Origin of the sequence: Streptomyces sp. WM4235 (assembly GCF_001279725.1) — a bacterium.
In the GTDB taxonomy this organism is placed as follows: domain Bacteria; phylum Actinomycetota; class Actinomycetes; order Streptomycetales; family Streptomycetaceae; genus Streptomyces.
In genome coordinates, this window is record NZ_LGDE01000458.1 from 57415 (window position 1) to 169275 (window position 111861).

Sequence of the window (111861 nt, forward strand, 5' to 3'; positions counted from 1 at the left end):
GCACAGGTAGCGGGGCAGGACGGCGAGTCCCGCGCCGGCACGGACGCACTCCAGCACCGCTCTCAGGTCCGGGGCGATCACGGTGGCGGCGGTGTCGGGCAGGCTGTCGAACACGGCGGCCCAGTAGCGGGTGACGAGGGGCAGGCTCTCGTGGACCTCGACCACGGGGATTCCGTCGAGGGCGGCGCTCGCGCCGGCCCCTTTCTCGCGCAGCGGTTCCGGATCGACGAGTGCGGCCCAATAGGGAGCCGCGACCAGGACCTGTTCCTCGTCGCAGAGGGCGGTGGCGGTGAACAGGGAGCCGCGCGGCCGAGCGGTGGTGACGATGAGGTCGTGTTGCCCGGAGGCCAGGCCGTCGAGGTTCTCCTCGGTGTCGGCGCTCAGGGCGGTGCGCAGGGTCTGGCCCTGACCGACCAGCGGTGCGAGGGCGGGGAGCACGCGCAGGCTCAGGAACTCGGGAGGCCCGGCGACGTGCAGTGTGCGTAAGGCTCCGGTGGCCTCCCGTTCGGTCTCGGCGATCCGGAGCAGCGCGTCCAGGTGCGGGGCGGCTTTGTGCGCGAGTTCGTCTCCGACGGCGGTGGGGGTGACCCCTCGGGCGCGGCGGTGGAACAGGGGGCGTCCCAGTTGGCGTTCGAGGGTGCGTATCTGTGAGGTGACGGCCGGCTGGGACAGCCCGAGGAGCGTGGCGGCCCGAGTGAACGAGCCCGCTCGGTGCACGGCGACGAAGGTACGCAACAGGGCCAGGTCCATGAGGGCCCCTCTCGGTGGGGGCCTTCAACTATAAATATGCCGATAGGCCCCTGTCGTTACCGTGATTGGACTCTGACAGAGAGTCAACTAGCCTTGTCGACGTGGTTCTTCGCACATGGAACCCGAGGCGGTCCGAGCCACCAGGGGGGAGGCTCGGACCGCCTTCTCCTTGCCGCTCAGTGGCCCTGACCGGCGGAGTCGAGGGCTCGCAGCACATCGGCGACCAGGTCCTCGGTGTCCTCGGCCCCGGCGGAGAAGCGGATGAACCCCTCCGGCACGGCGTCGCCACCCCACCGTCCACGCCGCTCGGCGGTGGACCGTACTCCCCCGAAACTCGTGGCGTCCTCGACCAGCCGCAGGGCGGCCATGAACCGTTCCGCCCTTTCGCGGTCCGCCAGGGTGAAGGAGACCACCGAGCCGAAGCCCGGCATTTGCCGCGCCGCCGTCTTGTGTGACGGGTCCGAGGGGAGGCCCGGGTAGCGCAGTCCGCTGACGTCGCCGCGGTCGGCGAGCGCTTCGGCGACGGCCTGGGCGTTGGCCCACTGGCGTTGGGCGCGCAGTTGGATGGTGGCGAGGGACCGGTGGGCGAGCCAGGCCTCCATGGGACCGGGGATCGCACCGACGATCTTGCGCCAGCGGCGGACGGCCGCCGCGAGATCGGGGTCGAGGCACACCACGTAGCCCAGGAGGAGGTCACCGTGGCCGGTGAGTCCCTTGGTGCCGCTGGCGACGGAGAAGTCCGCGCCGAGCTCCAGGGGTCGCTGCCCGAGCGGCGTGGCGAGGGTGTTGTCGACGGCGACCAGGGTTCCGCCGGCGTGCGCGGCGGCCACGAGACGCCGTACGTCGCACACGTCGAGCCCCGGGTTGGAGGGGGTCTCGATCCACAGCAGCCGGGCCCCGTCGAGCTCGGACAGCTGGGCCTCGTCCGCGGTCGGGGCGGTGCGCACGTGGATGCTGTACGCCTCCAACTGCTCGCGGAGTAGCGGCAGGGCCTGGTAGCCGTCGTCGGGAAGGACGACGGTGTCGCCGGTGCGAGCCTGGGAGAGCAGGACGGCGGAGACCGCGGCCATGCCGGAGGCGAAGACGATCGTCTCGACACCGCTGCGGCCGGGCGCCTCCAGTTCCCCGATGGCCTTCTCCAACAGGGTCCAGGTGGGGTTGGTGTCGCGGCCGTAGGTGTACGGGCCTTCGACGTCGCCGGGCAGGTGGAAGTGCGCGGCGAAGACCGGCCCGGGCAGGGTCGGCTCGTTCTTGACCGGTTCGGGCAGGCCGGCGCGGACGGCCCGGGTGCCGTCGCCGTATCCGTCGGTTCCGGGGGTGTGCGGGTCGTTCACGGGGTGGGCTCCTTTACCGCCGTGCGTACGGCGTTCAGCATGCCGGGCCTCGCGGCCTCGACCGGTTCCAGGCCGTCCGACTCAGTTCTTGTCGGGCAGGGCCAGGTTCACGGCCCAGGAGACGATGGAGATGATCAGACCACCCACGAGGGCGGTCCAGAAACCGTCGACGTGGAAGCTGAGGTCGAACTGCTTGGCAAGCCAGGAGGTGAGCAGCAACATCAAGGCGTTCACGACGAGGGTGAAGAGGCCGAGGGTGAGGACGAACAAGGGGAGCGAGAGCAGCCTCACCACGGGCTTGACGATGAAGTTGACCAGGCCGAAGACCAGGGCGACCAGGATCAGGGTGAGGGCGCGCCGGCCGGTGCTGCTGCCGTCGTCGAGCGTGATGCCGGCCAGCAACCAGATGGCGACGGCCAGAGCCGCCGCGTTCGCGAGCGTCTTGATTACGAAATTCGTCATGTGCCCGATCGTTGCAGAGAAGATCCTGGCGGGACATCGGCAGATCAGCGGATCCCGCGGCACCACGGAGCAAGGGGTAGAGGAACGATGAAGGTCTTCCGGCTGGACGAACTCGAATCGGAGCGGGCCGCCAACGACGGCGCCTACCTCCAGTTCCTGCGGGAGCGGAACATGTCGGTCGGGTTGTACGCACTCGACGCGGGGCAGAGCGATCCGCAGCAGCCGCACCGGCAGGACGAGGTGTACTACGTGGTGAGCGGCCGGGCCGCGATCACGGTCGGGGAGGAGACGGAGACGGTGGCCAACGGCAGCGTCGTCTACGTGCCGGCCGGAGTGCCGCACAAGTTCCACCACATCACCGAGCCGCTCAAGGTGTTGGTGGTGTTCTCCCCGCCGGAGGGCTGAAGGCCGAGGGTCGGGCCCCTGATCCCCCTAGGGGTTGGATCAGGGGGTTCCGAGGGCTCGCGGGACCCCGTTCGAAGCCGTGGCCTCCTAGCATCGAGAGCAGGAAGTCACGGACGAGGAAGAGGTAGGGGACATGGACGGGATCCGAGCGATGTTCGAGGGCATGCCGTGGTGGGTCAAGTGGATCGCCGTTCCACTGCTGGCTCTGGTCGTCTTCGGCGGTGTGATCACCGCCGTCCTCGGCACGCTGATCGCGCTCGTCTTCAAGCTGCTGCTCTTCGTCGCCCTGGTCGGCGGCCTGATCTTCGTGGTCAAGAAGTTCTCCGGCGCGGGTTCGAAGTCCTCCTCCCGCGACTGGTAGGACAACCCGCCCCACCGTCACCGGGATTGAGCCAGCAGGGGGAACGTGACGCGTGAAACCGTCCATACCCCAGGAATCGGCGGATAGAGTGGCAATCTGTGCCGTTCCCGGGGCACCGATAAAGCCGGTACTGCCGCTCTGACCCGCGGCTACGACGCATAGCCGACACGTGTGACCCCCAGGATCACGGCATGTGCGGGGGTGGCCCCCGCAGAGTGGGCCCCTCAAGGCCCGCGCCATGCCTGGGGGTGAGCTTTGTCTTCGGTTCACAATTCCGCTGTACCGACTCTGATCGGCTCGGTGCAGCGGGCGCTGAGACTGCTCGAAGCCGTGGCCTCCCACAGCGGGGGAGCGCCGGCGAAACAACTGGCGCGCGAGGCCGGGCTCCCGCTTCCCACCGCGTATCACCTGCTGCGCACCCTGACCCACGAGGGCTATTTGCGCCGGGAGGGCGGAGTCTTCGTGCTCGGTGCTGCCGCGGGACGGCTCGCCGTTGGGGGACTTCAGCAGAAACGTCGCAGCATGATCCTCGATTCGCTCGCCCACTTCCGCGACGCCGTGGGGGCTCCCGTCTACTTCGCGGTTTTCCGCGAGGGTGAGATCGAGGTCGTGGGTGTCTCGGACACCCAGTCCAGCCCGGCATGCGAGGAGTGGGCGGACTTCCGTGAGACCGGCCACGCCCACGCCATCGGTCAGTGTCTGTTGGGCCAACTCGACGACAAGACGCGCAAGGACTACTACGAGCGGCACCCGGTCGAGGCCATCACCCCCTACACGGTGCGGGACATGCGCTCCCTGGAGCAGCGCATCGAATCCCAGGGGCGGATGCAGCCCGTCGTCGAGCGGCAGGAGTACTCCCTGGGTACGGTGTGCGCGGCCATCCCGATCACTGCGGGAGACACTGCCGCGACCATGGCCATTTCTCTCCCCCTGCACCAAGAAGGTGAGTTGCTCAATGTAGTCAATCGACTACGGAGTGAAGTAGGCGCGCTGTTGAGCACCCTGTCCTTCTCTATCAGTATCTGAAAACTCACTCCTTGTGATCTGCAAGCACTTCCACCACTCTTGTCAAGAGGCCTAGAGGGACCATTCCTGGCCACTTCCACGACAGCGGGGTAGGCAATGCGCGAGTCCGTACAGGCAGAGGTCATGATGAACTTCCTCGTCTCCGAGGAGCTTTCGTTCCGGATTCCGGTGGAACTCCGCTACGACGCTCACGACCCCTACGCGGTGCGCCTGACCTTCCACCTCCCCGGAGACGCGCCTGTGACCTGGGCATTCGGCCGAGAACTGCTCCTCGACGGCATCAACAAGTCCTGTGGGGAAGGTGATGTGCACATCGCCCCCACCGACCCGGAAGAGCTCTCGGATGTGCACATCCGTCTGCAGGTCGGAGGAGACAGGGCGCTGTTCCGTGCCGGCGCGGCGCCGCTCGTCGCGTTCCTCGACCGGACCGACCGTCTTGTTCCGCTCGGTCAGGAGCGCACTCTGAGTGACTTCGAGGGGAACCTCGACGAGGCGCTCGGCAAGATCCTGGACGAATCCCAGCAGAACGAGCGGAACGCGGGCTGAGCCACTGCCCCGTTCGTCGCGCTCACCATCCGCCGTTGTCCCTGTCCGGTCCCACCCGAAGTTCAGCGCTTGCGCCGCCGGCCCCGGCCACCGCGTACCGGCCCCGCGGCCGTCGTGGTGTCCGGAGCGCCCGGGCGGTCGGCGGAGACCACCAACGCGGCCAGTGCCGTGGTGACCGGTACCGAGGCCACGAGCCCGATCGATCCCACGAGGGTCCGTACGATCTCCTCCGCGACCAGTTCGCTGTTGGCGACCGAGCCCACGCTGCTGTTCGCGATCGAGAACAGCAGGAGCAGGGGCAGCGCGGCGCCCGCGTACGCCAGCACCAGCGTGTTGACCACGGACGCGATGTGGTCGCGGCCGATCCGGATCCCGGCCCGGTACAGGGCGCGCGGGCCCATCTTCGGATCGGCCTGGTGAAGTTCCCACACGGCCGAGGTCTGGGTGACCGTCACGTCGTCGAGCACGCCCAGGGAACCGATGATCACGCCTGCGAGCAACAGGCCGCTCATGTCGATCTCCGGGTAAAGACCGTGGATCAGGCCGGTGTTGTCGTCGGTGTTCCCGCTGAGGAACGCCCAGCCGATGAACCAGGATCCCAACAGGCCGATCAGCAGCAGTGAGACGAGCGTGCCGAGCACGGCGACAGAGGTGCGCGCGGTCAGCCCGTGGCACATGTAGAGGGCGATCAGCATGATCGCGCTGGCCCCGATGACCGCGACGAGCAGCGGGTTGGACCCCTGGAGGATCGCCGGGAGGATGAAGAGGGTCAGGACGGTGAAGCTGACCGCGAGCGCGATCAGGGCGAACAGCCCGCGCATTCGCCCGACGATGACGACCGCGACGGCGAAGATCCCGGCGAGCAGCGCCATCGGGAACTTCCGATTGACGTCGATCACGGAGTACTGGAGGTCCCTGGGTGCGTCCGGGGCGTACGCGACCACCACTTCCTGATCCTTCGCCAACTGGCGGGGAGCGCCGGGCTGGACGATCTCGAAGAAGGTCCGGCCCTTGTCGGTGCCGCTGGTGACCTCGATGGTGGCCTTCTTGCACTCGCCGGTCTGCGCGGCCTGGGCCTCACGGCCCTCGGGGGTCGAGGTGTCGCCCGTGGGGGGTACCTGCGAGGCGTTCACCGACTTGCAGTCGACTTGGACCAGGGTGACGACCTTCCCCTGCTGGGTCTGGCGGTCGAACCCGACTCCGGTGCGCTCGTGGGCGGGGGCGCCCCCCGGCCAGAGGACCACCATGCCGATGAAGACCGCCGTGGCGAAGGGGATCAGTACGGCCGCGATGACCTTGCGCAGGTGCTTGGAAACGGGAGCAGCCGGGCCGTGGCTGTGGCTGTGGGAATGTCCGTGGGAGGGGCTTGGCACATGGTCGAGCGGGGCGTGTTCGTGGCCGGCGTGACCGGTGTGCTCTGTGGGCTCGGTGGGGGGCTGCGGCGAGGTCGTCACCGGCCGATCATCGCAAGAGATGAGGGGGCCCACTGTTCAGCACGCCACAGATGACGCTAGCGTGGGGGCACCTTTGCACAACGCGGGAGCTCGGAGCACCGGGCTGAGAGGACGCTGATCACCGTACGCACGTCGTAACGACACGTACGGGAAGAGGCTGCGTCGACCGCCGAACCTGTTACCGGGTAATGCCGGCGTAGGGAGATCAGGTCTCATGACCATTCAGGATGCACGCACGCCTGCCATCAGCCAGGCCGCCGAGGGCCAGACCGAGCGCCGGCCCGGCTGGCACAAGGGATACCTGGCGGGCTCCCGCCCCGACATCCGGGTGCCGGTCCGCCAGGTCCACCTCACCAACGGCAAGGACGTGACGCTCTACGACACGTCCGGTCCGTACACCGACCCCCGGATCGAGACGGACGTCCGCCGGGGTCTCGCTCCGCTCCGCGAGAACTGGATCATCGGTCGCGGCGACACCGAGGAGTACTCGGGCCGTCCCGTGCGCCCCGAGGACGACGGCATCAAGCACACGTCGCCCCGCGGTGGTCTCAAGAACCTCGACGCCGTCTTCCCGGGCCGGCCCCGTCAGCCCCGCCGGGGCCGCGACGGCGCCGCCGTCACGCAGCTCGCGTACGCCCGACGGGGCGAGATCACCCCGGAGATGGAGTACGTCGCGATCCGCGAGAACGTCTCCCCCGAGGTCGTCCGCGAGGAGATCGCGGCAGGTCGCGCCGTGCTTCCGGCGAATGTGAACCACCCGGAGATCGAGCCGATGATCATCGGCAAGCGCTTCCTGGTGAAGGTCAACGCCAACATCGGCAACTCGGCCGTCACCTCCTCCATCGAGGAGGAGGTGGACAAGATGACCTGGGCGACCAAGTGGGGCGCCGACACGGTCATGGACCTCTCCACCGGCCGCAACATCCACACCACGCGCGAGTGGGTGCTGCGCAACTCCCCCGTCCCGATCGGCACCGTGCCGCTGTACCAGGCGCTGGAGAAGGTCGACGGCCGTGCCGAGGACCTGACGTGGGAGATCTACAAGGACACGGTCATCGAGCAGGCCGAGCAGGGCGTCGACTACATGACGGTGCACGCCGGCGTGCTGCTGCCGTACGTGCCGCTGACCGCCCGTCGCAAGACCGGCATCGTCTCGCGGGGCGGCTCGATCATGGCCGCGTGGTGCCTCGCGCACCACAAGGAGAACTTCCTCTACACGAATTTCGAGGAGCTCTGCGAGATCCTGGCGACGTACGACGTCACGTACTCGCTGGGCGACGGTCTGCGCCCCGGATCCATCGCCGACGCGAACGACGAGGCGCAGTTCGCGGAGTTGAGGACGCTGGGCGAGCTGAACACCATCGCCAAGCGCCACAACGTCCAGACCATGATCGAGGGCCCGGGCCACGTCCCGATGCACAAGATCAAGGAGAACATCGACCTTCAGCAGGAGATCTGCGAGGAGGCGCCGTTCTACACGCTCGGCCCGCTGACCACCGACGTCGCTCCCGCGTACGACCACATCACCTCCGGCATCGGCGCGGCCATGATCGCCTGGTGGGGTACCGCGATGCTCTGCTACGTGACGCCCAAGGAGCACCTGGGTCTGCCCAACCGGGACGACGTGAAGACCGGTGTCATCACGTACAAGATCTCCGCGCACGCGGCCGACCTGGCCAAGGGACACCCGGGCGCCCAGGAGTGGGACGACGCCCTGTCGGACGCCCGGTTCGAATTCCGTTGGGAGGACCAGTTCAACCTGGCCCTCGACCCGGACACGGCCCGCGCCTTCCACGACGAGACCCTCCCGGCGGAGCCGGCCAAGACCGCGCACTTCTGCTCCATGTGCGGGCCCAAGTTCTGCTCGATGAAGATCTCCCAGGACATCCGCCGAGAGCACGGTGGTGACCTGAAGGCGGACGAGATCCAGGCGGGCATGGCGGAGAAGTCCGCCGAGTTCGCCGCCTCGGGCAACCGCGTCTACCTGCCGCTGGCGGACTGACGCAGGGCGCGGTGCCGCCGTTGTCCGGACCGGGGGGATCGGACAGCGGCGGCGCCTTCGTCTGTCGGTGGTGACGTTCGCCCGTTGGTGGTGACGTTCTTCCGCCGGTGGTGCCATTCGCCCGTCGGTGGTGCCATTCGCGCCTCGAATCCCTTGCGTTCGAGTGTGCTTCACCTCATAGAGTCCACCGCCATGACCATGCGATACAGGAATCTGGGCGGGACCGGCATCGAGGTGAGTGCGCACTGCCTCGGCACGATGATGTTCGGGGCCGTGGGGAACCCGGATCACGAGGAGTGCGTACGGATCATCCACGCCGCGCTCGACCGGGGGATCAACTTCGTCGACACCGCGGACATGTACTCCGCGGGCGAGTCGGAGGTGATCGTCGGCAAGGCGCTCAAGGGGCGTCGTGACGACGTCGTGCTCGCCACGAAGGTGCACTTCCAGATGGGCGAGGGACGCAACCGCAGCGGGAACTCGCGGCGGTGGATCGTCCGAGCCGTGGAGGACAGCCTCCGGAGGCTCGGCACCGACTGGATCGACCTCTACCAGGTGCACCGGCCCGACCACGGCACCGACGTCGAGGAGACCCTGGCCGTACTCGGTGACCTGGTGCGAGCCGGCAAGATCAGGGCCTTCGGGTGCTCCACCTTCCCGGCCGAGGAACTCGTCGAGGCCTACCACGTCTCGGAGCGCCGAGCGCTGCCCCGGTTCCGCACGGAACAGCCCCCGTACTCGATCCTCGCGCGGGGCATCGAGGCCGACGTGCTCCCCGTGGCCCGGCGCCACGGGATGGGCGTCCTGACCTGGAGCCCGCTCGCGTCCGGTTTCCTGAGCGGCAGGTACCGGCTCGGTGGGCCGGTCGACCTGACATCGGGGCGGGCGGCGCTGACGCCCGCCCGGTTCGATCCGGCGATTCCCGGCAACGTCGCGAAGCTGGAAGCCGTGGAACGGCTCGTCGAGTTGGCCGACGAGATCGGCTGCTCACTCCCGGAACTCGCGGTGGCGTTCCCGGTGGCGCACCCGGCCGTCACCTCGGTGATCATCGGTCCCCGCACCATGGAGCAGATGGAGTCGCTGGTCGACGGAGCGGGCCTGGTCCTCGACGACGCGGCGCTCGACCGGATCGACGAGATCGTTCCGCCGGGCCACAACCTCTACCAGCCCGACGGCGTCTGGCGCCCGCCGGCGCTGACGGAGGTCGCGCAGCGGCGGCGGACGCTCGCGGACCGCTCGGCGGGTTAGACCTCGAAGTCGTGCGATGTTTCACGTGAAACAGGCAGGCCTGTTTCACGTGAAACAGGCATCACGGAGCGGATAGGGGTACGGGAGACGGCGAACCGGCGGTTGACCTCGGTCTGCCGTCGGTAGGTCTCCGGCAGATCGGACATGGCGAGCAGCCGGTCGCAGGCGAGGAGGGAGCCGGCCACGTCCCCCACCCAGTACGAGGTGATCGAGTGCTCGAAGAGCAGGCCCCACCGGTACACCCAGGGCTGTACGAACAGCAGGTCGTCCGGAGCCCGCCGATCGAGGACGGCCCCGGTGATGGAGTGTGCCCCGTGGTGGCGGCCTTGGAGGCGCAGCCTGGAGGCGAGTTCGTAGCAGGCTTCCAGTCGCTCCGGCCGGGACTCCCAGGCCCGTGAGAGTGCGTCCATGGCGGCGGGCCAGTCTGCGGTGTCGCCGGAGTCGCCGCGCAGGATGCCGGCTTGGAGCAGTGCGCAGTAGACCTCCTCGGCCCACCCGCCCATGGCCGCGCGTCGCTCGTAGAGTCGGATCGCCGCCGCGGTGTCGCCCATGTCGCGAAGTGTCTGGGCGAGGTAGAAGACGGTCCGGGTGTTGGAGGGGTCTCGCTGGAACTCGGCTCCCAGCAGGCGGACGTCCCGTTCGAACTTGTCTTGCCGGGAGCCGCCGTCGGCGTGGTCCTCGATGACGAGGGCGTCGAGGTTCTCCTGGAGGCCGGGGAGTCTGTCGTTCTCGTCGCGCCGATCGCAGGTGAGGTACTCGTGGGTGACGCCCTCGTACCGCCAGGGGAGGTCGCCGCGGACCAGGCGTTTGACGCGGTACTCGGTCGATCCCTGATGGCGGAGCATGTACGAGTCAGCCGTGAGCGGCGGCAGGGGGCCGTCGGGGCGCAGGACGTGATCCGCGTCGAGGAGGAGCAGGTAGTCGGCCCGGCCGAGGGCGTGGTCGATGTTGAGACTCCGGTTGTGCCCGAAGTCGACCCACGGCTCCTCGCGCAGCTCCCCGGGGATCCCGTGCAAGGCCGTGTGGATCATCTGCCGGGTGGCGTCCGTGGAACCCGTGTCGGAGATGATCCAGGTGTCGATGAGATGTCGCACGGAGCCGAGGCAGCGCTCGATGACTGCGGCCTCGTTCTTTACGATCATGCAGAGGCAAATGGTCGGGTTCACGGCCGCTGACCCTAGGGACGGGCTCGCGGAGCCGCGGGACGGCACGCCGGTGCGCGGCTCGGGTGGACCCCGAGGCACCGCCAAGTGGCCGTGCCCGATGGGCCGTTCCGCCCAAGGTGGACAGCCTCCGATCAGGTCACTCCGATTCGTGCTCCGGGCCTCCGAAGTCCGGGCTGGTGAAGTCCGGCGGCGAGTAGCCGGGTCGGGTGGTCCCACCGGAGGTGCCGGGACTCGTGAAGTCCGGTGCGGTGTAACCCAGGTTGGGCATTCGGCTGGAGGGGAGTCGTCGTACGGGCGAGCCCGGGCGCGTGCTCGGATCGGCCAGGGCGTCCCGCAGGAACGGCATGATGCCCCGTTCCAGCAGGGCGTTGCGCCAGGCTTCCCGTGCGCGCGAGAGCTCGTCGGGCATCACCACGGTCTCCTCGGCCGCCACCTCGGTTGAGCTGTTGCGGACAGCGGTCACCAACAGCCCGATCACCGCGAACAGCAGTGCGGCCACGGTGAGGGCGCCGAAGAGCCAACCCGCCGTCAGCATCGTTTTGGCGAAAGCTGGTTCGGGGTCGAGCATCTTGAGGCTGTAACCCACGAGCAGGAAGATCAGCATGGCGGTGCCCGCCAGGACCGGCGCCAGTACGGCCACGATGGCGCTCACTCCGGCCCCGTCGTCCTGGCCGTCGTCCTGGTGCTCTCCGGCCCTTCCCGAGGCCGTCAGGGCCTCGTCGCGCAGGTCCTCGCGGACCTTCACGAAGTGGTTGTACTCGGCGGCGGCCGCCGCCGTCAGGATCGCGCTGGCGCCCATGGCCATGGTGCGCAACTGTTCGGCGTTCAGTCGTTCGCCCAGGGCGGCGAGTTCGGGCCGTTCGTTCGCTGTGCGCAGCGCCTCGTCGAGGAGCCGATCGAACTCCGGTCGGTCTTCGGTGAGCAGGTGCGGAGCGCTGGTCATGTGCATCCCCCGATGCTCCGTACAAGCCGGTATGCCCGCGTAGACCCGGGCGCCGGCACAAACGGAGGAGAGCCTGCTACGGATAGAGCGATGGTAGAGCGACCATGCCACGCCGTGACAGGGGCTTTCCGGAAATACCCCGCTCAGCGAACGGTCAGTCGCGCAGAGGCAGCTGTACGACCAGGAGCTTTCCGGCCATCGTGACCCCGCCGTCCATGGCGATGGCCAGCCTGTCCGCGTACACGTGCGGGCCGTCCACGACCTCGGGGCCGCGCGGTTCGTCGCCGTCCTCGGTGCCCACCTCGCCGAGCAGGTACGGGATGGGGCTGTGGCCGTGTACGACGCGGCCACCTCCGTAGGTGCCCAGGAGTTCCCGTACGGCCTGCGGGCCCGTTTCCTCGTCACGGAAGGCGAAGCGCTTGGTGAACTTTCGGAAGAGATCCCACGTGATGTCTGCGTCGTTGCGGTTGAGCAGCTCGTGGATGGTGTCGTTGACGTCCTCGATGGAGCTGCCGTAGTCGAGGTAGGCGGTGGTGTCGGAATGCAGCAGCAGGTGCCCGTCCTCCAGCGTGGCCGCGTCGAGCCGCGACATCCACTGGAGATGCACGTCCTCCAGCCGCTCCATGTCGGTGCGCTGACCGCCGTTGAGCAGCCAGGCGGCCTGGAAGGTGGCGGTGCCGGCGCCGGAGTGGATCGGGGTGTCGCCGAAGCGCTTGGCGCCGATGAGCAGCAACTCGTGGTTTCCCATGAGGGCCTTGCAGTAGCCGCCCGCCGCGGCGGCCTCGGCGGAGAGCCGCATGACCAGGTCGATGACCCCGATGCCGTCGGGGCCCCGATCGGTGAAGTCTCCGAGGAACCAGAGCCGGGCGTTGCCCGCGGACCACCGTCGGTCGGCGTCGATGAGGTTCTGGGCCTGGAGCTCGGTGACGAGCTCGTCCAGGTATCCGTGTACGTCGCCCACGACGTACAGCGGGCCGGGGCCGGGCGCCGTGGCCTCTTGGGGGACGTAGTGGACCTGGACCGTGTCACCGGGGCCGCCCTGTGCGCCCCGGCCGATGATGGGCAGGTCGCGCTGCGTGGGCGTGTAGCCGTCGGGGTCCTCGTCCTCGGCCGGCGCGGGTGCGTCCGGCACGTCCGACGCGGCGGGTGCCAGGCCCGTGTACGCGCCGACGACCCGCTGGTGGGGCACGTGTTCGGCCTCCGGGCGCACCGCGACGTGGTCCATCGGATGGGTCACGGGTTCCGCCCGGTACTCGGGCTGCCCGTGTCCGGGCGCGCCCTCGCCGTAGTACGCGGGGTACTCGCCGTACACGGGCTGCTCGCCGGACAGGCCGACGGACGCCGCGTACGGGGCGGGTTCGGTGACCGGCACGCGGAAGTCTCGCAGCGTGTCCGTCCGCATCGCGGGTCCCTGACCGGCCCCCTGAGTCATCGACCCCTCCACCACCGTCGCGCTGCCGTACACCTGCGGACCCTCTGACCTCCGGGTCGGAGGGTCCGTGATGTCGTGCGCCCATCATAGGAATGCGGCTCGCGCTCTGTGACGCACCAGGGGTGGTGAATCCTGGCCGGAGCCGTCCTTCCTGCCACTTTCGACCGATATATGTGTGGTTGAAATCTTTGGCGGGGCCGTCGGCCCCGCCGGTGTGGCGTCCGGCACCGCCGATTCGTTCAGTCGAGCGGTCGGTCGAGCGGTCGGTCGGTCGAGCGGTCGGTCGAGCGGTCAGTCCTGGGCCGGTGAGCGCGGCGGACTGACGGTCGTGCGGGGCTGCCTGCGCTGTGAGGAGGTGCGGATGATCAGTTCGGTCGGGACGACCTGTTCGACGGGCCGGCCGGTGTCGACTCCCTCGATCGCGTCGATGAGCAACTGCACGACGGCCGTGCCGATGCGCCGCGGTTTCAGGGAGAGGGTGGTGATCGGTGGTTCGGTGTTCGCGTACACGGTCGATTCGCTGCAGCACACGAGCAACAGGTCCTCGGGGACACGCAGCCCGTAGCGCCGGGCGGCGGCGAGCAGATCGGTGCCGTTGGGGTCGAAAAGCCCGTAGACGGCGTCGGGTCGGTCGGGTCGGGCGAGCAGCCGGTCGGCGGCGACCGCGCCCGCGCACGGGTCGTGGGCGGGGTAGGACTCGTAGACGGGGTCTTGGCCGACGCGCTCGCACCAGTTGAGGTAGGCGGTGGTGGAGAGCCGCGTGTAGGTGTCGGTGGTGGTGCCGGTGAGCAGCCCGATCCGGCGGGCGCCCGCGGCGGCGAGATGGTCGAGCAGGTTGAGTACGGCCGCTTCGTGGTCGTTGTCGACCCAGGCGGTGACGGGGAGGGACCCGGCGGGTCGGCCGTCGGAGACCACGGGCAGGCCCTGGCGGACGAGCTCGCTGACCACGGGATCGTGGTCGGAGGGGTCGATCACGACGGTGCCGTCGAGGGCCACGTTGGACCAGACGTCGTGTCGTGAGGTGGCGGGCAGGATGACGAGGGCGTAGCCGCGGGCGAGCGCGGCGGAGGTCGCCGCCCTCGCCATCTCCGCGAAGTACGCGAATTCGGTGAAGGTGAAAGGTTCATCCCCGTACGTGGTCACGGTCAGGCCGATGAGGCCCGACTTGCCCGTACGGAGGGTTCGGGCGGCGGCGGACGGGCGGTAGCCCAGCCGGTCGGCGACCTCGCGAACGTGGCGACGGGTGGCGTCGGGCAGCCGTCCCTTGCCATTGAGCGCGTCGGAGACGGTCGTGATGGAGACGCCCGCCGCGGCGGCCACGTCTCTGATGCCGGCCCGGCCCTGTCGGCCGCCGGTCCGCCGGGTGGTCTCGGTCCGGCTCACCTGATGCTTCCCTGCTGCTGTCATGGCGAGCCGATAGTAGGGCTCGTGGGGGCGGCTGGTCTGGGTGCATATGCACGCGTTGACAGGCACGTTTCTGCATGGTTCGCCACCCCCAATGACCTTGGAAAAGAAGGTTCTTGGTTGCTTGGAGCGGGAGTGGAGCTTGTCGGCGGGTACGGGCATGCCAAAACGGCACGCTGTCCGGTCGGTCGCAACTCACCTGCACGGGGGATGCGCGCCACGGCGCAGGCCACCGGCGCGCGCATATATGCGCGCGCTCCCCCTGTGATCCTGGCGCCTGCCATTCTCGGATCGGCGGAATCCTCATAAGGTGTGCAGCATTGAGTCGACGGCGACGTCGACGGGACGGTCGAGGAGGACCTGCGGTGAGCGAGAAGAGCCCGAGGCTGCGCGCCGAGCTGGACGGCATCCCCACCTACAAGCCGGGCAAGCCCGCGGCCGCGGGTGGGCCCGTCGCGTTCAAGCTGTCCTCGAACGAGAATCCGTACCCGCCGCTGCCCGGGGTCCTGGAGACGGCCGTCGCGGCGGCCGGCCGTTTCAACCGCTACCCGGACATGGCCTGCACCGGCCTGGTGAACGAGCTCGCGGAGCGGTTCGGGGTACCGGTCGAGCACATCGCCACGGGCACCGGCTCGGTCGGCGTGGCCCAGTCGCTGATCCAATCGACGGCCGGTCCGGGCGACGAGGTCATCTACGCGTGGCGGTCCTTCGAGGCGTACCCGATCATCACGCAGATCTCGGGCGCCACGTCCGTGCAGGTGCCGCTGACCGACGGGGACGTGCACGACCTGGACGCGATGTACGCCGCGATCACCGAGCGGACCCGTCTGATTTTCGTCTGCAACCCCAACAACCCCACGGGTACCGCGGTGCGCCGGGCGGAGCTGGAGCGGTTCCTGGACCGGGTGCCCTCGGACATCCTGGTGGTGCTGGACGAGGCCTACCGCGAGTTCGTGCGCGACACGGACGTGCCGGACGGCATCGAGCTCTACCGTGACCGCCCCAACGTGTGCGTGTTGCGTACGTTCTCCAAGGCTTACGGGCTGGCCGGCCTGCGTGTCGGTTTCGCGGTGGCGCACGAGCCGGTCGCCGCGGCGCTGCGCAAGACGGCGGTTCCGTTCGGTGTCAGCCAGCTCGCACAGGACGCGGCGGTCGCCTCGCTGCGGGCCGAGGACGAGCTGATGGGCCGGGTCGGCGCGCTGGTGGGCGAGCGGGCGCGGGTGCACGCCACGCTGCTCGCGCAGGGCTGGACGGTGGTCCCGGAGACGCAGGCCAACTTCGTGTGGCTGCGGCTGGGGGAGCGGACCGCCGAGTTCGCGGCGGCCTGCGAGAAGGCCGGTGTGGTGGTCCGGCCCTTCGCGGGCGAGGGCCTGCGGGTCACGATCGGTGAGACCGAGGCGAACGACCTCTTCCTGCACGCGGCGGAGGCGTTCCTCAAGGAGTTGTAGGGGCTGTAGCAGCTGCGAGGGCCGTACGGGCTTCAAGAGCTGTACGGGCTCCAGGAGCGGGCAGGAGCCCGCGGGACTCGACTACGCGAGTTCCACGCGGATGGGGTCGCCGTCGCGGACGGTGGCCAGCAGGCGGGGGTCGCCGTCGAACGAGCCGAGCACGTTGCACGGGCTCGCCAGGCGACTCTCGCCTTCGCGCGAGATGGGCGTGGGGCCGTAGGGCAGCGCGAGAGCGTCGCCATCGGTCCAGAACGCCACGGTGCCCGGGTCGACCACCTGTCGGGCGTCGTGTTCCAGGGCCACGGAGATTCCGGTGTCGAAGTAGACCTCTTCGCCCCAGGTGTTGGCGGAGGCGGAGATCGGGAGTGCCTCCGTCAGGGCCTTGCTGGTCGGGGTCTCGTCGAGCGTCGCGGTGAGCTGACCCGCGGGCCAGGAGATTCGAATCTTCATGGGGCGCATTCAACAATCTGTTGAATGTATTGGCTAGAGAGGACCCCGCTCAAGAGTCCGAAAACGATGTGCGCCATAATGCTTGTGAATGTGAACGCGTTCACAAGCGTGTCCTGCTTTGTCCCGTATTGAGCAGTACACAACAGGCAAACTGCGGCTGTGACCACGGCGACACGAAGGAGACGACGACGTGGACCAAGCTCTGGCGCCAGAGACCCTGGCGCGATGGCAGTTCGGCATCACCACCGTCTACCACTTCCTCTTCGTCCCCCTGACGATCTCGCTCGCCGCGCTGGTCGCGATCTTGCAGACCGCCTGGGTGCGGACCGAGAAGGAGAAGTACCTCAAGGCCACGAAGTTCTGGGGCAAGCTCTTCCTGATCAACATCGCGATGGGTGTGGTCACGGGCATCGTCCAGGAATTCCAGTTCGGCATGAACTGGTCCGACTACTCGCGGTTCGTCGGTGACGTCTTCGGGGCGCCGCTGGCCTTCGAGGCCCTGATCGCCTTCTTCTTCGAGTCCACGTTCATCGGCTTGTGGATCTTCGGGTGGGACAAGCTGCCGAAGAAGATCCACCTGGCCTGCATCTGGATGGTGTCGATCGGCACCATCCTCTCCGCGTACTTCATCCTCGCGGCCAATTCCTGGATGCAGCACCCGGTCGGCTACCGCATCAACGAGAAGACCGGGCGGGCCGAGCTCACCGACTTCCTGCTCGTCCTGACGCAGAACACCGCCCTGGCGCAGGTGTTCCACACCCTCACCGCCGCCCTGCTGACCGGGGGCGCGTTCATGGTGGGCATCGCCGCGTACCACCTGCTGCGCAAGAAGCACATCCCGGTGATGCGCACCTCACTGCGGCTGGGCCTGATCGCCGTCGTGGTCGGCGGTCTGCTCACCGCGGTGAGCGGCGACACCCTCGCCAAGATCATGTACAAGCAGCAGCCGATGAAGATGGCAGCAGCCGAGGCACTGTGGGACGGCGAGAAGGGCGCGCCCTTCTCGATCTTCGCCTACGGCGACGTCGACAAGGGTCACAACAAGGTCGCCATAGAGGTGCCCGGCCTGCTGTCCTTCCTCGCGGACAACACCTTCGACTCCTACGTGCCCGGCATCAACGACGTGAACAAGGCCGAGCAGGAGAAGTACGGGCCCGGCGACTACCGGCCCGAGGTCCCCGTCGCGTACTGGGGCTTCCGCTGGATGATCGGGTTCGGCATGGCCTCCTTCACCATCGGGGCCATCGGCCTCTGGCTGACGCGACGCAAGTTCATGCTGCCGCCGGCCCTGCGCACCGGTGAGGACGAACGGCCCCACCTGGTGCTCTTCAGGAAGGCGCTGAGTCCCCGCTTCACCCGCCTGTACTGGCTCACCGCGATCTGGACGCTCGGCTTCCCGCTGATCGCCAACTCCTGGGGCTGGATCTTCACCGAGATGGGCCGCCAGCCGTGGGTGGTCTACGGAGTCCTGCGCACCCGTGACGCCGTCTCCCCCAGCGTCTCGCAGGGCGAGGTCATCACGTCGATGCTCGTCTTCACGGCCCTCTACGCGGTGCTCGCCGTGATCGAGGTCAAGCTGCTCGTGAAGTACGTCAAGACCGGCCCCCCCGAACTCACGGAAGCCGACCTCAACCCGCCCACCAAGATCGGCGGGGACGACAAGAACTCCGACCGGCCGATGGCCTTCTCGTACTGAGGCTGAGGAGACCACACCATGCAACTTCAAGACGTCTGGTTCGTGCTCATCGCCGTCCTGTGGATCGGCTACTTCTTCCTGGAGGGCTTCGACTTCGGGATCGGCGTACTCACCAAGCTGCTCGCCCGCGACCGTACGGAGAAGCGGGTCCTGATCAATACGATCGGGCCCGTGTGGGACGGCAACGAGGTCTGGCTGCTCACCGCCGGCGGTGCCACCTTCGCCGCCTTCCCCGAGTGGTACGCGACGCTCTTCTCCGGCTTCTACCTGCCGCTGCTGATCATCCTGGTCTGCCTCATCGTCCGTGGCGTCGCCTTCGAGTACCGCCACAAGCGTCCCGAGGACAAGTGGCAGACCAACTGGGAACACGCGATCTTCTGGACCTCGCTGATTCCCGCGTTCCTGTGGGGCGTGGCCTTCGCCAACATCGTGCGCGGCGTGAAGATCGACCAGCACAAGGAGTACGTCGGTACCTTCCTCGACCTGCTCAACGGGTACGCGATCCTCGGCGGCCTGGTCACCCTCACCCTGTTCACCTTCCACGGCGCGGTGTTCGCCTCGCTCAAGACCGTCGGTGACATCCGGGACCGCTCGCGGAGCCTGGCGACCCGGCTGGGTGTGGTCACCGCCGTGCTGGCCCTGGTCTTCCTGACCTGGACCCAGGTCTCGCGAGGTGACGGCAAGAGCCTGATCGCCATGGCCGTCGCGGTCGTGGCGCTGCTCGCGGCGCTCGGCTTCAACCTGGCCGGCCGTGAGGGATGGTCGTTCGCCCTGTCGGGGGTCACCATCGCCTCCGCCGTCGCGATGCTCTTCCTGACGCTCTTCCCGAACGTCATGCCGTCCTCGTTGAACGACGCCTGGAGCCTCACCGTCGACAACGCCTCGTCCACCCCTTACACCCTGAAGATCATGACCTGGCTCGCGGTGGTGGCCACCCCGGTCGTCGTGCTCTACCAGGGCTGGACCTACTGGGTGTTCCGCAAGCGCATCGGTACGCAGCACATCGTTGACGCGCACTGAGCCGCTGACCGTCCCGGGCTCTTCGAGCCGGACAGCCCGTGCCTGCCTGACCCTGCCGAGGGGATGTTTCACGTGAAACCGATCGACCCGCGCCTGCTGCGGTACGCCCGCTCCACTCGTCTCTTCCTGGGCGCGGTGGTGGCCCTCGGGCTGGCCGGGGCGGGGCTGGTCATCGGTCAGGCGATGCTCATCGCCGAGATCGTGGTCGGTGCCTTCGAGGAGGGGCTGGGCGGTGAGGCGCTCCGGACGCCACTGCTGCTGCTCGCGGCGGTGGCGCTGGGGCGCGGGCTGATCGCCTGGCTCACGGAGCTGGCCGCACACCGGGCCAGTGCCGCGGTCAAGTCCGAACTGCGGGGGCGACTGCTGGACCGAGCCGCCGATCTGGGGCCCGGATGGCTGAGCGGGCAACGCACGGGATCGCTGGTGGCGCTGGCCACCCGGGGCGTGGACGCCCTCGACGACTACTTCTCCCGCTACCTGCCCCAACTGGGGCTCGCGGTCGTCGTGCCGGTGGCGGTGCTCGCGCGGATCGTCACCGAGGACTGGGTGTCGGCGGCCATCATCGTCGTCACCCTGCCGCTGATCCCGCTGTTCATGATCCTCATCGGCATGGCCACCCAGTCCCGGATGGACCGCCAGTGGCGGCTGCTCTCGCGGCTGTCGGGGCATTTCCTGGACGTGGTGGAGGGCCTTGCGACCCTGAAGGTCTTCGGCCGTGCCAAGGCCCAGGCCGAATCGATCCGCAAGATCACCGACGACTACCGGCAGGCCACGATGCGGACGCTGCGCATCGCCTTCCTCTCCTCCTTCGCCCTGGAACTCCTCGCCACGCTGTCGGTGGCCCTGGTGGCCGTGACCATCGGCATGCGGCTCGTGCACGGGGACCTCGACCTGTACACCGGACTCGTCATCCTGATCCTGGCCCCGGAGGCCTATCTGCCGCTGCGCCAGGTGGGGGCGCAGTACCACGCGGCGGCCGAGGGCTTGGCCGCCGCCGAGGAGATCTTCGAGGTGCTGGAGACCCCGGTCGCGCGGGGTGGCGGTTCGGTCGTCCCGCCGGCGGGCACCCCGCTTCGCATCGCGCTGGACGGTGTGGCCGTCCGGTACGAGGGCCGGGGCGAGGACTCGCCCGGACCGGTGTCGCTGGTCGTCGAACCGGGCGAGTGCGTGGCCCTCACCGGGCCGAGCGGCGCGGGCAAGTCCACGCTGTTGCAGGTACTGCTGGGATTCGTGGAGCCGACCGCCGGGCGGGTGGCCGTCGCGGGCGTGGACCTGGCCGATCTGGCGCCCGAGCAGTGGCGTGAGCGGATCGCGTGGGTGCCGCAGCGGCCGCACCTGTTCGCGGGGACGATCGCGGAGAACGTGCGACTGGCCAGGCCGGACGCGTCCGACGACGCCGTCGCCGAGGCCCTCGCGGACGCCGGGGCACGGGAGTTCGTGAGCGCGCTGCCCCGTGGCGCGGACACGGTACTCGGCGAGGGCGGGGTGGGGCTGTCCGCCGGCCAGCGTCAGCGCCTGGCACTGGCCCGGGCCTTCCTGGCGGACCGGCCGGTACTCCTGCTGGACGAGCCGACCGCCGCGTTGGACGGGGAGACCGAGGCCGCCGTCGTCGAGGCCGTACGGAAGCTCGCGGTCGGGCGGACCGTCCTGCTGGTGGTGCACCGGCCGGCGCTGCTGGCTGTCGCGGACCGTGTCGTGGTCGTGGGGGCGGGCCCGGCGGGCTCCTCCCCCGTGGCGGACACGCCCACGCCCGCAGGGATCCCGCGGGGAGCGGGACCGGTTCGGGACACGGAACCGGCCGATCCCGGCGAGTGGATCCTCGGCGTCGCGTCCGAGGGCGCCGCGAAGGAAGCGGGCACCGACGCGGGCGGGCGCGATCCGCTCCGGCGGGTGCGCGAGGTGGCCGCGGCCTGGCAGGGGCGGTTCCGGCTCGGGCTGCTGCTCGGCGCGCTGGCCGTCGGGTGCGGTGTCGGTCTGATGGCCGTCTCCGGATGGCTGATCTCTCGGGCCTCGGAGCAACCGCCGGTCCTTTACTTGATGATGGCGGTCACGGCGACCCGTGCCTTCGGCATCGGGCGCGCCATCTTCCGCTACGCCGAACGGCTGGTGTCGCACGACGCCGTCCTGCGGATGCTCGCCGATCTGCGGGTCTCGGTGTTCCGGCGGTTGGAGCGGATCGCCCCGGCCGGACTGCGCGAACAGCGGCGCGGGGACCTCCTGTCCCGGCTGGTGGCCGACGCGGACGCCCTGCAGGACTACTGGTTGCGCTGGCTCCTTCCCGTCGGCACGGCGGTACTCGTCGGCACCGGCTCGGTGGTCTTCACCGCCTGGCTGCTGCCGGAAGCCGGCGCCGCGCTCGCCGTCGGCCTGCTCGCGGCCGGTGTCGGGGTGCCCCTGGTCAGCGGCGCCGTCGCCCGCCGCGCCGAACGCCGGCTGGCGCCCGCCCGAGGACGGCTCGCCACCCGGGTGGCCGACCTGCTGACCGGTACCGCCGAGTTGACCGTCGCCGGTGCGTTGGAGGGGCGGAAGGCCGCCGTGCGTGCGAGCGACCGGGGGCTGACCGACATCGCCTGGCGGGGCGCGGCCGCGACGGGGCTCGGCGGTGGACTGTCCGCCCTGGTGTGCGGTCTGACCGTGGTGGTCGCCGCCCTCTTCGGCGCGAACGCCGTGGTCGACGGCCGGCTGTCCGGGGTGACGATGGCGGTGATCGTGCTGACTCCGTTGGCCGCCTTCGAGGCCGTCACCGGACTTCCGCTCGCGGTGCAGTACCGGCAGCGGGTGCGCCGCAGTGCCGAGCGGGTCTACGAGGTCATCGACGCGCCGGCTCCGGTCGCCGAACCGGACCGGCCGCACGCGATGCCCGTCTCGCCCTTCCCCCTGCGGGTGACGGGGCTCACCGCCCGGCACCCCGGCCAGGAGCGGGACGCGCTGGAGGGACTCGACCTGACGTTGGAGGCCGGCCGCCGTGTCGCGGTCGTCGGGCCGTCGGGCTCGGGCAAGACCACGCTGGCACAGGTCCTGCTGCGATTCCTGGACCAGAGCCAGGGCTCGTACACCCTGGGCGGGGTCGACACGCGCTCGCTCGCCGGCGACGACGTGCGGCGGATCGTGGGCCTGTGTGCCCAGGACGCGCACATCTTCGACAGTTCGGTACGGGAGAACCTGCGCCTGGCCCGCACCGACGCGACCGAGGCGCAGCTGAGGCAGGCGCTCGCCGCGGCGCGACTGCTGGAATGGGCCGACGGGCTTCCCGACGGTCTGGACACCCTCGTCGGCGAACACGGGGAGCGGATCTCCGGCGGTCAGCGCCAACGGCTGGCCCTGGCCCGGGCGCTGCTCGCGGACTTCCCCGTCCTGGTCCTGGACGAGCCGGCCGAGCACCTCGACCTCGCGACGGCGGACGCGCTGACCGCGGACCTGTTGGCGGCCACCGAGGGCCGGACCACGGTGCTGATCACACACCGCTTGGCCGGCCTGGAGGCGGTGGACGAGGTGATCGTCCTGGATCGGGGCGCGGTCGTACAGCGTGGCGGGTACGAGGAGCTGGCCGTCATCGAGGGGCCACTGCGGCGGCTCCTGGAGCGGGAACGGGAGGCGGACGCACTGCCGGCCGGGAACAGCAGGCCGACTTTCCCCAATAAAGTGGACTAACTAGGCTCAAGGGCATGTCAGTGCAGGAGTCTCAGGAACCACCGGAACCATCACGGAGAACACCCGACCCGCTGGAGGCCGCCACCCAGGCCACCAGGAGTCTGCAGGGCCTCTCCACCGAGCTCACCGCCCGGGTGCCGCAACTGCTGGAGGCCATGCGCTCGGTCGGTACGGGCCTTGAACTGCACTCCACCCTCGACCGCATCTGCGAGACGGCCGCCGAGCTGGCGGACGCCCGCTACGCGGCGATCGGCGTCGTCGACACCGAGGGCCGCGGGCTCTCGGACTTCGTCACCTTCGGCATCAACACCGAGACGGCACGGAAGATCGGCCATCGTCCGGACGGGAAGCGGGGCCTGCTCGGCGCACTCATCTCCCACCCGGACACCGTGCGGCTCGCCGACCTCACGAAGGATCCCCGGTCGTCGGGCTTCCCGGCCCATCACCCGCCCATGAAGACCTTCCTCGGCGTCCCGATCCGGGTGCAAGGCGAGATCTTCGGCAATCTGTACCTCGCCGAGAAGAACGGCGGCGGCGAGTTCAACGACTACGACGTGCACATGGTCCGCGTGCTGGCCACCGAGGCGGGCATCGCCATCGGCAACGCCCGGTTGTACGAGGCCGCCACCCAGCGCGAGCGGTGGATCGACGGCTCGGTGGCCGTCACCACGGCCCTGTTGTCCGGCGGGGACGCGGACGACGCCCTCGCGGTGGTGGCCGAGCAGGCCCGCCGGTTGGCCGACTCCGCGGCCGGGATCGTGCTGCTGCCGGCCGAGGACGGCGGGATGGAGATCGTCGCCGTGTCCGCCGAGAACCCGGCGACCTCGCTCGGAGTGGTCATCCCCGCCGAGAGCCCGGTGGTGGACAAGCTACTGCGGGGCGAGCCCGTCTTCGTGGACGACGCCTCCTCCGACCCCCGCATGATCGGCAAGCTGACCAGCCAGTACGGGCCCTGCATGATGCTGCCGCTCCACAGCGGCGGACGGGTGCTCGGAGCCCTGGTCACCCCGCGGGCGCGCGGCAAGCGGCCCTTCACCGAGTCCGAGCGGACCCTGGCGACCCAGTTCGCCTCGCAGGCCGCCCTCGCGCTGATGATGGCCGAGGCCCAGCGCGACCGGGAGCGGCTCGCGGTGTTCGAGGATCGCGACCGCATCGCCCGTGATCTGCACGACCTGGTGATCCAGCGGCTGTTCGCCACCGGAATGATGTTGGAGGGCGCGCAGCGCCGGTCCCTCGTCCCGGAGGTCAGCGACGGGGTCGGGAAGGCCGTGGACGAACTGGACGTCACGATCCAGGAGATCCGCACCGCGATCTTCGCCCTCCAGCAGGGACCGGCGGAGGCCCCTTCGGGATTGCGCACCCGGGTACTGCGAGAGATCAACATGGCCGCCGTCCCCCTCGGCTTCAAGCCCGCGCACCGATTCCTCGGCCCGATCGACGCGGTCGTGGGTGAGCTGGTCGGCAAGAACCTGATCGCGGCGCTCCGCGAGGCACTGTCGAACGCGTTCCGGCACTCCGAGGCGTCCCGGATCGAAGTGGTCCTGGACTCCACCATCCACCTTGCCGACGGCCGGCCCGGCGTCCGGTTGGAGGTGGCGGACGACGGGGTGGGCATCGCCGAGGGCGGCCGCCGCAGCGGGCTGAGGAACCTGCGCCGTCGAGCCGAGTCGCTGGGCGGGTCGAGCTCGTACGGCCCGGGAATCGGCGAGGACGGCGGCGGGACCACCCTGGTCTGGGAGGCCCCGCTCTGAGTGCCCGACGCCGGTCCCGCCGTCCCGCTGTCAGCGCCGGCCCGGCTGCTCCCCGGCCCGGCCGCTTCCGGTTCGGCTCCTAGCCGGTGTGTTCGGTCAGGATGCGCTCGATGACGAGGGCGACCCCGTCTTCGTTGTTGGCGACCGTGCGGCCGGACGCGGCCGCGATCACGTCGGGATGGGCGTTGCCCATGGCGTACGAGGTACCCGCCCAGCTGAGCATTTCCACGTCGTTCGGCATGTCCCCGAAGGCGACCACCTCGGCGGGGGAAATGCCGCGCTCGGCACAACACAGCGCCAGGGTGCTGGCCTTGGAGACTCCGAGTCCGCTGATCTCCAGCAGGGCGGTCGGGCTGGAGCGGGTGATCGACGCGTACCCGCCGGCGACGGAACGGGCCAGGAGCAGGAACTCGTCAGGTGCCAGTTCGGCATGGTGCGCGAGCAGCTTCAGCACGGGTTCCGCGCTGTCGTCGAACTCCTCGTGCAGCAGCTTCTCGGCGGTGGCCACCGTCGCACCCGGGTCCTGGAAGAACGGCGGGTAAGCCGGCTCGTAATTGATCCCGGTGGTGCGTTCCACGGCGAAGGTCGTACCGGGAGCGGCGGCCCGCAGGGCGTCCACGACCGTGAGCGCGGTGGCCCGAGGGAGCCCCCGGACCTGTACGAACTCGGGGCCGGCGTGGAGGTCGACCACGGCCGCGCCGTTCGCGCAGATCGCCAGACCATGGCCGTGGACATGGTCGCTGACCACGCCCATCCAGCGGGCCGGGCGTCCGGTCACGAAGAAGACCTCGATCCCGGCCTCCTCGGCGGCGGCGAGTGCGGCGACGGTGCGGGGCGAGACGGTCTTGTCGTCGCGCAGCAGGGTGCCGTCGAGGTCGGTGGCGATGAGCCGGGGAGAGGGGGTTGGCCCGTCCGGGCGCTGGGGAGCCGAGGTCACGGTTCCATCTTCGCCCATGGGCCCATGGCGCTGGACCAAGATCGGCCGGCCTGCCGCGTGGGATTCGCTGCTTCCCGCTGCTTCCCGCTGCTTCGCGGTGCCGCCGCGGGTCCCGGGCGATGTTTCACGTGAAACCGAGCCCGGTCGGAGGCGGAGACCGCGAATGTTTCACGTGAAACACGCGGGCACCGCCTTACGCTCGCCTGTATGAGTCTGCGTCTGAGCACTGTGATTCTCCCCGTCCGACCGTGGCACGAAGGAGGCCGCGACCAGTGGTCGAGGGCCGAAGAGCTCGGGTTCCACACCGCGTACACCTACGACCACCTCACCTGGCGGACCTTCCGTGACGGCCCCTGGTACGGCGCGATTCCCACCCTGACCGCGGCGGCCTGCGCCACCGAGCGGATCCGATTGGGCACGCTCGTCACCTCGCCGAACTTCCGACACCCGGTGACCCTGGCCAAGGACCTGATGTCCCTGGACGACATCTCCGGCGGGCGCGTCACCCTTGGTATCGGGGCGGGCGGCAACGGCTTCGACGCGACCGCGCTGGGTCAGGAACCGTGGACCCCGCGCGAGAGGGCCGACCGCTTCGCCGAGTTCGTGCCGCTCCTGGACCGGCTGCTGACCGAGGACGCGGTGACCGAGGACGGCGCCTTCTACTCCGCCGTGGAGGCCCGCAACATTCCCGGATGCGTTCAGCGGCCGCGGTTGCCGTTCGCGGTCGCGGCGACCGGGCCCCGCGGCATGAAGGTCGTGGCGCGACACGGCCAGGCCTGGGTGACGGCGGGTGATCCGAAGGTCTTCGAGGGGACTCCCGAGCAGTCGTTGGAGGCCCTGCGCGGGCAGCTCGGCAAGCTGGAGAAGGCCTGTGTGGAGATCGAGCGCGACTTCGGGGCGATGGAGAAGGTCCTGCTGACGGGCTTCACCCCGGAGCGCGGCACGCTGCTGGGATCCGTGGACGCGTTCGTCGACTTCGCCGGCCGCCATCAGGAGCTCGGTTTCACGGAACTGGTCGTCCACGCACCGATTCCGAACTCCGACTTCGCCGCCGACGAGGCCGTGTTCGAGCGCATCGCCACCGAGGCCCTGGCCCAGCTCGAAGGCTGAGGCCCTGCCGGCCCGGACACGAGAGCCGTCCCCGTCCCCGTTCCCGTCCCGCCGCGATGAAGCGACGGGACGGGGACCCGCAGGGTGTCGGGCCCTCAGGCCCTCAGGGCATCGGTCTTCAGGCCCTCAGGCGGGCGATGATCCGTTCCGCGTTCGGCAGCATCCATTCCTGTGTGACGCCTTCGGGCAGCGCCCGGAGTTCCTCCATCAGCGCCGTGATCCGCTCGACGCCCGCTTCCGGGCGGCCCAGCTCCTGTTCGGTCCAAGCGGCGTTGTTCATGCACTGGAAGCGGTCCTCCAGGTGGTCGTGACCGAGCTCCGCGTAGACGACCGCGGCACGGTCCCACAGACGGATCTCCTCCAGTCGCAGCGCCGTGAGCTCCGCCTCGCCGAGCGCGGTGACCGCTGAGGCAGCGCTCTCTGCCCCGCCCTCGTCGTCGTTCTCCTCGTCGGCCCCTTCCATCGCCCGGACCTGACGGTCCAGGACCTGCGCCGACTGGTGCCAGGTCTGCGCGAGTTCGGCCCGGAGTTCCGGGTCCTGCGGCTCGGTGGTCAAAGCCGCCTCCAGCACCCCGGCGGCCTCGTCCATCAGGGCCCTGGCCGCCGCCACCGTGTCCACGGTGACCTCCTCGCGCAGCGCCAACCAGGCCGACGAACGCAGGATCCGCGCCTCCGCGACCGGCGCGCCGCCCGCGCGCCGATACAGCTCCAGAGCCCGTTCGTACGCGGCCGCCGCCTCTCGCACCAGCTCCGTGCCGGCGAGCTGGTCGGCCGCAGCCTGCGCGAAGCCCGCCTGGGGACGGGGGTCCTCCCAGTCCTTGGTGAGCTCCGCGGCGTGCAGGTACTGCTCCGCCGAGGCCGGCAGGTCCCGTACCTCGCGCAGGAGATCCCCGAGGAACTCCCGTACGAAGACGGCCTGCTGCTCACCGTGCTCCAACAGATCCGGCAGCGTCGACTGCACCACTTCCGCGGCGTCGGCGTACCGTTCGGTCCGCGCGTACGCCCGTGCCAGCAGCAGCCGCGCCTGCGCGCCCCCATCCGCGCTCAGACCCGCCTGGTCGAACCAGTGCGCCGCCGTCAGCGCGTGTTCGGCGGCCTCCTCGGCTCCGTCGCGTCGACGCAGCAGGGTGTCGGCCAAGGTGAGCCGTGCGACGCCCTGCTCCTCGGGATCGGTCAGCTCGGCGGCGTGTTCGAGCCCGGACCGGGCAGCTTCCTCGGCCTCCTCGGGCCTGCCCAACGAGAGCAGTACGCCGGCCCGCAGCACCAGGGCGTCCACCGCCTGCCAGGGGCAGCCCGCCGCGACGGCCCGGTCGGCGGACGCGGCCAGCGACGACAGGGCCCGCTCCGGGTCGCCCTGCGCGAGAATCACCCGGCCCAGCATCTCTTCGGCCTCCGCCGCCACGTCGGGCAATGACTGCGCGTACGAGGTGATGAAGGAGTCGAGTTCGGCGGCCAGTTCGGCGTGTCCATGGTCCTGCTCGTGGTCGTGCCCAGCGTCGTGCCCGGACTCGTCGTGCTCGTGGGCGGCCTCGATCGACCGCAGGTACGGCTCCAGACGGATCGTGGTCAGCTCGGCGCGCGCGATGCGGCGGCCCCGTGCCGGGTCGGCCGGATCCAGCGCCTCGGCGGCGCTGAAGGCCGTCGCGAGCAGCCCCCGCGTCTCCGTCGGATCCGCCCCGGCCTGTGCGGCGACGCCCGCCAGGCGCAGCTCCGCCAGCGCGGCTCGCTCCGCCTGCCCCAGGGCCCGGTAACGGTCCCGGGCGGCTGCCAGCAGTTCCGCCGCCTCGGGGGCGCCGGCACGGGCCGCGGACACGGCCCGGTGGTCCGCCAGGTCCGCGGCGAGCAGCGGATCCACTTCCGACTCGGGGAGAGCCGCCACGCGTACGGCGAGTTGGGACCAGAGCGCATCCGCACCCGGGTGTCCCTGATCGCGGGCATGGCGGCCCCGTTCCGCCGATGCGTCGACGTCGGCCCGTGCCGAGGCGTCCGAGGCGTCCGGGACGGCAGGGTTGGCCGGCTTGGCCGGGACGGGTGTCCGGACCGGGGCGGGTATAGGGACCGCGGTCGGTGCGGCTTGCGGCAGCGCCGAACTGCGCACTCCGAGGGGCAGTACGTCGACCAGTGGGGCCCGACCGAGCCGGGCGAGGAACCGGTCGGACACGCGGCTGTTGCCGTTGCGCGCGTCGAACCGGCGCGCGACGTCCAGGCAGCCGGCGCGCAGCACCGCGTACAACTCGTCGACGGAGTGGGCGGAACCCTCGTAGGGGACGGACGCCCCGGCGCCGCGGCCGAGCGTGGTCAGCCGCTCCAACAGAACGAGCACACCGCCGTGGAAGTCCAGTTGGGCCTTGACGTCGGTGAGCGGCTTGAGGTGCGTGTCGTGGTCGAAGAGGATCTCCAGTCCGCGTGCCTCGTTGCCGGTGAGGGCGCAGAACTCGATGTGTTGGCCGATCGAGCGCAGCAGGCTCTCGTTGCCGCGCGCCAGGCGGTAGCCGCGCAGGTGATGGGCGCGGGCCTCGTCGAAGCGGCCTTGGCGGAGCAGCGGCAGCAAGGATCGGGCGAGTACCCGGTGCGGTTCCTCCTGGCAGGTCTGCTTGCCCGCGAGCACCGGCTCCCAGATCTCGATCGCCTTGGCGTCGTCGCCCTTCGTGGCCCAGAACGCGCCCTGACTGTTGGTCTCGCAGGCGTGGCAGTCGCTCATCTCGTCGCGCTCGGCGGCCTGCCAGGCGGCGACCGCGCGCTCCGCGCGCTCGTCGTCGCCGATGGCGTCCGCCAGGTAGTACTCGGACTGGCGCACCGCACGCTCGCTGTATCCGGCGAGGCGGTAGCGACGCTCCATGTCCTCCAGATAGCCGGCGGCGGAAGCCAACGGGATCTCGGGCGAGTTGATGATCTGGCCGGAGACCCATTTGAAGCGCCAGAAGAGGGAGTGGGCCTCGCCCCGGTCGAAGGTGCCGGGATCGCGGTCGTACTCCTGGAGCAGCCGGGCGAAGGGGACCATCATGCGGGTGCGTTCCGAGCTGTACTCGTACGCGTCGATCAGGGTCACCAGCGCGTTCCGGAACAGGGCCCGGTCGCCGCAGACCTCGGCCGCCGCGGCGAGTGCCTCGGCCTGGGCGTTGCGTGCGGCGCCGTGGGGGAGGAGGTGGTTCTCGTGCAGCGCCTTCCGGATCTCCTCCGGGGTCAGGTTGCTCACTTCTCGTTCTCCCGTGTGTCGGTGGAGTGGGTCGCCCATTCCAGGAGGCCCAGGAAGGCGCGGTTGAGCAGGGTGGAGTCGGCGGGGCGCAGCGGTCGCTGGGACATCAACAGTGCCTGTCCGTAAAGGGACTCGACGGCGGTCGCGGTCAGGGTCGTGTCAGGGAGGTTCGCGATGCGGCGGATCAGCGGGTTGTTGTGGTTGAGGACCAGGCGGGCGCGCGGCGCGGAACCCCGCAGGGCGCCGAGGATGCCGGTCCACAGGGAATCGGCGCTGTCGAGGGCCGCGGTCCGATCGCGTTCCTGGCGGGCCTGCCGGTCGTCGAGGTAGAGCGCGGGGACGGACACGGGCTGGAAGGCGCGCAGCACCACGTCGCAGCTCTGGGGTTCGAGCCGGGTGCGGGCGGTGGACAGGAAGGAGGCGAGGGCCAGTTCGACGGTGGTCGGGACCGGGTCGAGTCGCTCGGTGACGGCGCCGGCGTCCAGCTCGGTGACCTTGAGCTCGGGTCGTACGGCGGGAAGGAGGGCCAGCAGGTCGGCGTCGTAGGTGTAGCCGGCGTTGATGACGCCGAGGCCGTGGGCCGCGGCGATCGGGGCGATCTGGCGGAACTCCTCGACGGTGCGCGTGAAGTGGATGTCGGTGTGCGCGGCAGCGAACTCCTCCAGGCTCATCGACCCCTCGCTGGTCTCGAACGGCAACCAGGGCAGCATCAGGCCGAGGAGTTCGGCGTCGTGCCGGGCCAGGGACTTCACGCCGAGGTGGTGGACGGCGAGGAAGGAAGCCAGTCGTTCCGGGTCGCTCGCGGCGAGTTCTGCGAGCCAGGCACGGATCCGGGCACCGAGGGCCTCGCGGACCGCGGCGAGGGTCTCGTCGTCGTACAGGTTCTCGCGGGAGGCGGTGGGCCGCAGGGTGTCGGTGTCGAGCACGACGCGGACGAAGAAGGCCCACTCCGGCAGCAGGTTGTCGGCCTGGTCGGTCAGCAGCATGCCCTTGAGGTGGACCCGGTGTCCGGCCCGGTGGGCGGGGCTGGTGGGTTCGGCGAGGACGTAGGCGACTCCGCGCACGCCGGCGACGGGCAGGTCGAGGTCGATGCTGTCGAGCGGGGTGAAACCGAAGAGCTGCGCGCAGTGTCCGGCGAGCGCGACGCGACGGGCGGCCGGGGTGGGGAAGGAGCGGTCCCACACCGCGGGCCGATCGGTGATCGGGCGGGGCTCGCCGCCTTCGCCGTCGTCGAAGGTGATGTCGTGGTGGAGCAGTGAGCCGTAGTCGCGCGCGAGCCGTTCGACCCTGGCGGGCTCGGTCCATTCCTCGGCACCAGGGCGGGTCTCCAGGTGGACGGTCGTACCGGGTTCCGGGCGTGCTTCGTGGGGAAGCTCGCGGACGGTGTAGGAACCGTCGTCCGTGGCCAGCCATTCCACGGGTGCCGCGAGGGGGTCGCGTGCGGACCGGGTGACGACGCGGATCTGACGCGCGACGACGAAGCAGGCGAGCAGTCCGATGCCGAACTGGCCCAGGAACTGCCGGCGGGTGTCCTCCAGGCCCTGTTCCTCGATGCCGCCGTTGCCGCGCTTGGAGCTGCGGCCGATGGTGGCGAGGAGGGAGTGGGCCTCGGCCGCGGTCAGGCCGATGCCGGAGTCCTCGATGGTGACACGGCCGGCGGAGGCGGTGAGACGAATGCGGACCTGTGCCTCGGGCTCGTGCGCGTGGCGGGCGGTGATGGCGTCGACGGCGTTCTGGAGCAGCTCGCGGACGTAGACGCGCGGGCTGGAGTACAGGTGGTGGGAGAGCAGGTCCACCAGGCCGCGCAGGTCGACCTGGAAGCTGTTGACCGCGGGTCCGGTCGGGGCTTCGGTCGCGATGTCGCTCGGGGCGTCGGACGCGGCTTGGGACGGGGCGTCGGATGCGGCGTCGGATGCGGCTTGGGATGTGGATTCGGACGTCATGGGGCGTCACCTCACGTGTTCGCATGGATGGTTCGGCGATCGCGAGGTGCCCCCCTCACCGATCCCGGAGTGGGAACAGGTTAGGGGGATGATCTGACATTCTCCCTGTGAATTGTGTGGGGCGCCGCGTCACTGGAAGCGCAGGAACTCCGGCGGTACGGCGTCCACCAGCCACACGCCGTTGGCGCTGATCCGGAACACGTGTCCGGCCGCCCGCATCGCGCCCGCGTCCACGCTGAGTACGACCGGCCGGCCGCGTCGCGCGCCCACCCGGGTCGCGGTCTCCCGGTCCGGGGACAGGTGGACGTGGTGACGGGCCATCGGGCGCAGGCCCTCGGCGCGGATGGCGGCCAGGGTCGCGGCGACGGTGCCGTGGTAGAGGTACGCGGGCGGTTCGGCCTCGGGGAGGTCAAGGTCCACGGCGACCGTGTGTCCCTGGCTCGCCCTGATGCGGGTGCCGTCGATGGCGAAGCGCTGTTTGTCGTTGGCCGCGACGACGTGGTCGAGTTCCGTCCGGGTGATGGGGAATCCGTGGCCGGCCGCCGCGTTCAGGAGGTCGTCGATCTCGACCCACCCGTGTGGGTCGAGCACCAGTCCGATCCGTTCCGGCTGATGTCGCAGGTGTTTCGAGACGTATTTGGACACCTTCACGGTGCGTCTGTCATCCATGGCCCCAGCGTGCCGGGTCGCGGGCCCTCGCGGCAGTGATTTTCGGTTGGGTCGGTGAACCTGGACTCCCCCTATCGCGTTTCCAAGATACGGAATACATTTTCCGCTGAGCTGACGTCCTTGGGGGAGAAATCATGACAATCGATGCTTCGCTGCCACGTCGTGCGACCGCCGAGCTCATCGGTACCGCAGGCCTGCTCGTGGTGGTGATCGGTTCGGGGATCCAGGCCGCCGCCCTGAGCCGAGACACCGGTGTCGCCCTGGTCGCCAACTCGCTCGCCTCCGCCATCGGCCTCGGCCTGATCATCACGCTGTTCGGGCCGTTGTCGGGCGCCCACCTCAACCCGGTGGTCACGCTCACCTCCTGGTGGGCGCGTCGCACCGGAGGTCAGGGGCTCGACGGCAGGGACGCCCTCGTCTACACCGCTGCCCAGACCGTGGGCGCCATCGCCGGTGCACTCCTCGCCGAGGCCATGTTCGGGCGCCTGCCGGGGACCTTCGCCACCCGGATCCGCGGGGGCGGGCATCTGCTGATCGGCGAGGTCGTCGCTACCGCGGGCCTGGTGCTGGTCATCCAGGGGCTCGGCCGGATCGGCCGGGCCAAGCTGATCCCGGCCGCCGTCGCCGCCTACATCGCGGCCGCGATCTGGTTCACCTCGTCGGGCTCCTTCGCCAATCCCGCGGGCACCGTCGGGCGCGCCTTCAGCGACTCCTTCACCGGGATCGCCCCCCAGTCACTGCCCGGTTTCGTGGCGGCCCAATTGCTGGGCGGGATCCTCGGCCTCGCCCTGGCCGGGGCGCTCTACGGCAATGCCCGCACCGATCGCACCGACCGCGGTGCCCGGCGCGCAGCCGGGTCGGCCGCCGGATCGGGTAACGCCGCCGGATCGGCCGCCGGATCGGCCGCCGGATCGGACACGGGATCGGACACGGGATCGGGTGCCGGTCCGGACAACGGGCAGGCGGGGGGTCCGGATGCCGCGACGGACACCACGTCCGGCGTGGGCCCCGACGGAGGGCGGCGCGACGCCCGGCCCGGATCCGGTGGCGCAGAGCTCGGGCCGGAGACGACGATGGCCGATATCCCCCGCCCCGACCCCCGGCTGGGTATCACTGCTTGAGACCGAAAGGGGTTGCCCACAGGGAAACTTGACTTGTCCACAGCCGATTCAGTCGGTTTTGCAGGCAAGAGGGCGATTCGCCCTGTGGACTACTGATCGATTACTACCGGCCGCCCCTGCCGACCAGTTCGTTCATGGTCCGGGCCTGGATCTCCCGTTCCGTCGCCGCCCGGACGAACTCCGCCACATGGTCGGGGCCCACCAGCTCCTGCACCGCCCGTACCGTCGCGGCCGGCAACGCCACCGGGGTGGGCCCCGAGGGCTGCGCGGCCCCGGCCGCGCCCAGGTGCTGCTGGAGGTGGCGGGTGGCCAGCAGCCTCATGGCCCGTGCCAACTCCGCGTCCACCGTCTGTTGGGCCAGCGGCCGCAGTCTTCGGACCATCGCCGCCGCTTCCGACGCGTCCGTGTCCGTGGGCGGGACGTGCCCCAGATAGCGGGCGAAGACGTGCTCGGTGGTGAACTCCAGGAAGCGCGACGCGATGTGCTCGACCTGCCCGCGCAACTCCCGCAGATGGCCGGTGATCGCCACGAGCGGCACCCCCGCCGCGTACAGCTCCGAGGCCACCGCCAGTTCCTGTGGGGACGGCACCAGGAACTCGTCCGGGCGGCCCGGGATGCGTTCCAGCACCCCGAGCTCGCACGCCTCGCCCACCGCGTCGTCGTCGGGCCGCCCGCCGAACCGCTCGTTGAGTTCGGACCGGCTGATCCGGTCAGCCTCCTCGTCGGTCCACGGCCCGTGCACCTCGGCCACCAGGCCCAGGACGCCGCCCAGCCCGCGCCCCGCGTCCCACGCCTCCAGCAGCTCCTTGATGGAGGCCAGGGTGTATCCGCGGTCCAGCAGGTCCGCGATCTGGCGCAGGCGCGCCAGGTGCGTGTCCCGGTAGACGTTCGAACGGCCTCGTCGCTCCGGCTTCGGTAGCAGACCGCGGTCCTGGTACGCCCTGATCGTGCGCACCGTCGCGCCGCTGTGGTGCGCCAGATCCTCGATCCGGTACTCGGCTACCGCCTGATCGGACAATCCCGGCTCCCTACGACATGGCGGCTCGGCCGACCGCGCCCGCCGCGGTCCGGGCGGCAGGTGGCGCCGCCAGGTACTCCACCGCCCTGCGCAGCGAGCCCTCCTGCGAGGGATGGTACGACCGCCGCAGTGAGCGGGGTATGGCCGTGCCGCGCTCTCTCCGCGTCGACGGGGTCCGCGCGGCCCCCGTCGACCTGCCGCTCACCCCCCCCGGGGCTCCGGCCCGCTCACCCCCGGGGCTCCGGCCCGCTCACCCCCGGGGCTCCGGCCCGCTCACTCCCGGGTCCCGGCCCGTTCACAGCCGGGGCTCCAGTTTCGCGATCCGTCGCAGGGCGCCCGGCGCGAGGCGGGACAACAACAGGGCGCCCTTGGACTCGGGTGTCACCGGCACCACGGCCTGGTTCTTCACGACGGCCAGCAAGATCGCGTCCGCGACCTTCTCCGGCGGGAAGTTGCGCAGGCCGTACAAGCGCGAGGAGCGCTCCTGCCGGCGCTTCTCCTCGGCCTCGTCCACGCCGGCGAAGCGGGAGGTGGCGGTGATGTTGGTGTTGACGATGCCGGGACAGATGGCCGAGACACCGATCGACTTCGAGGCGAGTTCCGCGCGCAGGCACTCCGACAGCATCAACACCGCGGCCTTGGAGGTGCTGTACGCGGGCAGGGTCTTGGAGGGCAGATAGGCGGCGGCCGAGGCGGTGTTGACGATGTGACCGCCCTGATCGCGGTCGGCCATCTGCTTGCCGAAGATGCGGCAGCCGTGGATGACACCCCACAGGTTGACGTCGAGGACCTTCTTCCAGTCCTCGGCGCTGGTGTCGAGGAAGGATCCGGAGAGCCCGATCCCGGCGTTGTTGACCAGGACGTCCACGATTCCGTACTCGGCGGCGACCTTCTCCGCGAGCTTCTCCATCGCCTGCTCGTCGCTGACGTCCACGCATTCGCCCCAGGCCTGGGGGGCTCCCACCAGACGGGCCATGTCGGCGGTGCGCGCCGCACCCTCCGCGTCCCGGTCCACGCACACGACCCGGGCTCCGGCCTCGGCGAAGGCGAAGGCGGTGGCCCGTCCGATGCCGCTGGCTGCGCCGGTGACCAGGACCAGTTGGCCGCCGAACCGGTCGGCGTACCGGCCGGGGGCCTTGTGCTCCGGGGCGCGCGTCGCCGGTTCCTCCCGAGCGTTGACGAACTCGGTGATCCAGGAGGCCAGTTGATCCGGTCGGGTGCGCGGCACCCAGTGCTTCGCGGGCAGGGTGCGCCGCACCAGGTCCGGGGCCCACAGTTCGAGTTCGTCGTAGAGCCGCTCGGACAGGAACGCGTCCCCGGTGGGCGTGATCAGCTGCACGGGTACGTGCGCGTACGCGTCGGCGCGCGGCCTGCGCATCCGGGATCGCACGTTGTCGCGGTAGAGCCAGGCCCCGTGCGCGGCGTCCGAGGGCAGGGACGCCGTCGGGTAGTCGCCGGCCGGGACCTTCTCCATGCGCTGGAGGATCCGGGGCCACTGCTTGCCGAGCGGTCCGCGCCAGGCCAGCTCGGGCAGCACCGGAGTGTGCAGCATGGCCACGTACCAGGACTTCGCGCCCTGGTTGAGCAGTTGGGCGGCCCGGCGAGGGGTGGGCCGGGCCATCCGCTTCTTGATCCAGTGCCCGAAGTGGTCGAGGGAGGGCCCCGACATGGAGGTGAACGAGGCGATCCTGCCCTCGGTGCGGGAGACCGTCGCGAACTCCCAGCCCTGTACGGAGCCCCAGTCGTGGCCGACCAGGTGCACCGGCCGGTCCGGGCTCACCGCGTCGGCGACGGCCAGGAAGTCGTCCGTCAGCTTCTCCAGGGTGAAGCCGCCGCGCAGGGGGACGGGGGCCGACGAGCGGCCGTGGCCCCGTACGTCGTACAGCACCACGTGGAAGTGCTCGGCCAGCCGCCGGGCGACCTCCGACCAGACCTCCTTGCTGTCCGGGTAGCCGTGCACCAGCACGACGGTCGGCCGGTCCACCTCCCCCAGCTCGACGACGCACAGTTCGATCCCGCCGGTGCTCACCCGGCGCTCGCGCGCGCCTTCCAGACCCGTTCCGCCGATGCCGCTCATGCCGCCTTCTCCTCAGCCCAGCGCCGCACGTGCGGCAGATCGTCGTCCAACCAGAAGGCGCTCTCCTCGGGGTCCCGGGAGTCGGTGACGACCAGGATCTCCTCGAACTTCGCGCCGGTCCCACGAAAGCCCAGATGTGGCTCCACCGCCCACAGGCCGGGCCGCGGCACGTGATCGGAGAAGTGGTAGGGGCTCCACAGCGGTGACCAACCCTCGCGGTGCCCGTGCAGGGCGTCGCTCGCCAGGCCCTTGAGGGACTGGGTGCCGAACCCGAACGCGGTCGGTGACCAGCGCCGCTCCCTGACCCGGTCCAGCTTGTGGGCGATCACGCCGAAGGGATAGGCCCGGTGCCGGTTGGCGTAGCCCTGCCGGGTCATGAGCCGTTCGACGTTCTCGTATATCTCGCGCAGGGAGCGGCGCTCGCGGACCTGGCTCAAGATCAGCTCGCGGTGCGGTCGCAGGTCCGCCATCAAGCGGTCCTGGACGGGATGCAGACCAAGGCTCCCCGAGTATCCGACGTCCGCGGCGTAGCCCTTGTGGACCGGGGCCATGTCGAGGATGAAGGGCATCCCCGGCTCCAACCTCCGGTTCGTCGGGAAGAACTGCAGGGGGATCTTGAAGTTCGCGAAGGCGGTGCGGTCTCCGAACCACGCGAACGGCAGGTGGAACCAGTCCCGCACACCGCGCTCGCGCAGCCACTCGCGCTGCATCCGCGCCGCCTCGCGTTCGGTCACGCCCGGGCGGAGCTGCGCCGCCACGGCCTCGGCGCACTCGTAGGCGAGGCGTTGGACCTCTCTGAATCCGCGCAGTTCGGCGCCGAGCCCGGCGACTCCCGCGGTCCCGGTCGCTCCGGTGAACGCTGAGCGTCGCGTCGTGCGTTGCTTGGTTTCCCCAGCCATGCCAGCCGTCCGTCCGTTGTCCGTGTAGCCGTACGCGCCCGTAACTTGACACTGATGAATGTGACAATGACCGGCGATCACGTCAAGGCCCGTGCACGGACCTGTGGACAAACTTGTCCGGGCCACATCAGCCTTTGGGCGGGTCCTGTAGTCCTCAAGGCGGAGACGGGATCCGGCTCCTGGTCTGACGATCCGCGCGGCCCGCGCCACTAACGTCGAGCCTGTGACTGTCATCGCGACCGAAAGCCTGAGCAAGCGGTACCCCCGAGTGACCGCCCTCGACCGGCTCTCCCTGGACATCGGGCCCGGCGTTACCGGGCTCGTGGGTGCCAACGGAGCCGGCAAGTCCACGCTGATCAAGATTCTGCTGGGACTGTCCCCCGCCACCGAGGGCCGTGCCGCCGTGCTCGGGCTCGACGTCTCCACGCATGGCAGCGCCATCCGTGAGCGCGTCGGCTACATGCCCGAGCACGACTGCCTGCCGCCCGACGTCTCGGCCACCGAGTTCGTCGTACACATGGCGCGCATGTCCGGGCTGCCCCCGACCGCCGCCCGTGAACGGACCGCCGACACCCTGCGCCACGTGGGCCTGTACGAGGAGCGCTACCGTCCCATCGGCGGCTACTCGACGGGCATGAAGCAGCGGGTCAAGCTGGCCCAGGCGCTCGTCCACGACCCCCAGTTGGTGCTGCTCGACGAGCCCACCAACGGCCTCGACCCGGTCGGTCGCGACGAGATGCTCGGACTGATCCGCCGCATCCACACCGACTTCGGGATCTCGGTCCTGGTCACCTCCCACCTCCTCGGAGAGCTGGAGCGGACCTGCGACCACGTCGTGGTCGTCGACGGCGGCAAGCTCCTGCGTTCCAGTTCCACCAGCGACTTCATGCAGAGCACCACGACCCTGGCGGTCGAGGTCACCGACTCCGACACCCACCCGGACGGCACCGCCGCGCTGCGCAAGGCGCTCACCGCGGCGGGCATCATCCTGCAGGTGGGCGAGGAGCAGGGCCTGCCCGGCGCCGGCCACGTCCTCCTCGTCGAGGCGACGGGCGAGGAGACGTACGACACGGTCCGCGACACCGTCGCAGACCTGGGTATCGGTCTGGTCCGCATGGAGCAGCGCCGCCACCACATCGCGGAGGTCTTCCGCGACAACGACCCGTCCGCGCCGCCCGCCCCGCAGGTGCGGCCCACCCAGCAGAAGGGAGCCGGTTCCGATGGCGCCTGACACCTCGACCCAGATCCACAACATCGGCTACCGGTCCTACGACGGCCCCCGGCTCGGCCGTGCCTACGCGCGCAAGTCGCTGTTCTCGCAGTCGCTGCGCGGCGCGTACGGCCTCGGTCGCTCGGCCAAGTCCAAAGTGCTGCCGATGCTCCTCTTCGCGGTGATGTGCGTTCCCGCGCTGATCATCGTCGCGGTGGCCATCGCGGTGCCCGGCTCGACCGAGCTGCCGATCAAGTACACGACGTACGCCCTGACCACCCAGGTGATCATCGGCCTGTACCTCGCCTCCCAGGCCCCGCAGTCGGTCTCCCGGGACCTGCGCTTCAAGACGGTGCCGCTGTACTTCTCGCGGCCCATCGAGCGCGTGGACTACGTCGTGGCCAAGTTCGCGGCCATGGCCTCGGCCCTGTTCATCCTCACCGCCACCCCGCTGCTGATCATGTACGTCGGCTCGCTGCTCGCGAAGTTCGACTTCGGGGACCAGACCGAGGGCTTCGGGCAGGGCCTAGCCTCCGTACTGCTCCTGTCGCTGCTCTTCGCCGGCCTCGGCCTGGTCATGGCCGCACTGACCCCGCGTCGCGGGTTCGGCGTCGCCGCCATCATCGCCGTGCTGGTGATCCCGTACGGAGCGGTGACCGCCGTACAGGGCATCGCGTACAACACCGGCTCCACCGGCGCCATCGACTGGCTGGGCCTGTTCTCCCCGATCACCCTGATCGACGGCATCCAGACAGCCTTCCTCAACGGGACCTCCGCCTTCCCCGGCGGCGAAGGCCCCACGGCCGGCATCGGCTTCGTCTACCTGCTCGTCGCCCTCGGGCTCATCGCCGGCTCCTACGCCGCCCTGATGGCCCGCTACCGGAAGGCCGGGCTGTGACCATCATCGACATCGACCACACCTCCCGCTGGTTCGGGAACGTCGTCGCCGTCAACGACGTGACCATGCGCATCGGCCCGGGTGTCACCGGCCTCCTCGGTCCCAACGGTGCGGGCAAGTCCACGCTCATCAACATGATGGGCGGCTTCCTGGCCCCCTCCACCGGCACGGTCACTCTCGACGGGACGCCGATCTGGCGCAACGAGCAGGTCTACAAGCAGATCGGTGTCGTGCCCGAGCGCGAGGCCATGTACGACTTCCTCACCGGCCGCGAGTTCGTCGTCGCCAACGCCGAACTCCACGGACTCGACGACGCGGCCGCCCAGCGGGCCCTGGCCACCGTCGAGATGGAGTACGCCCAGGACCGCAAGATCGCCACGTACTCCAAGGGCATGCGCCAGCGCGTCAAGATGGCCTCCGCCCTCGTCCACGAGCCGTCGGTGCTGCTCCTCGACGAGCCGTTCAACGGCATGGACCCGCGCCAGCGCATGCAGCTCATGGATCTGCTGAGGCGCATGGGCGACGAGGGCCGTACCGTGCTCTTCTCCTCCCACATCCTGGAGGAGGTCGAGCAGCTCGCCTCCCACATCGAGGTGGTCGTGGCCGGCCGGCACGCGGCCTCCGGTGACTTCCGCAAGATCCGTCGCCTGATGACGGACCGTCCGCACCGCTACCTGATCCGTTCCTCCGACGACCGGGTCCTTGCCGCGGCCCTGATCGCCGACCCGTCCACCGCCGGTATCGAGGTCGACCTGAAGGAAGGCGTCCTGCGCGTCCAGGCCGTCGACTTCGGTCGCTTCACCGAGCTGCTGCCGCGGGTCGCCCGCGAGCACGGCATCCGGCTGCTGACGGTCTCGCCCTCCGACGAGTCCCTCGAGTCGGTCTTCTCCTACCTCGTCGCGGCCTGAAGGAGCTGGCAACCATGTACAACCCCACTGTCGCCCGGCTCACCTACCGGGCCCTGCTCGGCCGCCGCCGCGCGCTGATCCTCTTCGCGCTGCCCGCCCTGCTGATCGTCCTCAGCATCGCCGTCCGCGCCTTCACCGGCCTGGACGACAAGGTCGCCGCCGATCTGCTCGGCGGATTCGCCCTCGCGACGATGGTCCCGCTGATCGGCGTCATCGCCGGCACCGGCGCCATCGGCCCCGAGATCGACGACGGCTCGATCGTCTACCTGCTCTCCAAGCCGGTGAAACGACCGACGATCATCATGACCAAGCTGATCGTCGCCATCGCGGTCACGATGGTGTTCTCCGCGATCCCCACCCTGATCGCGGGCTTCATCCTCAACGGCAACGGTCAGCAGATCGCCGTCGCCTACACCGTGGCCGCCCTCGTCGCCTCGATCGCCTACAGCGCGCTGTTCCTGCTGCTGGGCACCGTCAGCCGGCACGCCGTCGTCTTCGGTCTGGTCTACGCCCTGATCTGGGAGTCCCTCTTCGGCAGCCTGGTCTCCGGGGCGAAGACGCTGAGCGTCCAGCAGTGGTCCCTGGCCCTGGCCGAGAAGGTCGCCGGCGAGGGGTACGTCGACGCCACCGTGGGTCTGCCCACCGCCTCGGTACTGCTCGTCGTGGTCACCGTCGGGGCCACCGTCTACGCGGGCCAGAAGCTGCGTCGCCTCACCCTCGCGGGCGACGAGTAGAACCGGCGGAACCGCCGTCGCACACCGTGCCCCGCCCGGCCCACCGGCCGGGCGGGGCACAGCTTCGCGGGTCATCATCGGTGCATGATGCCGCACGCCGAGCCCGAGCCCTCCAGGCCGCTGTGGTCCTGGATACGCTCCTCGCCCGGTACGCACATCTGGCTTTTGATCATCGCTGTCACCAGTGTGGTCGTGGTGATCGCTCCCGATCATCTGGACCACGTCCTGCTGCACCGCAACAGCAGCAACATTCACGAGCTCACCCGGCACCCCATTCGCGCCCTGCTCTCCAGCGCGTTCTGGATCGAGAACCCGGCCTCGCTCGCTCTGTACGCGGCGCTCTTCGAGCTCTTCCAGGCTCCCGTCGAACGCTGGCTCGGCACCCTGCGCTGGCTCGTGATCATCGCGACCGCCCACATCACCGCCACCCTGGTCAGCCAGAAGCTGGTGCTGATGGCCATCCAGGACCACCGGGCCCCGCGCAGCATGGTCCACGTCGTCGACATCGGCGTCAGCTACGGACTCGCCGCGGCCGCCGGAGTCCTGACCTACCGGCTGCCCGGCCCGTGGAGATGGCTCTACCTCGCGGGAGTCGTGGCCTTCTTCGGCATCCCCCTCATCAGCGGCGGAACCTTCACCGACCTCGGACACGCCATCGCGCTGGCGGTCGGCCTGCTGGCCTGGCCGCTGACCCGGCATCCACAACCCACCCGTGTTTCACGTGAAACATGACCCTGTGAGGGAGCCGGGGGCAGCGGAAAATGACTGGTAAGGGGCGTGCGGCCGGGGCAGAGTGAGCCGTGCGGGGAGCAACAAGAAGGTCCGGGACAGCCACTTCGAGCGCGCCTCGCGGCGCGGGCTGCTCCCGGACCTTTCTCGTCTTCGCGGTCTTCGGACCCGCTTCTTCGGACCCTGCGGTCAGGCCGCGCCCAGCAGACGTTCCAGCACCACCGCGATGCCGTCCTCCTGGTTGGAGGTCGTCACCTCGTCGGCCACGGCCTTGAGCTCCGGGTGGGCATTGGCCATCGCCACACCGTGCGCCGACCAACCGAACATCGGGATGTCGTTGGGCATGTCGCCGAAGGCGATCGTCTCCGCCGCCTTCACTCCCAGTCGACGCGCGGCCAGCGACAGGCCGGTCGCCTTGCTCAGACCCAGGGGCAGGATTTCCACCACGCCCGGACCCGCCATCACGATGTCCACCAGGCTGCCCACGATCGCCCGGGCCGCCGTGACCAGCTCGTCGTCGCCGAGCCCCGGGTGCTGGATGTACAGCTTGTTCAGCGGCGCGGTCCAGATGGCCGCGGTGTCCTCCAGGTAGATGGCCGGCAGCCCTTCCTGGACCTGGTAGCCGGGCCCGAACAGGACCTCGCCGTCCACCCCGTCCCGGCTGGCGGCGACCGCCAGCGGACCGACCTCGGCTTCCATCTTCGACAGCGCCAGACCGGCCAGTTGGCGGTCCAGCGTCACCGAGGTCAGAAGGCGGTGCGCCCCCGCGTCGTACAGCTGGGCGCCCTGCCCGCACACGGCGATCCCCTTGTAACCGAGATCGTCGAGCACGTGGCGGGTCCAGGGCACGGCCCGGCCGGTGACGATGATGTGGGCCGCGCCCGCGGCGGTGGCCGCGAGGAGGGCTTCACGGGTGCGCTCCGAGACGGTGTCGTCGTCACGCAGCAGCGTGCCGTCGAGGTCCGTCGCGACGAGCTTGTAGGGGAAAGGGGCCGGGCTCACTTGGCGATCGGCTCCAGGACCTCGCGACCACCCAGGTACGGACGGAGCACCGGGGGGACCCGCACGGAACCATCGGCCTGCTGGTGGTTCTCCAGGATGGCGACGATCGTGCGCGGGACGGCGCACAGGGTGCCGTTCAGCGTGGAGAGCGGCTGGGTCTTCTTGCCGTCGCGGTAGCGGATCGACAGGCGACGCGCCTGGAAGCCGTCACAGTTCGAGGCGGAGGTCAGCTCGCGGTACTTGCCCTGGGTCGGGATCCAGGCCTCGCAGTCGAACTTGCGCGAGGCGGAGGAGCCCAGGTCGCCGGTGGCGACGTCGATCACCTGGAAGGGCAGCTCCAGGCTGGTCAGCCACTGCTTCTCCCACTCCAGGAGCCGCTGGTGCTCGGCCTCGGCCTCCTCCGGCGCGACGTACGAGAACATCTCGACCTTGTCGAACTGGTGTACGCGGAAGATGCCGCGGGTGTCCTTGCCGTACGTGCCGGCCTCGCGGCGGAAGCACGGCGAGAAGCCGGCGTACCGCAGGGGCAGCTTGTCGGCCTCGATGATCTCGTCCATGTGGTACGCGGCGAGCGGTACTTCGGAGGTGCCGACGAGGTAGTAGTCGTCCTTCTCCAGGTGGTACACGTTCTCCGCGGCCTGGCCGAGGAATCCCGTGCCCTCCATGGCGCGCGGACGCACCAGCGCGGGGGTCAGCATCGGGATGAAGCCGGCCTCGGTGGCCTGCGCGATCGACGCGTTGACCAGGGCCAGCTCCAGGAGGGCGCCGACGCCGGTGAGGTAGTAGAAGCGCGAACCCGACACCTTGGCGCCACGTTCGACGTCGATGGCACCCAGCGACTCGCCGAGCTCCAGGTGGTCCTTGGCCTCGAAGCCCTCGGCGGCGAAGTCGCGGATCACGCCGTGCGTCTCGAGGACGATGAAGTCCTCCTCGCCGCCGACGGGGACGTCGGTGTGGACGATGTTCCCGAGCTGGAGGAGGAGGCGCTTGGCAGCCTCGTCCGCCTCGTTCTGCTCGGCCTCGGCCGCCTTGACGTCCTGCTTGAGTTGTTCGGCCTTGGTGAGGAGCTCCGCCCGCTCCTCCGGAGAGGCCTTGGGAATGAGCTTGCCGAGCGACTTCTGTTCGTTGCGCAATTCGTCGAAGCGCATGCCGGAGGACCTGCGGCGCTCGTCGGCGGAGAGCAGTGCGTCGACGAGGCCGACGTCCTCTCCACGAGCGCGCTGCGAGGCGCGGACACGGTCAGGGTCTTCACGGAGCAGCCGGAGGTCAATCACCCCTCCAGGCTACCGGGCTGGGGTTCCCGGCATCACACCGATATCACGCTGCGTGTCGCTATGTCCCAATTGCCGCGAATGTAGAACTGTGGGTCGCCGGCCTGATGCGATCGTTCTCGGGAGGTTGATAAAAGCGGCCGATTCCCTGAAAAGGGGCAAACGTCGGTCCGTGGGCGCCTTCTGGAACGTCCTGCGGGAAGTTCTTTGTCCACAGGAATTCCTGCCGGAACCGTCTTATCCACAGGCTGTGCGCCGCATCTGTGGAAACGCGAACAGTTCATTGGCGACCGTCAGTCGAGCGGGGCGAATCAGGGTTCAAACCACCCTCACACACTCATTCGGGTGGGAATGACTCGCCCCAACGAGTTGATCTGCGATGCGCGGGTGACGCCGTTCACCTTCCGCTCTCCAGCACGAAACCCAGGCCACCCGACCGATTTGTCGACCTTGTCATGCTGCTCTGTCGACTTGTCCCCAGGTCACCATCTCGTCCTGTGGATAACTCTGTGGACAGTGGACGAAGCCCTACGCCCGGCCGTCGAGGCAGCGCGTCAGCCAGTCGGAGGCCGCCGTGAAGTCACCGTCGGAGGTACCGGGGCGCGAGGCGCGTACGTCACCCAGAGCGACACCCGCCCGCGGATACGAACCGAGGAACCGAACCTGCGGACACGTCCGCTTCAGCCCCATCAGCGCCTCGCTCACCCGACGGTCGGAGATGTGGCCCTCGGCGTCGACGGCGAAGCAGTAGTTGCCGATGCCCGCACCCGTCGGCCGGGATTGGATCAACATCAGGTTGACGCCGCGCACGGCGAACTCCTGGAGCAGTTCCAACAGCGCACCGGGGTGGTCGTCGCCGAGCCACAGCACCACGGAGGTCTTGTCGGCTCCGGTCGGCGCGGCCGGCCGCGCGGGCCGACCGACGAGCACGAACCGGGTCTCGGCGTTCTCCGCGTCGTGGATCTCGGTGACCAGAGCCTTCAGCCCGTACGTGGCGGCGGCGAACTCGCCCGCGAAGGCGGCGTCGAACCGACCCTCCTGCACCAGCCGGGCGCCGTCGGCGTTGGACGCGGCCGACTCCCACACCGCGTCGGGCAGGTTCGCCCGCAGCCAATTGCGGACCTGCGGCTGGGCCACCGGGTGCCCGGTGACCGTCTTGACGTCCGACAGCTTGGTACCGGGCCGTACGAGGAGCGCGAACGCGATGGGCAGCAGCACCTCGCGGTAGATCATCAGCGGCTCGCCCGACGCCAGCTCGTCGAGGGTGGCGGTGACCCCGCCCTCCACCGAGTTCTCGATCGGAACCAGCGCGGCGGCGGCTTCACCGTTGCGGACGGCGTCGAGAGCGGCCGGCACGGACACCATCGGGACGAGCTCCCGGGTGGCGGCTTCCGGCAGGGTGCGAAGGGCTGCTTCGGTGAAAGTGCCCTCGGGACCGAGATAGGTGAAACGAGTGGCCGACATGTGATCAGCCTAATGCCGGAGGCCATGACGCCGACGGGCTGTTCACCCTTCGAGCAGCCGCTGTCCGACGTACTCTCCGGCACGTGGCCCGGGCGGGACCGCGTACAGCCCACTGGACTCGTGCCGGATGAACTCGGACAGGGCGTCACCGCGGTCGAGCTTGCGCTGGACGGGTACGAAACCGCGCAGCGGATCGGCCTGCCAGCAGATGAAGAGGAGCCCGGCGTCGGGGGTGCCGTCGGCGGCGATCCCGTCGTGGAAGGAGAACGGACGACGCAGCATGGCCGCGCCCCCGTTCTGCTCGGGAGCCGAGATCCGTGCGTGGGCATTGGACGGGATCACCGGCTTGCCGTCACCGCCGAACTTGTTCAGGTCCATCTCGGTGGTCTCGCCGCCGCCGGTGAGGGGCGCCCCGTTGGCCTTCGTACGACCGATGACCTGCTCCTGCTTGGCCGTGGGCTGCTTGTCCCAGTCGTCGAGGAGCATGCGGATCCGGCGGACGACGGCGTACGAGCCCCCGGCCATCCAGGAGTGCTCCGCAGGGCCGGGTCCGCCGGCGGGCACGAAGATCCGCTTGTCGAAGTCGGGCTCCGAGGGCTTCGGGTTGCCGGTGCCGTCGACCTGGCCCATCAGATTGCGGGCGGTCATCGGGGAGACCGTCGCGCCGGGAGACCGGTTGAAGCCGTTCATCTGCCAACGCACCCGGGCGGCCTCACCCGCGTCCTTGTGCAGGGCGCGCAGCGCGTGGAAGGCCACGAGCCCGTCGTTCGCGCCGATCTGGACCCACAGGTCGCCGTTGCTCCGCTGGGGGTCGAGCCGGTCCGCGGAGAAGTTCGGCAGCGGGTCCAGGGCCGTGGGGCGGCGGGCGGCCAGGCCGGTGCGTTCGAAGAAGGAGTGGCCGAAGCCGAAGGTGACCGTGAGGGACGAGGGCCCCGCGTCGAGGGCGATCCCGCTGTCGGCGTTCGGCGCGGTCTCTCCCGCCATCAGCCGCCGGGCCGTTTCGGACCAGCGGCGCATCAGTGCGGCCGCCTCCGTGCGCCCGGCGCCGGGGGCCAGGTCGAAGGCCAGTACGTGGCCCTTGGCCTGGAGCGGCGTGACGATGCCGGCCTGGTGGTCCCCCTGGAAGGCGACCTCCGTGGCGCCGAGGGAGGTGAGGGCCCCGGCGGCGCCGGGAGCGCCGCCGGCAGGGGAGTCGGACAGTGCCGAGTGCGTGAGGGCGCCACCGACGCCGCCGAGCGCGAGCCCGGCGGCGCCCGCGGCGCCGACCGTGCCCAGCAGTCGGCGCCGGGAGATCTCGATGTCGGGGTGGTTGTCGCTGCTCTCGGTCACGCTGGTCAGCCGATCTTCACGTTCTTCTGGACGGTCGTCTGGTCGATGTCGGAGGTACGGACGGTCACGTCGATGCGCCACTCGCCCGCGAGGGGCAGCTGGACTCCGGACGACGACCAGTGTCCGGGAGCGGCCCGGTCCGGGGCGAGCGGCAGCGGGCCGATGTCCTTGGCCGGGAGGGTGAAGGCGACCTTGATCTCGGGGAGGTCAAGGGGCTGCCCGTCCGGGCTCTCGGCCCAGAGGTGGAGGGTGTTGGCACCCACCCGGCCGGGGTCCAGCTCCAGCCGCACGGTGCCCTTGCCGTTCTGGCCGCCGGTGTCGAAGGGCAGAGTGATCTTCACGGCCCGATTGGGGACGGCGGTCGACGCGCCGTTGCGGCCGGTCTCCTGCTGCACGGCGCGGCCCGGTTCGGTGTTCGTCAGGACGGTGGTGACGGCCAGCAGGGCCACGGCCACACACGCCTCGGCGAGAACGGTGCGGCGCAATCCGGCGCGGCCCGGGTCGGAGTCCCGGACCTGCTTCTCGCGCGCGTTCTCGCGGGCGGCGCGCTGCCGGGCGAGCTGGGCGGCGCGCTTGGGGTCGGAGGGAACGGTTTCACGCGATGCCGCAGGGACCGTCTCTCGCGCTGTTTCACGTGAAACATCGGCCGATGTTTCACGTGAAACAGCGACCTTTTCCCCGGCCGCCCTGTTCGACACTCGACTTTCGGCGAGCCGGGCGGTCCAGCCCCGCGAGACGTAGGCGATGCCGACGAGGACGGTCACGAGGCCGACCTTGATCAGCAGTAGCCGTCCGTAGCTTGTGTCGGTCAGGGCGGACCAGCTTCCGAGCTGGCGCCAGGACTGGTAGACGCCGGTGATCGTGACCACCAGGACGCTGATGAAGGCGACCTTGGAGAAGCGTCGGACGGCCTCCCGCTCGATGTCGGGGACCTTGTGGAGGGCGACCAGCAGGGCGGTGAGTCCACCGAGCCAGGTGGCGACGGCGAGGAGGTGCAGGATGTCCGCCGGCATCGCGATGCCCGGCTGGATGCCCGTGGAGGCGTGCTCGGCCAGCGCCCAGGTCGCGGCGATACCGGCGGCCAGGACGGAACCGCCGATGCCGAGTCCGAAGGCGAGATCGGCGGTGTCCTTGCGGTCCTGTGCCCCGGCGTCTTCCGCCTCGGCCTCTTCCCCGGACGGGGCCGGGGTGTTCGCCGTCCCGGCTGCCTGTTGCCGGCGCGCGTAGGCACCGAACAGCACGGCGATGAAGAGCGCGGCCGCGCCGAGGAGAAGCAGCCTGGAAACGAGGGAGGCGCCGGTCTTGGTCTCCAGCACGGCCTTGAGGCCGTCGAGGTCGAAGACGTCGGCGAACCTGCCCGAGCCGGTGTACGGGTTGCGCAGCGCGAGCATCGCCAGCGTGGCGGCGGTCAACGTGACCCAGCCGCGCAGCACGAGCTTCTGCAGGGGACGTTCGACCGACCCCCGCCGCCAGCACAGCAGGATGAACGCGGCGCCGCCGACGAGCACGATGAAGCCCGCGTAGGCGGCGTACCGGGCCAGCCCGTAGGCGACGCCCACGGGGCCGCCGCCGGCCTGCTGGGCGGGAAGGGCGACCTGGGTGGCCGACGGGGCGCCGATGGAGAAGGTGAAGGCACCCGAGATGGGGTGGCTGTCCGCCGAGACGGCCTGCCAGGCCACGGTGTACGTGCCGTTGGGCAGGCCGGAGTGCAGGGCGGTGCCGTAGCGGATGGTGGATCCACTGCACATGTCGCGCAGTTCACCGGTGTCCACGCGCTTGCCCTGCGGGTCCATCACGCGGATGGAGTCGTCGCCCATGGCGACCTGCTCCGAGAAGGAGAGGGTGACCTGGGCGGGCGCCGTGGCGACCACCGCCCCGTCCTTGGGGTCGCTCGCGGTGAGTGCGGCGTGCGCCGTGGCCGGAGAGGCCGCGGCGAACAGGGTTGCCAGCAGGGCTGCGAGGACCAGCGCGCATCGCGGCAGGAGAGCCGGGATGTGCGCGCGGACCGGGGCGGGGGCGGGGGCGGTGGCCGTCATGGCGTGTCGGTTCCTCGGTCCGTCAGTGGGCGTTGGAGTTCTGCGCGTTGTACGTGCGTTCCTTCACGTCCAGCTCGACCTTGACGGGGTCGGCCTTCTCGAAGCGCAGCTCGACGGTGACCTTGTCGCCGACCTTCGGCTTGTTCTTGAGACCCATGAACATGACGTGGTTGCCGCCGCGCTCCAGGTTCAGTTCGCCGTTCGCGGGCACGTCCATGGACGCGACCTGCTGCATCTTCTGGTTCTTGGTCTCGTGGATCTGGAGATCGTCCGAGAGCGGGCTGGTGACTCCGGTGAGCTTGTCCGCGGTCTTCGAGTCGTTCTTGATGACCATGAACGCGCCGGCCATCGCGTCGTTGACCGGCTCGGGCATGAAGGCCCCGCTGACGGTCATCGTCGGCTTGCCACCGTCGGCCTTGGTGTCGGAGTCCGAGGAACAGCCCGATATGGCGAGCGCTGCCGTCAGGGAGAGCGCGGCGGCGAGGGTACGGGTGGTGCGGGCGTTCACGGGGTGTCTCCCTTGGCGAGCTTCGGCAGGTCCTTGGCGTAGTCATCGACGGTGGTGCCCTCGCCGTAGAGGACGTAGCCCTCGTCGGTCTTGGGCGAGAACGCGATGACCTGGGCGCCGTGCATGGAGACGACCGTGCCGTCGGCCCCCTTCTTGGGGGCCTCGATACCGATGCCGAGGCTTCGTGCGCCGGCCTGGATGGTGGCGAAGTCCCCGGTCAGTCCGATGAAGGACGGGTCCAGTGCCTTGAGCCACGCGCCGAGGGAGTCGGGGGTGTCCCGTTCGGGGTCGGTGGTGACGAAGACGACCTGGAGCTTGTCCTGTTCCGCCTTGGTGAGCGCCTTGCGGGCGACGGCGATGTTGCTCATCGTCAGCGGGCACACGTCGGGGCAGTGGGTGTAGCCGAAGTAGATGAGCGTCGGGCGGCCCTTGGTCTGCTCTCGCAGGTTCCACGGCTTGCCGGTGGTGTCCGTGAGGACCAGGTCCGGCTTGTCGAAGGGGCGGTCGAGGACCGTCGCGGCCCCGGCCTTGGCCTGGCCGCTGATCTGCTTGACCGAGTCGCCGGTCTTGGCGGTTTCACCGCCGCAGGCGGTGAGGGTGAGGGTGGCCGCCGCGAGGAGCGCGGCGACCGTCACACGTGTGGTGCGCATGAAAGAGGTGTCCCTGGGATCGGGGATGGTGCGGATGGTCTGAATGACAGGGCCTGGGGGCCCGTCGGGTCAGGAGGCGCGACGACGCGAGGCGATTCCGAAGGCGACGCCGCCGAGCCCGATCACGATGCCCGCGATGCCGAGGGCGCGCGCGGTCGTGTCCGAGCCGCTCTTGGCGGCCTCGTCGTGGGCCTTGTCGTCGCTCTTGGCCTCGCCGGCCTTGGCGTCCCCCGCGGCGTGGTGGTCGTCACCGGCCTTGGCGGCGACCAGCTTCAGGACGGGCGCCGGGTTCTGCGGTTCCGCCGCGCCTTCCTTGGCCTCCTCGATCCAGCGGACGACCTCGTTGTTGTCGTACGTCTGGATCGCCTTGAGGACCATCTGGTCCGCGTTCTCCGGCAGCTTGCCGACGGACACCGGGAACTGCTGGAACTTGCCGGCCTCGATCTTGCCGCCGCTCCAGGTCACCTTGGTGACGGCCTCGTTGATCTGCTTGCCGTGCACGGTGAGCGGCTTGTCGAGCTTGGACTTCTCGACCTTCACGGTCCAGCCGGGGACGTCCTGCGGCATGACGGAGGTCAACGGCTGGTCGATCGGGAAGTTGACCTCCAGCTGGGTCGTCGACGCGTTGTCACGCTCGTTGGGGACCTTGAAGTTGATGACGGCGTAGCCACCCTTGGTGGCCTCGCCGGGCTGTACGCCGACGTGGGCGAAGGCGGTGCCGGACAGGACGAGGACGCTACCGGCGGCGAGGGCGGCGGCGAAGGAGACGCGAGAGGCCTTCATGGCAGAAACACTCCACGGGAAACGGTGTGACGGTGGCTCCGCGTACGGGCGCGCGCGGAGTTCGCGGCACCGGTGCTCCCGCCGTGTGTTCCGGGGAGGTGGGGATGCCGCGTCAGGCTGCGAGGGCGAGGCCGCCGGGCGGGCCGCGCCTGATCACCGTGTGCTGGAGGGCCTCCCGCCCGTTCGCCGCGACCGGCGCGACCGCGGTCCGACGGGCCCGGGGAGTACGGGAGGACGTCCCGAGGAGCCCGTGGCCGAGGACGCGTACGAGGGCCAGCGCGGCGCGCAGCGGACGTACGGGGTCGGCTTCGGCGGAGAGCCGCGACAGCTCGACGAGCCGGAACAGCGCGGCGTCGCCGCGCCCGAGGAGCCAGCCGGCGGCGAGCGCGGCCAGCAGGTGGCCGAGCAGCATGGCGGGGCTGAACAGTCCGGTCGCCGGTACGGCGGCGGCCTGGGCCGCGTGCGCGTGGGCCATGTGACCCTGCGCGGCGGCCTGCTCGGCCATCGCGGCCGGGTCCAGTCCGGCGCTCACCAGGATCTGCCGGGCGTCGGCCGGGTTGATCGGAACGGAGTTGCCGCCGCAGACCAGCCGGGCGGCGAGTGCCGCGAGCGAGGAGTCGGACGGGGCGGGCTCCGCTGCCGAGGCGGCGCTGTGCTGGCCGAGGCCGAAGACCGCGTGGAGTCCCAACTGGCCGACGGTGAGCGCGGCGGCGATGCCGGGCAGCGAGCGCCGGCGGCCGGCGAGCGGCGCCGCGACCACGAGGACCGCGAGGAAGCCGATGCCGAGTGCCCACCAGGGAACGGTGGCGCAGGACGCCAGGGCGTGCCCGACCGCGGACAGCACGACGCAGACCGCGGCGAACACCGCGGCCCGGATCGTCCGGAGGCCTGCTCCGGCCTGCGTCGTGTGGGGGGCAGTCATGGCCGGGTCATCATCGCACTGCCCCCCGGCGGCTCATACGGCAGGTCCGGAAGGTCCCATGCGTCCCCCCGAGGGAGCGGTGTGCGGGTCTCGGAGGGCGCGTGGCGGTGGTGGGTGTCGCCGGCCGTACACCGCCGCTCGGGAGTGCCACATCGGCCGAATGAGCGCTCTGTCCGCTCTCGGGGGCTTACGGCCGACCTCGGGCGGCAATAGGTAACCGTATGAGCATCTGGTGGTCTCTCCACTTGAGGCGCGAAGCCGCGAGCGTGCCGCTCGCCAGGCGGTTGCTGCTGGGGACGATGGAGACCGCGGGGGTGGATCCTGACATTTCCTTCGACCTGTCGGTGGCGCTGAGCGAGGCGTGTGCGAACGCGGTCGAGCACGGTGGCCCGGCGTCGGCCGCCTGCTCCGGCGGCGGACCGGTCCCGGAGGAGTGGGCGGCGTACCGGGTCACGGCCTACCTGGACGGGGACCGTTGCCGCATCGAGGTGACGGACTCGGGCCCGGGTTTCCCGCCGAAGACGGTCGAGGGTCAGGGATCCCCGCGGGTCGAGGCCTCGGAGAAGGAGCACGGCCGCGGCCTGTGGCTCATCACGGAACTCGCCGACCACGTCCGCTTCGGCAACGGGCCGGGACGGGGCGCGGTGGTCAGCTTCGACAAGATCCTCAAGTGGCGTGACGGCGCCCTGTTGACGGCGTCGTAGGCGCGGGAGCCGGACGGTACGGCCGGGCATCCGTCCCCGGACACACCGGTGGGCGGGACCCGTGAGGGTCCCGCCCACCGACGTCAGGCGATGTCAGCCCTTGAGGCGCGCCATCCAGGCCTCGACCTCGACCGAGGTGCGGGGCAGCCCGGCGGAGAGGTTCCGGTTGCCGTCCTCGGTGACGATGATGTCGTCCTCGATCCGGACGCCGATGCCGCGGTACTCCTCGGGCACGGTCAGGTCGTCGGCCTGGAAGTACAGACCGGGCTCGACCGTGAGGCACATGCCGGGCTCCAGCGTGCCGTCCACGTACGCCTCGGTGCGCGCGGCCGCGCAGTCGTGGACGTCCATGCCGAGCATGTGGCCGGTGCCGTGCAGGGTCCAGCGGCGCTGGAGCCCCAGCTCCAGGACGCGTTCGACGGGGCCTTCCAGCAGGCCCCACTCGACGAGCTTCTCGGCGAGCACGTGCTGCGAGGCGTCGTGGAAGTCGCGGAACTTCGCGCCCGGCTTGACGGCGGCGATGCCGGCTTCCTGGGACTCGTAGACCGCGTCGTAGATCTTGCGCTGGATGTCGGTGTACGTGCCGTTGATCGGCAGGGTGCGCGTCACGTCGGCGGTGTAGAGGGAGTGCGTCTCCACGCCGGCGTCGAGCAGCAGCAGGTCGCCGGAGCGGACGTCGCCGTCGTTGCGGACCCAGTGCAGGGTGCAGGCGTGCGGGCCGGCGGCGCAGATGGAGCCGTAGCCGACGTCGTTGCCCTCGACGCGGGCACGGAGGAAGAAGGTGCCCTCGATGTAGCGCTCGGACGTGGCCTCGGCCTTGTCGAGCACCTTCACGACGTCCTCGAAGCCGCGGACGGTGGAGTCGACGGCCTTCTGCAGCTCGCCGATCTCGAAGTCGTCCTTCACCGCGCGGGCCTCGGAGAGGTAGACGCGCAGCTGCTCGTCGCGCTCCTTGGTGACCTTGTCGGTCAGGGCGGTCTCGATGACGGAGTCGTGGCCGCGGACGTTGCGGACCGGGCCCTCCGCCTCGGCGAGGGCCTCGGCGAGTTCGCGGACGTCCTTGGCGGGGATGCCCAGCAGCTGCTCGGCCTCGGCGAGGGAGTGGCGGCGGCCGACCCACAGCTCGCCCTGGCCGGACAGCCAGAACTCGCCGTTCTCACGGTTGGAGCGGGGCAGGAGGTAGACGGTCGCGGTGTGGCCGGTCTCGCCCGTGGGCTCCAGGACGAGAACGCCGTTCTCGGTCTGGTCACCGGTGAGGTACGCGTACTCGGTCGAGGCACGGAAGGGGTACTCGGTGTCGTTCGACCGGGTCTTGAGCCGGCCGGCGGGGACGACCAGACGCTCGCCGGGGAAGCGCGCGGACAGCGCGGCGCGACGGTCGGCGGTGTGCGTGGCCTGGGCGATCGGCTCCAGTCCACGCAGCTCCGTGTCGGCCCAGCCGGTGCGCATGCTTTCCGCGAGTTCCTCGCTGACGCCCGGGTACAGCCCGTTCTTGCGCTGCTTGTGCTTCTTCTTGGGCTGCTCTTCTTCCGGGGTCTCCGGGGTGAGCTCGTCAGCCACGTCATCTCCTCAGCTACGACATGCAAGGACCGGGTACGGACCTCGTCCATCGTATGTGTGAGCGGAAGATGCCCGGCGAACTATGTGACAAATCAGTCGAACCGGGCGGCGAGCAGGACGATGTCCTCGGTGGCGTCCTCCCCCGATACCGGTGTGGCCTCCCCTTCCGGCAGGACGGTGCGGAGGATGTGGTCGCAGATCGCCGCCGGATCGTCGCGAGCGGCACGGGGAACTCCCGCGGCCGCCGCGTGCAGCCGGGCGTACGCGCGGTCCATGGGGTCGCCGGTGCGCCGCAGCAGTCCGTCGGTGTAGAGCAGCACCGTTTCTCCGGGAGCCGGTTCGATCTCCACGCTCGGCGCCTCCCAGCAGGCCAGCATCCCGAGCGGCGCGGAGAGCGAGGTCTCCACGTACTCGGTTCGCCGCTCGCCGATGAGCAGGGGCGGGGTGTGCCCCGCGCCGGCCAGGATGATCTTCCGGGCGGCCGGCTCGCAGTAGGCGAAGAGCGCGGTGGCCGAGCGCGCGGGCTCCGTCAGCCGCAGCAACAGCTCCAGGTCGGAGAGGACCGCGACGGGGTCCTCCCCCTCCATGACGGCGTACGCGCGCAGGGAGGCCCGCAGGCGACCCATCGCGGCGATGGCGCTCGGACCGGCGCCGGTCACGGAGCCCACGGCCAGGCCCATGGCCCCCTCGGGCAGCGGCAGTGCGTCGTACCAGTCGCCGCCGCCGCGCGGGCCGGTGTGGTGTCGGGCCGCGAGCTGCACGCCGGGGATCCGGGGCAGCCGGCTGGGCAGCAGTTCCTCGGCGACGATGGCCAGGCGGGAGCGGGACCGCTCCACCTCGACCATGCGGGCCAGGTGCTCGGCGGCGTGCCGGACGTACAGGCCCGCGAGGTCGCGCCGGCGCTCGCTCGGCTCGGCCTGCTCGTCGTAGAGCCAGACGGCCGCGCCGAGTCGGCCGGTGGCCTCGGCGGCCAGCGGCAGCGCGTAGCTGGCCGCGTAGCCGAGTCGGGCGGCGACCTCGCGGTGGCGCGGGTCGACCGGGACGCCGAAACCGCCGGTGCCGGGGGCCTCGCCGGGTTCGGGGAGCACCTCGGAGCCGCCGTGCGCGTCCGGGAGGCCGTCCAGGATGCGGCCGTACGAGGTGGCGCTGCGCGGCACCGTCTCGATGTGGCCGAGGTCGGCGTGACCGAGACCGAGGCCGATCGTGGTGGGGGGGCCGAGCCCGTCGGAGGGTTCCAGGACGACCAGGCCGCGTCGGGCGCCGACCAGCGCGGCCCCGGCACGCAGGAATTCCCGCAGGGAGGAGTCGAGGTCGACGGACCGGGCGAGGCGTTCGGTGAGTTCGTGGAGGGTGGTCAGGTCGGAGACCATGCCCGCCAGGCGGTCCTGGATGACGCTGCTCGCGGCAGGCGGAGGGGCCTGGGCGGGGGTGCTGCGTGCGGGCGTGGGCGCGGTGGGCGCCGCAGTGTGCGGTGACGCTGTAACTGCTGGATCGATTCCAGCCACTTTCGGCAGATGCGGGGCGCTCATGGCGTCCGCCTTTCCACCTGGTGCGATTCGCCATATAGCATCGCAAACCCCCAGATCGTGCTGCGCCGCCATCAATGGATCCACATCTACACGCACACGAGGAGCGATGTCCAGCATTGCCCAGGTGGGAATCCTGGTGTCCGTGAGACTGCAACTCACTGTGCGGCCAAGGCTAAAACTTGGCCGGAAAAAGCGGGAAGCGGACGGTTTTTGCGATCGACTGGGCGGGCGTCACTGCGGGCTCGGGTACGTAATCGGTGGTGGCCGGGGCGAGTTGACGCCTTTCGGCGCCCGCCGGGAACCGCCCGGCGCAGCCCGTCGTCCTTAGCGGCGGCAGCCGGCCTCGACCCGGTGCGGGTCGCGTTCCGCCCCCGCCGGACGTTTGATGGACCCGTAAGAAAACTGCACGAACCGTGTGAACCTGCTTCTGGCGGACAGTGACGCGCAACGTGTACGTGTGGTGAGACACCGCTTACCTGGTGTGATGTGGCCCTCGGCGTTCAACGGAAAGGAACGAGCGCTCATGCGCGAGATCCTCGGAAGGCGTCTCCAGCGGCTCCGCGATCGCTTGAAAACCCTGCGACCGACCTCCTCCTCCGACCGGATCCCGGACGGCGGTACTCCGTCCCTCCTCGACGCGGCTCTCGTCTGCGCCGCCGAATGGCAGTGGCCCGTGCTGCCCGGCGTGGGCCGGGCCGGCGCCGACGGCGTGCGTTGTGCCTGCCCCGATCCCGACTGTGTGGTGCCCGGTGCCCACCCCTTCGATCCCGGGTTGCTCGCCGCCACCACCGACCCCCGGATGGTGGCCTGGTGGTGGGCCAGGCGGCCGGCCGCTCCGTTGCTCATGGCCACCGGCGGGGCCGCTCCGTGTGCGGTGAGCCTGCCGGCCACCGCCGCCGCGCGTGCCGTCGCACGGCTGGACGCGCAGGGCATGCGGCTCGGTCCGATCGTCGCGACGCCGACCAGGTGGTCCCTGCTGGTGGCGCCGTATTCGTTGGAACGGCTCGGTGAACTCCTGTACGCCAAGGACCACGTGCCCTCATCGCTGCGCTTCCACGGCGAGGGCGGCTACCTGTTGTTGCCCCCGTCCGTCGCGTCCGGCGGTGGACAGGTCTGTTGGAACCGGGAACCGGAGGCGGGTTCCGACGGCATCTGGCTGCCCGAGGTGGAGGCGGTCGTGGACGCGCTGGTCGAGGCGAGCAGCGGAGCGCCGGGCGGCGGAAGCCGGTTGGCGTACTGACCGGCGTCGTGTCCCCGAACGCCGATCTCCGCTCGGGAGATCACTCGTACGGGTGCCGGCTGGGCGAGTTTCCAAGGGAATTGGGCGCGGGGATCTCCGCGCCCCTTTCCCGCATCGCTATCTTCGGCGAATGAATCTCCGCCTGATCGGTATCGGTGCCGGTGTGCTGATCATCTTGTCGCTTCCCCTCGCGGGGGCGATCGCCGGGCCGGATTTCGCCGGTCAGGATGATGGAAAGGGCGGCGGGTTGCTCTCCACGCTCGGCCTTTCGGACTCGTCCCGCATCAAGGGCGAACCGTCGCCCACAGCCCGTCCCGCACAGCCCGGACCACCCGTGCAGCCGCGTACGGATGCCCGGTGCGGTCCCGAGGTCTCCTCGCCGCACGGCGTGGAGGCACAGACCTGTGTCCTGGTCGGCGAAGGCAGTACGTGGGGCCGCAGTTACTACCGCAACACCAGTGGCCGCGCGCTGGACGCCGTCCTGACGCTGATGGGGCCGGCGGGTCGCACCGTGCAGATCCGCTGCGCCGTCGGACCGGGTGACGAGCCGGGGCTGTGTGAAACACCGCGTGACGACTCGGCGGGAGGCCCGGATGGCTACTCGGCCGTGGCGGAGTTTGCAGTTCCGGATGATGAAGGGGCGTTGCTGCTGAGGTCCGGGAGCAACTCACCGGTACCGGGCGACGGTTGAACATCGCCTGAAATGGAAGGGCCCGGTCGCTGGCGACGGGGGATGCACCAGCGACCGGGCTACAAGAACGGTAACAAGAGATCGCCTGTTCGCAAATTCGATCTCTGATATTCGGACACGGATTTGCAGGCGATTAGCGGGAGTTGTGACTCCAGTCACCGGTCCTGCGGACACGCGGTGGTCAGCTGAGCGTGACCTGGCGGTTCGTGAGGCCGGCGCGGGACCGACGCTCTTCCGTGGTCAGGGGCGCGTCCGTGGCCAGGGCCGCGGCCAGGCGTTCCGCGAGTTCCGCGGCGGGCTTCTCGACGTCGTCGGCCGAGACGCCGGTGGGCAGGTCCCAGACGGGAACCATCAGGCCGTGGGCACGGAAGGAACCGACGAGCTTGGTGCCTTCACCGAGGGAGGAGGTGCCGGCGGCGTGCAGCCGAGCCAGCGCGTCGAGCAGCTTCTCCTCGGGCTGCGGCATGACCCAGCGCAGGTGGTTCTTGTCCGGCGTCTCGCACCAGTAGGCCGCGTCCACGCCGGCCAGCTTGACGGTGGGAATGGCGGCGGCGTTGGCGCGTTCCAGCGAGGCGGCGATCTCCGGAGAGGCGTTCTGGGCGTTCTCCGCATCCGGAATCCAGAATTCGAAGCCGCTGTGGACGACCGGCTGGAAAACGCTGTCCGTGTCCAGGAGATCCTGAAGTCGCGGACCCTCGGCCGGAACCCGACGGGCGGGCACCGGAGTACCCGGCTCCGCCACCAGCGCGCGCTCCAGGGTGTCGGCCATGTCCCGGGCGAGGTCACCGGTGGTCGAGTCGTTCTGCAGGCCGAGGAGGACGGAGCCGTCCTCGCGACGCAGCGCCGGCCAGGCCATCGGCAGCACGGTCACCAGCGTGACCGAGGGAACGCCCTCGGGCAGGCCGCCCTTGAGGGTCAGCGGGATGGTCGCGGCGGGTACCAGCTCGCGCAGCGCGACCCAGTCGCACTCGCCGGGCAGGCCCTCGAAGGGGCGCCGCACGTGCTCGGTCACGGCGTGCGCGGCGGCGGCGCCGTGACAGGCCTTGTAGCGGCGCCCGGATCCGCAGGGACAAGGCTCGCGGGCACCCACCACGGGGATCTCCCCGTTGTTGAGCTGCGGCGTGCGCTGCGACTTCGCGTTCTTCGCGGCGGGGCGCTTCTTTGCCATCGTGGGTGTCTCCCGGTTGCGGCGGTACGGCGGTTTTCTGGGCGCGAGCCTAGCCGTTCACACCGCCGGAACCTGTGGGGTGCGGCCGGGAGCAGGGCCGGCGTGCGCTCCCGACGGCCGCCCTCGGCGCCTCCGTCACCCGGTCCCCGGCGCCGGGCGTCGTCCCGCGGACGCGCGGGGCGTGGGGTGCCCGCGGCCGCGTTCGGTGACTCCGTACCCGGGACCGGCTCAGGACCCGTGGTTCAGCCCCCGGGGCCCGGGATCCGTGGTTCAGGCCCCTGGGCTCAGTGGCTCAGGTCGTCGAAGGACGTTCCGAAGCCGATCGCCGAGGCTGTGACGCGCGTAGCGAAATCCTCGTGCCGGGTCCCACAGGCAACGACCACCCATACGGTGACCTCGCCCGCCGCCCCGTCCCGGACGCCCCAGTCCTGGGCCAGCGCGCTGATGATGTTCAGCCCCCGGCCTCCCCGCGCGGTGACCGACGGGGTCGAGGGGATCGGGCGGGTGGGTCCGCCGCCGTCCGTGACCTCGACCGTCAGCCGTCCCGCCGTGTCGACGCGCCACGCGGCGCGTATCTCCCCGTCCCCGACCTCACGGGATCCCAGCGGCCGGCCGTGGCGGCAGGCGTTGCTGAGGAGTTCGGAAAGGATGAGGACGGCATCGTCCACGACCGATTCCGACAGTCCGCCGATCCGCAGTTGTTCGCGCATGCGGCGCCTTGCCTCGCCCACGCCCGCAGGACCATGGCGTACGTCCACGCACCACGACGTGGGCACTTCGTGTGCCATCACCAACGCCACCCCCGGAACCTCCTTAGCCCCACGCCAAGGTCTGGATGCCCCATTGGCCTGGACCGGAAACCGTTCATGAAGTGCCCTCTGGCGCATTCACGACGACAGATACGGACCGGATGCGCCGGGGCACACCCTGTGACGGGTGGGGTGTCCGTGGCGGGTGGGCAAAACGGGGCGTCAGCGCCCGAGTTGTGACAGAACTTGGCGCGGTCTGTTCGTGATGATTGCCTCTACACCCAAGTCAGCGCAGAGCTGAACGTCCGAGGGTTCGTTCACAGTCCAAACGTGCACCGAGTGTCCCGCCGACTGGAGCTTGCGGATGTAACCGGGATGGTTGCGCACGATGCGCATCCCGGGCCCGGCGATGCTCACGCCGGCCGGCAGCCGGCCGTCCCGCATGCGCGGCGAGATGAACTGCATCAGGTACACGGTCGGGATCGTCGGCGCGGCCGCCCGCACGCGGTGCAGCGAGCGCGCGGAGAAACTCATGACGCGGACCGGGTGTGGGCCCTCGGCGGGCGGGGCGTCCAGTCCGAAGCGCTTGAGGAGGAAGAGGAGCCGCTCTTCCACCTGTCCGGCCCAGCGGGTCGGGTGCTTCGTCTCGATCGCCAGCTGCACGGGGCGCCCGGCGTCGGAGACCAGCTCCAGCAGCCGCTCCAGGGTGAGCACGGAGGTGCGCTCGGGATCGGCGTCCCAGTCCGGCGACTCCTCGCGGTCCTTCCAGGAGCCGAAGTCGAGGGCCGCGAGATCGGCCAGCTCCAGGGCGGACACCGCGCCGCGGCCGTTGGAGGTGCGGTTCACCCGGCGGTCGTGGACCAGGACCAGATGGCCGTCGGCCGTGAGTCGGATGTCACATTCGAGGGCGTCGGCCCCGTCCTCCATGGCCTTCCGGTAGGCGGCCAGGGTGTGCTCGGGGGCGTCCTCCGAGGCACCGCGGTGGGCGACGACCTGGATGGGGAGCGGCGTTGCGTGGGTCACGGGGTCATGGTGCCACCGAGGCGACCCCGCACGGCGTGGCGAGCTTGCGGATGCGCCCGAAATGCCGGGGATAAAGGATGGGGAGAGACGCACAGGTCCGGCTTACAGTGCTCTGACGGGTCATGGGAAAGGCTTTGCACTGGAACTTGTGCGGCACGTCGAACGTTCAGTCGGACCGGTATCGCCAGATATTTCCAGAACCAGAAGCCGTGTTTGTGACGAGGAGAGAGCGCTGTGAGCACCGAGAACGAGGGCACCGCGGCCCAGACGCCCCCCGCGGCCCCTTCCGCACCGCCTGCGCCCGTGCCCGCCTCCACCCCCGACCCGGCCGCCGAGCACGCGGCGCCGCGGCCCGCTGACGCCGCTCCCCCTGCCCCCGCGACCCCGCCGCCCCCGGCGGGCGCGCCCGGTCCCGAGCCGACGCAGCAGCTTCCGCACACCCCTGGCGGGCCTGTGGCCCCCGGGTATGCCCAGGACCAGGGATACGCCCAGGCGTCGCCGTACGCACAGCCCCCGGCCGCCGCCCACGGCGCCGAGGGCTGGCCCCCGCCGCCGCCCACCGTTCCCTCGTACGCCGACGGCGGCCACGGCGGTGGCGGCTGGGGAGCGCCCCTGACCACGGACGGCCCCCCGCCCAAGCCCAAGGGCAGGGGCGGCCTCATCGCGGGTGTGCTCGCGGCCGCTCTCATCGCGGGCGGTGTCGGCGGCGGCATCGGCTACTGGGCCTCGGAGCGCTCGCACGACGGCTCGGGTTCCACCACCATCAGCGCCAGCACCCCGAAGGACCTCAAGCGGGAGGCGGGCTCCGTCGCCGGTCTGGCGGCAGGGGCACTGCCGAGCGTGGTGACCATCGAGGCGAAGGCCGGTGACGGCGAGGGTGGCACGGGTACCGGCTTCGTCTATGACGAGCAGGGCCACATCCTCACCAACAACCACGTGGTGGCCTCCGCGGCCAATGGCGGCAAGCTCTCCGCGACCTTCTCCAACGGCAAGCGGTTCGAGGCCGAGGTCATCGGCCGGGCCGAGGGTTATGACGTGGCCGTGCTCAAGCTGAAGAATCCGCCGGCCGGCCTCAAGCCGCTGGCGCTGGGCGACTCCGACAAGGTGGCCGTCGGCGACTCGACCATCGCGATCGGCGCCCCCTTCGGCCTGTCCAACACGGTCACCACCGGCATCGTCAGCGCCAAGAACCGCCCCGTGGCCTCCGGTGACGGCTCCAGCGGCAAGAACTCGTACATGAGCGCCCTGCAGACGGACGCCTCGATCAACCCCGGCAACTCCGGTGGCCCGCTCCTCGACGGCCGCGGCGCGGTCATCGGCATCAACTCCGCGATCCAGTCGGCCGGCAACGGCGGCTTCGGCGGCGGTCAGGCCGGTTCGATCGGCCTCGGCTTCGCCATCCCGATCAACCAGGCGAAGAACGTCGCCGAGTCGCTGATCAAGACGGGCAAGCCGGTCTACCCGGTGATCTCGGTCTCCGTCGACCTCCAGGCCAAGACGGAGGGCGCCAAGATCTCCGAGTCCGGAGCCCCCGCCAACGAACTGGTCGACCCGAACGGGCCCGCGGGCAAGGCGGGCCTCAAGCCCGGCGACATCATCACCCAGCTGGGCGACAAGTCGATCGACAGCGGCCCGACCCTGATCAGCGAGATCTGGACGTACAAGCCGGGCGACACGGTGAAGCTGACCTACCTGCGCGGCGGCAAGCCGAGCACCGTGGACATCACCCTCGGCTCGCGGACCGGGGACAAGTAACACCCACGCACCCACGGCCCCGATCGGCCCGGCTCGACCGGCTCCGCTCGACCGGCCCGCTCGACAGGTGCTGGACGCCGGCTTGATGGAGAGGGGCCGCAGGCGCGATTAAGCCTGCGGCCCCTCCCAACGTCCGCTTATGCTTTGGGCGTGTTCGATTCCCGGCACATACGGACATTCCACGAAGTGGTCGCCTCCGGTTCGTACTCGGCCGCCGCGCGGGCCCTCGGATACACCCAGCCCGCGATCACCCAGCAGATGAAGGCGCTCGAACGGGCCGTCGGCACGCCGCTGTTCACCCGTATCGGCCGCACCATGCAACTCACCGAGGCCGGCCGGTCCCTGGCCAGGCACGCCGACTCCATCCTCGGCAGCCTCTCCGCCGCCGAGGCCCAACTGAAGGCGTACGCGCGTCTGAGCACCGGCCGGGTCCGGGTCTGCGGGTTCCCCAGCGCCAATGTCGCCCTCGTACCGGAAGCGCTCAGCGGGCTGGCCGCCTCCCATCCGGGCATCCAGGTCGAACTGCTGGAGGGGGAGCCGCCGGAGTCGCTGCATCGGCTGCAACGCGGCGAGTGCGACATCACGCTGGCCTTCACCTACCCCGGACTGCGCGAGGAGGTTCCGGAGGAGGTCGACGAGGTCAGGCTGCTGGAGGACCAGCTGACGGTGCTCCTGCCGACCGGGCACCCACTGGCCAGGCGCCGGGCCGTCCACCTGGCCGACCTGGCCGAGGAGCGGTGGATCGCCGGGTGCCCGCGCTGCCGGGCGAACCTGCTGCACGAGTGCGCGGAGCTCGGCTTCGTCCCCGACATCCGGTTCGCGACCGACGACAACCTGGTGGTGCAGAGCCTGGTCGCGCAGGGCCTGGGCGTGGCGATGATGCCCGCCCTCGTCCTGCCGTCACTGGCCCTCACCCGGGTCTGCGGGCGGGCCCTCCAGCCGGCGGCCCGCCGTCACATCTCCGCGTACGTGTACCGGGACCACCTGAGGATTCCCGCGACGGCCGTGGTGTTGGACGAGCTGAAGCGGGTGGCGTCGAACCGGGTCGGCTGCTGACCGCAAGCATGATCGCCCGACCCAATCCATAAGCTGTGCTTGGGATTTCGGGTGAAAACTGTCGTTGGACGTGATCGGTGGGCTGTTCGACGCTGCCCCTATGACCACCACCACGCCGGCCAGAACGACCGCGAGGATGGCCGCCCTCGTCAGTGAGATCCGTACGGTAGTGGAACGCGGGCTCGCCCCCGACCTGACCGCCTACCTGGTCGGCGAGCGGATCGCCCCGCACCTGGGGGCGTCCGACCTGCTCGCCCCCGAACAGTGCGAGGGGCATCCGGACCGATACCGGCAGCACATCCTGCACGCGGAGCCGGACGGCAGCTTCTCGGTGGTGGCACTGGTGTGGCTGCCGGGTCAGGAGACGTCCATCCACGACCACGTCTCGTGGTGCGTGGCCGGGGTCCACCAGGGTGCGGAGAGTGAGCGTCGCTACCGGCTCGCCCCGGCGACGGGCACGTACGGCGCCCGGCTGGTGCCCACCGAAGAGGTGGTCAACGACCAGGGCGACGTCTGCGGGTTCGCCCCGCCCGGCGACATCCACCAGGTCCGCAACTCCTGCCGTACGACGGCGATATCCCTCCACGTCTACGGCGCCGACGTCTCCCGCCTGGGCAGCAGCGTCCGCCGCGTCTACACCCTCCCGGCCGACTGATGGCCCTGTTGCACCGCCCCGTCCACCGGCCCGGGCGGGCACGCGTTGTTTCACGTGAAACATCGTCTCCCTGGCCGGGGTTGGGGCTGGCCGTCGCGGGTGCTTTCGTGGCCTGGTGCGTCCACCGGGTGGTGCCGGCCGTGCCGATGTTGACCGCGGCGGTGGTGCTCGGCATCGCGATCGCCCACCTTCCGCGTCTGCGGACCGTCGTACGAGGTCCCGCGCGGGCGGGTCTCTCCCTGGCGGGCCGGAGGCTGATGCGGATCGGCATCGTCCTGCTGGGGCTCGGTCTCGGCCTGGACCAGGTGCTGGGGTTGGGCTGGGCGACCGTCGCCATGGTGACCGGGGTGGTCGCGGCCACCTTCCTCGGGACCCTCTGGCTGGGCCGGAGGCTCGGACTGCCGGGCGATCAGCCGTTGTTGATCGCGACCGGCTACTCGATCTGCGGGGCCTCGGCGATCGGCGCCGTCAGCCAGGTGTCCGGCAGCGACGAGGAGGACGTGGCCTCGTCGGTGGCCCTGGTCACCCTCTGCGGGACGCTGGCCATCGCGGTACTCCCGCTCCTCCAGGACCCGTTGGCACTGTCAGACCTCGCCTTCGGACGCTGGGTGGGCGCGAGCGTCCACGACGTCGGCCAGGTCGTGGCGACGGCCCAGACGGCGGGTCCCGGCGCCCTGGGCGAGGCGGTCCTGGTGAAACTGATGCGGGTGGCGCTGCTCGCGCCGCTCGTCGCGGCCGTGGCCTTCTCCGTACGGGCCCGGCGACGCGGAGTGCGCACGGCCTCGGGCCGCCGGCCGGCCCCGGTACCCCTGTTCGTCGCCGGCTTCCTGGCCGCCGCCGCGCTGCGGGCGACGGGCGTGCTGCCCGACGTGGCGCTGGAGTGGGCTCACACCGCGCAGGAGGCGCTGCTGGCCGCGGCACTGTTCGGCCTGGGCAGCGCGGTACACCTGCCGACCCTCGCCCGGACCGGGGGGCGGGCGGCGCTGCTCGGTCTCGGGGCATGGGTGGTGGTCGCCGGGGCCTCGTACGCGGGCGTCCTGCTCACGCTCTGACCGGGCGCCGGCGGTGTCCGATGGAACCTCTCAGGTGTCCCGGAACGGAGAGGAGTTGGCCATTTCCTGGCCGGAACCGAACGAACGTTCCGACCGGTGCCTGACATCTCGTACGGCCCGTGCAACCCTGCACCCGATCCGCACCGGCAACTCTTCACCCCCACCCTGCCCGGACCCGACCGGCCCGGGCACGGCAGAAGGAGTCCTGCGTGAATCGTCATCGCACGGCCTTATCGGTTCTGTTGGCCGCGGGTGCCCTGCTGGCCGGCGCCCTGACCGCCGCCACCCCGTCGGTCGCCGCCGACGCCCCCGTCTCGTTCCGACAGCAACACAGCCAGGGCTTCTGGACGGCCGAGCGCATGCGGTCCGCGGCCCCGCTGGACGTCACGGCGGCGCCGGGGACCATCCGTAAGGCGCCCTCCCCGGCGGACCGACCCACCCGGGTGGCCGCCACGACCGCTCCCGCCTCACCCACCGCGTTCCCGCAGGCGGGTGGCGCGTGGACGGGCGGCGGGGCGGTGGTGAAGACGTCCGGGCGGGTGTTCTTCACCATGGGCGACCGGACGGCGTCCTGCTCCGGCGACTCGATCACCAGCGCGAACGGAAGCACCGTCATCACCGCCGGGCACTGCGTGAAGTACCAGGGCGCCTGGCACACCAACTGGGTCTTCGTCCCGGCGTACGACAACGGCAGCGCGCCCTTCGGCCAGTGGTCGGCCACGCGCACCTTCGCCACCGCGCAGTGGGCGGCGAGCGAGGACATGAACATGGACGTCGGCCTCGCCGTGGTCGCCCCGCTGAACGGCCAGAAGCTCAGTCAGGTCGTCGGGGCCCAGGGAATCCTGTTCAACGGGGGCTACAACAAGAAGATGTACTCCTTCGGCTTCCCCGCCGCGGCGCCGTACGACGGCACCAAGCTCGTCTACTGCAGCGGCAACAGCAGCAAGGACTTCCTGCTCACCAAGGACCACGGGCTGGGCTGCAACATGACCGGTGGCTCCAGCGGCGGCCCCTGGCTCCAGGACTTCAACGAGGCGACCGGACTCGGCACCCAGGTCTCGGTGAACAGCTTCGGATACGTCTTCCTGCCGAACCGGATGTTCGGCCCGTACTTCGGCAATGAGGCCAAAGCGGCGTACGACCAGGCACAAACGGCCTGACCAGCCCCCGCACACCCCCACCGCCCGGTACTCTGTACCGGCCAGGTGGGTTGCCCGAGCGGCCTAAGGGAACGGTCTTGAAAACCGTCGTGGCAGCGATGTCACCGTGGGTTCAAATCCCACACCCACCGCACCGGGTCAGACGATGTGCTGATCAGAAGGGGCGTCCCGCGTCAGGGGCGCCCCTTCGTCATGCGTGCGAGGAACGAGCGGTCGGCGGTTCGTCCAGCAGGCGCGGCACCTCCCACCTCTCACCCGCATAGGTGTCGGCGAGGATCTTTTTCTGCTGCTTGATGTCGTGGCGGTCGAACCTCAAGGTTCGGAGGCGAAGAGAACATGGCCTTCGCCCCGGTGTCCTTGGCCGTGCTGTACGTCGGTCCGGTGGGCCGGGATGGTGTCCAGTCCACCAGGCGTTTCGCGGCCTCCGGCGGGCGATTTAGGCCTTCTGAGTGGTGTTTGTCGGAAGATCGGCGCGCGTGATGGAGGCGTTCCGGTTGCGCACACATCATGGCGAATGTATTCAGATCGGCCCTTCGGAACATCGCGAAATGAGGCAACCCGTCATGGCAAACCGCACCAGCGTCACGTCCATCTGGACCGCCGTCCTCGCCGCACTCGTGGCACTCCTCGCCGCCATCGGCCTCGGCGCCAAGGTGGCCCCGGCCGCCTCCGCCACCGCTTCCGCTCCGGTGGTTCCGACCACCACCGTGCGTCGGCCGGCCGTGATGGCCCGGCGGACGTGGCGGGCGATGATGCGGGGAGGTTCGCTCCCGCCCACCATCAAGCAGCGGATCCGGGCCGAGGCCCACGGCAAGACCCCGTCCGTTCGTCGCTCGACCACTGCCCTCGCCGCCGGGAACGCCGGTACCGCTGTCAGCCCGGTCGACGGTGCCACCCCGCTCGCACCGCTCGCCCCTGCCGCGTCTGTCACCGCGGTCGCCCCCGCCACCTCGGCCGGAATCGCCGCACGAGGCATGGCGCTCGCCGCGTAGTACCCGCCGGGTCATACACGTGCTCGCGCAATCGCCTGGCCCTGGTAGGGGCCGTGGGCATCGTGGGTACGGAGCGGCACCGCCCGGACGGGCAGGCGTACGCGCCTACGCCGGGCAGATGGATCAGCAGAGCGGTAGAGCACCGGAGCGGTAAGCGATACAGCCGTAGAGCAGTACAGACGCAGAGCCGCAGAGCAGTACAGCCGTAGAGCAGTACAGCCGTAGAGCAGTACAGCCGCAGAGCGGTACGGCACGGCGGTCAGGCAGTAAGGCGACACGGCAGCAAGGCGTTACGGCAGGACGGCGGTACGGCAGCGCGGCCATTCGGCGAGACGCCGAGGGGCCAGGGTTGGCAGTCCGTGAAGCCGGCAGTACGAACGAGCGTCGCCGAGGCAGTCCGGCGGCAGCGAGCCAACGTCGCATGGCGGCGGAGCGGTACGGCGAGTACGGCACCGATGTCAGGAGACGGGCAAGGCAGCGCGGCCACGAGGCCGAGCGGCAGGACGCGCCACACGGCGTACGACGGAGACGCCCGACAGGGCGAGCCACCAGGCAACGGCAAGAAGAGCGACGAGCCGAACGGCAAGACAAGCGACGAGCCGAACGAACAAGACAAGCGACGCGACGAACGACAAGGCAGACGGCAAGACGAACGTAAAGACAAGAGACACGACGACCGCCGAGATGACGGTGCGACGGAACGTTCACGCGGTGGCGCAAGGCGCTGCCGGCGCGACAGCACCCGGCGCGGTGGTACGACGGGAGCACGTGGAGCACGTGGAGCACGTGGAGTGGTAGGCGCTTGAGCCCGGTCGTCACGCGACCGCGGATCGCGCCACGGCGTGCCCCGGAGCGGGGCATGGACGGTTCACTCCGGCGGGCGCCGGGGGCGTGCAAGGGGCGCGGAGCTTGTCGCCGCAAGGGGACGCAGGGTCGCAGGCCCGGGAGACGGTGGGGTTCCCGGAGGACGCGGTCCCTTTTTGGCATGTCCGGGGTGCGGTGGTTTGGCGGAACGATTCCGCACTGATGTCGCAGGGGTTTCGACGCGTGGGGAGCCGCTGACCTGGGGCGGGCGGGGCGTGAATGGGGTTTATCCGATGTTGCTCATGCTTGCGGGGGAATCAGCGGCTCCGGGGTGGTTCGCCGGGGATTCGGTGGGCAACTCTGAGGTCGCGACGTCGTCACCACACGTTATGACCGGGTCGGTCGGCCAACTGCCCTGGTGAGAAGTCCACTTCGGTTTTCTGGAGGATAAAGACATGGCAAGCATTCGCACCGCCCGCGTCATCGCCGCTGCCGCCGCTCTCCCGCTCGCCGTCGCCCTGTTCGGAGGTGTGGCCACGGCTGACGACGGCTCGTTCGCGAGCATCGTCGGCAGTGGCGTGGGTGGCAACAACAACGGGAACTCCTCCACCTCGCAGCAGGTGGCCACCGGTTCCGGCGCGTCCAACCAGAACAGCACCGCGCAGGTCAACGGGTCGGCCTTCACCGCGATCGAGCAGCACAACGCGAACCTTGCGGTCAACTTCTTCCCCTTGTTCTGATCCTTCCGAAGGCGGCCTGAGCCGCGATGAGCGGTGAGGGCGTCTGTGTGACCGGACCGGCTGGGGTCCGGTAGCGCAGGCGCCCTCGGGCGTTTCCCTGCCCCGGGCGCCGGGTGCGCGTGCTCCTGCCGCGATGGGACGTGCCCGCCCTCGCTTCGACGGGGGCCTCGGTGAACCTTGACATCCACACCAGATCTGACGGACAGTCAGGTTTCGTCGTTGATGTGATGCCGGGAGGCCTGCGCCGTGCACCTCGCCCCGACCGAAGGACAGTTGAGGCTTCGCGCCGAACTGAGGGAGTACTTCGGGAACCTGATGCCGGACGGACTTCCCGAGGATCCGGTCGCGCAACGCGCCCTGTTGCGCCGGATAGGCGCCGACGGGCTGCTCGGACTCGGCTGGCCCGTCGAGTACGGAGGCCAAGGCAGGGGCGCGGCCGAGCAGTTCGTCTTCTTCGACGAGGCCTACCGGGCCGGCGCCCCCGTCTCCATGGTCACGCTCAACACCGTCGGCCCGACCCTGATGAAGTACGGGACCCGGCAACAGAAGGACTACTTCCTCCCCCGGATCCTCGCCGGGGAGATCGTCTTTGCCATCGGCTACTCCGAGCCCGAAGCCGGCACCGACCTCGCCTCGCTCCGTACCCGCGCCGTACGCGCCACCCGCGCCGTACGCGATGCCGACGCCACGCACGACGGCAGCGACACCCGCGACGAAGGCACCGACCGAGCCGACCAAGGCGACCGAGCCAACCAGGCCAACCCGGCCAACCAGGCCAACCAGGCCGACCGAGCCAACCGGGCCGACCGGGCCGACCAAGTCGACCAAGACACCGACGCCGACTGGATCATCGACGGTCAGAAGATCTTCACGTCCAACGCCCAGAACGCCGACTGGATCTGGCTCGCCTGTCGCACCGACCCCGAGGCCCCCAAGCACAAGGGCATCTCCATCATCCTGGTCCCCACCGACGCCCCCGGCTTCGCCTGGACCCCCATCGACACCGTCGGTGGCCTCACCACGACGGCCACCTACTACGACTCCATCCGCGTCCCCGCCGGCAACCTGGTCGGCCCCGAGCACGGCGGTTGGGGCCTGATCACGAACCAGCTCAATCACGAACGCGTGGCCCTGGCCGCCATCGGCATGCAGGCGGAGGACTTCTACGACCACGCTCTCGCGCATGCGAGGACCCCCGACCCGGTCACCGGCGAACGCCCCGCCGACCGTCCCTGGGTGCGGGCCCGGCTCGCCGAGGCGCATGCCCGACTGGCCGCCGTACGCCTTCTCAACTGGCGCCTGGTCCAGGACGTGGGCAGCGGAGACCTGGCTCCGGGCGACGCGAGCGGGGTGAAGTTCCTCGGTACCGAGTCCACCGTCGAGGTGTACCGGATGTGCCAGGAGGTCGTCGGCGAGGAGGCGCTGATCCGGGGGCCTTCGGCCTTCGCGGGGGGCGAGCTGGAGCGGCTGAACCGGGCCGCCCAGATCAACACCTTCGGCGGCGGGGTCAGCGAGGTCCAGCGGGAGATCGTCGCCATGATGCGGCTCGGCATGAAGGGAAGGAAGCGATGACGGCCGAAGCAGCCGGGATACCCGAAGCAGCCGACGGAGCCGACACACCCGAAGCACCCGAGAAAGCAGAAGCCCCCGAAGCACCCGAGAAAGCCGACACACCCGAAGCGCCCGGCACACCCGAACCCCCCGAAGGGGCGGTGGACACCCTCCCGCACACCTCGACACGGGCAGCGGCGGCGGACGCGGCGGCGGCGGAAGACCGGTTCCACGCCCGGCTGACGGCCTTCGAGGGGAAGCCCGCCGCCACCGGGGGGCGGGCGAAGGACGCGGTCAACGAGCCGATGATCCGTCACTGGTGCGAGGCGATGGGGGACACCAATCCCGCCTACACCGGCCCGGACGCCATCGCCCCGCCCACCATGCTTCAGGCCTGGACGATGGGCGGGCTCTCCGGGCACACCGACCGTTCCTCCGCCTACGACGAGCTCCTCCTGCTCCTCGACGGCGCGGGCTGCACTTCCGTGGTGGCGACCGACTGCGAGCAGGAGTACCTCCGTGCGCTGCGCCCCGGCGACCTGGTCACCTTCGACGCCGTCATCGAGTCGGTGTCGGCGCGCAAGACGACCAAGTTGGGTGCGGGGTACTTCGTGACGACCCGGATGGACGTCCACGCGAACGGCGAACTCGCCGGGACCCATCGTTTCCGCATCCTCAAGTACGCGCCCGCCGCGAACCGGTCCCGGCAGCCGAAGCAATCCACTCGGCCGAGCCGGGAAGGCCACTTCACCCAACCCGCCCCGTCCCCGCGCCCGGCCCGCCCCCGCCCCGTGATCAACCGCGACAACCAGGGCTTCTGGGACGGCGTCCGCGATCACACCCTGCTGATCCAGCGCTGTACGGCCTGCTCGACCCTCCGCTTCCCCTGGCTCCCCGGCTGCAACGCCTGCGCCTCCCCCGACTGGGACACCGTCGCGGCGAGCGGCGCCGGCACGGTCTTCTCGTACGTGGTCATGCACCATCCGCCGTTCCCGGCCTTCGACCCCCCGTACGCGGTCGCGCTCGTAGAACTCGCCGAGGGGGTCCGGATGATCAGCAACATCACCGGCGTCCCGTACGACAAGGTCCGCATCGGCCTGCCCGTCCGACTGGAGTTCCTGCGCGTCGACGACACGCTCGAACTCCCCGTCTTCCGGGCGGAGGCGGGCTGACATGGACTTCCACCCCACCGAGGAGCAGTCCGCCGCGGCCGATCTCGCCGCACGGATCTTCCGGGACCTCGCCACCCACGAACGCCTCGCCGCCGCCGGCACCGGCAGCGACGCCGAGCTCTGGAAGGCCCTGACCGCGGCCGGACTGATCGCCGCCGTCGAGGAGGTCGGTCTGCTGGGTCTGGTGCTGCTGCTGGAGGAGCAGGGTCGTACCACCGCGCAGGTTCCGTACGCCGCCACCTGTGCGTACGGAGTCCTCCCCGTGGCCCACCACGGCAGCCCCGCGCAACGTGCCCGCCTGCTGCCCGCCCTGGGCACCGGCGAGGCGGTGGCCACCGGCGCCTTCCCGGCGCGCGGCCGGATCACCGCCGACCCGGACGGCCGGCTCACCGGCACCGTGCCGGCCGTGCCCTGGCTGCGCGATGCCACGCACATCCTGGTGCCGGACACGGACGGGGCGCTGTGGTTCGTGACGACGGACGCGCCCGGCGTGCGGATCTCGCCGGTGGAGACGACCGCGCCCTGGGCGGCCGGCGCGTTGACCCTGGCCGGGGCCGAGGGTGAACGGCTGGGCGGTCCGCGGGCCCACGACGAGGTGCTGTCCGCCGCCCGCACCGCCTTCGCGGGCCTCCAGGCGGGCGTCTGCGCCGGTTCGTTGGCACGCGCGGTGGAGTACACCTCCACCCGCGAACAGTTCGGCCGGCCGCTCTCCACCAACCAGGGGGTCATGCTGCGCGCGGCGGACGCGTACATGGACACCGAGGCGATCCGCGTCACGGCGTACGAGGCGGCATGGCGGATCGACACGGGCCTGCCGGCGCGCGAGCACACGCTCACGGCAGCCTGGTGGGCCTCGGAGGCGGGCAAGCGGGTCGTTCACGCGGGCCAGCACCTGCACGGCGGCATGGGCGCCGACCTGGACCATCCCGTACACCGGCACTTCCTGTGGGGACGCCAACTGGACGCGTACCTGGGCTGCGGCAGTGAACTGCTCGCCGAGCTGGGCGCGCTCGTTTCGGACCCGGTGCCGGCCGGCGCCGCGATACCCGAGGGGGAAGACGCATGAACGTCGGCGACACGCTGCCGCCGCTGGAGATCCCGGTCACCCGCACGCTGATCGTCGCGGGTGCCATCGCCTCCCGTGACTACCAGGACGTGCACCACGACGCGGAGCTCGCACGCGAGAAGGGCTCCCCGGACATCTTCATGAACATCCTGACGACCAACGGCCTGGTCGGCCGGTACGTCACCGACCACCTCGGGCCGTCCGCGGTGCTGCGCAAGGTGGCCATCCGCCTCGGCGCCCCCAACCATCCCGGCGACACCATGACCCTCACCGCGACCGTCGTCGCCCGCGACGGGAACACCGCGGAGATCCGCGTCGTGGGCGCCAACGGTGTCGGCCTGCACGTCACGGGCACCGTCACCGTCACCCTGGGGGACACGGCATGAGCGTCCGTACCCGCGACGGTCTCGGCGGCCGCGCCGCCATCGTCGGCATCGGCGCGACCGAGTTCTCCAAGGACTCCGGCCGCAGCGAACTGAAGCTGGCCGTGGAGGCCGTGCACGCCGCCCTCGACGACGCCGGACTGGGCCCCGCCGACGTCGACGGCATGGTCACCTTCACCATGGACACCAGCCCCGAGATCACCGTCGCGCAGGCGGCCGGCATCGGGGACCTCTCCTTCTTCTCGCGCATTCACTACGGGGGCGGAGCGGCCTGCGCCACCGTCCAGCAGGCCGCCCTCGCCGTCGCCACCGGCGTCGCCGAGGTGGTGGTCTGTTACCGCGCCTTCAACGAGCGCTCCGGCCGCCGTTTCGGCTCCGGCGTCCAACAGCGCGAGCCCTCGGCGGAGGGCGCGGCACTGGGCTGGTCGCTGCCGTGGGGACTGCTGACCCCGGCCTCCTGGGTGGCGATGGCCGCCCAGCGCTATCTGCACACCTACGACCTGACCCCCGAGGCCTTCGGCCATGTCGCGGTCACCGACCGGCGGCACGCCGCCAACAATCCCGCCGCGTACTTCCACGGCAAGCCCATCACCCTCGCCGATCACGCCGCCTCGCGGTGGATCGTCGAACCGCTGCGGCTGCTGGACTGCTGTCAGGAGACGGACGGCGGCCAGGCGATCGTCGTCACCACCATCGAGCGGGCCCGTCACCTGCGCCGGAAACCCGCCGTGATCACCGCCGCCGCCCAGGGCGCCGGTCGCCGTCAGGAGGCCATGACCTCCTTCCACCGCGACGATCTCAGCGGACTCCCCGAGATGAACGTGGTCGCCCGCCAACTGTGGCGAACCAGCGGGTTGCGAGCCTCGGACATCGACGTCGGCATCCTGTACGACCACTTCACCCCGTTCGTGCTCATGCAACTGGAGGAGTTCGGCTTCTGCGCACCCGGTGAGGCCGCCGATTTCGTCGCCGCCGACGCGCTGCCGCTGAACACCCACGGCGGCCAGCTCGGAGAGGCGTACCTGCACGGCATGAACGGCATCGCGGAGGCCGTCCGCCAGCTCCGGGGGACCTCCGTCAACCAGGTTCCGGGCGCCGCGCACACCCTGGTCACCGCCGGCACCGGGGTCCCGACCTCGGCCCTGATCCTCGGCTCCGACGACTGAGGGGCGGCAGCCGAGGACGGCCGGGCGCGGCGGAGGAGAGGCGCCGACCGAGGGCCGGGAACGGTCGAGGGCGGGCCGCCTCCTCCACCTTCAGGAGGTGGGGTACGGCCCGGCCCTACAACCTGAGATGGACCCCGCTTCGGCACCTGCGGCCGATCCGGGGAGCCCGCTCCGCTCCTAGCGTGGAGGCATGACCACGCCTGTGTGCACACTCGCCTCGAATCCGACGACGTACCCGTCGTTCTCGGCGTACGTCCGGACCCGCGGCTCGGTCCTGATGCGCACCGCGCGCTCCCTCACCGCCAACCCCTGCGACGCCGAGGACCTGCTGCAAACGGCCCTGGCCAAGACGTACGTGGCCTGGGACCGCATCGAGGACCACCGAGCCCTCGACGGCTATGTACGGCGGGCGCTGGTCAACACCCGCACCTCCCAGTGGCGCAAGCGCAAGGTGGACGAGTTCGTCTGCGACGAGCTTCCGGAGAGCGAGGAGGCGCCGGCCACCGACCCCGCGGAGGCGCAGGCGCTGCGCGACGCCATGTGGCGCGCGGTGACCCGGCTGCCCGACCGGCAACGGGCGATGGTGGTGCTCCGCTACTACGAGGACCTGAGCGAGGCGCAGACCGCCGAGCTGCTCGGGGTCTCGGTGGGCACGGTCAAGAGCGCGGTTTCCCGCGCCCTGGTCAAGCTGCGCGAGGACCCGGAACTCACCGTCGTCCGCTGAGGAAGCGTGTCGCCGTGTTTCACGTGAAACACGTCCTCGTGTTTCACGTGAAACACGAGCACGCGTGTCACCGCGCCCTGTTTCACGTGAAACAGCGCCAGGGTTTCCACCCGTGAGGTAGTGACATGCCGACCGGTACGTGCGCAGAATCGGCAGCATCCGTAGCCGCCGCAGCGCCGCAGCGCTCACCGGGAGGACGCTTTGCTGAGCACGATGCAGGACGTACCACTGCTGATCTCGCGAATCCTGACCCACGGGTCGACGATTCACGGAAATTCCCAGGTGACGACCTGGACGGGCGAGGCCGAGCCGCACCGGCGCAGCTTCGCGGAGATCGGCGCCCGCGCTGCTCAGTTCGCCAACGCTCTGCGTGACGAACTCGGAGTCCAGGAGTCGGATGTCATAGGGACTCTGATGTGGAACAACGCCGAGCACGTGGAGGCGTACTTCGCGATCCCGTCCATGGGCGCCGTTCTGCACACGCTCAACCTGCGACTGCCCCCCGAGCAGCTGGTCTTCATCGTCAACCACGCGGCCGACCGGGTCGTACTGGTCAACGGCACCCTGCTCCCCCTCCTGGCCCCGCTGCTGCCGCACCTGCCCACCGTCGAGCATGTCGTCGTCGTGGGGGTCGGGGACCGCTCCGCACTCGAAGGCCTCGACGTGCGCGTGCACGAGTACGAGGACCTGCTGGCGGGCCGCCCGGACACCTACGCGTGGCCCGAGCTGGACGAGCGCCAGGCCGCGGCCATGTGCTACACCTCCGGCACCACCGGCGACCCCAAGGGCGTCATCTACTCGCACCGCTCCGTCTACCTGCACTCGATGCAGGTCAACATGGCCGAGTCGATGGGTCTGACGGACCGGGACACCACGCTCGTCGTCGTTCCCCAGTTCCACGTGAACGCGTGGGGGCTGCCCCACGCCACGTTCATGACCGGCATCAACATGCTGATGCCGGACCGCTTCCTTCAGCCCGCCCCGCTCGCCGAGATGATCGAGCGGGAGAAGCCCACCCACGCCGCGGCCGTCCCCACCATCTGGCAGGGGCTGCTCGCCGAGGTGACCGCCAACCCGCGCGACCTGGCCTCGATGAAGCAGGTCACGATCGGCGGCGCGGCCTGCCCGCCCTCTCTCATGGAGGCGTACGAGAAGCTCGGCGTCCGCCTCTGTCACGCCTGGGGCATGACGGAGACCTCGCCGCTCGGCACCATGGCGCACCCGCCGGCCGGTCTGACCGCCGAGGAGGAGTGGCCGTACCGGATCACCCAGGGCCGCTTCCCCGCGGGTGTCGAAGGGCGCCTGGTGGGACCCGGCGGTGACCACCTGCCGTGGGACGGCCGGTCGGCGGGTGAGCTGGAGGTGCGCGGCACATGGATCGCGGGCGCCTACTACGGCGGCGCCGACGGCGAGCCGCTCCGTCCCGAGGACAAGTTCAGCGCGGACGGCTGGCTCAAGACCGGTGACGTCGGGGTGATCAGCGCCGACGGGTTCCTCACGCTGACCGACCGGGCCAAGGACGTCATCAAGTCCGGCGGCGAGTGGATCTCCAGCGTCGAGCTGGAGAACGCGCTGATGGCGCATCCGGAGGTGGCCGAGGCGGCGGTCGTGGCCGTCCCCGACGAGAAGTGGGGCGAGCGTCCGCTGGCCACGGTCGTCCGCACGGAGGGCGCGAGCGTGGACTACACGGGGCTGCACGCGTTCCTCGCCCAGTCGATCGCCAAATGGCAGCTCCCGGAGCGCTGGGCCTTCGTCGAGGCGGTACCGAAGACGAGCGTCGGCAAGTTCGACAAGAAGGTGATCCGGAAGCAGTACGCGGACGGGGCACTGGAGGTCACCAGGCTCGACTAGGAGAACGCGCCGGCGGATGTCAGCCCCGGGTGAGCCATGGCCGCAGCAGCCTGCTGACGGCGGGCATGGCCACGTAGGTCATGAGGGCGCTGAAGACGACCGCGAACGCGGCCGTGCGCACCACGAAGTGCAGATCCACCAGGTACGGCCCGAGCAGCGCGTTGCCCGCCAGCGAGATCGGGAAGATCGCCAGCCCCGAGCTGATCGCCATCTTCCAGCGCGGCGGCGCGGGCCGGGTCGTACCCGGCTTGGCGAACCAGGTCTCCATGCCGTGGAGTTCCCGCCGGGCTATCTCGGTGTGGTGGTGCCCGAGGCAGTTGGCGAACCACTGCGCCCGCTCGGCGGAGTCCTGCCACCGCTGGAACGCCGCCTCGTTGCGGAAGCGGTGCACCAGGAACCAGGGCCCGCCCTCCGAGGCCGGGCGGAACAGCCCGTATCCGAGGTGGTCCGGAAAGCTCGCGGCGGTCTCCAGGATGCCGTGGGCCCAGGCCTCGAACGTCTCCTCGTGGCCCGGTTCCACCTGACGGGCGATGAGCAGGTTCACCTCCCCGTTGTCGGCGGGGACGGTGTGCTCGGTCGTGTGGGTGATGGCCATGCGGCCAGGATGACTAGTTGGTGCCGATCTTTGCCAGCAGGTCCACGATGCGGCCCTGCACGTCCGCGGTCGTGGATCGTTCGGCGAGGAACAGGACGCTCTCGCCCGAGGCCAGCCGCGGCAGTTCGGCCGGGTCGATCCCGGCGGTCGTGTAGACGACCAGCGGGGTCCGGTTCAACTGTCCGTTGGCACGCAACCAGTCCACGATCCCGGCCCGGCGCCGCCGGACCTGCATCAGGTCCATGACCACCAGGTTCGGGCGCATCCGGGTCGCCAGCTCCACGGCGTCGGTGTCGGCGCCCGCCCGTGCCACCTGCATCCCGCGCCGCTCCAGGGCGGCGCTCAGGGCGATGGCGATCTCCTCGTGCTCCTCGATCAGCAGGACCCGGGACGGGTGCTGCTCGCTGTCGCGGGGCGCGAGTGCCTTGAGCAGGACGGCCGGATCGGCGCCGTACGCGGCCTCGCGCGTGGCGTGTCCCAGCCCGGCCGTGACCAGGACCGGGACCTCGGCGGCCACCGCGGCCTGACGCAGCGATTGCAGGGCGGTCCGGGTGATCGGCCCGGTCAGCGGGTCGACGAACAGCGCCGCGGGGAAGGCGGCGATCTGCGCGTCCACCTCCTCGCGGGAGTTCACGATCACCGGGCGGTAGCCGCGGTCGCTCAGGGCCCGCTGCGTCTGCGCGTCGGGCGCGGGCCACACGAGCAGCCGGCGCGGGTTGTCCAGCGGCTCCGGCGGCAGTTCGTCGTCCACGGGGCGGGGCACGGGCCGGTTGACCACCTCGACGGCGCCACCGGGGCCGTCCAGCGGCTCGGGGCCCTCGGCGGAGCCCGCCTCGGGTGCTCCTATCGCGAAGGCACGTCCCTGAGCGGCGGGTTCGGCGAGTCGACGCCTGCGACCGGAGCCGCTCGCGTCGACGGAGATGCCCTGGCCCAGGGTGCCGAGGGCGCGCACGCTGATCGGCTGCGCGGCCTCCGCCGGGGCGTCCTGCGGCTGCCGGGCGCCGGGGACGGCGGCCGGCGCGGCCTCGTCGTCCTCGACGGCGGTCCGGGCGGCGGGTACCGGCCATGCCGGGGTGGCGGGCAGGGCGCGGCGCCGACCGGTGGGGTGAGCCGGGTCGGCGGCTTCCCGCGCACCGGACTCGGGCGCGGCGTCGGGGGTCTCGGGCTCCGAGGCCGGGGCGCCGAGCACCCGCCGGCCGCGGCGTCCGCCCGGAGCTTCGGAGTCGGCCTCGGCGGGAGCGGGCGCGGAACCGGCCATCGCGGGCGCCTGCGGGGCGGCCGGGGCGGGCCCCGGAACCGGGCTCGCCGCCGGGGTCGGTCCGGCGGGAAGCGCGAAGCCGCCCTCGGGGGCGATGGGGCGCTGCGGGACGGGCGGCACGAGGCCGGTCGCCGGCACGGGCCCGCCGGGCTGCGCGGGCGGACCCGCGGGTCCCAGCGCGCGCCGTCGTCCGGCGGGGTGCTCGGTCACCGGGACCGGCGGTACGGGCGGCAGCGCGGGCATCGCGGTTCCCTGCGGGGGCACGGGCCGACCGGAGCCGCCCTGCCCGCCGTTCACACCGTTCTGGGGACCCCGGGCGGGGCCGGCCGCGGCGCCGTTCCCGCTGCCGTCGCCGTCACGACCCCGGCGGCGTCCGGTGCCCAGGCCCGCCGGGTTCACCGGGGACTGCGCCAGCCCGGATCCCACCGGACCGGAGTCGGCGGGGCTGCCGTCGGCCCGTCGCCGTCCGGACGGCAGCGCCAGCGCACTCCCGCCACCACCCTGGCCGGGCTGGGGGCCACGGCCCTCGGGGGCCTTCGGCTCCTCGGCCTCGTCGTCCAGGAACGCGTCCACCCCGCTGCGCCGTGCGCGCCGGCCGCCGGACTCGCCCTTGCCTTCGCGGCCCGGCTTGCCCTCGGGGGCCTCGTCCTCGGGCTCCTTGGCCGGTTCGGGCAGGGTCACCGTGCCGGCTCCCGCACCCAGCGGGAACTCCAGGACGTACGCACCGCCCGGCGCACCCGGGACCTCGACCGTCTGCAACACACCGCCGTGCGCGGCCACGATGCCCCGCACGATCGGCTCGTGCACCGGGTTGCCCCCTTCGTAGGGCCCGCGCACCTCGATCCGTACGACGTCGCCGCGCTGCGCGGCGGCCACGACGATCGTGGAGTCGGCGTACCCGCTGCCCTGCGCGGTCTTGCCGGTGGCGTCCACCCCGGCCACGTCCGCGATCAGATGCGCGAGGGCGGCCGCGACGCGCTCCCCGTCCACCTCGGCCTCGATGGTCGGCGCGTGCACGGCGAACTGCGCCCGGCCCGGCCCGATCAACTCGACCGCGCCGTCGACGCCGGCCGCGACGACCGTGTTGATCAGGACCTTCTTCTTGTCGAGCTTGTCGCTGCCCGCGTCCAGTCGTTGGAAGCCGAGCACGTTGTCCACGAGCGTGGTCATCCGCGAGTACCCGGCGGCCAGGTGGTGCAGCAGCTGGTTGGCCTCGGGCCACAGCTGACCGGCGTCGTCGGCCGCCAGCGTCGCCAGTTCCCGGCGCAGTTCGGCCAGCGGACCACGCAGCGAGTCGTCGAGCAGCGCCATCAACTGGGCGTTGCGGGCCGCGAGGGCGTCGTACGGCCGCCGGTCCGTGAACGTCATGACGGCGCCGACGAGCAGTTCCCCGTCCCGTACGGGCGAGGTGGTGAGGTCGACGGAGACGGGCTGCCCCGACTTGTTCCACAGGACCTGCCCGCGGACCCGGTGCTTGCGTCCGCTGCGCAGGGTGTCGGCGAGGGGGGATTCCTCGAACGGGAACGGCGAGCCGTCGGCGCGGGAGTGCTGGATCAGCCCGTGCAGCTCGCGGTTGCCGAGGTCGGTGGCGCGGTACCCGAGGATCTGCGCCGCGGCCGGATTGACCAGTACGACCCGCCCGTCGGTGTCGGTACCCACCACGCCCTCGGCGGCGGCCCGCAGGATCATCTCGGTCTGCCGCTGGGAACGCGCCAGCTCGGCCTCGGTGTCCACCGTCTCGGAGAGATCCCGTACGACGAGCATGAGCAGCTCGTCACCGGTGTAGGACGGGGCGGGCTCGCGGTAGGCGTCACGGCCGTCGAGGTGGGCGCTGGTGACCTCGACGGGGAACTCGGATCCGTCGGTGCGCCGCGCGGTCATCCGCTTCGGCCTGGCCCGCCCGCCCTCGTCGTCGCCGGGTCGGCGCATGGAGCCGGGGATCAACTTGGAGTCGAACTCGGGCAGCAGGTCCAGCACACCGCGCCCGACGAGCCCCGTTCCGGGACTCTCCATGATCTCGAGTGCGATCGAATTCGCGTTGACGACCGTGCCGTTGGCGTTGACGAGCAACAGCGCGTCGGGAAGAGCGTCGAGTATTGCTGCGAGGCGAGCAGCGCCTCGGGATGGCCTGCTGCTCACGACGAGCTTCCTCCCCTGACCACGACTACCGGCATGTCACGGGAGGAGTCTAAGGGCACGGGCCCTCGGCGGGGCGGCGGATGTGCGGTGTATTCCGCCCATCCTTCGCATCCTCCCAGGTCAGGCACGCCCACTCGGAAGCACAGGTTCCATGTTGTTCCACCGGGCGATGTCGCATCCGTTCGTCCGCTGGAACGTCGCGTCCACCCTCCTGCCGTCCCACGTTCCCGTGATCCGGGCGGTGGCGGGCCCGCCGTCGACCATGGTGCAGAACTGCCGCTTCGAGACGGGGGCGAAGGGGTTCTCGCCGTTCTTCGCGAAGGTGTCGAGTCGGGCGCAGGCGTCGTGGGCCCGGGGGTGGTTGCCTCCGGCCGGGTCGCACTCCAGGGAGTAGTCGCCGTCGGCGAGCGGGTTGCCGGTGTTGGACACGGAGACGGTCAGCCGGTCGGGAGCCGGCGCCGACGGCGACAGCAGGTTCAGGGGCAGCGGTGGCAGCGGTCCGGCGGCCGCTGCGGCCAGGACGGAGGTGACGGCGAAGGCGGCGAGACGCAGCATGTGGCACTCCAGGTCGTCCGTACGTCGTACGCCTCACCAACGACGTGCCGGCCCCGACGTTGCGCACGCGGCACGCCGTGTGTGCGTGCGGCGGCGCGCCGCCGCCCTCGGGACGGCTGCCCGGTTCCCGCGGAACGCCCGCCGGTTCACCCGTTGGTACGTCCCTCACCGCGCCCGTCCCACTCCCGCCGTGCGCCCCTCGACACAGGTGCCGCGCGCGGGGTCCTAAGCCTTTGCCCTGGACCTGTCGTTCCTTGTACCGTGGGAGCGGATTGGTGACCGGCCCCGGGCCTGTGTCATCATCTGCACGCACCTTCGTACGCGAGGGTGTGCTGGAGGCGTCGCCTAGTCCGGTCTATGGCGCCGCACTGCTAATGCGGTTTGGGGCTTACCCCCCATCGAGGGTTCAAATCCCTCCGCCTCCGCACCTCACCGAAGCCCCGGTCCTCAGGACCGGGGCTTCGGTGCGTTCGGGCCTCGTGCGGGCGCCGTCTCGTGATCGTCGTTCGCGGATGCCGCGTGGACGCTTTTCGGGCGACTCGTCGACGACTTCCGGCCGCTCCCGGACCCTGGCGCGCCGAAGTGGGGTCGTGCCGGGGTTCCGCCCCCGTGATCGCGCAAGGAGCCCTCGCGGACCCCTCGGCAGCCCGGTCGGGGTCACTTCCCGGCCCTGCCCGGATGATCTTCTTCAGGGGCGTTTTCGCAGGTCAGCGGCGGTGGGGCTAATGGATTTCGCGTCCCGCCGAGGTCCATGTATTGTTGTTCTCGCAAGGCCAACGGGGCGCAAAACCCCGGGAAGCCCAAGCACTCGTAGCTTAACGGATAGAGCATCTGACTACGGATCAGAAGGTTGCAGGTTCGAATCCTGCCGAGTGCACAGCAGGCCAGAGGCCCTCAGGAGAAATCCTGAGGGCCTCTCGCGTTTCCCCGGTCGTGGCGTCTCCGGGGGATCTCCGGGTGGGGGTCCGTCTGGTGGACGACGCCGCGCGGGGAGGGGCCGGCTAGCCTTTCGAGGGTCGTCGAGTCTTCGAAGGGAAGTTCCATGGGTCTGTTCGGGAACGCGCACACGGTCGATCCGGTGTCGGCGCAGCGGGACTACCAGCGGCTGCTGGGGCACGGGGAGCAGGTGCACGCGGCGTATCTCCTGATCCGCGACACCATCCTGTTCACCGACCGGCGGCTGGTGCTCGTCGACAAGCAGGGCATCACCGGCAAGAAGGTGGAGTACCACTCCATCCCCTACCGCAGCATCACGCACTTCTCGGTGGAGACCGCCGGTCACTTCGATCTCGATGCCGAGCTGAAGATCTGGATATCGGGCAGTCCGACGCCCGCGGTGGAGAAGACCTTCACCAAGGGCGTCGACATCTACGAGGTCCAGGCGATCCTCACGCAGTTCGTCGCCCGATAGGCCGGTGGTCGTGGACCGGGTGCGTCCGTTGTGTGCGCTCCGGTTCGCGGCAGGGGTCAGCGGGCCACGCGGGGGAGGCCGGTCACCGACATCACCAGGGAGTACAGCGAGGTGGTGGCGGTGATGAAGAGGCGGTTGTTCTTCGGGCCGCCGAAGGTGATGTTCGAGACCGGCTCCGGTACGCGGAGCCGGCCGATCAGGGTGCCGTCCGGCGCGTGGCAGCGCACGCCGTCCGCCATGGCCGCCGCCCACAGCCGGCCCTGGTCGTCGAAGCGGATGTTGTCCACGGAGGGGCAGACGGCGAACACCCGGTCGTGCGTCAGGGTCCCGTCGTCGGTGACCTTGAAGGCGCGGATGTGGCCCGCGCGGGTGTCGGCGGCGTACAGCTCGCTCTCGTCCGGGGAGAAGACGAGGCCGTTCGGGCCCAGGAAGCCGTCCGCGACCAGCCGGACCTCGCCCGTCGCGGGGTCGGCGCGGTAGAGGTTGCAGGCGCCGATCTCGCTGGGGGCGCGGTGGCCCTCGTAGTCGTTGGTGATGCCGAAGTCCGGGTCGGAGAACCAGACGGAGCCGTCCGAGCGCACCACCGCGTCGTTCGGGCTGTTGAGCCGCTTGCCGTCCCAGTGGTCCGCCAGGACCGTGAGGCTGCCGTCCGGTTCGGTGCGGGTGACGCGTCGGTTGCCCTGCTCGCACGTGATCAGGCGGCCCTCGCGGTCGAGGGTGTTGCCGTTCGAGTGGCCGGCCGGGGAGCGGAAGACGGAGACGGCGCCGGTCGCCTCGTCCCAGCGCAGCATGCGGTCGTTGGGGATGTCGCTCCACACGAGTTGCCGCCAGGCGGGGAGGTAGAGCGGTCCTTCCGCCCAACGGCAGTCGTCGTACAGGCGCTCCAGGCGCATGTCGCCGTTGGCGCAGCGGCCCGTACGGAAACGATCGTCCAGAATCTCGTACAGGCCGAGGTCGGCGATGCCTGACATGGTTCCCCCTATTGCTCGATCAACCGAATGAAGTTCGGCGTGATGGTGAGATTGCAGGATCAGGTACCGTCTTCGCAAGGCCCGACGGGCACATGAGAGGAAGATCGCGTGGACGACATCGACCGGGCGCTCGTCCTGCGCCTCCAGCAGGACGCGGGCCAGTCCTACGCGGCCCTCGGCGCGGCAGTCGGCCTCTCGGCCGGCGCCACGCACGAGCGCGTACGGAAACTGCGCGAGCGCGGAGTGATCCGGCGGACCACGGTCGACGTGGACCCGGCCGCCGTGGGCAGCGGGGTGCTGGCCTACGTGATGGTCGACTCCAACGCCTGGATGGGGGACTCGGCGGAGGCCTTCGCGGCCATCCCGGAGATCCAGGAGGCGCACGTCATCGCCGGCAGCGCGTCGGTGCTGGTCAAGGTCCGCTCCGCCACCACCGTGCAGCTGCAGGACGTACTGCGCCGCCTCTACGCCATCGACGGCGTCAGCGGAACGCAGGCCACCGTCGTCCTGGACACCTTCTTCGAACGGCCGCTCCCGCTGTGACCTGGTGGTGCACCGGCATCCGCTGGCAGGACGGCGGTCCGTCCATCGGCTGGTACGGGTCGCAGCGCGGGGAGCGCGGCAGCGTGCTCGGGTACGGGCACCGGCTGGCCTTCGCCGCCCGGGGCGAGCGGCACTGCCTGGGCGTGCGGCGGGCCGGCAGGCGGACCCCGTGCCCCACCGGCCGGCCGGTGCCGGGCCGGGCGGGGAACTCCCAGTGCCCCGAGTGCGCCCGGCTGGACCGGTCCTTCTCGGTGGCCGCCGACACCAACGTCGCCGATCCGCGCACGTACCGGGTGTACCTGGCGTGGTTCGGGCCCGGCCTGCTCAAGGTCGGCATCACCGCCGAGGAACGCGGTCCGGCCCGGCTGCTGGAGCAGGGGGCGGTGACCTGGGCCTGGCTCGGGCGCGGGCCGCTGATGGCGACCCGGCGCACCGAGGAACTGCTGCGGGCCGCCCTCGGGGTGCCCGATCGGATCGCGTACGCCCGCAAGCGCGCCGTACGGGCCCACCTGCCGCCGCGCGCGGAGCGGGCCGGGGAGGTGGCCGAGCTGCACGCCCGCGCCGCGGCCCTGCCGGGATGGCCGGAGTCGCTGGACCGGCTGGGGTGCGAAGTCGTCGATCACGCCGTCCCGTTCGGCCTCGACACGCTGCCCGAACCCGCACGGGTGGTCACCGAGATGGTGCCCGACGGGACGGTGACGGGGACCCTCGTGGGCGCGGCCGGACCGGATCTGCACTTCGCGGACGGGCTGGTGGTGGACACCCGGCTGCTCGCCGGCTGGGAGCTGGTCGCACCGCTGGAGGACGGCGGCGCGGAGGTGCCGACGACCGTGATCGCGCCGCCCTCCCCGGAGATCGGGCAGGAAGGGCTGTTCTGACCGGCGCGGGCGAGGCGCCCAGGCCGCGAGGCGCCCAGGCCGAGGCGCCGATGCCGAGGCGCCTGTCGTGAAGGCCGCGCGGGCCGTCCATGGTCAAGTCTTGGATCCCTTTGGCCTCGTGGGCGGCTTTCCTGTGGACATCCCGGGGGCCCGCCGCAGAGGGTGGTGGGCATGAGCATCCAGCCCGTACCGGCGTTCGAACCGCCGTACCTGATGGCCGTCTTCACCGATGTCCGCACCGCCGACGACACCGACTACCCGGAGACGGGCGCCCGGATGAGCGAGCTCGTCGGAGCCAACCCCGGCCTCCTCGGCCACGAGTCCGCGCGCACCCCGGGCGGCCTCGGCATCACCGTCGCCTACTTCCGCGACCAGGAGTCGCTGACCGCCTGGCGCGAGGACCGGGAACACCGGGCGGCCATGCGCCGGGGCCGCGAGGACTGGTACGAGAGCTACACCCTGCACGTCGCGACCGTCGAACGGAGCCACGGATTTGTCCGCGCCGAGCACTGATCCGAGCCCCGAGCCGACCATCGAGCCGAGCGTCGAGCCGACCATCGGGCCGACCACCGATCCGACCTCCGGGGAAACGGCGGAGGCGTCGACGGCGGAGGCGGTGCGCGTCTTCCGGGAGCGGCTCGGGCTCCCCGGACTGGTCGACGTGCACACCCACTTCATGCCCGGGCGGGTCCTGGACAAGGTGTGGGACTACTTCGACGCGGTCGGACCGTTGACCGGCGTCGAGTGGCCGATCACCTACCGGCACGAGGAGGAGCAGCGGGTCGCGCTGCTCCGGCGATTCGGGGTACGGGCCTTCACCGCCATGCTCTACCCGCACAAGCCGGCGATGGCGGCCTGGCTGAACGCCTGGTCCGCCGATTTCGCCGCGCGGACCCCCGACTGCCTGCATACCGCGACCTTCTTCCCGGAGGACGGGGCGGCGGCGTACACCGCCCGGGCCGTCGAGGCCGGGGCGCGGGTCTTCAAGGCGCACCTCCAGGTCGGCGGGTACGACCCGAACGACGACCGGCTCGAAGCGGTCTGGGGGCTGCTGGCCGAGGCCGGGATCCCCGTCGTGATCCATTGCGGCTCGGGGCCCGTCCCCGGCAAGCACACCGGGCCCGAGCCCGTCGCCCGGCTGCTGGCCCGCCACCCCCGGCTGCCCCTGGTGATCGCGCACATGGGGATGCCCGAGTACGCCGACTTCCTCGACCTGGCCGAGCGGTACGGCGAGGTCCGGCTGGACACCACCATGGCCTTCACCGACTTCTCCGAGCAGTTCAGCGGCTTCCCGGCCGGGGACCTGGGCAGGCTGGTCGACCTCGGCGACCGGATCCTGCTGGGCACCGACTTCCCGAACATCCCCTACCCCTACGAGCACCAGCTCGCGGCCCTGGAGCGCCTCGGCCTCGGGGACGACTGGCTGCGCGCGGTCTGCCACGACAACGGCGCCCGGCTGTTCCGGCTGCCCTGAGCCCCCGCCGGAACCCGCCCCGCGGCCCCGCCCCGCGCGGGCCGGCGATTCTCAGGAAATTCACAGGTAGGCGCAAGAACGCTCTCAGAGGCAACGGTCAGCGTGTACCCATGACTGCGACGACCACCTCACACGCGTCCACGTCCACCGGCAATCACACGGCCCTCGTCCGGCCCGACGGCGGCCCCTGCCGGGTGCTCGTGGTCGACGACGAGGCCGCGCTCTCCGAGCTGCTGTCCATGGCCCTGCGCTACGAGGGCTGCGAGGTCCGCAGCGCCGGGGACGGCGCCGGCGCGGTCCGCGCGGCCCGGGAGTTCCGCCCCGACGTGGTGCTGCTCGACATCATGCTCCCGGACATGGACGGCCTGGCCGTGCTCGGCCGGCTGCGCAGGGAGCTTCCCCAGGTCCCGGTGCTGTTCCTCACCGCCAAGGACTCCGTCGAGGACCGGATCGCGGGTCTGACGGCGGGCGGCGACGACTACGTCACCAAGCCGTTCAGCCTGGAGGAGGTCGTGGCCCGGCTGCGCGGCCTGGTCCGCCGCTCCGGCGCGGCGCAGGCCGCGCGCGGGGGATCCGTCCTGGTCGTGGGCGACCTGCGGCTCGACGAGGACAGCCACGAGGTCACCCGGGACGGCCGGGAGGTCCATCTGACCGCCACCGAGTTCGAGCTGCTGCGCTACCTGATGCGCAACCCGCGCCGCGTGCTCAGCAAGGCGCAGATCCTGGACCGGGTGTGGTCCTACGACTTCGGCGGCCAGGCCAACGTCGTCGAGCTGTACATCTCCTACCTGCGACGGAAGCTGGAGAGCGGCCCCGGATGGCCCCCGATGATCCACACCCGCCGCGGCGCCGGCTACCTGATCAAGCCGGCCGAGTAGTGCCCGTACGCCGAGTAGTGCCCGTACGTCGACCCCGACGAGGCGGCCGACCCCGCCGGCCGTGGTCGCTGCGGACCCGGCTCGTCCTGTCGGCGGTGGCACTCATCGCCGTCGTCGGCGCGGCCATCGGCACCGTCACCACGCTCGCACTGCGCGAGAACCTGGTCGACAAGCTCGACGACCAGCTGCGGGTCTCCCTCGACATGGCGCTCCGCGGACCCGGCGCGGGCAAGGCCGCCCGCGAGAACAGCCTGGGATTCGTCCTGGCCCCCGGCAGCCCCCTCGGCGCCGCCGGGATCCGGCTCGACTCCGACGGGAAGGTCATCGGCTCCGCCCGCAGCGCGGCCGTGGGCGGCCCCGACCTCGACCACCGCCAGCCGCTGACCGACGGCCAGACGGCCGCGCTGGAGCGGGCCGCCCACGCGTCCGCCCCGGGCGGGGGCGACCCGACCGACGTGGAGCTGCCGCAGCTCGGCGGCTACCGGGTGCTGACCTCCCCCGACGGCAGCCTCGTACTCGGCTTCCCGCTCAGCGACGTGGATTCCACGGTCCACACCCTCGTCGCGGTGGAGGTCTTCGTCACCCTGGCCGGGCTGATCGCCGCCTCCCTCGCGGGTCAGGCGCTCGTCGGTGTCGCCCTGCGCCCCCTGCACCGGGTCGCCGCCACCGCCACCCGGGTCTCCGAACTCCCCCTGCACAGCGGCGAACCCGCCCTGCACGAACGCGTTCCCGACGCGGAGGCCGACCCCCGCACCGAGGTGGGGCAGGTCGGCGCGGCCCTCAACCGGATGCTGGGCCATGTCTCCTCGGCCCTCACCGCCCGGCAGCAGAGCGAGATGCGGGTCCGCCAGTTCGTCGCCGACGCCAGCCACGAGTTGCGTACCCCGCTGGCCTCCATCCGCGGTTACGCCGAACTCACCCGGCGCGGCCACGAGCAGCCCGGCCCCGACACCCGGCACGCGCTGGGCCGAATCGAGTCCGAGGCCACCCGGATGACCGGACTCGTCGAAGACCTGCTGCTCCTGGCCCGGTTGGACGCCGGTCGCCCCCTGCCCACCGGCGACGCCGACACCGATCTGGCCCCGCTCGTCGTGGACGCCGTCAGCGACGCCCGGGCCGCCGGCCCCGCGCACCACTGGCGGTTGAACCTCCCCGACGAGCCCGCGCCGATCCGTGCCGACCCGGCCCGGATCCAGCAGGTCCTGGTCAACCTCCTCGCCAACGCCCGCACCCACACCCCGCCCGGCACCACCGTCACCGCGCATGTTTCACGTGAAACATCCGCCGTCCGGCTGCTGATCGAGGACGACGGGCCCGGCATCCCCTCCGAACTCCTCCCCCACGTCTTCGAGCGGTTCGCCCGAGGCGACGCCTCCCGCTCCAGGTCGGCGGGCTCCACCGGTCTCGGACTCGCCATCGTCCAGGCCGTGGTCTCGGCCCACGGGGGACAGGTCGACGTACGCAGCCGACCGGGTCGGACCAGCTTCGAGGTGCGCCTGCCGCTCGCGACCGCCACGGACTCACAGACGGGGCACAGGCTCACCACACACCGGTGACAGCCCGACCGGCGACTGTCGGTACATGCCAACCGACACCTCTCCCGGCCCCGGAGCCCTCCCGGCCCGTGCGCCCCTGGCGCCCGTGCCCGGTGTGCCCGTACTCGACGTGGTGATCCCGGTGTTCAACGAGGAGAAGGACCTCGGACCGTGTGTGCGCCGGCTCCACGAGCACCTCACCCGCACCTTCCCGTACCCCTTCCGGATCACCATCGCCGACAACGCGAGCACCGACCGCACCCCCGAGGTCGCGGCCGGCCTCGCCGCCGCCGTCGACGGCGTACGCAGCACCCGGCTGGAGGAGAAGGGCCGAGGCCGCGCCCTGCGCACCGTGTGGTCCCACTCCGAGGCACCCGTGCTCGCGTACATGGACGTGGACCTGTCCACCGACCTCAACGCGCTGCTGCCGCTGGTCGCCCCGCTGATCTCGGGCCACTCCGACCTCGCCATCGGCACCCGCCTCGCCCGCTCCTCGCGCGTGGTGCGCGGCGCGAAGCGCGAGTTCGTCTCCCGCGCCTACAACCTGCTGCTCCGCTCCTCGCTCTCCGCCCGCTTCAGCGACGCCCAGTGCGGGTTCAAGGCCATCCGACGGGAGGTCGCGGAGCGGCTGCTGCCGCTGGTGGAGGACACCGGCTGGTTCTTCGACACCGAGCTGCTCGTCCTCGCCGAGCGGGCCGGACTGCGGATCCACGAGGTGCCGGTGGACTGGGTCGACGACCCCGACACCACCGTCCACATCGCCCGCACGGCCGCCGAGGACCTCCGGGGCATGTGGCGGGTGGGTCGCGCGCTGGCCATCGGGGCGCTGCCGCTGGACCGGCTCGCCCGCCCCTTCGGAGACGATCCGCGCGACCGGACCGCCCTGCCCGAGGTACCGCGCGGGCTGGCCCGGCAGCTCCTCGGCTTCTGCGCCGTCGGGCTGCTGAGCACGCTGCTCTACCTGCTGCTTTACTCCGCCTTCCGGTCCTCGGTCGGGCCGCAGGCCGCCAACGCCGCCGCGCTGCTGCTGTCGGCCGTGGCCAACACCGCCGCGAACCGCCGGCTCACCTTCGGCGTGCGCGGCCGCGCCCGGGCCGTGCGCCACCAGGCCCAGGGCCTGGTCGTGTTCGGCATCGGCCTGGCGCTGACCAGCGGCTCCCTGGCGGCGCTCGGCGCGGCCACCACCGCGCCGGCCCACGCCACCGAACTCGCCGTCCTGATCACGGCCAACCTCGCCGCCACCGTGCTGCGCTTCCTGCTCTTCCGCGCCTGGGTCTTCCCCGAGCGGCGCGGCACTCCCGCGAAGGACGACCACCGATGACCACGGCAGCAGTCCCCCTCTTCCCGTCCGCCCCACCCGCCGCGGTCGACGCCGCGATCGGCAGGCCCCGCTGGGAACGTCCCGCGTACGTCGCCCTGCTGCTCGCCACCGGCCTGCTGCTGGTGTGGAACCTGGGCGCCTCCGGCTACGCGAACTCCTTCTACTCCGCCGCCGTCCAGGCGGGCTCGGAGAGCTGGAAGGCCTTCTTCTTCGGGTCCTCGGACGCCGGGAACTCCATCACCGTCGACAAGCCCCCGGCCGCCCTGTGGCCGATGGCGCTGTCCGTCCGGCTGTTCGGGCTCGGGGCCTGGCAGATCCTCGTTCCCCAGGCCCTGATGGGTGTCGGCACCACCGCCGTCCTGTACGCCTCCGTGCGCCGCCAGTTCGGGCCCGCGGCGGCCCTGATCGGCGGGGCCGCGTTCGCGTTGACCCCGGTCGCCGCGCTGATGTTCCGCTTCAACAACCCGGACGCGCTGTTGACCCTGCTCCTGACGGTCACGGTGCACTGCGTCCTGCGGGCCCTCGACGGGGCGCACACCAAGTGGCTCGTCTGGGCGGGTGTCGCGGTCGGGTTCGCGTTCCTGACGAAGACCCTCCAGGCCTTCGTGATCCTGCCGCCGCTCGCCCTGCTGTACGCGGTCTGCGCGCCGACCGGGCTGCGCAGGCGGCTCGGACAACTGCTGCTCTCCGGGTTGGCGATGGTGGTGGCCGGCGGCTGGTGGGTGGCCATCGTCGAGCTGTGGCCGGCGGCCTCGCGCCCGTACATCGGCGGCTCGCAGAACAACTCCTTCCTGGAACTGACCCTGGGCTACAACGGCCTCGGCCGGATCAACGGCAACGAGACCGGCAGCGTCGGCGGGGGCGGGCGCCCGGGTGGGGGCGGCGGTGGCGGTGGCGGCGGCTGGGGTGAGACCGGTATCGACCGGCTCTTCTCCGGCAACATCGGCGGGCAGATCTCCTGGCTGCTGCCGGCGGCCCTGGTGCTGCTCGTGGCGGGACTGGTGATCACCTGGCGGGCCCGCCGGGCCACCGACTCGCTGGAGGGCATGGCCCGCGCGGCCTTCCTGGCCTGGGGCGGATCGCTGCTGATCACCGCGGTGGTCTTCAGCTACATGCAGGGCATCTTCCACGAGTACTACACCGTCGCCCTGGCCCCCTTCGTGGCCGCGCTGGTCGGCATGGGCGTGGCCGTCCTGTGGGAGGAACGGGGCAGCCGCGCGGCCTCCCTCACCCTCGCCGGGACCCTCGCGCTCACGGCGTGGTGGGCCTTCGTCCTGCTGGGCCGAGCGGAGGGGTACCTGCCCTGGCTGCGCTGGACGGTACTGGTCGCCGGCCTCGGAGCGGCGGTGCTCCTGCCGTTCGCGGCGCGGCTGGGCCGCCCGGTCCTGCTCGCGGTGGCCGGGGTGGGCCTCGTGGCCGCGCTGGCCGGGCCCCTCGCGTACTGCCTGACGACGGTGAACACCCCGCACACGGGCTCGATCGTCACCGCCGGTCCGGCCGTCGCGGGCGGTCGGGGGCCGGGTGGAGGTCCGGGCATGCGGGCCTTCTACGGCCCGGGCGGCGGCGCGTTCCCCCAGGGCGGCGGCCAGGGCGGGGCTCCCCAGGGCGGGTTCCCGGGCGGGGCGCAGGGCGGTACCCAGGACGGTCCCGGCCGGACCATGCCCGGTGGCGGCCAGGCCCCCGGCGGCCAGGGAGGTCCCGGTGGTCAGGCTGGCCCCGGGGGACAGGCTCCCGGAGACGGCGAGCGGCTCGGGAACCGCCCGGGCGGCGGCGGACCCGGCGGCGCCGGCGGACTGCTCAACGGCACCCGGGCGAGCGCCGAGGCGACGGCCGCCCTGCGCGCCGACGCCTCGCGGTACACCTGGGCGGCGGCCGCCATCGGCTCGCAGAACGCGGCGAGCTACCAGCTCGCCTCGGGCATGCCCGTGATGCCGATCGGCGGCTTCAACGGGAGCGACCCCTCCCCGACGCTGGAGCGGTTCAAGGCGTACGTGAAGGCCGGGAAGATCCACTGGTTCATCGGCCAGGGCGGCACCGGCCAGGGCGGCTCCACCGGCCAGGGCGGCGCCGAGGACGGCGGCACGGGCCAGGAGCGGGGCACGACCCGGATGGGCGGCGGTCCCGGCGGTGGTGCGAGCAGCGCCATCGAGACCTGGGTGAAGGCCAACTTCAAGGCCGAGACGGTTGGCGGCGCCACCTTCTACGACCTGACCGCCCCCGCCTCCGGAGCCACCGGCACCTCCTGATCCGGACCACCGCGGGGACGGCCGCGGACCGACCCCGGAACGCGCGGAGCTCCGGCCGGGCAACAGCCCTGCCGGAGTTCCGCGTACGTGGGGGACCGGGCGGGTCAGGCCTTGAGCGACGTGGTCGCCGGGGCCTGCGGGGCGCTCTCGGCCATGGGCGCGTGGGCGGCCGGCTTCGACTTCAGGGCGACCTCCTTGATGAACAGCACCAGGAGCAGGGAGAGCAGGGCGAACGGTGCGGCGTACAGGAAGACGTCGCCGACGCCGTGCCCGTAGGCGGACTCGATCACCGTACGGAACGGCGCGGGCAGCTTGTCGAGGTCGGGGATCCCGCCGCCGGCGGTGCCCCCGTGGCCCATCGCGGCGGCCTTCGGCCCGAGGGCGGTCAGCCCGTCCTGGACGTAGTGGGTGACCCGGTTGGCCATCACCGCGCCGAGTGCCGAGACGCCCACGGCGCCGCCGAGCGAGCGGAAGAAGGTGACGACGGAGCTGGCGGAGCCCAGGTCCTCGGGGGCCACCTGGTTCTGGGTGGCGAGGACGAGGTTCTGCATCATCATGCCGAGACCGAGTCCGGTCAGCGCCATGTAGATCGCGATGTGCCAGTACGGGGTGTCGTACCGCAGGGTGCCCAGCAGTCCGAGTCCGGCGGTCAGCAGCGCGCCGCCGGCGACGAGCCAGGCCTTCCACTTGCCGGTCCTGGTGATCACCGCACCGGAAAGAGTGGAGGAGACGAAGAGCCCGCCGATCATCGGAATCGTGAGGATTCCGGACATCGTGGGGGACTCGCCGCGGGCCAACTGGAAGAACTGGCTGAAAAAGACCGTGCCCGAGAACATCGCGATGCCGACGAACAGGGAGGCCGCCGAGGCCAGGGTGATGGTCTTGTTGCGGAACAGCCGCAGCGGGATGATCGGGTCGCTCGCGCGGGACTCGACGAGGACGAAGAGCAGGCCGAGCGCGACCGATCCGGCGGTCATCGCCAGGCTGGTCCAGGAGATCCAGTCGTACGAGTCGCCGGCCTGGGTGACCCAGATCAGGAGCAGCGACACGGCGCCGCTGATCAGGAGGGCGCCCAGCCAGTCCACCTTGACGTCACGCCGGACCACCGGGAGCTTCAGCGTCTTCTGGAGCACGATCAGCGCGATGATCGCGAAGGGCACGCCGACGTAGAAGCACCAGCGCCAGCCGAGCCAGTCGGTGTCGGTGATGACGCCGCCGCGCTGTAACGGCCGCGCTCGCGCGGGGAGATCATCGCGGCCATCACGATCTGCGCGAGGGCGGACAGGCCGCCGACGCCGATGCCCTGGACCACGCGGCACGCGATGAGCATGCCGGTGTTCTGGGACAGGCCCGCGACCAAGGAACCGAGGACGTAGATCACCAGGGATATCTGGACCAGCAGCTTCTTGCTGAAGAGGTCGGACAGCTTGCCCCAGAGCGGGGTCGCGGCCGTCATCGACAGCAGGGCGGCGGTGACGACCCAGGTGTAGGAGGACTGGGTGCCGCCGAGGTCGCTGATGATCTCGGGAAGGGCGTTGGAGACGATCGTGGACGACAGGATCGCCACGAACATGCCGAGCATCAGCCCGGACAGGGCCTTCATGATCTGCGGGTGCGTCATGGGCGTGCCGTCGGACGTGGTCTCCGGCCGGCCGCTTTCCCGCACACCGTCGGGTGTGGTCGTTGCCATGCGTTTCCTCGGGTTCTAGAAGCTCGATCGGAGTCGGGCCAGCAGGGTGTTGAGTGCGTCGACGTCCTCGGCGGACCAGTCGGCCAGGGCGCATTCCAGCGCCCGCGTGTACCGGGTCCCGAGGTCGGTCAGGAGTGCGCGGCCGGTCGGGGTGAGCCGCAGGATCCGGCAGCGGCCGTCGACGGGGTCGGTCTCGCGCTCGATCCAGCCGCGTTCGGCGACGTGGGTCACGTGCCGGCTGGTCACCGAGATGTCGATGGCCATGAGTTCGGCGAGCCGGCCGAGCCGCATCTCGCCGTGCCGGTCGAGCACGGTGAGCACGGCGGCCGAGCCGGGCGGGCAGTGCGGGGGCAGGGTGCGGGCGAGGTCGCGCTTGACCGCGCCGATGCCGGTGAGTTGGCGGGCCAGCTCCTCGTACGCGGGAGCGGTCGTCGGGCTCGTCGTCGGCCCCGTCGTCGGACCCGTCTCCCCCGGACCGGCCGTCGTCGCGGTTGTGGACGTGGTCGAAGTCGTCACCGGGCACCCCCCATCTTGTTGCTTTGGGCAACCATAGAAGCGGATGGTTGCTACAGGCAAATGAATTCGGGGGGTGGGGCGGTAAAGGAAAGGGAAAACCCGCTAGGGTCCTGACCCATGGCTGAGAACCACAACTCACAGGTCCCCGAGGGCAACCACGACCCCGCGGGCAGCACGCAGATGTTCCGGGCGTTCGTGGAGGAGGCCGCCCCGGCCCGCCAGGCCGGGCCCGGTGCGCGACAGCAGCGGCGGGCCGAGCGTCAGGCCGGTTCGAAGGCGGGCACCTGGATCGCCCTCGGGGCGGCTCTGGTCCTGGTCCTCGCGGTGGTCCTGTGGGTCGTCCTGTAGAGACCGAGCGACCAGGCGACCAGGCGACGACGTGACGGTGTGATGGCGCGACGGCGCGATGGCGCGACGACGTGACGCGGAGGCCGGCCCCGCCGGCCCTGCGGATCCGTCCCGTCCTGTCCCCTTCGTTCAGTTCCAGGTGGCGGTGACGTTCCGGGTGTCCACGTGCATGCCCAGGGGGACGCGCCAGGATTCGACGCAGACCGTGTAGGTCCGCGTCTTCGTCGTGCCGCCCGCGATCGGGGTGGGCAGGGGCTGCGTCGTCGTGCGGGTGGCCCAGTCGACGCCGAGGGCGCCGATGATGTGCGTCGCGAAGGTGATCGTGCCGGAGCGGGCCGCCGTGGTGCCGGTGTTGGTGAAGCTCACCGTGACGTTCTCGCACCACCGGTCCGCCGCGCCCGACCGGGTCGGGGCGCCGAGGGTCAGCCGCGCCGGCGTGGCCGGTGCCGGTGTCGGGGTCGGTGTGGTGCCCGGCGGGCTCGTCGGCGGCCTGGGCGTACCGGAGCCGCCCGAGCCGGCACCGCCGGTGCTTCCCGAGCCGCCCGTGCTTACCGAGCCGCCGGCGCCGCCCGTACTCGACCCGCCCGTACCTCCCGTCGTGCCCGCGGGCGCGCCCGGGTGTCCGGGCTCCGCGCCCGCGCCCGTGTTCGGAGCCGGTACGGAGCCACCGCCCGGCGGGGGCGTCGGTCCGTTCCCGCCGTCGCCCGAGGTCTGCGGTGCGGGCGAGCCGGCCGGCGTACCGGTGGAGGCGGAGGCGGTGCCCGACGTCGGCGGGGCGCCGAGTCGCTGGAGCTCCACCTGTCCCCGGGGCGGTACGTTCTCCCCCGCGCCCCGCTCCGGACCGGGCGCGGCGGCGCCCACGGCCACGTAGCCGTCGCGCGTCGCGCCGCCGCAGCCGGTGAGGGCCGCGGCGGCGGTCGAGCAGCAGAGGGTGAGGGCCAGCGCCGCGCGTGATCCCGTTCGCATCGCGTCAGTTTTCCTGACGCATCGTCAATTGGGAACGGTGCGGAGCCGGTTGATTCCCTACTCGCCGATCAGGCCCACGCGCAGTTGCGCGAGCGTGCGGGTCAGCAGTCGGGAGACGTGCATCTGGGAGATGCCGACCTCCTCGCCGATCTGCGACTGGGTCATGTTGGCGAAGAACCGCAGCATGATGATCTGCCGTTCCCGGGGCGGGAGTTTGGCCAGCAGCGGCTTGAGGGACTCGCGGTACTCGACGCCTTCGAGTGCCGTGTCCTCGTAGCCGAGCCGGTCCGCGAGCGAGCCTTCGCCGCCCTCGTCCTCGGGGGAGGGCGAGTCGAGCGAGGAGGCGGTGTAGGCGTTGCCGACGGCCAGGCCGTCGACGACGTCCTCCTCCGAGACGCCGAGCACGGCGGCCAGTTCCGGCACGGTCGGGGACCGGTCCAGCTTCTGGGCGAGCTCGTCACTGGCCTTGGTGAGGGCCAGTCGCAGCTCCTGGAGCCGGCGCGGGACGCGCACCGACCAGGAGGTGTCCCGGAAGAACCGCTTGATCTCGCCCACCACGGTCGGCATCGCGAACGTGGGGAACTCGACCCCGCGTTCGCAGTCGAAGCGGTCGATCGCCTTGATCAGGCCGATCGTGCCGACCTGGACGATGTCCTCCATGGGCTCGTTGCGGCTGCGGAAGCGGGCCGCGGCGTAGCGCACGAGGGGCAGGTTCAGTTCGATCAGGGTGTCGCGTACGTACACTCGTTCGGGGCTGTCCGCGTCCAGGGTTGCGAGGCGCTGGAAGAGGGAGCGGGAGAGGGTGCGGGTGTCGATGGCTTCCGAGCGGTTGGACACTGCCGGCACCGCACGCTTGACGAGCGTGAGTACCTGTGAGCTGCCCTGGTCTACGGACATGCCACCCCCTTGAGGTCGCGGACGGTCGCGTCTTCTGCGCGCCCGTCGGAGGAACGCAGCCTCCACCTGAATACCGGAGGCGGGGCTGCGGCAAACGCGGTTCCAGCAGAATGTCACATGTCGGCAACACGCTGTAGCGCCATGTCGACATGTATCTCCAGCGACAGAGCGGAATGAGCCCGGTCTGTCGGGAAACGCGTCGGGGAAGCTCCACCCGATCCGGTTACGCCTCGATCCTGTTTGCGGATCGCAAGCGGGCGAAGCTCCTGGCGAGGAGTCGCGACACGTGCATCTGGGATACGCCCAGCTCAGCGCTGATCTGCGATTGCGTCAGGTTGTTGTAGTACCGCAGGAGCAGGATCCGCTGTTCACGCTCGGGCAGTTGTACGAGCAGATGCCGTACGAGGTCGCGGTGTTCGACGCCGGCCAGTTCCGGGTCCTCGTAGCCGAGGCGGTCGAGCAGCCCGGGCATGCCGTCGCCCTCCTGCGCGGCCTCCAGCGATGTTGCGTGGTAGCTCCGGCCGGCCTCGATGCAGGACAGCACCTCGTCCTCGGAGATGCGCAGTCGTTCGGCGATCTCGGGGGTGGTGGGGGTGCGGCCGTGCTGGGTGGTCAGGTCCTCGGTGGCGGCGTTGACCTGGACCCACAACTCGTGGAGGCGGCGCGGGACGTGGACGGTGCGGACGTTGTCCCGGAAGTACCGCTTGATCTCGCCCACGACGGTCGGCATCGCGAAGGTCGGGAACTGGACCCCGCGTTCGGGGTCGAAGCGGTCGATCGCGTTGATGAGGCCGATCGTGCCGACCTGGACCACGTCCTCCATCGGCTCGTTGCGGCTGCGGAAGCGGGCCGCCGCGTACCGGACGAGCGGCAGGTTGGCCTCGATGAGGGCGCCGCGCACCCGGTCGTGCTCGCGGGTGCCGGGCTGGAGCGCCTTCAGTTGCCCGAAGAGGACCTGGGTGAGCGCCCGGGTGTCGGCGCCCCTGCTCTGCGGCCTCGGGGCGACGGGCGGCTCCTGCGGGGCCTCCTGGGGCGGTGCTGCGGGGGATTGGGCGGTCTCGCCGGTCGTGGGCGCCTGCGTCGGTGAGGGGGTGGACGGTTCCCGGGAGGGCCCCGCCGGGGACTCCTGCCGGGGCGACTCCTGTTGCGGGGGCACCTGGGCGTCCTGGTGGGGCGGGGTGGCGGCCTGCGGGCCGGGGGCACCGTGCGGGGCGGGAGAGCCGGGGGTGTCCCGCGCGCCGGGGGCGGCGTGCGGGCCGGGGAGGCCCTGCGTGTGCTGTGGCTCCTGGGGGTCCTGCTGGGGTGGCACCTGAGGCGCAGTACTGGCCGGCACGGTCACGCCACCCCTTCAGTCAACTATCCGTCAAAAGCGGTCATAGCATCACAAGAGATGTGCACTATGCGCAAGCACCGCATATCTCCGTGTTGAGGGTAAATTGCCCATATACGGGCATTCAGTTCGAACATGGATAACGCAAAAGACCCCCCACCCGTCGGAGTGGGGGGCCGGTTTGTCCGGAAGCCGCTTCAGCGTACGGGTTCAGGTCACCAGTTCGGTCATGAACTCGCCGATCCCGTGGGCGGCGTCCGAGATTCCCTGGAAGCCTATTTGGACCATATCGGCGGCTTTGATCGGCTGGGTGATGATCACGAAGAGTACGAAGACGGCGAGCGCGCCCGTGATGATCTTCTTGGTGTCCACGAGCGGTGTCGGCCTCCCCAACCGGTCCTGCAAAGTCGGGTGAGTCTAACCGGTCGGGTTTGGACACTCGCCTGCCCTTTAGGGACCAATGACCCGGCGTTCCGGGTCCTTTGCCGCCCTGTGGCGGGGCGGGGGAGGCGCAGGATGGGGGACGAGCCCACCGGTTCTGGCAGGAAATCGGTGGGTGAGGGACAGGACCTCACTGCGGGGTCCGAGCCGCGGGCTTCCCCCTGACCGCGGTACGGACCGGCAGGTTCCGTCCTCATCGGGGGGAGTGGCTTGTCCCCCCGATGCCACTTCCCGCGTCCCGACGTCGAAGGTCCCGACCCCCGGTCGGGGCCTTCTTCGTGTGCGGCCCGCGCGCCGGACGGTTCGCGGGTCGTTCGCGGGCCGCTCGCCGGACCGCGCGGTCTGCCCGCCGGACTGTTCGAGCCGACGGTTCGAATCCGGTGCGGCTATTCGATACCGCCGGCGAGGTCGGTGATGGGCTGTACGGGCGCGATCACGGGCGCGAGGTCGTTGGGGAGGTCCATCAGTCGGTTGAGCTGGTTCAGGTCGTTGAGCTTGGCGCCGATCTCCTTCACGGATCCGGGCGTCGCCCCGCGCGGCATGCCCGGGGCCGCCGTCGGCAGGTCCGGGAGGGTGAGCGGGGCGATCGGCGCGGCGGAGGCGGCGGGAGCGGCGAGGCCCGCGGCGGCCCCCGCGAGGGCGAAGGCGGCGAGGATGCGCTGGGTCTTGGTCATGCCGTGACAACGGTCGAGGGGGCGGCCGGTCACGCGCCTGTCCCCCGGAGGGCCCCGGAAGCCGAGAGTCCGGGGAGCCGTGAGGGCCCCGGAAGCGTCGAGGCCCGGGGAAAAGCCGAGAGCCCCGACCCTTGCGGGGCGGGGCTCTCGATCAGAGCGGTAGCGGTGGGATTTGAACCCACGGATAGCTTGCACCATCACACGCTTTCGAGGCGTGCTCCTTCGGCCGCTCGGACACGCTACCGAGAGAGAGCTTAGCCCAAAGTGCGCCGTGCTCTGAAATCCGTGTCGGGGCGACCCTCGTCACAGCGGTCACAGGTCGCGGAAGAAGTCCTTCAGCTGCCGGGCGCACTCGTCCGCGAGCACCCCGCGGACCACCTCCGGCCGGTGGTTGAGCCGGCGGTCCCGTACGAGGTCCCACAGCGATCCCGCGGCGCCCGCCTTCTCGTCGTCCGCGCCGTACACGACCCGGGCCACCCGGGACTGCACGAGGGCGCCCGCGCACATCACGCACGGCTCCAGGGTGACGACGAGGGTACATCCCGGGAGTCGCCATTCCCCGAGGGCGGCCGCCGCACGACGCAGCGCCAGCACCTCGGCGTGCGCCGTGGGGTCGCCGGCGGCCTCGCGTTCGTTGTGCCCGGTGGACAGGACCTCGCCCGCCGGGCCGAGCACGACGGCGCCGACCGGCACGTCGCCGGCCGGCACCGCCAGGGCGGCTTCCCGGAGCGCCAGGCGCATGGAGTCCCGCCAGGGGTCCCGTACGGGGTCGGGACCGGGGTGGTGCGTGTCGTGCTCGTCGATCACTAGCGCACGGCCTCCAGGACCTCGGTGGCGCCGAGGGATTCGGCGATCTCCGAGAGGGCGTCGCCCTCCAGGGCGGTCAGTTGCTTGGGGCTGACGCCGAGGTCGTTCAGCAGCCCGAGGTCGCCGAACGGGCCGGCGGGCAACGGCTCGGCGCCGGTCCCGAGCGCGGAGGCGGTGGCGTCGTCCTCGTCGGCGAAGGCGGTGACGCTCTCCTCCTCGCCGTCCTCGGTGCCGTCCAGGTCGAGTTCGTCGAGTTCGTCGTCCTCCTCTTCGCTGCCCAGCAGCTCTTTGGTCAGCATCGAGCCGTAGGAGCTGCGGCCGGCTACGGAGGCGTTGGACACGAAGTACCGAGGGTCTTCCTCGCCGTCCAGGCGCATGACGCCGAACCAGGCGTCCTCCTGCTCGATGAGGGCGACCACCGGCTCGTCGTCGACGGCGGCGGAACGGGCGAGATCGATCAGATCGGTCAGGGACTCGACGTCGTCGAGTTCCAGGTCGCTCGCTTCCCACCCATCTTCGGTGCGCGCGAGCAGTGCGGCGAAATACACCGTGACTCTCCCACTGGTCATAGGCGTGCCGGTTGGAGGTCCCCCCGGCCGGAGGATGGGGTGAAACGGTCGTGCTGCTCACCGCTTCGTGCCCCGCCCAATCGGCATCGTGGCAGAAACAGCGGCTTTGCGAGAGGTCTTCCGCCGTGTCGCGCCGGGGCGCCGCCGCCGGGGGGACGGGTCTGAGGGGCCCGCGAAGGCCGAGGCGCCATTCCCCCGAGGGGCGTTGCCCCGGGGCCGCGCGGCTCAAACTCCGACGGGGCCGAACGGCCCCGGAAGCCGGGCGGATCACCGGGCGAGCCGGGTGGATCATCCGAGGAGCCGGAGCGGATCACCAGCGGAAGGTGCGCATCCGCATCTGTTGGCGCATGCGGGCGGCGCGGGCGCGGCGCGGTTGGACGCGGTCGCGCAGTTCGCGGGCCTCGTTCAGGTCCCGTAGGAACTGGGCGCGCCGCGCTCTGCGCTGCGCCGCCGTTTCCTCTTCGCTGTCCACGCTCGGCTCTGTTTCTGGCATGGGCCATCACCCCGGCTGCTGGTCCGGTCGTCCTCGCCCCCCGAACCCACCTTCCCCCGGACCGCCCGATTGATGCCACCCCCGCGCCAGGGTTCTCGCAGCTCAGGCGTCTTCCGTCCGTGTCGGCACCACCGCGACCGGGCCGTGCGCGTGGTGGAGCACGGCGTGCGCGACCGAGCCGATCATGAGCGGGCCCACGTTCCGGGTGGGGTGGTGGCGGCCGACCACGACGAGCGCGGCCGAGCGGGACGCGGCGACGAGCCGGCCCGCCGCCTCGCCGGGCACGGCGGCCTGTTCGACGGGCACGTGCGGGTGGCGGGCCCGGAACGGGGCCAGCCGCTGCGTCTGGGAGCGGAGCATCTCCCGCTCGGCCGGCACCCCGTCGCCGCCGTCCGCCAGCCCTTCCGGCGGGATCACCGCGAAGGGGCTGTCGACGCCGATCATCGTCGAGGGCGGGACGGCGTACGCGGAGACCACCTGGACGGCGGTCCCCCGCACGGCGGCCTCCTCGAAGGCGAAGGCCAGCACGTCGTCGGGGGTCTCCGCCGCGTGCAGCCCGACCACCACCCGCCCGGCCGACTCCTCCCCGGAGGCCTCCACGACGCGCCCGGCGTGCGGGATCACGACCACCGGGCAGGTCGTGGTGGAGGCGACGGCGCGGCTGTTCGAGCCGAGCAGCAGGGCGGCGAAACCGCCGCGTCCGCGGGATCCCATCACCAGCATCCGGGGGTCGCACTCGGCGCCGATGACCCGCAGCGCCTCGGGCACGGACCCTTCCAGGGCCTCGTAGCGGACCTCGGCGGGCAGTTCGGGGGCGCGCGCGAGGAGGTCCCGTACGTGCTCGCTCACCGGGTCGGTGTACTGCTCCGGCTCGGACGCGGAGTGCAGGGCGGAGCGCCGGCCCGCGTACAACTGGGCGCTGTCGGGCAGGACGTGCGCGACCATGAGCCCGCCGCCGTGCAGGAGTGCGGAGGTCCGGGCCCACTCCAGCGCCTTGAGACTGTGTTCCGATCCGTCCACGGCCGCGATGACGAGGGAGGTGCTCATCAACCAAGGGTGCTGGGCGTCCGGGCGGGCCGCATCTCCGCGTGTCGCGGGCCCGTGGGCGGCTTCGGACGCGGAGGGGTCGTGTCACCGCGTAGCCTTTTGCGTGTGGGTCGCACACCGCGGCCGTTTTCGCAGGTCGCAGGTCGAAACCCGGCAGCTGGCGGCAGCTGAGTCTTGGAGGATGTTGTGCGTTTGCAGGTCGTCGATCACCCGTTGGTCGCGCACAAGCTCACCACCCTGCGCGACAAGCGCACCGACTCCCCCACCTTCCGTCGGCTCGCCGACGAGCTGGTGACCCTCCTCGCGTACGAGGCCACGCGTGACGTGCGGACCGAGCAGGCCGACATCGAGACCCCGGTCGGCCCGACCACCGGCGTCAAGCTGTCGCACCCGCGTCCGCTGGTCGTGCCGATCCTGCGCGCCGGTCTCGGCATGTTGGACGGCATGGTGCGGCTGCTGCCGACGGCCGAGGTGGGCTTCCTGGGCATGGTCCGCAACGAGGAGACCCTGGAGGCCTCCACGTACGCGACGCGCATGCCGGAGGACCTCTCCGGCCGCCAGGTGTACGTGGTCGACCCGATGCTGGCCACCGGCGGCACGCTGGTCGCGGCGATCCGGGAGCTCATCAAGCGCGGCGCCGACGACGTGACCGCCGTGGTGTTGTTGGCCGCGCCCGAAGGCGTCGAGATCATGGAGCGCGAGCTTGCGGGCACGCCGGTGACGGTGGTGACGGCCGCCGTGGACGAGCGGCTCAACGAGAACGGCTACATCGTGCCGGGCCTGGGCGACGCGGGCGACCGCATGTACGGCTCCGCCGAATAAGTCACGGTCAGGTCCGCCGGGTGGGCCCGGCGGATCAGCACGTCTTGGCGGGCGCGGGTACGGGGTGGGCCAGTGTGGCCAGCGCCTTGTCCGCGTCCGCCTTCGTGTTCAGTTCCTTGAAGGTGTTGCCGAGGATCAGGTCGATGTCCGTGCCCTCACGGGTGTCGTTCTGCAGGGTGACGCCGGTCAGCTGGGTGCCGAGTACGGAGTACGCAGCCTTGTCGGTGGTGGGGGCGCCCAGCAGTATGCCGATGCCGGGGACCTTCTTGTCGAAGGCGGCGGGCGCGTTGCCTACCTGGCCGATGGCGAAGCCGCGTTTCTTCAGCTCGTCGCCGACCAGTTTGGCGAGCCCCGCGCGCGGGGTCGCGTTGTAGACGTTGACCGTGATCTCTGCGGGCTTGGGGAGGGTGACCGCGGCGGCCGGGGTCGCGGGGCGCGCGGAGACGGCCGAGGCCGGTCCGGCCTTGCTCGGGGAGCCGGTCGGACAGTCCTTGCCCGCCGCGACCGTCTTCTTGCCGCCGTTGCCTCGGAACACGTCGATGAGCTGCAAAGCCCCGTAACCGAGCAGGGCCAGTGCGAGGACGGATCCGAGCAGGGCGAACACGATCCGGCGGCGTCGCCGGGGTCGGCTCATGCGGGGGTAGGCAGCTCCCGTTACGCGGTACTTTCCGCCCATGCCGGGGGGTGTGAGCATGCTCATGGGCGCAGCGTAGTGCCGTACCGGAACGATGCCTACTAAATGATCTGTTGATCGGGTAAGGCAGACCCGAAAGGCGCAATCAGTCCATCTCAAGGACGCGTGCATGCAGCACTTGGCGCTGCTGGAGCGCCGCGCGCACGGCGCGGTGCAGCCCGTCCTCCAGGTACAGGTCGCCCTGCCACTTCACGACGTGCGCGAAGAGGTCGCCGTAGAACGTGGAGTCCTCGGCGAGCAGGGTTTCGAGGTCGAGCTGCCCCTTGGTGGTCACGAGCTGGTCGAGCCGGACCGGGCGCGGGGCTACGTCCGCCCACTGCCGGGTGGTTTCCCTGCCGTGGTCGGGGTACGGCCGGCCGCTTCCGATGCGCTTGAAGATCACACGGAAAGCCTACCGGGCCGGTGCCTGCGGGCGCAGCCTCGCTGCGTGGGTGCAAAGGTGACAGGCAGGGCTATTTCGGGAGTGAATCATGAGTGAGAGCACCGACCCCGCGTCTCCGGCCGACCGGATCGCGGCCGGGTACGCCTTCACCGGACCCGCGCTGGACCTGGGTGCCCTGCTGTGGGACGGGCGGTGTCTGCCGGACCGCCAGATCCGCGTTCCGCTGTCGATGCTGAACCGGCACGGGCTGGTCGCGGGGGCCACCGGCACCGGGAAGACGAAGACCCTCCAGCTGATCGCCGAGCAGTTGTCGGCGAACGGCGTGCCGGTGTTCCTCGCCGACATCAAGGGTGATGTCTCGGGCATCTCGGCGCCCGGCGTGGACAACGAGAAGGTCCGGGAGCGCGCCGCGGACGTGGCCCAGGACTGGTCGGCCACGGCCTGCCCGGCCGAGTTCTATTCCCTGGGCGGCATCGGCACCGGCATCCCCGTGCGGGCCACGGTGACCGCTTTCGGTCCGGTGCTCCTGTCGAAGGTGCTCCAGCTCAATCAGACCCAGGAGCAGTCATTGGGGCTGATCTTCCACTACGCCGATTCCAAGGGCCTGGAACTGATCGACCTGAAGGACCTGCGGGCGGTGGTGGCCTTCCTCGTGTCCGACAAGGGAAAGGCCGAGCTCAAGGGCATCGGCGGACTTTCCACGGTCACCGCCGGGGTGATTCTCCGGGCCCTCACCGCATTCGAACAGCAGGGTGCGTCGGAGTTCTTCGGAGAACCCGAATTCGACTCCTCGGAATTCCTTCGGACGGCCGCCGACGGGCGCGGTCTGGTCTCGGTGCTGGAACTCCCGGCGGTCCAGGACAAGCCGCAGCTGTTCTCCACCTTCCTGATGTGGCTGCTCGCCGATCTCTACACCGACCTGCCGGAAGTCGGCGATCTCGATCGGCCGAAACTCGTCTTCTTCTTCGACGAGGCGCACCTGCTCTTCAACGGCGCCTCCAAGGCGTTCCTGGAGTCCATCACCCAGACCGTGCGGCTCATCCGCTCGAAGGGCATCGGGGTCTTCTTCGTGACCCAGACGCCGAAGGACGTGCCGGCCGACGTGTTGGCGCAGCTCGGCAACCGGGTGCAGCACGCGTTGCGCGCGTTCACCCCGGACGACGCGAAGGCGCTCAAGGCGACGGTGAAGACCTTCCCGAACTCCCCCTACGACCTGGAGGAACTCCTCACCGGTCTGGGCACCGGCGAGGCGGTCATCACCGTGCTCAGCGAGAACGGCGCCCCCACTCCCGTCGCCGCGACCCGGCTGCGTGCCCCGCAGTCGCTGATGGGGCCCGTGGACGCGGCGACCCTGGACGGGGCCGTGAAGGCCTCGCTGCTCTACTCCCGTTACGCGGAGCCGATCGACCGCGAGTCGGCGTACGAGAAGATCAGCGCGGAGCAGGCGGCCGCCGAGGCCGAGGCGGAGGCGGCCGCCGCGGCGGCGGAGGCGGAGAAGGAGGCCAAGCAGGCGGGGAAGGCGGCCCGCAGCGCCCCCAAGCCCGATCCCTCGCTGGCCCAACAGGTCGTGGGCAGCGGCATGTTCCGTTCGCTGGCCCGCTCGATCGGCACCCAGCTGGGCCGCGAGATCTCCCGGTCCCTCTTCGGCACGGCCCGCCGGCGCAAGTAGCCGGGGGCCCGGTCGGGGAGTGGAGGCGAGTCGAGGCGTATTCCAGCGAACCGGTTGCGGGACGCTTGGCGGGCGCTGACAGACTCGGGGCATGCGGACCGAACTCACCGACACCACGTCCAGCAAGATCGACCGGGCTCTGCTCGATGCCCGGCGAGCCGTCGGCAGTCCCGCGATGGGGCTGGTGCTGACGCTCGTCGTGGTCACCGACGAGGAGAACGCCTACGACGCGGTACGCGCGGCCTCCGAGGCCTCTCGCGAGCACCCGTGCCGCATCATCGCGGTGATCAAGCGGAGCACGCGCGGCCCGCGCAAGCTCCCGCCGAGCCGTCTCGACGCCGAGCTGAGGGTCGGCACGGACGCCGGTTCGGGGGAGATCGTGCTGCTGCGGCTGCACGGGGAACTCACCGACCAGGCCGGCTCGGTCGTCCTGCCGCTGCTGGTGCCGGACGCCCCGGTGGTGGCCTGGTGGCCGGCAGACGCGCCCGCCGACCCGGCCCGGGACCCGTTGGGCGCGCTGGCCCAGCGCAGGATCACCGACGCGCAGGCGGCGGTGGACCCGGTCGCCGTCCTGGCGGAGCGCGCGCGGTCCTACGCCCCCGGGGACACCGACCTGGCCTGGACGCGGCTGACCCCGTGGCGTTCGCTGTTGGCCGCCGCCCTGGACCAGAAGCCGCTGCCGGTGACGGGCGCGGCGGTGGAGAGCGAGGCGGACAACGCGAGCGCCGAGCTGCTGGCGCGCTGGCTGGAGGGCCGGCTGCGGGTGCCGGTGCGCCGGGTGGTCACGGACGGGCCGGTCATCACCCGCGTCGTGCTGGAGACCGGTGAGGGCGAGATACGGGTGGACCGGCCCGCGGGGGTGCTGGCCGGCCTGATCCTGCCGGGGTGGCCGGACCGCAAGGTGGCGCTCAAGGTCCGCAGCCTCTCCGAGCTGATCGCGGAGGAGCTGCGGCGGCTCGACGCCGACGAGGTCTACGCCTCGGCGCTGCGCGGGCGACCGGCCCAGGCCTCGCTCTCGGCGTAGTGGTTGTCGTACACCGGCTGGCTGTCGATGATGTCCTGCACGGTGGCCTCGCCGGCGCGGACCCGGCCGAGCAGCCGGTAGTAGTCGAAGCGCGCCATGCCGGGGGTGAAGCCGACGAACACCTCGGCGGTCCGGCCGGCCGCCGGGGCGAAGGCGTGCTTCACGCCGGCCGGGACGCTGATGAAGTCGCCCTTGCCGAGGGTGTGGATCTCGTCGCCGACGAGGACGTCGAGCAGGCCGTCGGTGACGTGGAAGAACTCGGTGGCCTTGGTGTGGAAGTGCACCGGGGCGCCGGCCGCGCCGACCTCGAAACTCGCCGTGTTGCAGGTGAGTTCGGGGGTGTCGGTGAGGAGCGTGATGACGCTGCCCGGGCCGTCGGTGATGGTCTCGGCAGCGGCGGCGCGGGTGAGGTTCTCAGTCATGGTCATGATCATAAACTGGGGGTCTGACAGTGAGGATGTACTCGGCATTCCTCAGGGGTCTGACTCTGGGTCTGACTGACGTTTCGGCTGTCTGTCCGTTGAATCGTCGACCCCTGAGGAATGCCACCGCGTGTGCTCGCGGGTGTCCGTGACCTCATAGGAGCTTGGCCACCAGCCTCATCACTGTCTTGTCCGTCTGCCCGGGCAGCACACGCCGATCCGGTACCCATACGGAAGGACGGCAGAGCCGAGCATGACAGCGCCCGAGATAGCGGTGATCGGTGGAATCGACACGCACACGGACATCCACCAGGCCGCAGTGATCGACTCGGTCGGTCGCCACCTGGACACGCAGCCGTTCGAAACGAACTCGGCCGGCTACGAACAGCTGCTGGCCTGGCTACGTGCCCAGGGCGACGTTATCGCGGTCGGGATGGAGGGCACCGGCGCCTACGGCGCCGAACTCGCCCGGTTCCTCACGACCAGCGGCATCACGGTCGTTGAGGTCGACCGGCCGGACCGAAAGGCCAGGCGTGCCCACGGCAAGTCCGACCCGATCGACGCCTACGCGGCGGCCACCGCCGTCCTGTCCGGACGCGCGAGCGGAACTCCGAAGAGCCGGGACGGGATCGTGGAAGCGATCCGCGCTCTGCGCGTGGTCCGCAAGAGCGCGGTCAAAGCGCGGACGCAGACCATCAACCAGATCCGCGCTCTGATGGTCACCGCTCCCTCCGCCCTGCGGGACAAGCTGCGGGGGCTGCCCACCAGCGGGCTGATCGACACCCTCGCCCGCTTCCGGCCCGGCGGTGATCTCACGGACCCGGCCTGCGCGGCCAAGACGGCACTTCGCCGCCTCGCCCGGCGCTACCAGGCACTTCAACAGGAGATCAAGGAGGCCGACGCGGACCTGGCCCCTCTCGTGACCCGGGCCGCACCCAGCCTCGTCGCCCTGCCCGGGGTGGGCACGGAGACGGCCGGTCAGCTGCTGATCACCGCAGGAGACAACCCCGATCGGCTCCGGTCCGAAGCGTCTTTCGCGCACCTTTGTGGGGCCGCCCCGATCCCCGCCTCGTCCGGCCGGACCAACCGCCACCGCATCAACCGCGGTGGGGACCGCAACGCCAACAGCGCCCTGTACACCATCGTCTTGGTCCGCATGCAATACGACTCACGGACCAGGGACTACGTCGCCAGACGCACCGCCGAAGGCATGTCCACCAAGGACATCATGCGGTGCCTGAAGAGGTTCGTCGCCCGGGAGGTCTACAGGCACATCAAAGCTACTGGTGTCCCGGTCCTGGCACCGGCCACGTGAGTGAGGCGATCAGATCATCACGGGTCGGTGCGCAGGTCAGGCCAGGGATACCCGTCCGGCGACATACCGGCCGGCCGGCCAACCCGGACGAAGTCGCGGTACTCGTCCTGCACGACACCCTGGTTGACCCACCGCCCGCGAACAGCCCCTGCGCCCTCCTCAGCAAGAACCAGCGCGCTCTGCGGGTCCTCAGCCCTGCCGAGGAGTTGGCCGAACTCCTCTTCCTCGGAGTTCTGATCGAACGGCGGGAAGGAGTCCAGGTCCAGGAAGGACTCATGCCCGACATCCTCGACGGCATGGACGTAGACCTCGTATGACGTCCTCGCCGCCCGGACCTCGACATACCGCACACCGCGGCGCTCGGGCGGGCCGACCGGCCCGAGGAACTGCTCGACCGAACGGCCTCGCCTCAAGGCCCCGAAGATGAAGGACTCCGCCAAGTAGCGCACCCAGGCACAGTACGGCTCAGCCACTACCACCGACCAGCTTGACGATCTATAGGAGCTTCAACGGCCCGGGCCGCTCGTCCGGGCCGTTGTCGGAGCCCTCGCGCCCCGCCCGTCATCCCGCCGGCGGGGCTTTCGGCTTCGCCGTCTTCGCCGCCTTCGCGGCGGCCTTGTGCTCCTGCTTGTACGCCCGCACCTTGGCCAGTGACTCCGGTCCGGTGATGTCCGCCGCAGAGCGGTGGATGTTCGCCGGGCCGTATCCGCCGGCCGCCTCCCGCCAGCCCTTGGGCCGGACGCCGAAGCGCTTGCCGAGCAGGGCCAGGAAGATCTGGGCCTTCTGTTCCCCGAAGCCGGGCAGCTCCTTGAGGCGCGCGAGCAGCTCGTCGCCGGTCGTCGCGTCCCGCCAGACGGCCTCGGCGTCCCCGTCGTAGTGCTCCACCAGGTACGCGCAGAGCTGCTGGATCCGCTTCGCCATGGATCCCGGGTAGCGGTGCACGGCCGGCTTCTCGCTGAGCAGGGCCGCGAAGGCCTCCGGGTCGTACGCGGCGATCACGTGCGCGTCGAGGTCGTCCGCGTCGAGGCGGCGCGCGATCGTGTGGGGGCCCGAGAACGCCCATTCCATCGGGACCTGCTGGTCGAGCAGCATTCCGACCAGCGCGGCGAGCGGGCTGCGGCCGAGCAGGGCGTCCGCCTCCGGCTGCTGGGCCAGCCGGATGGTGATCTCCTTGTCCATGACTCCAGACTCCCCCGTGCGCGCCTTCCCCGCGCGGGCGGCACACCGGCGGCCTAGCGTGTGAACCGAGACGGGTCACGTCGTACACCACAGTCGTACCGACACAGGAGTCGATCGATCATGACTGAGTTCCCGGAAGGCGCTCCCTGCTGGGTGGACGCGATGTTCACCGATGTGGAGGGCGCGAAGAGCTTCTACGCCGACGTGCTGGGCTGGACCTTCGGCGATGCGAGCAGCGAGTACGGCAACTACACGCAGGCCTACAAGGACGGGAAGGCCGTGGCGGCCGTCGTCCCGCCGATGCCGGGGGCCGACGCTCCCTCGCAGTGGTGTCTGTACCTCGCCTCGTCGAACGCGGCGGCGACGGCGGAGAAGATCACGGAGGCGGGCGGCGAGCTGCTGATGGAGCCGATGCAGGTCGGCTCCTTCGGGACGATGGCCATCGCGAAGGAGCCGAGCGGCGCGGTGTTCGGGGTCTGGCAGCCGGGCGAGCACAAGGGCTTCGAGCGGATGGGCGAGGCGGGCTCGTACGCGTGGGCGGAGGTCTTCAGCCGGGACGTGGCGAAGGCCGACGCGTTCCTCCCGAAGGTCTTCCCGTACGGCGAGCAGCAGATGGACGCGGGGGACGACCCGGAGATGGCCGGCATGGACTTCAAGGTCTTCAGTCTGGGCGGCAAGGAGAACCCGGTGCTGGGCCGGATGAACATGGGGACCGACTTCCCGCCGGAGATCCCCTCGTACGTCCAGGTCTACTTCGGTGTCGACGACTGCGACGAGGCGGTCGCCAAGACCAAGAAGCACGGCGGGAAGTTGCACTTCGGGCCGATGGACAGCCCGTTCGGGCGGTTCGCGGCGGTGGCGGACCCGCAGGGTGCGGCGTTCGCGGTGATCGACATGTCGAAGACGACGGGCGAGATGCCGAAGTTCGACTAGTGGAGGTGCGCGGCGGGGCTCCGGTCCGGGGCCCCGCGGCGCGGTGACCGTGGCTACGGCAGGGCGGAGGTCACACCGTCCACGATCATCATCCACATCGGTTGGGCGCCCGTGCCGAAGGCGGCGGCCAGGGCGTAGCCGACGGAGGCGTCCAGGGGCCGGAGGTCCACGTCCTCCTGCCACTCGGCGATGACGAGCGCGTCGCCGTCGGCGGTGAAGTCCCCGAGGTGGGTGCCGTCGCGGGTGAGGCGACTGCCGGGGACGGAGTCCGGGACGAGGACGTAGCGCGCGCCCTCGTGTTCGACCTCGACCCGGTACGAACTCCTGGTCAGGCGGCCCTTCGCCGGGAGCAGCGGGCTGGTCAGGCCGTCGATGGTCAGGGTGAGGTGTTCCGGGTCGCGGGTGCCTATGCGGATCTGCGGGTCCACCTCGGAGCCGGGGGCGCGGACCAGGGCGACCTGGGGGATCCCGGGGCCTTCGACCTCGACGCGTTCCTGGCCTTCGAGGCGGACGGTGATCGCGCCGAAACGCGTGTCCTCAAGGGTCGTCGGGAGTGCGTCGTCCACGGGCGGTCCTTCGCTGCGATCGGAACTCACGTCCCGGAACGGGAGGTTCGGGACGCAAACGATCTTACGGTGAGGGTGCGTGGCCGGGTCGTGGCCGGGTCAGGCGGCGCGGGATCCGTCGTCGTTGCCGCCCTCGCGGTCCTTGCCGCCCTCACAGTCCCTGCAGCGGCCGCCCCGGGTGGGGCTGCGGAAGGCCCGGTCGCACTTCTCGCAGTTCGTGAAGGGGTCGGGCGGCACGAAGGGCGGGCGGTGGGGGAGGGCGGCCAATCGTGGTGGGAGCTGGACCGTGAGGCGGTACGCGATGAGCCCTGCGGCGCTGCGGGGGCGCTCGGGGAGGTTCGCGCACAGGGCGGCGGTGATCGCCTGGTGGGTCGCGCCGCGTTCCAACCAGGCTTCGACGGCGCCCGCCAGGCGCTGGACGTCCTGTTCGCCGAGGAGCAGTCGGGGGTCGGCGCGGCGCAGTTCCGTGAGGAGTTCGACGGCGAGTTGGCGGCGGGCCGGGTTGTCCGGGTTGACGGG

Annotated in this window: 100 protein-coding genes, 4 tRNA genes, 4 pseudogenes and 1 riboswitch (1 of these 109 only partly in view); of the genes and pseudogenes, 53 read left to right on the forward strand and 55 right to left on the reverse strand. The window is 70.8% G+C overall.

Annotated features, from left to right (window positions below; all coding sequences use genetic code 11):
- The 3 genes from ADK55_RS32370 to ADK55_RS32380 all read right to left on the reverse strand — a co-directional run.
- Positions 1-750 carry the 5' portion of a LysR family transcriptional regulator gene (locus ADK55_RS32370; protein ID WP_053683997.1) on the reverse strand. It extends 156 nt beyond the left edge of the window, so the window shows 750 of its 906 coding nt (coding positions 1-750); its start codon is at positions 748-750; its stop codon lies off the left edge, out of view.
- 176 nt (positions 751-926) lie between these two features.
- A complete protein-coding gene (locus ADK55_RS32375) occupies positions 927-2084 on the reverse strand; it encodes a cystathionine gamma-lyase (protein WP_053683998.1) in 1158 nt (385 codons plus the stop codon).
- 81 nt (positions 2085-2165) lie between these two features.
- Complete coding sequence (locus ADK55_RS32380; protein WP_053684001.1) at positions 2166-2546, reverse strand: phage holin family protein; 381 nt, start codon at positions 2544-2546, stop codon at positions 2166-2168.
- A gap of 87 nt (positions 2547-2633) precedes the next feature.
- Here ADK55_RS32380 and ADK55_RS32385 point away from each other — a divergent pair, with 87 nt between their 5' ends.
- The 4 genes from ADK55_RS32385 to ADK55_RS32400 all read left to right on the forward strand — a co-directional run bounded on the left by ADK55_RS32385 (position 2634) and on the right by ADK55_RS32400 (position 4884).
- A complete protein-coding gene (locus ADK55_RS32385; protein WP_053684003.1) occupies positions 2634-2951 on the forward strand; it encodes a cupin domain-containing protein in 318 nt (105 codons plus the stop codon).
- A 133-nt stretch (positions 2952-3084) separates the two neighbouring features.
- On the forward strand, positions 3085-3312 hold the full coding sequence (locus ADK55_RS32390) for a DUF5326 family protein (protein ID WP_053684005.1): 228 nt from the start codon (positions 3085-3087) through the stop codon (positions 3310-3312).
- 300 nt (positions 3313-3612) lie between these two features.
- Complete coding sequence (locus tag ADK55_RS32395; protein ID WP_053684007.1) at positions 3613-4338, forward strand: IclR family transcriptional regulator; 726 nt, start codon at positions 3613-3615, stop codon at positions 4336-4338.
- Positions 4339-4434: 96 nt separating this feature from the next.
- Entirely contained in the window at positions 4435-4884 is a 450-nt protein-coding gene (locus ADK55_RS32400) for an SsgA family sporulation/cell division regulator (protein ID WP_053684009.1), read from the forward strand.
- Between the two features lie 62 nt (positions 4885-4946).
- Here ADK55_RS32400 and ADK55_RS32405 read toward each other — a convergent pair whose 3' ends face one another.
- Positions 4947-6338, reverse strand: a complete 1392-nt coding sequence (locus ADK55_RS32405; RefSeq protein ID WP_371591416.1) for a YibE/F family protein — start codon at positions 6336-6338, stop codon at positions 4947-4949.
- 72 nt (positions 6339-6410) lie between these two features.
- Positions 6411-6558: riboswitch (TPP riboswitch) on the forward strand.
- Between ADK55_RS32405 and thiC the strand changes: the two genes are divergently transcribed.
- Both thiC and ADK55_RS32415 read left to right on the forward strand, forming a co-directional pair.
- A complete protein-coding gene (thiC, locus tag ADK55_RS32410) occupies positions 6553-8340 on the forward strand; it encodes a phosphomethylpyrimidine synthase ThiC (protein WP_053684012.1) in 1788 nt (595 codons plus the stop codon). (Overlaps the previous riboswitch by 6 nt.)
- Before the next feature lie 198 nt (positions 8341-8538).
- The gene (locus tag ADK55_RS32415; RefSeq protein WP_053684165.1) at positions 8539-9588 is read left to right on the forward strand and encodes an aldo/keto reductase; all 1050 of its coding nucleotides are present in this window, start codon (positions 8539-8541) and stop codon (positions 9586-9588) included.
- Here the strand turns inward: ADK55_RS32415 and ADK55_RS32420 are convergent.
- The 4 genes from ADK55_RS32420 to ADK55_RS32435 all read right to left on the reverse strand — a co-directional run bounded on the left by ADK55_RS32420 (position 9585) and on the right by ADK55_RS32435 (position 14536).
- Complete coding sequence (locus tag ADK55_RS32420) at positions 9585-10730, reverse strand: glycosyltransferase (protein WP_053684014.1); 1146 nt, start codon at positions 10728-10730, stop codon at positions 9585-9587. The genes ADK55_RS32415 and ADK55_RS32420 overlap by 4 nt on opposite strands.
- A 160-nt stretch (positions 10731-10890) precedes the next feature.
- On the reverse strand, positions 10891-11703 hold the full coding sequence (locus ADK55_RS32425; RefSeq protein ID WP_053684016.1) for an NADH-quinone oxidoreductase subunit J: 813 nt from the start codon (positions 11701-11703) through the stop codon (positions 10891-10893).
- Between the two features lie 148 nt (positions 11704-11851).
- On the reverse strand, positions 11852-13129 hold the full coding sequence (locus tag ADK55_RS32430) for a metallophosphoesterase (RefSeq protein ID WP_063839678.1): 1278 nt from the start codon (positions 13127-13129) through the stop codon (positions 11852-11854).
- A gap of 291 nt (positions 13130-13420) precedes the next feature.
- Complete coding sequence (locus ADK55_RS32435; RefSeq protein WP_053684018.1) at positions 13421-14536, reverse strand: LacI family DNA-binding transcriptional regulator; 1116 nt, start codon at positions 14534-14536, stop codon at positions 13421-13423.
- Between the two features lie 362 nt (positions 14537-14898).
- Here ADK55_RS32435 and hisC point away from each other — a divergent pair, with 362 nt between their 5' ends.
- A complete protein-coding gene (gene hisC, locus ADK55_RS32440) occupies positions 14899-15981 on the forward strand; it encodes a histidinol-phosphate transaminase (protein ID WP_053684020.1) in 1083 nt (360 codons plus the stop codon).
- 81 nt (positions 15982-16062) lie between these two features.
- On the opposite strand, the gene ADK55_RS32445 is transcribed toward hisC, so the two are convergent.
- Positions 16063-16431, reverse strand: coding sequence for a cyclophilin-like fold protein (locus tag ADK55_RS32445; protein ID WP_107089371.1), 369 nt, complete (start codon positions 16429-16431; stop codon positions 16063-16065).
- Positions 16432-16621: 190 nt separating this feature from the next.
- Between ADK55_RS32445 and ADK55_RS32450 the strand changes: the two genes are divergently transcribed.
- From ADK55_RS32450 to ADK55_RS32465, 4 genes are all read left to right on the forward strand, one after another.
- On the forward strand, positions 16622-18127 hold the full coding sequence (locus ADK55_RS32450) for a cytochrome ubiquinol oxidase subunit I (RefSeq protein WP_053684024.1): 1506 nt from the start codon (positions 16622-16624) through the stop codon (positions 18125-18127).
- A gap of 18 nt (positions 18128-18145) precedes the next feature.
- The gene (gene cydB, locus ADK55_RS32455) at positions 18146-19147 is read left to right on the forward strand and encodes a cytochrome d ubiquinol oxidase subunit II (RefSeq protein ID WP_053684026.1); all 1002 of its coding nucleotides are present in this window, start codon (positions 18146-18148) and stop codon (positions 19145-19147) included.
- A 72-nt stretch (positions 19148-19219) separates the two neighbouring features.
- The gene (gene cydD, locus ADK55_RS32460; protein ID WP_053684029.1) at positions 19220-22798 is read left to right on the forward strand and encodes a thiol reductant ABC exporter subunit CydD; all 3579 of its coding nucleotides are present in this window, start codon (positions 19220-19222) and stop codon (positions 22796-22798) included.
- A 14-nt stretch (positions 22799-22812) separates the two neighbouring features.
- Positions 22813-24549 (forward strand): GAF domain-containing sensor histidine kinase, encoded by a 1737-nt coding sequence (locus ADK55_RS32465; RefSeq protein WP_053684031.1) that lies wholly within the window; start codon positions 22813-22815, stop codon positions 24547-24549.
- A 79-nt stretch (positions 24550-24628) separates the two neighbouring features.
- Here ADK55_RS32465 and ADK55_RS32470 read toward each other — a convergent pair whose 3' ends face one another.
- A complete protein-coding gene (locus ADK55_RS32470; RefSeq protein WP_053684033.1) occupies positions 24629-25504 on the reverse strand; it encodes a Cof-type HAD-IIB family hydrolase in 876 nt (291 codons plus the stop codon).
- 189 nt (positions 25505-25693) lie between these two features.
- Between ADK55_RS32470 and ADK55_RS32475 the strand changes: the two genes are divergently transcribed.
- Positions 25694-26596, forward strand: a complete 903-nt coding sequence (locus tag ADK55_RS32475) for an LLM class flavin-dependent oxidoreductase (protein WP_053684035.1) — start codon at positions 25694-25696, stop codon at positions 26594-26596.
- Between the two features lie 118 nt (positions 26597-26714).
- Here the strand turns inward: ADK55_RS32475 and ADK55_RS32480 are convergent, their stop codons facing one another.
- From ADK55_RS32480 to ADK55_RS32490, 3 genes are all read right to left on the reverse strand, one after another.
- Positions 26715-29792 (reverse strand): hypothetical protein, encoded by a 3078-nt coding sequence (locus ADK55_RS32480; RefSeq protein WP_053684038.1) that lies wholly within the window; start codon positions 29790-29792, stop codon positions 26715-26717.
- Positions 29789-31735 carry an HSP90 family protein gene (locus ADK55_RS32485; RefSeq protein WP_078999684.1) on the reverse strand — a complete coding sequence of 649 codons (1947 nt, stop codon included), beginning with the start codon at positions 31733-31735 and terminating at the stop codon, positions 29789-29791. Before ADK55_RS32485 ends, ADK55_RS32480 begins: the two co-directional genes overlap by 4 nt.
- 129 nt (positions 31736-31864) lie before the next feature.
- A complete protein-coding gene (locus ADK55_RS32490; RefSeq protein WP_053684040.1) occupies positions 31865-32404 on the reverse strand; it encodes an RNA 2'-phosphotransferase in 540 nt (179 codons plus the stop codon).
- A 134-nt stretch (positions 32405-32538) separates the two neighbouring features.
- Here ADK55_RS32490 and ADK55_RS32495 point away from each other — a divergent pair.
- Positions 32539-33225, forward strand: a pseudogene (locus ADK55_RS32495) (aquaporin); the annotation flags it as partial.
- A 403-nt stretch (positions 33226-33628) separates the two neighbouring features.
- On the opposite strand, the gene ADK55_RS32500 reads toward ADK55_RS32495, so the two are convergent.
- From ADK55_RS32500 to ADK55_RS32510, 4 genes and pseudogenes are all read right to left on the reverse strand, one after another.
- Positions 33629-34543, reverse strand: a complete 915-nt coding sequence (locus ADK55_RS32500; RefSeq protein WP_053684042.1) for a MerR family transcriptional regulator — start codon at positions 34541-34543, stop codon at positions 33629-33631.
- 10 nt (positions 34544-34553) lie between these two features.
- A pseudogene (locus tag ADK55_RS40305) lies at positions 34554-34709 on the reverse strand (metal-dependent hydrolase); the annotation flags it as partial.
- Between the two features lie 129 nt (positions 34710-34838).
- A complete protein-coding gene (locus tag ADK55_RS32505; protein WP_199826687.1) occupies positions 34839-36620 on the reverse strand; it encodes an SDR family oxidoreductase in 1782 nt (593 codons plus the stop codon).
- Positions 36617-37519: a M24 family metallopeptidase gene (locus ADK55_RS32510; protein ID WP_234350348.1), complete on the reverse strand. Its 903-nt coding sequence runs from the start codon at positions 37517-37519 to the stop codon at positions 36617-36619. Before ADK55_RS32510 ends, ADK55_RS32505 begins: the two co-directional genes overlap by 4 nt.
- 223 nt (positions 37520-37742) lie before the next feature.
- Between ADK55_RS32510 and ADK55_RS32515 the strand changes: the two genes are divergently transcribed.
- The 5 genes from ADK55_RS32515 to ADK55_RS32535 all read left to right on the forward strand — a co-directional run bounded on the left by ADK55_RS32515 (position 37743) and on the right by ADK55_RS32535 (position 42001).
- Positions 37743-38750: an ABC transporter ATP-binding protein gene (locus ADK55_RS32515; RefSeq protein ID WP_053684044.1), complete on the forward strand. Its 1008-nt coding sequence runs from the start codon at positions 37743-37745 to the stop codon at positions 38748-38750.
- Entirely contained in the window at positions 38740-39627 is an 888-nt protein-coding gene (locus ADK55_RS32520) for an ABC transporter permease subunit (RefSeq protein ID WP_053684046.1), read from the forward strand. Before ADK55_RS32515 ends, ADK55_RS32520 begins: the two co-directional genes overlap by 11 nt.
- Complete coding sequence (locus ADK55_RS32525; RefSeq protein ID WP_053684048.1) at positions 39624-40535, forward strand: ABC transporter ATP-binding protein; 912 nt, start codon at positions 39624-39626, stop codon at positions 40533-40535. The genes ADK55_RS32520 and ADK55_RS32525 overlap by 4 nt, the downstream gene beginning before the upstream one ends.
- A gap of 14 nt (positions 40536-40549) precedes the next feature.
- The gene (locus ADK55_RS32530; protein WP_053684050.1) at positions 40550-41269 is read left to right on the forward strand and encodes an ABC transporter permease; all 720 of its coding nucleotides are present in this window, start codon (positions 40550-40552) and stop codon (positions 41267-41269) included.
- An 84-nt stretch (positions 41270-41353) separates the two neighbouring features.
- The gene (locus ADK55_RS32535) at positions 41354-42001 is read left to right on the forward strand and encodes a rhomboid-like protein (RefSeq protein ID WP_053684052.1); all 648 of its coding nucleotides are present in this window, start codon (positions 41354-41356) and stop codon (positions 41999-42001) included.
- Positions 42002-42187: 186 nt separating this feature from the next.
- Here ADK55_RS32535 and ADK55_RS32540 read toward each other — a convergent pair whose 3' ends face one another.
- The 9 genes from ADK55_RS32540 to ADK55_RS32580 form a co-directional block, all read right to left on the reverse strand.
- Positions 42188-43000 carry an HAD family hydrolase gene (locus tag ADK55_RS32540; protein ID WP_053684054.1) on the reverse strand — a complete coding sequence of 271 codons (813 nt, stop codon included), beginning with the start codon at positions 42998-43000 and terminating at the stop codon, positions 42188-42190.
- Entirely contained in the window at positions 42997-44274 is a 1278-nt protein-coding gene (gene serS / locus ADK55_RS32545; protein WP_053684056.1) for a serine--tRNA ligase, read from the reverse strand. The genes ADK55_RS32540 and serS overlap by 4 nt, the downstream gene beginning before the upstream one ends.
- A gap of 525 nt (positions 44275-44799) precedes the next feature.
- Entirely contained in the window at positions 44800-45735 is a 936-nt protein-coding gene (gene pheA / locus ADK55_RS32550; protein WP_053684059.1) for a prephenate dehydratase, read from the reverse strand.
- Between the two features lie 42 nt (positions 45736-45777).
- Positions 45778-47073, reverse strand: a complete 1296-nt coding sequence (gene efeB, locus ADK55_RS32555; protein ID WP_371591596.1) for an iron uptake transporter deferrochelatase/peroxidase subunit — start codon at positions 47071-47073, stop codon at positions 45778-45780.
- Positions 47070-49100, reverse strand: a complete 2031-nt coding sequence (locus ADK55_RS32560; RefSeq protein ID WP_053684063.1) for a copper resistance protein CopC — start codon at positions 49098-49100, stop codon at positions 47070-47072. Before ADK55_RS32560 ends, efeB begins: the two co-directional genes overlap by 4 nt.
- 22 nt (positions 49101-49122) lie before the next feature.
- Positions 49123-49608, reverse strand: coding sequence for a copper chaperone PCu(A)C (locus ADK55_RS32565; protein WP_053684064.1), 486 nt, complete (start codon positions 49606-49608; stop codon positions 49123-49125).
- Positions 49605-50258, reverse strand: coding sequence for an SCO family protein (locus ADK55_RS32570; protein WP_053684066.1), 654 nt, complete (start codon positions 50256-50258; stop codon positions 49605-49607). Before ADK55_RS32570 ends, ADK55_RS32565 begins: the two co-directional genes overlap by 4 nt.
- Before the next feature lie 69 nt (positions 50259-50327).
- Positions 50328-51041 carry a YcnI family protein gene (locus ADK55_RS32575; protein WP_053684068.1) on the reverse strand — a complete coding sequence of 238 codons (714 nt, stop codon included), beginning with the start codon at positions 51039-51041 and terminating at the stop codon, positions 50328-50330.
- Positions 51042-51153: 112 nt separating this feature from the next.
- Positions 51154-51963 carry a hypothetical protein gene (locus tag ADK55_RS32580; RefSeq protein ID WP_053684070.1) on the reverse strand — a complete coding sequence of 270 codons (810 nt, stop codon included), beginning with the start codon at positions 51961-51963 and terminating at the stop codon, positions 51154-51156.
- Between the two features lie 221 nt (positions 51964-52184).
- Here ADK55_RS32580 and ADK55_RS32585 point away from each other — a divergent pair, with 221 nt between their 5' ends.
- A complete protein-coding gene (locus tag ADK55_RS32585; protein WP_053684073.1) occupies positions 52185-52667 on the forward strand; it encodes an ATP-binding protein in 483 nt (160 codons plus the stop codon).
- A 93-nt stretch (positions 52668-52760) separates the two neighbouring features.
- On the opposite strand, the gene ADK55_RS32590 is transcribed toward ADK55_RS32585, so the two are convergent.
- Both ADK55_RS32590 and ADK55_RS32595 read right to left on the reverse strand, forming a co-directional pair.
- Positions 52761-54227 carry an aminopeptidase P family protein gene (locus ADK55_RS32590; protein ID WP_053684074.1) on the reverse strand — a complete coding sequence of 489 codons (1467 nt, stop codon included), beginning with the start codon at positions 54225-54227 and terminating at the stop codon, positions 52761-52763.
- Between the two features lie 92 nt (positions 54228-54319).
- Positions 54320-55873 (reverse strand): PP2C family protein-serine/threonine phosphatase, encoded by a 1554-nt coding sequence (locus ADK55_RS32595; RefSeq protein ID WP_078999691.1) that lies wholly within the window; start codon positions 55871-55873, stop codon positions 54320-54322.
- Positions 55874-56279: 406 nt separating this feature from the next.
- Here ADK55_RS32595 and ADK55_RS32600 point away from each other — a divergent pair, with 406 nt between their 5' ends.
- Positions 56280-56996 carry a bifunctional DNA primase/polymerase gene (locus ADK55_RS32600; protein ID WP_053684076.1) on the forward strand — a complete coding sequence of 239 codons (717 nt, stop codon included), beginning with the start codon at positions 56280-56282 and terminating at the stop codon, positions 56994-56996.
- Positions 56997-57126: 130 nt separating this feature from the next.
- On the forward strand, positions 57127-57687 hold the full coding sequence (locus ADK55_RS37155; protein ID WP_199826688.1) for a hypothetical protein: 561 nt from the start codon (positions 57127-57129) through the stop codon (positions 57685-57687).
- Between the two features lie 181 nt (positions 57688-57868).
- Here the strand turns inward: ADK55_RS37155 and ADK55_RS32605 are convergent, their stop codons facing one another.
- The 3 genes from ADK55_RS32605 to ADK55_RS32615 form a co-directional block, all read right to left on the reverse strand.
- Entirely contained in the window at positions 57869-58855 is a 987-nt protein-coding gene (locus ADK55_RS32605; protein WP_053684078.1) for a DUF5926 family protein, read from the reverse strand.
- 284 nt (positions 58856-59139) lie between these two features.
- Positions 59140-59742 carry an ATP-binding protein gene (locus ADK55_RS32610; RefSeq protein WP_078999694.1) on the reverse strand — a complete coding sequence of 201 codons (603 nt, stop codon included), beginning with the start codon at positions 59740-59742 and terminating at the stop codon, positions 59140-59142.
- 84 nt (positions 59743-59826) lie between these two features.
- Complete coding sequence (locus ADK55_RS32615) at positions 59827-60627, reverse strand: glycerophosphodiester phosphodiesterase (RefSeq protein WP_053684081.1); 801 nt, start codon at positions 60625-60627, stop codon at positions 59827-59829.
- Positions 60628-60861: 234 nt separating this feature from the next.
- On the opposite strand from ADK55_RS32615, the gene ADK55_RS32620 reads away from it, so the two are divergent.
- The 6 genes from ADK55_RS32620 to ADK55_RS32645 all read left to right on the forward strand — a co-directional run bounded on the left by ADK55_RS32620 (position 60862) and on the right by ADK55_RS32645 (position 66436).
- Positions 60862-62382, forward strand: coding sequence for a S1C family serine protease (locus tag ADK55_RS32620; RefSeq protein WP_053684083.1), 1521 nt, complete (start codon positions 60862-60864; stop codon positions 62380-62382).
- A 150-nt stretch (positions 62383-62532) separates the two neighbouring features.
- Positions 62533-63438 (forward strand): LysR family transcriptional regulator, encoded by a 906-nt coding sequence (locus ADK55_RS32625; protein WP_053684176.1) that lies wholly within the window; start codon positions 62533-62535, stop codon positions 63436-63438.
- 100 nt (positions 63439-63538) lie between these two features.
- Positions 63539-64093: a cysteine dioxygenase family protein gene (locus ADK55_RS32630; RefSeq protein ID WP_053684085.1), complete on the forward strand. Its 555-nt coding sequence runs from the start codon at positions 63539-63541 to the stop codon at positions 64091-64093.
- On the forward strand, positions 64093-65145 hold the full coding sequence (locus ADK55_RS32635) for a YeiH family protein (RefSeq protein WP_053684086.1): 1053 nt from the start codon (positions 64093-64095) through the stop codon (positions 65143-65145). The genes ADK55_RS32630 and ADK55_RS32635 overlap by 1 nt, the downstream gene beginning before the upstream one ends.
- A 209-nt stretch (positions 65146-65354) precedes the next feature.
- Complete coding sequence (locus ADK55_RS32640) at positions 65355-66305, forward strand: trypsin-like serine peptidase (RefSeq protein WP_053684088.1); 951 nt, start codon at positions 65355-65357, stop codon at positions 66303-66305.
- A 44-nt stretch (positions 66306-66349) separates the two neighbouring features.
- A tRNA-Ser gene (locus tag ADK55_RS32645) sits at positions 66350-66436 on the forward strand.
- 59 nt (positions 66437-66495) lie between these two features.
- Here ADK55_RS32645 and ADK55_RS40590 read toward each other — a convergent pair.
- The gene (locus tag ADK55_RS40590) at positions 66496-66621 is read right to left on the reverse strand and encodes a hypothetical protein (RefSeq protein WP_267887372.1); all 126 of its coding nucleotides are present in this window, start codon (positions 66619-66621) and stop codon (positions 66496-66498) included.
- A gap of 247 nt (positions 66622-66868) precedes the next feature.
- Here ADK55_RS40590 and ADK55_RS32650 point away from each other — a divergent pair, with 247 nt between their 5' ends.
- The 9 genes from ADK55_RS32650 (at position 66869) to ADK55_RS32690 (ending at position 76754) form a co-directional block, all read left to right on the forward strand.
- Positions 66869-67297 (forward strand): DUF6344 domain-containing protein, encoded by a 429-nt coding sequence (locus ADK55_RS32650; RefSeq protein ID WP_053684090.1) that lies wholly within the window; start codon positions 66869-66871, stop codon positions 67295-67297.
- 1259 nt (positions 67298-68556) lie between these two features.
- Entirely contained in the window at positions 68557-68841 is a 285-nt protein-coding gene (locus tag ADK55_RS32655; protein WP_053684092.1) for a hypothetical protein, read from the forward strand.
- A 246-nt stretch (positions 68842-69087) separates the two neighbouring features.
- Positions 69088-70413, forward strand: a complete 1326-nt coding sequence (locus tag ADK55_RS32660; RefSeq protein WP_053684094.1) for an acyl-CoA dehydrogenase family protein — start codon at positions 69088-69090, stop codon at positions 70411-70413.
- Positions 70410-71564 carry a bifunctional MaoC family dehydratase N-terminal/OB-fold nucleic acid binding domain-containing protein gene (locus tag ADK55_RS32665; protein ID WP_234350349.1) on the forward strand — a complete coding sequence of 385 codons (1155 nt, stop codon included), beginning with the start codon at positions 70410-70412 and terminating at the stop codon, positions 71562-71564. Before ADK55_RS32660 ends, ADK55_RS32665 begins: the two co-directional genes overlap by 4 nt.
- Position 71565: 1 nt before the next feature.
- Entirely contained in the window at positions 71566-72630 is a 1065-nt protein-coding gene (locus ADK55_RS32670; protein WP_053684096.1) for an acyl-CoA dehydrogenase family protein, read from the forward strand.
- Positions 72627-73016, forward strand: coding sequence for a MaoC family dehydratase (locus ADK55_RS32675; RefSeq protein ID WP_053684099.1), 390 nt, complete (start codon positions 72627-72629; stop codon positions 73014-73016). Before ADK55_RS32670 ends, ADK55_RS32675 begins: the two co-directional genes overlap by 4 nt.
- Complete coding sequence (locus ADK55_RS32680) at positions 73013-74179, forward strand: lipid-transfer protein (RefSeq protein ID WP_053684101.1); 1167 nt, start codon at positions 73013-73015, stop codon at positions 74177-74179. The genes ADK55_RS32675 and ADK55_RS32680 overlap by 4 nt, the downstream gene beginning before the upstream one ends.
- Positions 74180-74369: 190 nt before the next feature.
- Positions 74370-74903, forward strand: a complete 534-nt coding sequence (locus tag ADK55_RS32685) for a SigE family RNA polymerase sigma factor (RefSeq protein ID WP_053684103.1) — start codon at positions 74370-74372, stop codon at positions 74901-74903.
- A gap of 201 nt (positions 74904-75104) precedes the next feature.
- The gene (locus ADK55_RS32690; RefSeq protein WP_053684105.1) at positions 75105-76754 is read left to right on the forward strand and encodes a long-chain fatty acid--CoA ligase; all 1650 of its coding nucleotides are present in this window, start codon (positions 75105-75107) and stop codon (positions 76752-76754) included.
- A 19-nt stretch (positions 76755-76773) separates the two neighbouring features.
- Here the strand turns inward: ADK55_RS32690 and ADK55_RS32695 are convergent, their stop codons facing one another.
- From ADK55_RS32695 to ADK55_RS32705, 3 genes are all read right to left on the reverse strand, one after another.
- Positions 76774-77349 (reverse strand): antibiotic biosynthesis monooxygenase, encoded by a 576-nt coding sequence (locus tag ADK55_RS32695; RefSeq protein WP_053684107.1) that lies wholly within the window; start codon positions 77347-77349, stop codon positions 76774-76776.
- 13 nt (positions 77350-77362) lie between these two features.
- Positions 77363-80746, reverse strand: coding sequence for a PAS domain-containing protein (locus ADK55_RS32700; protein ID WP_053684109.1), 3384 nt, complete (start codon positions 80744-80746; stop codon positions 77363-77365).
- Positions 80747-80866: 120 nt separating this feature from the next.
- Positions 80867-81301, reverse strand: a complete 435-nt coding sequence (locus tag ADK55_RS32705) for an SSI family serine proteinase inhibitor (RefSeq protein ID WP_053684110.1) — start codon at positions 81299-81301, stop codon at positions 80867-80869.
- A gap of 334 nt (positions 81302-81635) precedes the next feature.
- Here ADK55_RS32705 and ADK55_RS32710 point away from each other — a divergent pair.
- The 3 genes from ADK55_RS32710 to ADK55_RS32720 all read left to right on the forward strand — a co-directional run bounded on the left by ADK55_RS32710 (position 81636) and on the right by ADK55_RS32720 (position 82712).
- A tRNA-Ser gene (locus ADK55_RS32710) sits at positions 81636-81726 on the forward strand.
- A gap of 379 nt (positions 81727-82105) precedes the next feature.
- Positions 82106-82178: transfer RNA gene (locus tag ADK55_RS32715), tRNA-Arg, on the forward strand.
- Between the two features lie 165 nt (positions 82179-82343).
- Positions 82344-82712, forward strand: coding sequence for a PH domain-containing protein (locus tag ADK55_RS32720; RefSeq protein ID WP_053684111.1), 369 nt, complete (start codon positions 82344-82346; stop codon positions 82710-82712).
- 56 nt (positions 82713-82768) lie between these two features.
- Here ADK55_RS32720 and ADK55_RS32725 read toward each other — a convergent pair whose 3' ends face one another.
- Positions 82769-83683 carry an SMP-30/gluconolactonase/LRE family protein gene (locus tag ADK55_RS32725; protein WP_199826689.1) on the reverse strand — a complete coding sequence of 305 codons (915 nt, stop codon included), beginning with the start codon at positions 83681-83683 and terminating at the stop codon, positions 82769-82771.
- A gap of 108 nt (positions 83684-83791) precedes the next feature.
- Here ADK55_RS32725 and ADK55_RS32730 point away from each other — a divergent pair, with 108 nt between their 5' ends.
- The 8 genes from ADK55_RS32730 to ADK55_RS32765 all read left to right on the forward strand — a co-directional run bounded on the left by ADK55_RS32730 (position 83792) and on the right by ADK55_RS32765 (position 92558).
- A complete protein-coding gene (locus tag ADK55_RS32730; protein ID WP_053684114.1) occupies positions 83792-84226 on the forward strand; it encodes an Lrp/AsnC family transcriptional regulator in 435 nt (144 codons plus the stop codon).
- Positions 84223-85104, forward strand: coding sequence for a DUF2797 domain-containing protein (locus ADK55_RS32735; protein ID WP_053684115.1), 882 nt, complete (start codon positions 84223-84225; stop codon positions 85102-85104). The genes ADK55_RS32730 and ADK55_RS32735 overlap by 4 nt, the downstream gene beginning before the upstream one ends.
- A 171-nt stretch (positions 85105-85275) precedes the next feature.
- Positions 85276-85617 (forward strand): antibiotic biosynthesis monooxygenase family protein, encoded by a 342-nt coding sequence (locus ADK55_RS32740; RefSeq protein ID WP_053684117.1) that lies wholly within the window; start codon positions 85276-85278, stop codon positions 85615-85617.
- 43 nt (positions 85618-85660) lie between these two features.
- Positions 85661-86578 carry an amidohydrolase family protein gene (locus ADK55_RS32745; protein WP_053684181.1) on the forward strand — a complete coding sequence of 306 codons (918 nt, stop codon included), beginning with the start codon at positions 85661-85663 and terminating at the stop codon, positions 86576-86578.
- A gap of 110 nt (positions 86579-86688) precedes the next feature.
- Complete coding sequence (locus tag ADK55_RS32750; RefSeq protein ID WP_053684119.1) at positions 86689-87456, forward strand: response regulator transcription factor; 768 nt, start codon at positions 86689-86691, stop codon at positions 87454-87456.
- A 95-nt stretch (positions 87457-87551) separates the two neighbouring features.
- A complete protein-coding gene (locus ADK55_RS32755; RefSeq protein WP_371591418.1) occupies positions 87552-89012 on the forward strand; it encodes a sensor histidine kinase in 1461 nt (486 codons plus the stop codon).
- A 25-nt stretch (positions 89013-89037) separates the two neighbouring features.
- Positions 89038-90312: a glycosyltransferase gene (locus ADK55_RS32760; protein WP_053684124.1), complete on the forward strand. Its 1275-nt coding sequence runs from the start codon at positions 89038-89040 to the stop codon at positions 90310-90312.
- Positions 90309-92558, forward strand: a complete 2250-nt coding sequence (locus tag ADK55_RS32765; RefSeq protein ID WP_053684126.1) for an ArnT family glycosyltransferase — start codon at positions 90309-90311, stop codon at positions 92556-92558. The genes ADK55_RS32760 and ADK55_RS32765 overlap by 4 nt, the downstream gene beginning before the upstream one ends.
- A 104-nt stretch (positions 92559-92662) precedes the next feature.
- Here the strand turns inward: ADK55_RS32765 and ADK55_RS32770 are convergent.
- Together ADK55_RS32770 and ADK55_RS32775 are read right to left on the reverse strand one after the other, a co-directional pair.
- Positions 92663-94276 (reverse strand): annotated as a pseudogene (locus tag ADK55_RS32770) (MFS transporter); the annotation flags it as partial.
- On the reverse strand, positions 94264-94656 hold the full coding sequence (locus ADK55_RS32775) for a MarR family winged helix-turn-helix transcriptional regulator (RefSeq protein ID WP_053684183.1): 393 nt from the start codon (positions 94654-94656) through the stop codon (positions 94264-94266). The pseudogene ADK55_RS32770 and the gene ADK55_RS32775, both read right to left, overlap by 13 nt.
- A 225-nt stretch (positions 94657-94881) precedes the next feature.
- On the opposite strand from ADK55_RS32775, the gene ADK55_RS32780 reads away from it, so the two are divergent.
- On the forward strand, positions 94882-95112 hold the full coding sequence (locus tag ADK55_RS32780) for a hypothetical protein (RefSeq protein WP_053684127.1): 231 nt from the start codon (positions 94882-94884) through the stop codon (positions 95110-95112).
- 129 nt (positions 95113-95241) lie between these two features.
- Here the strand turns inward: ADK55_RS32780 and ADK55_RS38130 are convergent, their stop codons facing one another.
- The 10 genes from ADK55_RS38130 to ADK55_RS32830 form a co-directional block, all read right to left on the reverse strand.
- Positions 95242-96078, reverse strand: a complete 837-nt coding sequence (locus ADK55_RS38130; RefSeq protein ID WP_053684129.1) for a hypothetical protein — start codon at positions 96076-96078, stop codon at positions 95242-95244.
- 57 nt (positions 96079-96135) lie between these two features.
- Positions 96136-96975, reverse strand: coding sequence for an RNA polymerase sigma factor SigF (locus ADK55_RS32790; RefSeq protein WP_053684131.1), 840 nt, complete (start codon positions 96973-96975; stop codon positions 96136-96138).
- 223 nt (positions 96976-97198) lie between these two features.
- Positions 97199-98131: an RNA polymerase sigma factor SigF gene (locus ADK55_RS32795; RefSeq protein ID WP_053684185.1), complete on the reverse strand. Its 933-nt coding sequence runs from the start codon at positions 98129-98131 to the stop codon at positions 97199-97201.
- 384 nt (positions 98132-98515) lie between these two features.
- A complete protein-coding gene (locus tag ADK55_RS39380) occupies positions 98516-98677 on the reverse strand; it encodes a hypothetical protein (protein ID WP_199826690.1) in 162 nt (53 codons plus the stop codon).
- A 455-nt stretch (positions 98678-99132) separates the two neighbouring features.
- Entirely contained in the window at positions 99133-99420 is a 288-nt protein-coding gene (locus tag ADK55_RS32805) for a hypothetical protein (protein ID WP_159041626.1), read from the reverse strand.
- Between the two features lie 157 nt (positions 99421-99577).
- Positions 99578-99664, reverse strand: a tRNA-Ser gene (locus ADK55_RS32810).
- Positions 99665-99732: 68 nt separating this feature from the next.
- A complete protein-coding gene (gene tadA / locus ADK55_RS32815; RefSeq protein WP_053684189.1) occupies positions 99733-100161 on the reverse strand; it encodes a tRNA adenosine(34) deaminase TadA in 429 nt (142 codons plus the stop codon).
- A 65-nt stretch (positions 100162-100226) separates the two neighbouring features.
- A complete protein-coding gene (locus tag ADK55_RS32820) occupies positions 100227-100775 on the reverse strand; it encodes a hypothetical protein (protein WP_053684135.1) in 549 nt (182 codons plus the stop codon).
- Between the two features lie 331 nt (positions 100776-101106).
- On the reverse strand, positions 101107-101289 hold the full coding sequence (locus ADK55_RS32825; RefSeq protein WP_053684137.1) for a hypothetical protein: 183 nt from the start codon (positions 101287-101289) through the stop codon (positions 101107-101109).
- A 102-nt stretch (positions 101290-101391) separates the two neighbouring features.
- Positions 101392-102336, reverse strand: a complete 945-nt coding sequence (locus tag ADK55_RS32830; protein WP_053684139.1) for a universal stress protein — start codon at positions 102334-102336, stop codon at positions 101392-101394.
- Between the two features lie 186 nt (positions 102337-102522).
- Here ADK55_RS32830 and upp point away from each other — a divergent pair, with 186 nt between their 5' ends.
- Positions 102523-103158 (forward strand): uracil phosphoribosyltransferase, encoded by a 636-nt coding sequence (gene upp / locus ADK55_RS32835; RefSeq protein ID WP_053684141.1) that lies wholly within the window; start codon positions 102523-102525, stop codon positions 103156-103158.
- Positions 103159-103192: 34 nt separating this feature from the next.
- Here the strand turns inward: upp and ADK55_RS32840 are convergent, their stop codons facing one another.
- Together ADK55_RS32840 and ADK55_RS32845 are read right to left on the reverse strand one after the other, a co-directional pair.
- Entirely contained in the window at positions 103193-103858 is a 666-nt protein-coding gene (locus ADK55_RS32840; RefSeq protein ID WP_053684143.1) for a LytR C-terminal domain-containing protein, read from the reverse strand.
- Between the two features lie 79 nt (positions 103859-103937).
- On the reverse strand, positions 103938-104234 hold the full coding sequence (locus tag ADK55_RS32845; RefSeq protein ID WP_008740979.1) for a type II toxin-antitoxin system VapB family antitoxin: 297 nt from the start codon (positions 104232-104234) through the stop codon (positions 103938-103940).
- An 88-nt stretch (positions 104235-104322) separates the two neighbouring features.
- Here ADK55_RS32845 and ADK55_RS32850 point away from each other — a divergent pair, with 88 nt between their 5' ends.
- Together ADK55_RS32850 and opcA are read left to right on the forward strand one after the other, a co-directional pair.
- On the forward strand, positions 104323-105903 hold the full coding sequence (locus tag ADK55_RS32850; RefSeq protein ID WP_053684145.1) for a helicase HerA-like domain-containing protein: 1581 nt from the start codon (positions 104323-104325) through the stop codon (positions 105901-105903).
- A 91-nt stretch (positions 105904-105994) separates the two neighbouring features.
- The gene (gene opcA, locus ADK55_RS32855; RefSeq protein ID WP_053684147.1) at positions 105995-106927 is read left to right on the forward strand and encodes a glucose-6-phosphate dehydrogenase assembly protein OpcA; all 933 of its coding nucleotides are present in this window, start codon (positions 105995-105997) and stop codon (positions 106925-106927) included.
- Here the strand turns inward: opcA and ADK55_RS32860 are convergent.
- Positions 106876-107349 carry a cupin domain-containing protein gene (locus tag ADK55_RS32860; protein WP_107089377.1) on the reverse strand — a complete coding sequence of 158 codons (474 nt, stop codon included), beginning with the start codon at positions 107347-107349 and terminating at the stop codon, positions 106876-106878. The genes opcA and ADK55_RS32860 overlap by 52 nt on opposite strands.
- A 253-nt stretch (positions 107350-107602) precedes the next feature.
- Here ADK55_RS32860 and ADK55_RS32865 point away from each other — a divergent pair, with 253 nt between their 5' ends.
- A complete protein-coding gene (locus tag ADK55_RS32865; protein ID WP_053684149.1) occupies positions 107603-108664 on the forward strand; it encodes an IS110 family transposase in 1062 nt (353 codons plus the stop codon).
- Positions 108665-108681: 17 nt separating this feature from the next.
- Here the strand turns inward: ADK55_RS32865 and ADK55_RS32870 are convergent, their stop codons facing one another.
- Together ADK55_RS32870 and ADK55_RS32875 are read right to left on the reverse strand one after the other, a co-directional pair.
- Complete coding sequence (locus ADK55_RS32870; RefSeq protein WP_234350351.1) at positions 108682-109113, reverse strand: hypothetical protein; 432 nt, start codon at positions 109111-109113, stop codon at positions 108682-108684.
- Between the two features lie 112 nt (positions 109114-109225).
- Entirely contained in the window at positions 109226-109843 is a 618-nt protein-coding gene (locus ADK55_RS32875) for an HhH-GPD-type base excision DNA repair protein (protein WP_053684151.1), read from the reverse strand.
- A gap of 120 nt (positions 109844-109963) precedes the next feature.
- On the opposite strand from ADK55_RS32875, the gene ADK55_RS32880 reads away from it, so the two are divergent.
- Complete coding sequence (locus tag ADK55_RS32880; RefSeq protein WP_053684153.1) at positions 109964-110776, forward strand: VOC family protein; 813 nt, start codon at positions 109964-109966, stop codon at positions 110774-110776.
- Between the two features lie 53 nt (positions 110777-110829).
- Here ADK55_RS32880 and ADK55_RS32885 read toward each other — a convergent pair whose 3' ends face one another.
- Both ADK55_RS32885 and ADK55_RS32890 read right to left on the reverse strand, forming a co-directional pair.
- Complete coding sequence (locus ADK55_RS32885; RefSeq protein WP_053684155.1) at positions 110830-111342, reverse strand: hypothetical protein; 513 nt, start codon at positions 111340-111342, stop codon at positions 110830-110832.
- Between the two features lie 99 nt (positions 111343-111441).
- Positions 111442-111861 (reverse strand): annotated as a pseudogene (locus ADK55_RS32890) (hypothetical protein); the annotation flags it as partial.

Coding starts and splice junctions, on each gene's coding strand:
- ADK55_RS32380 (WP_053684001.1), bottom strand. CDS start 2,546: ATGACGAATTTCGTAATCAAGACGCTCGCGAACGCGGCGGCTCTGGCC.
- ADK55_RS32385 (WP_053684003.1), top strand. CDS start 2,634: ATGAAGGTCTTCCGGCTGGACGAACTCGAATCGGAGCGGGCCGCCAAC.
- ADK55_RS32390 (WP_053684005.1), top strand. CDS start 3,085: ATGGACGGGATCCGAGCGATGTTCGAGGGCATGCCGTGGTGGGTCAAG.
- ADK55_RS32400 (WP_053684009.1), top strand. CDS start 4,435: ATGCGCGAGTCCGTACAGGCAGAGGTCATGATGAACTTCCTCGTCTCC.
- thiC (WP_053684012.1), top strand. CDS start 6,553: ATGACCATTCAGGATGCACGCACGCCTGCCATCAGCCAGGCCGCCGAG.
- ADK55_RS32415 (WP_053684165.1), top strand. CDS start 8,539: ATGCGATACAGGAATCTGGGCGGGACCGGCATCGAGGTGAGTGCGCAC.
- ADK55_RS32420 (WP_053684014.1), bottom strand. CDS start 10,730: ATGATCGTAAAGAACGAGGCCGCAGTCATCGAGCGCTGCCTCGGCTCC.
- ADK55_RS32425 (WP_053684016.1), bottom strand. CDS start 11,703: ATGCACATGACCAGCGCTCCGCACCTGCTCACCGAAGACCGACCGGAG.
- ADK55_RS32430 (WP_063839678.1), bottom strand. CDS start 13,129: ATGACTCAGGGGGCCGGTCAGGGACCCGCGATGCGGACGGACACGCTG.
- ADK55_RS32435 (WP_053684018.1), bottom strand. CDS start 14,536: ATGACAGCAGCAGGGAAGCATCAGGTGAGCCGGACCGAGACCACCCGG.
- ADK55_RS32445 (WP_107089371.1), bottom strand. CDS start 16,431: ATGAAGATTCGAATCTCCTGGCCCGCGGGTCAGCTCACCGCGACGCTC.
- cydB (WP_053684026.1), top strand. CDS start 18,146: ATGCAACTTCAAGACGTCTGGTTCGTGCTCATCGCCGTCCTGTGGATC.
- ADK55_RS32465 (WP_053684031.1), top strand. CDS start 22,813: ATGTCAGTGCAGGAGTCTCAGGAACCACCGGAACCATCACGGAGAACA.
- ADK55_RS32470 (WP_053684033.1), bottom strand. CDS start 25,504: ATGGGCGAAGATGGAACCGTGACCTCGGCTCCCCAGCGCCCGGACGGG.
- ADK55_RS32475 (WP_053684035.1), top strand. CDS start 25,694: ATGAGTCTGCGTCTGAGCACTGTGATTCTCCCCGTCCGACCGTGGCAC.
- ADK55_RS32485 (WP_078999684.1), bottom strand. CDS start 31,735: ATGACGTCCGAATCCACATCCCAAGCCGCATCCGACGCCGCATCCGAC.
- ADK55_RS32490 (WP_053684040.1), bottom strand. CDS start 32,404: ATGGATGACAGACGCACCGTGAAGGTGTCCAAATACGTCTCGAAACAC.
- ADK55_RS32505 (WP_199826687.1), bottom strand. CDS start 36,620: ATGAGCGGCATCGGCGGAACGGGTCTGGAAGGCGCGCGCGAGCGCCGG.
- ADK55_RS32510 (WP_234350348.1), bottom strand. CDS start 37,519: ATGGCTGGGGAAACCAAGCAACGCACGACGCGACGCTCAGCGTTCACC.
- ADK55_RS32520 (WP_053684046.1), top strand. CDS start 38,740: ATGGCGCCTGACACCTCGACCCAGATCCACAACATCGGCTACCGGTCC.
- ADK55_RS32530 (WP_053684050.1), top strand. CDS start 40,550: ATGTACAACCCCACTGTCGCCCGGCTCACCTACCGGGCCCTGCTCGGC.
- ADK55_RS32535 (WP_053684052.1), top strand. CDS start 41,354: ATGATGCCGCACGCCGAGCCCGAGCCCTCCAGGCCGCTGTGGTCCTGG.
- pheA (WP_053684059.1), bottom strand. CDS start 45,735: ATGTCGGCCACTCGTTTCACCTATCTCGGTCCCGAGGGCACTTTCACC.
- ADK55_RS32560 (WP_053684063.1), bottom strand. CDS start 49,100: ATGACGGCCACCGCCCCCGCCCCCGCCCCGGTCCGCGCGCACATCCCG.
- ADK55_RS32570 (WP_053684066.1), bottom strand. CDS start 50,258: ATGCGCACCACACGTGTGACGGTCGCCGCGCTCCTCGCGGCGGCCACC.
- ADK55_RS32575 (WP_053684068.1), bottom strand. CDS start 51,041: ATGAAGGCCTCTCGCGTCTCCTTCGCCGCCGCCCTCGCCGCCGGTAGC.
- ADK55_RS32580 (WP_053684070.1), bottom strand. CDS start 51,963: ATGACTGCCCCCCACACGACGCAGGCCGGAGCAGGCCTCCGGACGATC.
- ADK55_RS32585 (WP_053684073.1), top strand. CDS start 52,185: ATGAGCATCTGGTGGTCTCTCCACTTGAGGCGCGAAGCCGCGAGCGTG.
- ADK55_RS32595 (WP_078999691.1), bottom strand. CDS start 55,873: ATGCTGGACATCGCTCCTCGTGTGCGTGTAGATGTGGATCCATTGATG.
- ADK55_RS32600 (WP_053684076.1), top strand. CDS start 56,280: ATGCGCGAGATCCTCGGAAGGCGTCTCCAGCGGCTCCGCGATCGCTTG.
- ADK55_RS37155 (WP_199826688.1), top strand. CDS start 57,127: ATGAATCTCCGCCTGATCGGTATCGGTGCCGGTGTGCTGATCATCTTG.
- ADK55_RS32605 (WP_053684078.1), bottom strand. CDS start 58,855: ATGGCAAAGAAGCGCCCCGCCGCGAAGAACGCGAAGTCGCAGCGCACG.
- ADK55_RS32610 (WP_078999694.1), bottom strand. CDS start 59,742: ATGCGCCAGAGGGCACTTCATGAACGGTTTCCGGTCCAGGCCAATGGG.
- ADK55_RS32630 (WP_053684085.1), top strand. CDS start 63,539: ATGACCACCACCACGCCGGCCAGAACGACCGCGAGGATGGCCGCCCTC.
- ADK55_RS32635 (WP_053684086.1), top strand. CDS start 64,093: ATGGCCCTGTTGCACCGCCCCGTCCACCGGCCCGGGCGGGCACGCGTT.
- ADK55_RS32650 (WP_053684090.1), top strand. CDS start 66,869: ATGGCAAACCGCACCAGCGTCACGTCCATCTGGACCGCCGTCCTCGCC.
- ADK55_RS32655 (WP_053684092.1), top strand. CDS start 68,557: ATGGCAAGCATTCGCACCGCCCGCGTCATCGCCGCTGCCGCCGCTCTC.
- ADK55_RS32665 (WP_234350349.1), top strand. CDS start 70,410: ATGACGGCCGAAGCAGCCGGGATACCCGAAGCAGCCGACGGAGCCGAC.
- ADK55_RS32670 (WP_053684096.1), top strand. CDS start 71,566: ATGGACTTCCACCCCACCGAGGAGCAGTCCGCCGCGGCCGATCTCGCC.
- ADK55_RS32675 (WP_053684099.1), top strand. CDS start 72,627: ATGAACGTCGGCGACACGCTGCCGCCGCTGGAGATCCCGGTCACCCGC.
- ADK55_RS32680 (WP_053684101.1), top strand. CDS start 73,013: ATGAGCGTCCGTACCCGCGACGGTCTCGGCGGCCGCGCCGCCATCGTC.
- ADK55_RS32685 (WP_053684103.1), top strand. CDS start 74,370: ATGACCACGCCTGTGTGCACACTCGCCTCGAATCCGACGACGTACCCG.
- ADK55_RS32695 (WP_053684107.1), bottom strand. CDS start 77,349: ATGGCCATCACCCACACGACCGAGCACACCGTCCCCGCCGACAACGGG.
- ADK55_RS32705 (WP_053684110.1), bottom strand. CDS start 81,301: ATGCTGCGTCTCGCCGCCTTCGCCGTCACCTCCGTCCTGGCCGCAGCG.
- ADK55_RS32720 (WP_053684111.1), top strand. CDS start 82,344: ATGGGTCTGTTCGGGAACGCGCACACGGTCGATCCGGTGTCGGCGCAG.
- ADK55_RS32725 (WP_199826689.1), bottom strand. CDS start 83,683: ATGTCAGGCATCGCCGACCTCGGCCTGTACGAGATTCTGGACGATCGT.
- ADK55_RS32740 (WP_053684117.1), top strand. CDS start 85,276: ATGAGCATCCAGCCCGTACCGGCGTTCGAACCGCCGTACCTGATGGCC.
- ADK55_RS32750 (WP_053684119.1), top strand. CDS start 86,689: ATGACTGCGACGACCACCTCACACGCGTCCACGTCCACCGGCAATCAC.
- ADK55_RS32760 (WP_053684124.1), top strand. CDS start 89,038: ATGCCAACCGACACCTCTCCCGGCCCCGGAGCCCTCCCGGCCCGTGCG.
- ADK55_RS32765 (WP_053684126.1), top strand. CDS start 90,309: ATGACCACGGCAGCAGTCCCCCTCTTCCCGTCCGCCCCACCCGCCGCG.
- ADK55_RS32780 (WP_053684127.1), top strand. CDS start 94,882: ATGGCTGAGAACCACAACTCACAGGTCCCCGAGGGCAACCACGACCCC.
- ADK55_RS38130 (WP_053684129.1), bottom strand. CDS start 96,078: ATGCGAACGGGATCACGCGCGGCGCTGGCCCTCACCCTCTGCTGCTCG.
- ADK55_RS32790 (WP_053684131.1), bottom strand. CDS start 96,975: ATGTCCGTAGACCAGGGCAGCTCACAGGTACTCACGCTCGTCAAGCGT.
- ADK55_RS32805 (WP_159041626.1), bottom strand. CDS start 99,420: ATGACCAAGACCCAGCGCATCCTCGCCGCCTTCGCCCTCGCGGGGGCC.
- tadA (WP_053684189.1), bottom strand. CDS start 100,161: ATGCGCCTGGCGCTCCGGGAAGCCGCCCTGGCGGTGCCGGCCGGCGAC.
- ADK55_RS32825 (WP_053684137.1), bottom strand. CDS start 101,289: ATGCCAGAAACAGAGCCGAGCGTGGACAGCGAAGAGGAAACGGCGGCG.
- ADK55_RS32830 (WP_053684139.1), bottom strand. CDS start 102,336: ATGAGCACCTCCCTCGTCATCGCGGCCGTGGACGGATCGGAACACAGT.
- ADK55_RS32840 (WP_053684143.1), bottom strand. CDS start 103,858: ATGAGCATGCTCACACCCCCCGGCATGGGCGGAAAGTACCGCGTAACG.
- ADK55_RS32850 (WP_053684145.1), top strand. CDS start 104,323: ATGAGTGAGAGCACCGACCCCGCGTCTCCGGCCGACCGGATCGCGGCC.
- opcA (WP_053684147.1), top strand. CDS start 105,995: ATGCGGACCGAACTCACCGACACCACGTCCAGCAAGATCGACCGGGCT.
- ADK55_RS32860 (WP_107089377.1), bottom strand. CDS start 107,349: ATGACTGAGAACCTCACCCGCGCCGCCGCTGCCGAGACCATCACCGAC.
- ADK55_RS32865 (WP_053684149.1), top strand. CDS start 107,603: ATGACAGCGCCCGAGATAGCGGTGATCGGTGGAATCGACACGCACACG.
- ADK55_RS32875 (WP_053684151.1), bottom strand. CDS start 109,843: ATGGACAAGGAGATCACCATCCGGCTGGCCCAGCAGCCGGAGGCGGAC.
- ADK55_RS32880 (WP_053684153.1), top strand. CDS start 109,964: ATGACTGAGTTCCCGGAAGGCGCTCCCTGCTGGGTGGACGCGATGTTC.